This window comes from Achromobacter sp. GW823-FHT04E03 (assembly GCF_058796095.1).
This window is the reverse complement of the sequence record NZ_JBXAIJ010000003.1, coordinates 506,334-620,172: the sequence shown is the minus strand read 5'-3', so window position 1 is coordinate 620,172 and position 113,839 is coordinate 506,334. Positions and strand designations below refer to the sequence as shown.

Sequence of the window (113,839 nt, the reverse complement as noted above, 5' to 3'; positions counted from 1 at the left end):
TTCCCGCTGTCCGGCACCGTCGAAATGCGCTACGACCCGGAACAGCGGCGCGTCATTTACCAGCCGGTCACGATCGATCCGCGCGAGGTCACTCCGCGCGTGGTCCGCGAAGACTCTTACGGCTTGGGGCGTTAAATCATGGCAGAAATCAAGAACTACACGCTCAACTTCGGTCCCCAGCACCCGGCTGCGCACGGTGTGCTGCGCCTGGTGCTCGAGCTCGACGGCGAAGTGATCCAGCGCGCCGACCCGCACATCGGCCTGCTGCACCGCGCCACCGAAAAATTGGCCGAACACAAGACCTACATCCAGGCGCTGCCCTACATGGACCGCCTGGACTACGTGTCCATGATGTGCAACGAGCACGCCTACGTCATGGCCATCGAGAAGCTGCTGGGCGTCGAAGCGCCGCTGCGCGCGCAGTACATCCGCGTGATGTTCGACGAGATCACCCGTCTGCTGAACCACCTGATGTCGCTGGGTTCGCACGCGCTGGACGTGGGCGCCATGGCGGTGTTCCTGTACGCCTTCCGTGAACGCGAAGACCTGATGGACTGCTACGAAGCGGTTTCGGGCGCGCGCATGCACGCGGCCTACTACCGTCCGGGCGGCGTCTACCGCGACCTGCCGGACTCGATGCCGCAATACGGCGACACCAGCAAGTACCGCGGCGACAAGGAAGTGCGCGCCATGAACGACGCGCGTTCGGGTTCACTGCTGGATTTCATCGAAGACTTCACCAACCGCTTCCCGGCTTGCGTCGACGAGTACGAAACTCTGCTGACCGACAACCGCATCTGGAAGCAGCGTCTGGTGGGCATCGGCGTGGTCGACCCCGACCGCGCCAAGGCGCTGGGTTTCACCGGCCCGATGCTGCGCGGTTCCGGCGTGGCCTGGGACCTGCGCAAGATGCAGCCCTACGAAGTCTACGACCTGCTCGATTTCGACATCCCCGTGGGTGTCAATGGCGACTGCTATGACCGCTATCTGGTCCGTATCGCCGAAATGCGTGAGAGCAACCGCATCATCCGCCAGTGCGTGGAATGGCTGCGCAACAACCCGGGCCCGGTCATGATCGAGAACCACAAGATCGCCCCGCCCAAGCGCACCGCCATGAAGACCAACATGGAAGAGCTGATCCATCACTTCAAGCTCTTCACTGAAGGTTTCCACGTGCCTCCCGGTGAAGCGTACGCCTCGGTGGAACACCCCAAGGGCGAATTCGGCATCTATATGGTGTCCGACGGCGCCAACAAGCCTTACCGCCTGAAGATTCGGGCCCCCGGCTTCGTCCACCTGCAATCGCTGGATGAAATGTCGCGCGGTCACATGATTGCCGACGCCGTCACCATCATTGGCACGCAGGACATCGTTTTCGGCGAGATCGATCGCTGATCCGCCCAGACAGTCACGAGCACGCCCGCATAACCCGGATTCAAACTATGCTGCTTTCCGAACAGGCCTACCAGAAAATCGACCGAGAACTCGCGAAGTTCCCGGGCGACCAGCGGCAGTCCGCCATCATGGCCTCGCTTGCCATCGCGCAAGAAGAGAAGGGCTGGTTGGCTACCGAAATCATTGAAGATGTGGCCAACTACATTGGCGTTCCGCCCATCGCGGTCCAGGAAGTCGCCACCTTCTACAACATGTTCGACGTCAAGCCCGTCGGCAAGAACAAGATCGCCGTCTGCACGAACCTGCCCTGTGCCTTGCGCGACGGCGAACGCGCCGGCGACTACCTCAAGCGCAAGCTGGGCGTCGATTACCGCGGCACCACTCCCGACGGCCAGTTCACGCTGGTGGAGGGCGAGTGCATGGGCGCTTGCGGTGACTCGCCCGTGCTGATCGTGAACAACAAGCATATGTGCGTGCGCATGACCGAAGAGAAGCTGGACGCGCTGGTCGCGGCCCTCAAGGTGCAAGGAGAGTCGGCATGAACGCGCCCGACCTGTACAAACAGTTCGCGCAGGGGCTGGACCCCAACCCGCTGAACGATGTTTCCAATTCGATGTGCCTGCATGGCCGGCACATCCAGCCGCAGATCCTGGCTGACGTCGACGGCGCCAACTGGCGCCTGGCCGACTACGTCAAGCGCGGCGGCTACGAAGCCCTGAAGAAGATCCTGACCACCGGCATGAAGCCGGAAGACGTGATCGCCGAGGTCAAGGCCTCCGGCCTGCGCGGCCGCGGCGGCGCGGGCTTCCCGACTGGCCTGAAGTGGAGCTTCATGCCGCGCGCCTTCCCGGGCCAGAAGTACCTGGTCTGCAACTCCGACGAAGGCGAGCCTGGCACGTTCAAGGACCGCGATATCCTGCGCTTCAATCCGCACATCGTGATTGAAGGCATGGCGATCGCGGCCTACGCCATGGGCATCAGCGTCGGCTACAACTACATCCACGGCGAAATCTTCGAAGTCTACGAGCGCTTCGAAGAAGCGCTGGAAGAGGCGCGCGCCGCCGGCTTCCTGGGCGACAAGCTGCTGGGTTCGGATTTCAGCTTCCAGCTGCACGCGTTCCATGGCTACGGCGCCTACATCTGTGGCGAAGAAACCGCGCTGCTGGAATCGCTGGAAGGCAAGAAGGGCCAGCCGCGCTTCAAGCCGCCGTTCCCGGCCAGCTTCGGCCTGTACGGCAAGCCCACCACCATCAACAACACCGAGACGTTCGCGGCGGTGCCCTGGATCATCCGCAACGGCGGCCAGGCCTACCTCGAAGTCGGCAAGCCGAACAACGGCGGCACCAAGCTGTTCTCGATCACCGGCGACGTCGAGCGTCCCGGCAACTACGAGATCCCGCTGGGCACTCCGTTCTCGAAGCTCCTGGAGCTGGCGGGCGGCATGCGCGGCGGCAAGAAGCTGAAGGCCGTGATTCCCGGCGGTTCGAGCGCGCCGGTGCTGCCGGCCGACATCATCATGGAATGCACGATGGACTATGACTCCATCGCCAAGGCCGGCTCGATGCTGGGCTCGGGCGCCGTGATCGTCATGGATGAAACGCGCTGCATGGTGAAGTCGCTCCTGCGCCTGTCGTACTTCTATTTCGAAGAAAGCTGCGGCCAGTGCACGCCGTGCCGCGAAGGCACCGGCTGGCTCTACCGCATGGTGCATCGCATCGAAAACGGTCACGGCCGTCCGGAAGATCTGGACTTGCTGGACAACGTGGCGGGCAACATCATGGGCCGCACCATCTGCGCCCTGGGTGACGCCGCCGCCATGCCCGTCCGTGGCTTTCTCAAGCATTTTCGCGACGAATTCGCGCACCACATCGAGCACAAGTCTTGTGTGGTCCCGCAATATCTGTAGGTCTCAGGAACAGCAATGGTTGAACTAACCGTCGACGGCAACAAGGTCGAAGTGCCCGAAGGCAGCATGGTCATGCATGCCGCCCAGAAAGTCGGGCTTTACGTGCCGCATTTCTGCTACCACAAGAAACTGTCCATCGCGGCCAACTGCCGCATGTGCCTGGTTGAAGTGGAAAAGGCGCCCAAGGCGCTGCCCGCCTGCGCCACGCCCGTGACCAACGGCATGGTCGTCCACACCTGCTCTGAGAAGGCTCGCGCCGCTCAGAAGTCGGTGATGGAATTCTTGCTCATCAATCACCCGCTCGACTGCCCGATCTGCGATCAGGGCGGCGAATGCCAGCTGCAGGACCTGGCCGTGGGCTACGGCGGTTCTTCCTCGCGTTACCAGGAAGAAAAGCGCGTGGTCTTCCACAAGGACCTGGGCCCGCTGGTTTCCGCCGAGGAAATGAGCCGCTGCATCCACTGCACCCGCTGTGTGCGCTTCGGCCAGGAAATCGCCGGCGTCATGGAACTGGGCATGCTGGGCCGTGGCGAACACTCCGAGATCACGACCTTCGTCGGCCGCTCGATCGAGTCCGAACTGTCGGGCAACATGATCGACATCTGTCCGGTGGGCGCGCTGACCTCCAAGCCCTTCCGCTACAGCGCGCGCACCTGGGAACTGGCTCGCCGCCGTTCGGTCAGCCCGCACGACAGCCTGGGCGCCAACCTGGTGGTCCAGGTCAAGGGCGACCGCGTCATGCGCGTGGTTCCGTTCGAAGACGAAGCCGTCAACGAGTGCTGGATCAGCGACCGCGACCGCTTCTCGTATGAAGGCCTGAACAGCGAAGACCGCCTGTCGGCCCCGATGATCAAGGGCACCGACGGCAAGTGGCAGGAAGCCTCCTGGAGCGACGCGCTTGCCGCCGTGGCCCAGGGCCTGTCCCGCGTGCGCGACAGCTTCGGCGCCGGCCAGATCGGCGCCCTGGCGTCCGAATACGCCACCACCGAGGAATACGCGCTGCTGGGCCGCCTGGTCCGCGCGCTGGGTTCCGAAAACATCGACTTCCGCCTGCGCCAGACCGATGCCGCCTTCGACGCCGCCCTGACCGGCGCGCCGTGGCTGGGCATGCCCATCGCCGAACTCGACAACCTGGATCGCGTCCTGGTGGTCGGTTCCTTCCTGCGCAAGGATCATCCGCTGATGGCGCAGCGTCTGCGCCAAGCTGCCAAGCGCGGCACGCAGATCCTGATGGTCGACAGCGCTGCCGACGATCCCCTGATGCCCGTGGCTGCCCGTATCACCGTGGCTCCGTCCGAGCTGGCGCGCGCGCTGGCCGAAGTGGCAGTCGCCTTGGCCCAGGCCAAGGAACAGGCCGTGCCGGCCGAGTTCGCCTCGGTCACGCCCGGCGAAAACGCCAAGCTCATCGCTGCCAGCCTGGCTTCCGGCGCCAACACCGCCGTGCTGATGGGCAACCTGGCAGTGGCCAGCGCCCAGGCCTCGACCCTGGCCGCCAACGGCCGCGCCGTGGCTGAGTTGGCCGGCGGCAAGTTCGGTTTCCTGACCTCCGGCGGCAACACCGTCGGCGGTTACCTGGCCGGCGCCATTCCGGGCAAGGGCGGCAAGAACGCAGCCGCCATGCTGGCCGAGCCGCTGAAGGCCTACGTGGTCCTGCACGCCGAGCCGCTGCTGGATGCCGACAACGGCCAGCAAGCCATCGCCGCGCTGCGCGGCGCGCAGTTCGCCGTGGCCCTGACGCCTTACCGTTCGGCCGCCGCCGAATGGGCCGACGTCATGCTGCCGGTGTCGCCGTTCACCGAAACCTCGGGCACCTACGTCAACGCGCAAGGCCTGGCCCAGAGCTTCAAGGGCACGGTCACGCCGTTCGGCCAGACCCGTCCGGGCTGGAAGGTCCTGCGTGTGCTGGGCAACGTCCTGCATCTGGCTGGCTTTGACGACGAGACTTCCGAGTCCGTGCGCGACGCCGTGCTGGCTGGCGGCATCGAAGGCCGCCTGTCCAACGAGATCAAGGCCCCGCTGGGCCTGGGCCAGGCCGCCAGCGGCCTGGAGCGCGTCGCCGACGTGCCGATCTACCGCACCGACGCGATGGTTCGCCGCTCGGAGCCGCTGCAAGCGGCCCCGGCCTCGAAGAAGCCGGCTGCCGCCATGAACGGCCGCACGCTCACCAGCCTGGGCCTGACGGCCGGCGTCAAGGTGCGCGTGTCGAGCGGGCAGGGCGCTGTCGAACTCGAAACCGTGCAGGACGATGCCGTGGCCGACCGCGCCGTGCGCATCTCCGCAGCCTTTGAAAACACCGCAGCCCTGGGTGGCGCATTCGGTCAAATCAGCGTGGAGCGTGCCTGATGGAATGGCTTAATGTTCTTGAGAGCCAGGGTACGGCATTGCTGGGCCCGACGGTCTGGATGGTCCTCTGGACCCTCGTCAAGATTGTGGTCATCGCCGTGCCCATCATTCTGTGCGTGGCGTACCTGACCTACTGGGAACGCAAGATGATCGGCGCCATGCACGTGCGCATGGGTCCGAACCGCGTCGGCTTCAAGGGGCTGCTGCAGCCGTTCGCCGACGTGTTCAAGCTGCTGACCAAGGAAGTGGTGGTTCCGTCGCAGGCCAACAAGGTGCTGTTCATCGTGGCCCCGGTGGTCACGTTGATGCCGGCCCTGGCCGCCTGGGCGGTGGTGCCGTTCGGTCCCGACGTGGTCCTGGCCAACGTCAACGCCGGCCTGCTGTACATCATGGCCATCACGTCCGTGGGCGTGTATGGCGTGATCGTCGCGGGTTGGGCGTCGAACTCCAAATACGCCTTCCTGGGCGCGCTGCGCGCTTCCGCGCAGATGCTGTCCTACGAACTGGCCATCGGCTTCGTGCTGGTGACGGTGCTGCTGGTGTCCGGCAGCCTGAACATGTCCGAGATCGTGCACGTGCAGAACCGCGGCTGGTTTGCCGACAAGGGCCTGACGTTCCTGTCCTGGAACTGGCTGCCGCTCTTGCCGTTGTTCGTGATCTACGTGATTTCGGCCGTGGCCGAAACCAACCGCCACCCGTTCGACGTGGTCGAAGGCGAATCGGAAATCGTGGCCGGCCACATGGTCGAATACTCGGGCATGGCGTTCGCGCTGTTCTTCCTGGGCGAATACGCCAACATGATCCTGCTGTCCTGCATGGCCTCGATCATGTTCCTGGGCGGCTGGGCTTCCCCGATCGACATCGCGCCGCTGACCTGGATTCCGGGTTGGATCTGGCTGGGTCTCAAGACGTTCGTCGTGGTCTCGTTGTTCGTGTGGTTCCGCGCGTCGTTCCCGCGTTACCGCTATGACCAGATCATGCGCTTGGGTTGGAAAATCTTCATCCCGCTGACCGGCGTTTGGCTGGTCGTGGTGGCGATCTGGATGCAGACGCCCTGGAACATTTGGCGCTAAGCCGCCAGGCAGAGGCAGGATATGGAAGCGATCAAGGATTTCTTCGGCAGTCTGATGCTGACCGAATTGCTCAAGGGCATGCGCCTGACGGGCAAGTATTTCTTCAAGCGCAAGGTCACCTTGCGCTACCCCCAGGAAAAGACGCCTGCGTCGCCGCGTTTCCGCGGCCTGCATGCGCTGCGCCGCTACCCCAACGGGGAAGAGCGCTGCATCGCGTGCAAGCTGTGCGAAGCCGTGTGCCCCGCGCTGGCGATCACCATCGAGTCGGACCAGCGCGATGACGGCACCCGCCGCACCACGCGTTACGACATCGACCTGACCAAGTGCATTTTCTGCGGCTTCTGTGAGGAAAGCTGCCCCGTGGACTCCATCGTGGAAACGCACATCCACGAATACCACGGTGAAAAGCGCGGCGACCTGTATTTCACCAAAGACATGCTGCTCGCCGTGGGCGACCGCTACGAAGCCGACATCGCCCGCCGCCGGGCCGAAGACGCTCCCTATCGTTGAAGCCCAGGACCTGATCCATGACTTTTACCACTGTCCTGTTTTACATACTGGCCGCCGTGCTGGTGATCGCGGCGTTCCGCGTGATCACCGCGCGCAGCCCGGTCACCGCCGTCCTGCACCTGATCCTGGCCTTCGTCAACGCGGCCATGCTGTGGATGCTGCTTGGCGCCGAGTTCCTGGCGCTGCTGCTGGTGCTGGTGTACGTGGGCGCCGTGATGGTGCTTTTCCTCTTCGTCGTGATGATGCTGGACATCCGCATGGATGCCCTGCGCCAGGGCATGAAGACCTACCTGCCGCTGGGCCTGGTCATCGGCCTGGTGATGGTGGTCGAAATGGCCTTCGTGCTGGGTTCGACCTGGTACGGCGCGGGCCCGCAAGCCCCGGTTGCCGGCGACTACAACAACGCCCGCGCGCTGGGCGAGGCCATGTACACCCAGTACATCTACGCCATTGAAGTGGGCGCCGCGCTGCTGCTGGTCGGCATGGTCGCCGCCATCGCGCTGACCCTGCGCCGCCGCCGCGACGTGAAGTACAACGACCCGGTGGCCGCCGTCCGCGTGCGCTCGAAGGACCGTTACCGCATGGTGAGCATGCCCGCCCAGAGCGAGCGTGCCCAGGCGCAGAACGGCACCCCGACCGCCGCCGCGCCCCAAGGAGAACAAAAATGACGCTGACGCTGGCCCACTACCTGATCCTCGGGGCGATCCTGTTCGCCATCGGGATCTTCGGCATCTTCCTGAACCGCCGCAACCTGATCATTCTCCTGATGTCCATCGAGCTCGTGCTCCTGGCCGTCAACATGAACTTCGTGGCGTTCTCCAGCTGGTTCGGCGATACCGCCGGCCAGGTGTTCGTGTTCTTCATCCTGACCGTGGCCGCCGCCGAAGCGGCGATCGGCCTGGCCATCCTGGTGCTGCTGTTCCGCAACCTGAACACGATCAACGTTGACGAACTCGATCGCCTGAAGGGCTGACGGGGTATTGGAAGAAAATGTCTAGCTCACCCAATCTCTACTTGCTCATCGCGCTGGCTCCGCTGGCCGGGGCGATTCTCGCGGGCCTCTTCGGCACCGGGTTCCTGGGCCGTCCCATCGGCCGCCGTGCTTCGCACATGATCACCATCCTGGGCGTGCTCATCTCCACCATCGGTTCGGTGGTGGTGCTGAACGACGTGCTCAACGGCCTGCGCTTCGACGGCGCGGTCTACACCTGGAGCCTGATCGGCCAGACCAAGCTGGAAATCGGCTTCCTGATCGATCCCCTGTCGGCCATGATGATGGTCGTGGTGACTTCCGTGTCGCTGATGGTGCACATCTACACCATCGGCTACATGGCGGATGATCCCGGCTACCAGCGCTTCTTCTCGTACATCTCGCTGTTCACGTTCTCCATGCTCATGCTGGTGATGTCGAACAACATGGTGCAGCTGTTCTTCGGCTGGGAAGCGGTGGGCCTGGTGTCGTACCTGCTGATCGGCTTCTGGTACACCCGTCCCACGGCGATCTTCGCCAACATGAAGGCGTTCCTGATCAACCGCGTCGGCGACTTCGGCTTTGTGCTGGGCATCGGCCTGCTGTTCGCTTACGCCGGCACCATGCATTACGGCGAAGTCTTCGCCCAGGCCGACAAGCTGGCCACGCTGACGCTGCCCGGTTCCGACTGGATGCTGCTGACGGTCGCCTGCATCTGCCTGTTCATCGGCGCCATGGGCAAATCGGCCCAGGTTCCGCTGCACGCCTGGCTGCCTGACTCGATGGAAGGCCCGACCCCGATTTCCGCGCTGATCCACGCCGCCACCATGGTGACGGCCGGCATCTTCATGGTCGCGCGTTTCTCGCCGCTGTTCGAACTGTCCGACGTGGCGCTGTCCTTCATCATCGTGATCGGCGCCATCGGCGCGCTGTTCCTGGGCATCCTGGGCATCATCCAGAACGACATCAAGCGCGTGGTCGCGTATTCCACGCTGTCGCAGCTGGGCTACATGACGGTCGCGCTGGGCGCTTCGGCCTACTCGGTCGCGATCTTCCACCTGATGACGCACGCGTTCTTCAAGGCGCTGCTGTTCCTGGGCGCGGGCTCCGTCATCATCGGCATGCACCATGACCAGGATATCCGCAACATGGGCGGCCTGCGCAAGTACATGCCCATCACCTGGATCACCTTCCTGCTGGGCACGCTGGCCCTGGTCGGCACGCCGTTCTTCTCGGGCTTCTACTCGAAGGAACACATCATCGAGGCCGCCGGCGCCGCAAACGTCTGGGGCGCGAACTTCGCGTACTACTCGACCCTGATCGGCGTGTTCGTGACCTCGCTGTACTCGTTCCGCGTGTACTTCCTGGTCTTCCACGGCAAGGAACGTTTCGACACCAGCGACCACGGCCATGGTCATGGCCACGACGATCACGGCCACGACGACCACGGCCATCATGGCGGCAAGCCGCATGAGTCGCCCTGGGTGGTCACGCTGCCGCTGGTGCTGCTGGCGATCCCGTCGGTCATCATCGGCGCCCTGGTGGTCGATCCGATGCTGTTCGGCAAGTTCTTCGACGGCGTCATCAAGGTCCTGCCGCAGCATCCCGCCATGCACGAGCTGCATGAAGAGTGGCACGGCTGGGTGGCCTTCGGCCTGCACGCCTTCCAGACGGTTCCGTTCTGGCTGGTCGTGGCTGGCGCGGTCATCGCCTGGTACTGCTACCTGATCAATCCCAAGGTTCCGGCCAAGATCCAGTCCAGCCTGTCCGGCATCAACAAGGTGCTCGAGAACAAGTACTACGTGGATTGGGTCAACGAGCAGATCATCGCCCGTGGCTTGCGCTGCCTGGGCCGTGGCCTGTGGCAGACCGGTGACCGCGGCATCATCGACGGCCTGCTGATCAACGGCAGCGCCCGTGTGGTGGGCTGGGTGGCAGCGGTCAGCCGTCACCTGCAGTCCGGCTTCATCTATCACTACGCGTTCGCGATGATCATCGGCATCATGGCGCTGGTGACTTTCTTTGTGCTGATTCCCCAATGATGGCAAGCGAGATGGCATCCAACACTTTCCCCTGGCTCACGCTTGCGATCTTTGTCCCGATCGTATTCGGCCTGCTGGTGCTGGCGGTGGGCCGTGACGACCGTCCCGGCCTGACGCGCGGCCTGTCGCTCGTCGGCTCAATCGCCGGTTTCCTCGTCACGATCCCGCTGTACACCGGTTTCGACTCCACCACGGCCAAGATGCAGTTCGTGGAGAAGACCTCCTGGATCGAGGCCTTCAACGTCAATTACCACCTGGGCATCGACGGCATCTCGATGTGGTTCGTGCTCCTGACCGCCTTCATCACCATCATCGTGGTGCTGGCCGGCTGGGAAGTCATCACCAGCCGCGTGTCCCAGTACATGGCCGCCTTCCTGATCCTGTCGGGTCTGATGGTGGGCGTGTTCTGCGCGCTGGACGGCATGCTGTTCTACGTGTTCTTCGAAGCCACGCTGATCCCGATGTACATCATCATCGGCGTCTGGGGCGGCCCGAACCGCGTGTACGCGGCGTTCAAGTTCTTCCTGTACACGCTGATGGGCTCGCTGCTGACGCTGGTCGCCTTCGTGTACCTGTGGAACGTGTCGGGCGGCTCGTTCGACATCCTGACCTGGCAGCAGACCAAGCTGGGCTACACCCCGCAGATCCTGATCTTCGTGGCCCTGTTGGCGGCCTTTGCCGTCAAGGTGCCGATGTGGCCGGTCCACACGTGGTTGCCCGACGCTCACGTCGAAGCTCCCACCGGCGGCTCCATCGTGCTGGCCGCGATCATGCTGAAGTTGGGCGCCTACGGTTTCCTGCGCTTCTCGCTGCCGATCGCTCCCGACGCCTCGCACAGCCTGGCCGGCCTGATGATCACGCTGTCGCTGGTCGCCGTGATCTACATCGGCCTGGTCGCGATCGTCCAGGATGACATGAAGAAGCTGGTGGCCTATTCGTCCGTCGCCCACATGGGTTTCGTGACGCTGGGTTTCTTTATCTTCAACACGGCCGGCGTCGAAGGCGCCATCGTGCAGATGATCTCGCACGGCTTCGTGTCGGGCGCCATGTTCATGTGTATCGGCGTGCTCTATGACCGCATGCACTCGCGCCGCATCGCCGACTACGGCGGCGTGGTCAACGTCATGCCGCGTTTCGCCACCTTCTTCATCCTGTTCTCGATGGCCAACAGCGGCCTGCCGGCCACCAGCGGTTTCGTTGGCGAGTTCATGGTGATCATGGGCGCGGTCGAGCACAACTTCTGGATCGGCCTGCTGGCGGCGACCGCCCTGATTCTGGGCGCTTCGTATTCGCTGTGGATGGTCAAGCGTGTGGTCCTGGGCGACGTCGCCAACGACCACGTGCGCGAGCTGACCGATATCAACCGCCGCGAGTTTGTGATTCTTGGCGTGATGGCGATCGCCGTGTTGTACATGGGGATCTATCCCAAGCCCTTCACCGACGTGATGCACGTTTCGGTGGAGGCCCTGCTGCAACACGTTGCCGTCTCGAAACTGTAAGACAAGACAATGATGCAATCCCAAATCGATTTCGCCCTGGCGACACCGGAAATCCTCCTGCTGGTTTTCGGCCTGGCTATCCTGCTCGTCGACGCGGTCAGCAATCACCCCGAGCGCAAGCCGACGTTTCTGCTGACCATGCTTGCATTGGGCGTGCTGACCGTCGTGTCGGCCCTGCAATGGAAGAACGGCGTTGTTGGTTCGACCTTCAACGGCCTGTACGTTACCGACGAACTGTCGCATCTGCTCAAGATCGCGTCCTACATCGCCGTGGCCGCGACCCTGGTCTATGGCCGCGTCTACGCGCAATTGCGCGACATGATGCGCGGCGGCGAACTCTACGTCCTGACGCTGTTCGCCCTGCTGGGCCAGATGGTCATGATCTCCTCCGGGAATCTGATCTCCATCTACCTGGGCCTGGAGCTGATGTCGCTGGCGCTGTACGCGCTGATCGCGCTGCGCCGCGACAACGTCGTCGCCACCGAAGCCGCCATGAAGTACTTCGTGCTGGGCGCGCTGGCCTCGGGCTTCCTGCTGTACGGCATGTCCATGATCTACGGCGCAACCGGCCACCTGGATCTGGCCGAAGTGTCCAAGGTCATCGCCGCGGGCAAGGCCGAGAAGCTGGCCCTGGTGTTCGGCATCGTGTTCCTGGTGTCGGGCCTGGCGTTCAAGCTCGGCGCCGTGCCGTTCCACATGTGGGTTCCGGACGTCTACCAAGGTTCGCCCACCGCCGTCACCCTGATCCTGGGCGGCGCGCCCAAGCTGGCTGCATTCGCCATCACGCTGCGCCTGCTGGTCGATGGCCTGCACGGCCTGGCCGCCGACTGGCAGCCGATGCTGATGATCCTGGCGGTGCTGTCGCTGGCCATCGGTAACCTGACGGCCATCGCGCAGACCAACTTCAAGCGCATGCTGGCCTACTCGACCATCTCGCACATGGGCTTCGTGCTGCTGGGCCTGATGTCCGGTTCGGTCGCGGGCAAGCCGGAACTGTCGTCGGCCGCCTACGGCGCCTCGCTGTTCTACATGCTGACCTACGTGCTGACCACGCTGGCGAGCTTCGGCATCGTGCTGCTGCTGTCGCGCCAAGGTTTCGAGTGCGAACACATCGACGACCTGAAGGGCCTGAACCGCCGCAGCCCCTGGCATGCCGCCATCGTGCTGCTGCTGATGTTCTCGCTGGCCGGCATTCCGCCGCTGGTGGGCTTCTACGCCAAGCTGGCCGTGCTGCAGGCGCTGGTCAGCGCCGGCCACGTGACGCTGGCCGTGATCGCGGTGCTGTTCTCGCTGATCGGCGCGTTCTACTACCTGCGCGTGGTCAAGGTCGTTTACTTCGACGAGCCGGCCGCCGATGCCGCGCCGATGGTCGCCACCTGCGGCCAGCGCGGCGTGCTGTCGGTCAACGGCGCACTGATCCTGATCCTGGGCATCCTGCCGGGCGGCCTGATGGCCCTGTGCGTGCAGGCCATCCGCAGCTCGCTCAGCCTGTAAGCGGAAAACGGGGCCATGAACCAGACTCTGGCGGTATGGCTGCTGATCGCGCTGGCCCTGGTCAGCGCGAATCTCCCGTTCCTGACGGAGCGGGTTTTCGCCGTCATGCCCTGGAAGCAGGGCGGAGTGGCGGCAGTCAAGCCGTTCTGGATGCGCCTGATCGAAGTGCTGGTGTTCTATGCCATCGTCGGCGCGCTCGGTTTCGCGTTCGAATCCACGCTGGGCAACCGGTTTTCCCAGACCTGGGAGTTCTACGCGATCACCCTGAGCCTGTATCTGGTGCTGGCTTATCCGGGGTTCGTGTACCGTTATCTGTTCAAACGGCACCCGCGCCTGCGCACCTGAAGGCAGCTTGGTTCGTGCATGAAAAACGCCCCGCGGGGCGTTTTTTTTTGCGCAATGAGGGAATGTCCTCTCTTATGCGCTTTGGCTTCCCAGAGGCCCTTCCGGGCGTCTCCATCGGCATTCCGTAGCGTGAGAGCCTGTGGGGGCGCGAGGCTGAACCCACTAGCCGCACCGCGCGAAAGTTCGGTATTGACCCTATAAGTATTTAGTGTTGTTTTTTTTCATTTTATGTGAGCGTAAAGCTATTTTTCAGGTTCCGTTCAGCCCTCGAGTTCACAATCGCAACCGGTAAAAAAACAAGAATCGTTGCTATTTACATTCGGAGAAGCTGGTTTGAAGCCCCAAGATACGTATTCGCTGAATACGCTCACTACCTCCCTGGCCGCCGCGATAGCGGCCCCCGCGTTGTTCATCAGCCCGTACGCCGCCGCCCAATCCGCGGATTCGGGCGTGACGCAACTTGCGCCCGTGCGCGTGGAGGGTGAGGGGTCGTCGTACCAGACCTCCACGGCGCAGTCGCCGAAGTTCACGGCGCCTCTGCTGGACACCCCGCGCACGGTGCAGGTCGTGCCGAAGCAGGTGATCCAGGACCAGGCCGCGTCCACGCTGCAGGACGTCCTGCGCAACTCGCCCGGCATCACGTTTGGCGCAGGCGAAGGCGGCCGCCCGGGCGGCGACCTGCCCATCATCCGTGGCCAGAACTCCGCCGGCAGCATCTTCCTGGACGGCATCCGCGATTCCAGCACGCAGGTGCGCGACACCTTCAACCTGGAACAGGTCGAAGTCATCAAGGGGCCGGACTCGGTCTACTCCGGCCGCGGCGGCGCGGGCGGCAGCATCAACATGGTCAGCAAGACGCCCAAGGCCACCGACTTCACGGAAGCCACGGCGCAGATCGGCACGGACAACAACTACCGCGCGACGATCGACAGCAACTGGCGCCTGGCCGACAAGGCCGCGTTCCGCTTGAACGTCATGGGCAACAAGGGCGATGCGCCGGGTCGCGACGACGCGGTGGACTTCGAGCGCTGGGGCGTGGCGCCCTCGCTGACCTTGGGCGTGGGCACGCCGACCCGCATCACGCTGAGCTACTACCACTACCAAGACGACAGCATGCCGGATTACTCCATCCCGTATGACCCGAAAACGGGTCAGCCGGTGACGGAGACCATGGGCGTGAGCCGCAAGAGCTTCTATGGCCTGAAGGGCCGCGATTTCATGAAGACCCGCGACGACGTTGCGACGGTGGACTTCCAGCACGACTTCTCCGACAAGCTGCAGCTGCGCAACGTGACACGCTACGGCCGCGGCACGACCGACTTTGCTGCGACCAACCCCGACGACAGCAAGGGCAACATTCCGAATGGCCTGGTGTACCGGGCGCTCAAGTCGGGCTATTACGTCACCAAGAGCTTCGCCAACCAGACCAACCTGACGGGCGAGTTCGATACCGGCAGCCTGAAGCACTCGTTCGACCTGGGCTTCGAGTACAGCAATATCAAGCAAGACAAGGACGGCTACACCGAGTCGGGCGTTCCCGCCGGCACCAGCGGTTGCGTGACTGGCACGGCCAATGGCAAGAACACCTACGCCAACCCGGCGCTGTGCGCTTCGCTGTGGGATCCGGACCCGGGTACTTACTACCCTGGCCATCTGCAGCGCAACAACAATCCCGCGCGCTACAACACGGATACGGTCGCGCTCTACGGCTTCGACACGATCAAGTTCAACGAACAATGGCAGGCCAGCCTGGGCTTGCGCTGGGACAACTACCGCACCAGCGGCAGCAACATCGCCAAGGGCCGGAACGACCCGGCAAGCACCCCGGCGTTCTACAGCACCAGCCGCGAGGACAATCTCTTCAACTACCAGGTTGGCTTGGCCTACAAGCCGGCGCCCAACGGCACCATCTACGCGACGTATGGCACTTCGTCCACGCCGTCGGCCATCGCCTCCAGCGCGATCAGCGACGCCGTGTCGGTCTCGAACCAGTCGCTCGAGCCTGAGAAGAGCCGTACGGTGGAACTCGGCACGAAGTGGCAGGTGTTCGATGACCGCCTGACGCTGTCGGCGGCGGCCTTCCAGGACATCCGCAAGAACACCAGCGTGGCCGTTTCGGCCACCGAGACCGCACAGGTCGGCGAAGCCAAGGTGCGCGGCATCGAACTGGGCTTCTCGGGCAGCATCACGCCCAAGTGGAACGTGTTCGGCGGCTACACCTTCATGGACAGCGAAATGACCAAGGGCGCCTACAACAGCGGCGCCGTGGGCCAGGACCTGCCCAATACCCCGCGCAATGCCTTCAGCCTGTGGACCACCTACAAGGTGTTGCCCAAGCTGACGGTCGGCGGCGGCGCCTACTACGTGGACAAGGTGTACGGCAATTCGGACGCGACCAAGAACGCCGACGGCTCGCCCAAGGCGCGCTGGGTGCCTTCCTACTGGCGCTTCGACGCCATGGCCGCGTATGAATTCAACGACCACATGTCGGCGCAGTTGAACGTGCTGAATATTTTCGACGAAACGTACTACACCAAGGCCTATGCGGCGCACTATGCGGCGCTGGGTACTGGCCGGGCTGCGCTGCTTTCGCTGCGCGTGCGGTACTGATACGCCGCTGCAATGAAAAAGCCACCGCGAGGTGGCTTTTTTCATGCTTGGCCGCCGGCTGCGAGCACAGGCGCCGGGCGTGGCGCGATCAGCTCTCGAACCAGTTCAGCACCCCGTCCAGCCCCGACACATTCAGCGCATAACGCGTCTGCTGACGCACCAGCGGCTTGGCGTGGTACGCGACGGGGAAGCCGGCGATGCCCAGCATCTTCAGATCATTGGCGCCGTCGCCCATGGCGATGATCTGCTCCTGGGAGGCGCCGTGCTGGCGGGCGAACTCGCGCAGGTGGGCTTCCTTGGCGTCGGCATCGAGGATGTCGCCCAAGACCTTGCCGGTCAGCACGCCATTGGCGATTTCCAGGGTGTTGGCGTGCGCGCTGTCGAGGTTCAGGCGCTGGCGCAGGCGTTCGGTGAAGAAAGTGAAACCGCCAGAGACCAGCAGCACCTTGATGCCGGCCGCCTGGGCCGTGGTGATCAGGCGTTCGGCGCCGGGGTTCAGACGCAGCTTGTCCGCATAGACCTGTTCCAGCGCATCGGCCGGCACGCCTTCGAGCAGGGCGACGCGGCGGCGCAGGCTTTCGGAAAAGTCCTTGATCTCGCCGCGCATCGCGGCCTCGGTGATTTCGGAGACCTTGTCCTTCAGGCCCGCCACGCCGGCGATCTCGTCGATGCACTCGATGTTGATCAGCGTGGAGTCCATGTCCATGGCCAGCACCTTGCACCCGGACAGCTTCAGGCCTGCGGGCAGGAAGGCGGTGTCGACGCCATGGCGTTCTGCCCAGCCCACGACGTCGGCGCGGGTCGAGTCGTCGTGCTGCACGTCGAGCAGGCGGGCGGCAGTGGCGCTGATGCGCGCGACGCCTTGCGCCTGGGCCAGGGCCGCCAACTGTTCAGCATGTTCCACGGTCAGGCCGGGGGATTGGACGACAAGGTGATGGGTGGTCATAGAAATCAGTGTGGTTTGACGGTTACTTCAAGGCGCGCAGCACGGCGCGCACGGCATCGGCGCGGGCAGGAATCTGCGCGGCCTTGATCTCAACCCGCAATTTATCCTGTCCCGCCAGTTTGATGTGGCGCTGGCGTTGCACCAGTTCGATGATCTTGCCGGGATCGACCGAGGTCTTGGGGCCGAACTGCAGCAGCGCCTGGGTTTCGCTGGCGTCGATCTTGACGATGCCCAGGGGCTGGGCCGCCAGGCGCAGGCGGTGCGTGGCGAGCAGCGTCTGCGCGGCCTCGGGCAGCTTGCCGAAACGGTCGATCAGTTCTTCCTGGATGTGGATCAGATCGTCTTCGTCCGCAGCGTGCGCCAGGCGCTTGTAGATGCCCAGGCGGGCATGGACGTCGGCGCAATAGTCGGACGGCAGCAGCGCCGGGGCGTGCAGATTGACTTCGCAGGCCAGGTTGAAGGGCGCGTCCAGGTCGGGCTCTTCACCGGCGCGCAGCGCGCGCACCGCTTCGTTGAGCATCTCGTTGTACATCGAGAAACCCACTTCCTGGATGTTGCCGGACTGCGAATCGCCCAGCACTTCGCCCGTGCCGCGGATCTCCAGATCGTGCATGGCCAGGTAGAAGCCCGAGCCCAGCTCTTCCATGGCCTGGATGGCTTCCAGGCGCTTCTTGGCGTTGTTGGTGATGGCGTCTTCGCCGGGCGTCAGCAGGTAGGCGTAGGCCTGGTGATGCGAGCGCCCGACGCGGCCGCGCAGCTGGTGCAACTGGGCCAGCCCGAAGCGGTCGGCCCGGTGGATCACGATGGTGTTGGCGCTGGGCACGTCGATGCCGGTTTCGATGATGGTGGTGCACAACAGCACGTTGTAACGCTGCTGGTAGAAGCCCTTCATCACCTGTTCCAGCTCGCGCTCGGGCATCTGGCCGTGGGCCACGGCGATGCGGGCTTCGGGCACCAGTTCTTCCAGGCGGGCGCGGCGGTTGTGGATGGTCTCGACTTCGTTGTGCAGGAAGTAGCACTGGCCGCCGCGCTTGAGTTCGCGCAAGAGCGCTTCGCGCAGGGTGCTGCCGTCCTCGCGCCGCACGAAGGTCTTGATGGCCAGGCGCTTTTGCGGCGCGGTGGCGATGACGGAGAAGTCGCGTATGCCTTCCAGCGACATGCCCAGCGTGCGCGGAATGGGCGTGGCGGTCAGCGTCAGCACGTCGACCTCGGCGCGCAGCGCCTTCAAAGCTTCCTTCTGGCGCACGCCGAAGCGGTGCTCTTCGTCGATGATGACCAGGCCAAGGCGCTTGAACTTCACGTCCTTGGACAGGATCTTGTGGGTGCCGATGACGATGTCCACGCGGCCGTCGTTGATGCCTTCGATGGCGGCGGAGACTTCCTTGGCCGAACGGAAGCGCGACAGCTCCACGACCTTCACAGGCCAGTCGGCGAAGCGGTCGGAGAAGGTCTGTGCATGCTGTTCGGCCAGCAGCGTGGTGGGGCAGAGCAGGGCGACCTGCTTGCCATTGGCCACGGCCAGGAAGGCGGCGCGCAGCGCGACCTCGGTCTTGCCGAAGCCCACGTCGCCGCAGACCAGGCGGTCCATGGGGCGGCCGGAGGTCATGTCAGCGATGACGGCTTCGATGGCGGCGGCCTGGTCGGCCGTTTCCTCGAAGCCGAAGCCCTCGGCGAACGCCTGGTAGTCGTTGAGCGGCAGGTTGAAGGCGTAGCCTTCGCGTGCGGCGCGCTGGGCGTACAGGGCCAGCAGTTCGGCGGCAGTGTCGCGGACCTGCCGGGCGGCCTTGCGGCGCGCCTTGTCCCATTGGCCGGAGCCCAATTGATGCAACGGCGCGGCCTCCGGATCGGCGCCGCTGTAGCGGGCGATCACGTGCAGCTGCGACACCGGCACGTAAAGCGTGCTGCCGTTGGCGTATTCCAGATGGAGGAACTCCATCCCGCCTTCGCCCATGTCCATGTTGACCAGGCCGTGGTAGCGGCCGATGCCATGCTGCGCATGGACCACTGGGTCGCCCGCGCGCAGCTCGGACAGGTCGCGCACCATGGCTTCGACGTTGCTGGCGCGTTCCTGGTCGCGCTTGCCGCGGCGGCCGGTGGTGGCAAGGCCCGGGTACAGGTCGTTTTCGGTGAGGAAGGCCAGATTGGCCTGGGGCAGCCCGAAGCCTGTGGACAGCGGTGCGGCGACGATGCCGAAATGGGCGTCCGAAGCGAGGAAGGCTTCGATGGTGTCGGGCTGCGCGTCAGGCGTGACGCCGAACTCGTTGAGCATCTGCACCAGGGTCTCGCGCCGGCCGGCGGAGTCGGCGCACAGCAGCACGCGCGTCTGGCCGGCCTGCACCAGCGCGCGCAGCTTGGCGATGGGATCTTCAGAACGCCGCGCCACGCTCACGTCGGGCGCCGCCCGGAAGTCCGGATGCGGCTGGCCGGCAGTCAGCGACAGCCGGCGGAAATCCTTCAGCCGTGCGTAGAGCGTCTCGTTGTCCAGGAACAGTTCGGAGGGCGGCAGCACCGGCCGTTCGCGGTCGCTCTTTAGGAAGCCGTAGCGGCTGGAGGTGTCCTGGTTGAAGCGCTGGATGGCGTCGTCGATGTCGCCCACGGTGACGGTGACCGTGCCTTCCGTCAGGTAGTCGAATAGCGTCGCCGTTTCCTCGAAGAAGAGCGGCAGGTAGTACTCGACGCCAGCGAACGGAATGCCGTTGCCGATGTCCTTGTAGGGCAGCGCGCGCGAGGGGTCGCCCTCGAAGACTTCACGGAAGCGCGCCCGGAAGCGGTTGCGCGCGTCTTCGTCCATAGGGAATTCGCGGCCGGGCAGCAGCTGCACTTCACGCACCGGGTACAGGCTGCGTTGCGTGTCCACGTCGAAGCTGCGGATGGTCTCGATCTCGTCGTCGAACAGGTCCAGGCGGTAGGGCACCACCGAGCCCATCGGGAACAGGTCGATCAGGCCGCCGCGCAGGCAGAATTCGCCGGGCGCCGTTACCTGGGTGACGTGGTTGTAGTTGGCCAGGGTCAGCTGGGCGCGCAGCGCGGCTTCGTTGAGCTTGTCCTTCTGCTTGAAGGAAAAGGTGTAGGCCGCCAGGAAAGAGGGCGGCGCCAGCCGGTACAACGCCGTGGTGACCGGCACCGTCAGCACGTCCACCGACTTGGTCATCAGCGAGTGCAGCGTGTGCAGGCGTTCCGAAATCAGGTCCTGGTGCGGCGAGAAGGCGTCGTAGGGCAGCGTTTCCCAGTCGGGCAGCTGGCGCACACGCAGGTCCGGAGCGAACAGCTGGATTTCCTCGGCCAGGCGCTGGGCCTCGACCGGCTCGGCGGTCAGGATGACCAGCGGCGCCGAGGCCTGCCGCGCCAGGTCCGCCAGCAGCCAGGCGTCGCCGGACCCTGGGGGGCGCGGCTGCGCATAGCGCGCGCCGGCCTTCAGCGCGGACAGGGTGGGGGCCGTAGCGGGGACGGGAGGCGCGAAGGTGGCGGGGGCAGAGGGGGCTGGCATCAGGCTGGGAGCAGGCATCAAGCGGAAGATTATAAAATCACCGCACCATGTCTGCCTCCCTCATTGCAATCGTGCCCGCTGCGGGCGTAGGGGCCCGCGCCAGCCGCCCCGGGCATGAAACCGTGCCCAAGCAATACCGTCCGCTGTCCGGACAGCCCATGCTGCGCCATGCGGTATGCGCGCTGCTGGCCGATGAACGCATCTCGCAGGTGCGGGTGGCCGTGACGCCCGGAGACGGCTGGGTCGATGCCGCGCTGGCCGGCCTGCCGCGCACGGTGTGGCGCGCCTGCGGCGGCGCGACCCGCGCGGATACCGTGGCGGGTGCGCTGGCCGACAGCGGCGTGGCCGACGATACCTGGGTGCTGGTGCATGACGCCGCGCGCCCCGGGCTGCCGGCAACGGCGCTGGGCCGCCTGATCGACGCCTGCCTGGCGGATCCCGTGGGCGGCCTGTTGGCGCTGCCCGTGGCCGACACCGTCAAGGCCGGTCACGAGCGTGTGGAGCGCACGCTGGACCGCAATGGCCTGTGGCTGGCGCAGACCCCGCAGATGTTCCGGGCCGGCGTGCTGCGCGATGCGCTGACGGCGGCCTCGGTGAGCGGCGCGGCCGTCACCGACGAGGCCTCGGCCATCGAGGCGGCGGGCTATGCGCCGCTGCTGGTGCCCGGCGCCATGCGCAATTTCAAGGTGACGTGGCCGGACGATTTTGAACTGATGGAAAAATGGCTATGAGTATTCCTTTTCGCGTCGGCCAGGGTTTCGACGTGCACGCGCTGGTCGAGGGCCGCCCGCTGATCATCGGCGGCGTCACGATTCCCCACACGCATGGCTTGCTGGGGCATTCGGACGCAGACGTGCTGCTGCACGCAATTACCGACGCGCTGCTGGGCGCCGCCGGCCTGGGCGACATCGGCCGCCACTTTCCGGATACCGACCCGGCCTTCAAGGGCGCCGACAGCCGCGTGCTGCTGCGCGAGGCCATGGCGCGCGTGCGCGCCGCGGGCTGGACGCCGGTGAACATCGATGCCACGCTGCACGCGCAGGCGCCCAAGATCGGTCCGCACGCGCCGGCCATGGTGAAGAACATCGCCGCGGATACCGGGCTGGCCGAGACCGAGGTCAACATCAAGGCCAAGACCAACGAAGGCCTGGGGTACCTGGGCCGCAAGGAAGGCATCGCGGCGACGGTGGTGGCGCTATTGGGGCGGATTTCCTAGCCCGCCGCGGGGCCCGCGGGCAAGGGGCTTTCGCATATCCTCCGCAATTCATTTGGTTTTGATACATCTTTAACAAATGAATAAGCGGGTCGGATTGATCTGGCATATTCTGCGCTACTTCATTTCGACTACTGAGACATTCGGATGCATTTACGTGGCATCGCCCTGGCTTCCATCTTCAGCGCGGTAAGCCTGCCCGCGCATGCGCAGTACGAGCAGCAGCTCGGCCCGCTGGCCGGCGCGGTCAAGCAGCAGATGCTTGAGGGCTGGACCGCCGGCGTGCAGGATGGATGGTTCACCCTGCACAACGCGAACAAGGCCGACAGCGAACAGACGCTGTACATGAATGTCGGGCCGGCGCCGGAATCGGGCCGGGTGACCGACGTCAATGTGGTCGTCAAGTCGCCGAATCCGAAAGCGTCCATCGGCGTGGCGCTGAGCAACCGCGCCAACAAGAGCCTGTGCCTGCTCGAACTCACGGCCGACAAGAATACGCTGCTGTTCTGTCTGCAGGGGAAGGATCGCCGCGACATCGCTGCGCTGCCCAACGTAGCGAAGCTGGACGGTACCGACCGCATCAGAGTGGTCGAGCTGCCCGGCGCGGCCCGTTTCATCGTCAACGGCCAGCAGATCGGCGATGTCAGCAATGAGCCCGCCACGGGCGCCGAGTTGGGAATCATGGCCTACGACGTAGGCACCTTCGGCGTTGCCGATTTCAAGATCACGATGACCGGCGGCCAATCCGCCGCGGCGCCGGCGGCCGGCACCTTGCCCGCGCGCGGCGGCAACGCAGGCGGGGGCACGGCGCAAAAGCCCCAGGCGCAGGCTCCGGCCGCTGGACAGGGTGGCGGTGACTACAACCCTGCCTTGCCGGGGGAAGGCCCCTATCCGCGCTTTGGCGGCGACACCATGCGCATTGTGTCGGTGTACATCGGCATCATGCGCAGCATCTTCATGCACGAGTTCGGGCACGCCCTGATCGGCGAGCTGGAGCTGCCCTCGACGGGGGCGGAAGAGGACGCGGTCGACATCTATTCGGCGCTGCAGATCGTCGAGCCGACCATGTATCCGTCGGACAACAAGGAAGTGAACACCATGGCGCAGGACGCGGCAAAGTACGCGGCCTTGCAGTGGTACTACAGCGGCAAGGTGGCCGAGCGCAGGGGGGCCGATGCCTCCTCGGCCTGGCAAGACGAGCACACTGGCGACCTGAAGCGTTTTCGCAACATGCTCTGCATCATGTACGGCGGCAACCCCGCCGTGTTCGAGTCCATTGCCAAACACGTCGGGCTGGAGGACCGGACCCGGGCGCGTTGCGCGGATGAATTCAACAAGCAGAACCGCGCCTGGAACAAGATCCTGGCGCCTCACACGCGCGTGGGCACCTGGACGCCCGAAGGCCAGCAGCCGGCGAATGCGCCCGGCGCGCCGGTGAAGGTGGTGTTCCAGCCGTCCAAGCGCAAGATCGGCAACTTGTTTGCGAACAATCTGTCCGAAGCGATCTCGAACAACATCAAGCTGCTGGGCGAACGCTACGTGCTGCCGCGCCCGGTCAACGTGGTGTTCAAGGACTGCGGCCAGCTCAATGCCTGGTACAGCCCGCGCGAAGGCTCGATCACCATGTGCTATGAGCTGATCGAAAACATCGCGGTGATGATTTCCGACATCGAGATGGGCACCGTGGGCGGCGAGGTCGCTCAGGCAGGGGCGGCTCCGGGCTCGGCTGCGCCGCGGCAGCAGCCGGCGCAGCCGGGGCAGGGCCTGCCCGCCAGCGCCATCGACGAGCTGAAGGACTTTGGCGTGCCGGCCACGACCATGCTGTTCACCGCGCCGTACAAGGGGCCGACGCCCAACAAGATCTACCGGGCCCAGGTGATCACGACCGCCGACCTGGTCGGGATGATCAAGAAAGACAAGAATCTCCTCATCGTCGATACCAGCGGGCTGCGCGACACGGTGCCTATCGGCTATCCGCTGACCGATGCGGGTTCGGACGGCAGCGTTACGGATCACCTGCAGCAAGGCTTCGACGCCTGGCTGTTGAAGAACAACGGTGGCGATCGCAAGGCGCCCGTCGTGGTCCTGGGCGCCGGCATGAACGATCGTTCCGCCTACAACGCGGCGCTGCGCGCCGGCACGCTGGGCTGGACCGTGTACTGGTACCGCGGCGGCGTCGAGGCGTGGGTCGCGAACGGCCTGCCCACCACGTCGAGCATGCCGAAGAAATAAACGGTCGGCGACGTAAATAAAAAGCCCGCCTGCGGTTACGCAGGCGGGCTTTTTTTTGCCGGACGGAGGCTTACTTGCCTTGGGCAGCCAGCGCCAGGGCGGCAGCGTTGACCACGGCGGCGATGCGGCCGGCATCGCGCAGCTGCTCGGTCGACAGGCCGTCATTCTTCAGGTTTTCGTAGTGCGAGGCCACGCAGAAGTGGCACTTGCCGATGATGGAGGCCACCAGGGCGAACAGCTCGAAGCGCTTCTTTTCCACGCCGCCGTGGGTGGCGTAGGCGTTCATGCGCAACTGGGCCGGCAGGCTCTTCAATTGGGCGTCGCCAGTCATTTCGACGTACGGATACCAGGTGTTGTTCATGCCCATGAGGGCCGAGGCCGTCAGCGCGGCGTTGGCGTCGCCTTCGGACAGGCCGCTCTTGAAGGCTTCGACCAGCACCGGGCTGCGCGCGGCGTAGGCGGCGGACAGCGCGGCGCCGACGGCATCTTCAGGAGCCAGCGTCGAGCGGGCGATCACGGCGTCCAGATTCAGGCGGATATCCTTGGCCCAATCCGGCAGTTGTTCCTTAATGGTCGTAAGAAATTCCATAGCTTTTACCTATAATCTAGAGCAGTTAAAGCCCAGCGCAGGACCCGCAATCGGGTCCCGGGCCGGGCTGGAAATTACAGCGTGGCGCCGCCAACCGTACGGTTGCACGGGCACAGCTCGTCGGTTTGCAGACCGTCGAGCAGACGCAGAACTTCTTCCGGGTTACGGCCGACGTTCAGGTTGTTCACCGAAACGTGCTGGATCGTGTTGTCCGGATCAACGATGAAGGTGGCGCGCAGGGCAACGCCAGCGCCCTTTTCACGCACGCCCAGCTGGTCGATCAGAGCGCCGGTGGTGTCGCCGAACTGGTAGTGACCCAGCTTGTTGAGGTCCGGGTGCTCACGGCGCCATGCCAGCTTGACGAATTCGTTGTCGCTCGAGCCGCCCAGCAGGACGGCGTCGCGGTCTTCGAAATCCTTGGCCAGCTTGTTGAAGCCGACGATTTCGGTCGGGCAAACAAACGTGAAGTCTTTCGGGTAGAAGTAGATGACCTTCCACTTGCCGGGGAACGAGCTTTCGGTGATGTCTTCAAACGCCGACACGCCGTTTTCTTCGTGCTGGTTGAAGCCGGGCTTGACGCCGGTGACCTTGAAGGGTTCGAGTTTGTCGCCAACAGTTTTCATGTTTACTCCCAGTTGTTGGTGGAATTAAGGCTGCGCCTCAAACCTTAATTCTACGCTATGGATTCTCGTTGTCTAATTGATAATTCCTAAATTTTGCTTTGGGCAACTCTATCCTTGCGGTCAGGCCGCCGCCCTCGCGCGGCAGCATGCGCAACGAGCCGCCGACATGCTTGAGCAGGCGTTCGACGATGGCCAGGCCCAGCCCCGCGCCGCTGACGCCAGTGCGCGCGGCTTCGCCGCGCGAGAACGGCCGCAACAGGCGGTCGACATCTTCCGGCGCGATGCCGGGACCGCGGTCGGACACCTCGATCACGATCATGGAGCCTTCAGCTTGCAGTGTCATGACGAGATGCGCCATGCCATCGGCCGAACGGCCGTAGCGGCGGGCGTTCTCGATCAGGTTGCTGACGATGCGCTTGAGGTCGAGCGCCGTGATGCGGGCGCGCAGGCCCGGCTCCAGCGTGGCGTCCAGCTCCCCGCCCAGGGATGCGGTATGGCTGCGTTCGCGTTCGTAGAGCTCGGCCAGCACCGCGGAGATGTCCGTGGCCAGCTGCGGCAACGTGCCGGCGGGACGCGCGTACTCCATCAACTGGCCGATACTGTGGTCGATCTGGCCCAGGTCTTCGTCGATGGCCTGGCGGGCGTCCTCGGATACGCCGCTCAACTCGATTTCCAGCCGCATGCGCGCAAGCGGCGTGCGCAGGTCGTGCGAGATACCCGCCAGCATCAGCTCGCGGTCGGCCTCCGCCTGTCTGAGGTCCTTGGCCATGCGGTTGAACGAGGCGTTCAGGTCGCGGATTTCCAGTGGTCCCTGCTCGGGCAGGGCGGCGGGGGTTTCGCCCCGCGACAGCACCTGGGCGGCCCGGGCCAGCCGCGACAGCGGCCGGTTGACGAAGCCCACGCTGACTGCGGCGCCCACCAGCGACAGCAATAGCGCCGTGGCGCCCCAGCCCAGCCATTCGATCCCGCCCGTCAGGCCGATCTGCTCGCGCTCGAACACCAGCCAATACAGGTCTTTTTCTATCTGGAAGCTGACCCAGAAGCCGGGCACCTGGTTGACGCCCCAGGCAATCTGCGTTTCCGGGCCGAAGCGCGTGCGGATGTGCTGGGCAACGCGTTGCCAGTAATCGTCGTCGGGGAGGGCTTCGGCGAAGTCGGTGACTTCGCGCGGATAGACCTGGATGCCTTCGTTGGTGGCCAGATCCAGCAGCAGCTTGCTGCGCTCGTCGTTATGCGAGTAGATCAGCGCGGTGCGCGTGATATTGACGGCCGTGATCACCCGCTGCGCCATTTGGTTGGCGCGCGGTCCCAGCTCCATGCTGAAGAATACTTGTAGCCACGCGCCCAGGCTGACGAGCATCAGCGCGGCGAGCAACAGGAACGTGCGGCCGAACAAGCCGAGCCGCAAACGTGATGTCAGGTTCCTGAAGGTTCTGCGCAAGCGGGGCACGAGGCTGCGCTCCTGCCCGGGGCGGGCGAGTCGGTCAGCTACCACCGTCCGGCACAAACACGTATCCGAGACCCCAGACGGTCTGGATGAATACGGGCTTGGACGGATTCGGTTCGATCAGCTTGCGCAGGCGCGAGATCTGCACGTCCAGGCTACGATCGAAGGCTTCGTATTCGCGGCCGCGCGCCAGTTCCATGAGCTTGTCGCGCGACAGCGGGATCTTGGGGTGGCGTGCGAACACCTTCAGCACCGAGAATTCGCCGGTGGTGATGGGCACCTGTTCGCCGTTGCGCGTGAGCGTGCGGGTGGACAGGTTCAGCGTGTAGGGGCCGAAGGCGATGGACTCGTTTTCCTGGCTGGGGGCGCCGGGATGTTCCTCGGTGCCGCGGCGGCGCAGGATCGCGTTGATACGCGCCAGCAGTTCCCGGGGGTTGAACGGCTTGGACAGGTAGTCGTCCGCGCCCATTTCCAGGCCGACGATGCGGTCGATTTCTTCCGCCTTGGCCGTCAGCATGATGATGGGGGTATTGTCGTGACCACCGCGCAGCCGGCGACAGATGGACAGGCCATCTTCTCCAGGCAGCATCAGATCCAGCACGAGCAGGTCGAAATGCTCGCGTTGCCAGAGTTTGCCCATCTCTTTGGCGTCTTCGGCAACGAAAACGTTGAATCCCTGCTCGGATAAGTACCGACGCAGCAAATCGCGCAAGCGCGGATCATCGTCGACGACGAGGATTTTTCGGGTGGGGGTGGTGTTTTGCGTATTCATGGCCGGAAATGTAACAGTGGCAAGAACCAGCGGCTAGTGGGCGTTCACAAGATATTACACATTGCGAACCATGGTTGAAATCCCCCTCGCATCCCCCTGATAACCGGGGGCGGAGTCGCGGTATTTCGTACAATCTGCATCTATGGAACTAAACCTGCTGGCTTTGGAAACTTCTTCGTCCCGTTGCGGCGTGGCCCTGTTGCGGGCGGCCGATGGCCGCCTGGAGGTCAGCGTCAGGGAACACGAGGGTTCCCAGGAGCACGCGGAACGGCTCTTGCCCATGGCCAACGAACTGCTGGCGGCGTCCGGACTGGCGCCAGCCGCCTTGCACGCCGTGGCTTTCGGCCAGGGGCCGGGCGGATTTACCGGCCTGCGGGTGGCCTGCGGAGTGGCGCAAGGCATGGGCCTCGGCCTGGGCATCCCCGTACTTCCCATTGTCTCTCATCAGGCGGTCGCCGCACAGGTGGAGGCCACGCCGGCGGACGCGATCGTGGTGGCGCTGGACGCCCGCATGAATGAGGTCTATCTGGCCGTCTACCGCCAGACGGACGTTTCAGATGGCGAAATCTCTTGGGAAGTCCTGCAGGCGCCGTTGCTGATCGCGGCGGCTGAAGTGGTGCCATGGACCGCCCATCACCTGCCGGCATGGTCGGCGCGCGCGGGCCGGCCGCTGGAACCGGTATTGGCCGGCGATGCCTGGGACGCCTACGCGTCCGAAATGGAATATCCCGGCGCCTGGCGCCGCGCCGACGCCAGGCGTCCGGAAGCGGCCAGCGTTGCCCGTTTGGGACGGCAGGGCTGGCTGCGGGGCGAAGCCGTGGCGCCCGAGTTGGCCGCGCCGCTGTACGTGCGCGACAAGGTGGCGTTCACCACTGCCGAGCGCATGCGGGGCGAGGGCGGCAATCCGAAAGCCCAGCCTTCGCTGGTTCCCGCGGTGCCTCAACCGATGACCGACGCCGACCTGGACGAGGTCGTGGCGTTGGAAGCGCACGTGCAGGCCTTTCCCTGGACCCGTGGCAATTTCGCGGACGCCCTGGCGGCAGGCTACGGCGCCTGGGCGCTGAGGCGCGAGGGCAAGCTGGCGGGGTTCTGCGTGCTCATGTTCGCGCCCGACGTGGCGCACCTGCTGGTGATCGCGGTAGCCAAGCCGCTGCACCGCCAGGGCCTGGGCGGCGTGCTGCTGGACTGGTGCGAGCAGCAGGCGCGTGAGCGCGGCATGGAGGGCGTGCTGCTGGAAGTGCGCCCGTCCAACGAGTCGGCCGTCAGCTTCTACAAACGGCACGGGTATCTGCAGATTGGCGTGCGCCGGGGCTATTACCCGGCCGAGAAAGGCGGCAGGGAAGATGCCCTGGTCATGCAGAAGCGCTTTGCGGCGGATGGAGCGGCGGCATGAGCCAGCCCAACATAGCGCCGCCGCCGGCCGCGCCCCGGGTCAATCCGCTGCAGCGCATCTGGCTGCGCGAGATCGGCATGGAGCGGCTGTGGCTGCGTCCAGCCCCTGCGCCCGGCAAACCGGCGGCCGAGGCGCAAGCCCTTGTTTCCAAGCCGGTTTTGCCGGCTGCGGCCCAGGATCCCGTCGCCGAGGCGCCGCTTGCGCCGCAGCCTGTCGCTCCGGTCGCGGCGGTCCCGGCGGTCCCGGCGCGCGAGGCATCACCCGCCGCCGCGGCGGCTCCTGCGGAACCCGCTCCCGGCCGCCCCGGCATACCGACGTCGATCCTGAACCGCAAAGGCCCGCCGCCGCCGCCGGCTCCCAAGGCCGAGGCCGAGGCGGCGCCTCCGCCGCCCGTGCCTGTGGCAGAAGCGATCCGGAATTCCACTCTGGAAGAAATGCACGACCAGGTCGTGGCCTGTTCCGCCTGCGGCCTGTGCAAGGGCCGCCGCAACGCGGTGTTCGGCCACGGCGGCCAACCTACGCGCTGGCTGGTGGTGGGCGAGGCGCCTGGCGAGCAAGAGGACCGGCAGGGGCAGCCCTTCGTGGGCCGCTCGGGCCAGTTGCTGGACGCCATGCTGTCGTCGGTGTCCATGAGCCGCGAGCGCGATGTGTTCATCACCAACGTCATCAAGTGCCGGCCGCCCGGCAATCGCAATCCCAAGCCTGAGGAAATCGCGGCCTGCAGTCCGTACCTGATGCGCCAGATTGCGCTGCTCAAGCCGGAGCGGATCCTGGTGCTGGGCCGTTTCGCGGCCCAGACGCTGCTGGGCACGGACGCCACGATCGGCAGCCTGCGCGGCCGCGTTCACCAGTTGAAGACGGATGAAGGGCGGGAGATTCCGGTAATCGTCAGCTACCACCCCGCCTATCTGTTGCGCAGTCCCAGCGAGAAGGCGCGCGCCTGGCAGGACCTGCGCCTGGCCGTGGCGCAATTGGCCTGAGCCTGGCTCCGCTATCTTTGGGCAAACAAAAACCGGGCGTCAGCCCGGTTTTTTCATTGCAGCGGAATCGCGCGCCTAGTGCGTGGAGTCCAGCGCGCGCCCATGGCCTTCCTGGCCGATCTGGTCGTGCAGTTCCGGGTTGGCCTGCAGGTTGCGCTTGCTCCAGCGCATGAAGACCACCATCAGCACGGCGACAACAGTGCCGAAGATCACGATGATGATGTTGATGGGCAGCTGCAGCCACAGCAGCAGCGTGTACATGGCGACCATCAGCAGGATGTTGAGCTGTTCGTTGAAGTTCTGCACGGCGATGGAGTGGCCGGCCGACAGCAGCACGTGGCCGCGGTGCTGCAGCAGCGCGTTCATCGGCACCACGAAGAAACCGGCCAGGCCGCCCGTGATCAGCAGCAGCAGGTAGACGCTCCAGGGCGAGTAGACCAGCGGCATCAGCAGCACGACCAGGCCCATGGCGGCGCCGACCGGCAACACGGCCAGCGCGCGGCGCAGCGGAATGCGGCCGGCCAGGATGGAGCCGACGACGGTGCCCAGCGCGGCCACGCCCATCAGCATCGAGGCCTTGTCCAGCTGGTATCCGAGATGGCTGCGGCCCCATTCGATGACGATCAACTGCAGCGTGGCGCCCGCGCCCCAGAACAGGGTGGTGACGGCCAGCGAGATCTGGCCCAGCTTGTCTTTCCAGAGCACACAGACATAGCCCCAGAAGGTGCGGATGAGCCGTACCGGGTTCTTTTGTTGCGGCGGGTAGCGCACGTGGGTGTGCGGAATCAGCAGGTTGCACAGCGCCGCCAGCAGGTACACGAAGGCGATGACCAGGATCGCGGCTTCGGCCGGGGTGTGGACCAGCTTGCCGATGAAGGAATGGCTGAGCAGGGCGGTGGAAACCGAGGACGAGATCAGCAGGCCGCCCAGCACCGTACCCAGGATGATGGAGAAGACCGTCAGGCCCTCGATCCAGCTGTTGCCCTTGACCAGCATGGCCGGGGGCAGCATTTCCGTGACGATGCCGTACTTGGCGGGAGAGTAGGCCGCGGCGCCGATGCCGACGATGCCGTAGGCCGCGCAGACCAGGTAGGTCTGGTATTCGGGGGCGACGCCGATGCTGGCATACGAGAACATCAGCATGCAGCCGGTCACTTTCAGGGCATTGGTGGAGAACATCACGCGGCCCTTGGGGAAGGAGTCCGCCAGTGCCCCGACAAAGGCGGCCAGCACGACATAAGCCAGCGCAAACGACCACTTCATCATGGGCGCCATCCAGTCCGGCCCATGCAGTTCCTGTATCAAGGCGATGGCTGCGATGAACAGCGCGTTGTCCGCCAATGACGAGAAGGCCTGCGCGGCCATGACCAGATAGAAACCACGTTTCAAGAATGTCCCCGTTCTCAGGCCTGGCCCCGGCCAGTCCGCGTGAAAATTTATGTGTCGTGCAAAAAAGTGTCAGGGAGTATAGCCGGACCCCAGACGGCGGCCATTGAGCGTTTGCCCGCGGATTGACCGCCGGCAAGCCTCAGGGACAACACGCCTTGACCCTTGCTGACGTTTGGGGACAGACTGCCTGCGGTATCATACGACCCATATGTGCGCCGGCCCTCCAGGGGCCGGTTTGCAATCTGTGCGGCAGGTCCGTTAACGCCTTTCGTTCAACCCACCCCGTCGTCATCGTACTGTGCGTCTTACTCAGCTAAAACTCGCCGGCTTCAAGTCCTTCGTCGATCCCACCGTGATTCCCGTGCCCAGCCAACTGGTGGGCGTGGTGGGTCCCAATGGCTGCGGAAAATCGAACATCATTGACGCCGTGCGCTGGGTGCTGGGCGAGGCCAAGGCCTCGGAACTGCGCGGCGAGTCCATGCAGGACGTCATTTTCAACGGCTCCGGCAACCGCAAGCCCGCGGCGCGGGCCTCGGTGGAAATGGTGTTCGACAACAGCGAGGGGCGCGCCGCCGGCCAGTGGAGCACCTACGCGGAAATCGCCGTGCGCCGGGTGCTGACCCGCGATGGCACCAGCAGCTACTTCGTCAACAACCAGCAGGTCCGCCGCCGCGACATCCACGACATCTTCCTGGGCACCGGCCTGGGTGCTCGCGGCTACGCCATCATTGGCCAGGGCATGATCAACCGCCTGATCGAGGCGCGCCCCGAAGAACTGCGGGTGTTCCTGGAAGAGGCGGCAGGGGTGTCGCGCTACAAGGAACGGCGTCGCGAGACCGAGAATCGCCTGTCCGACACGCGCGAAAACCTGACCCGCGTCGAAGACATCCTGCGCGAACTCAACAATCAGCTGGAAAAGCTGGAAGCGCAGGCCGAAGTGGCCACGCGCTACCGCGAACTCCAGGCCGACGGCGAAAAGAAGCAGCATGCGCTGTGGTTCCTGAAGGAAACCGGCGCGCGCGAAGAGCGCGCCAAGAAAGCCCAGGAGATGGCCCAGGCCCAGAATGAACTGGAAGCCGCCATCGCCGGCCTGCGGGCGGGCGAAGCTGCGCTGGAATCCCGCCGCCAGGCCCACTACGCCGCCAGCGACGCGGTGCACACCGCCCAGGGCGGGCTGTACGAAGCCAATGCGCAGGTCAGCCGCCTGGAAGCCGAAATCCGTCACGTGGTGGATTCCCGCAACCGCCTGCAGGCGCGTCGCGATCAGCTGCAGCAGCAGATCGGCGAGTGGACCGCCCAGCGCGAGCATTGCACCGAACAGATCGCCCAGGCCGAGGAAGACCTGGCCGCCGGCGCCGCCCGCACCGAAGAGGCGCGCGCCAAGGCCGAGGACGCCCAGGCCGCGCTGCCGGCCGTGGAGCAGCGCGTGCGCGAAGCCGCCTCGGGGCGCGACGAGATGCGCGCCGCGCTGGCCCGCGTCGAGCAGAATCTTGCCCTGGTGGCCCAGTCGCAGCGCGACGCGGACCGCCAGATGCAGGCCCTGGACCAGCGCCGCGAGCGCCTGCAACAGGAACTGCGCGAACTGCACAGTCCCGATCCGGTGCGCCTGGAGCAACTGGCTGGCGACCGAGCCGCCGGCGAAGACCAGCTCGAGGAAGCCCAGGAAGAGCTGGCCACCCTGGAAGGCCGCGTGCCCGAAGCGGACGCCGAGCGCAGCCGCGCCCAGGCCGCCGCCCAGACCGACGTGCAGAACCTGGCGCGCCTGGAAGCCCGCCTGTCGGCCCTCGTGAAGCTGCAGGAAGACGTGCAGAAGCAGGGGGCGCTGGAACCCTGGCTGGCCAAGCATGAACTGGCCGGGTTGTCGCGCCTGTGGCAGAAGCTGCACATCGAACCCGGCTGGGAAACCGCCCTGGAAGCCGCCCTGCGCGAGCGCATGGCTTCCATGGAAGTGCGCAACCTGGATTGGGCCCGCGCCTTCGCCGAAGATGCGCCGCCGGCCCGGCTGGCTTTCTACCAGTTGCCCGCCGCGGCGCCGACGCCTGCCGCGCCCGCCGGCCTGACGTCGCTCGCCAGCCTGCTGCGCATCACCGATCCCGACCTGCGCACGCTGCTGAATGAGTGGCTGGGCGGCATCTACACGGCTACCGACGTGACCCAGGCGCTGGCCATGCGCGCCAGCCTGCCCGCGGGCGGCGCCTGCGTGGTCAAGGCCGGCCATCTGGTCGACGCCCACAGCGTGCGTTTCTACGCGCCGGATTCCGAGCAGGCCGGCCTGTTGGCGCGCCAGCAGGAAATCGAGAACCTGCAACGCGAGATCAAGGCCCAGCAACTGATCGCCGACCAGGCGCGCGCCGCGGTCGCCCGCGCCGAAGCCGCCTGGCAGCAAGTGTCCCAGGCCATCGCCCCGGCGCGCCAGCGCGTGGCCGAGGTCACGCGCCGGGTGCACGACATCCAGCTGGAACACTCGCGCCTGCAGCAGCAGGCCGAACAGTCCGGCGAGCGCGCCTCGCGTCTGCGCCAGGACCTGGAAGAGATCAAGGTCCAGGAAGAAGACCTGCGCGCCACCCGCGAAGAGGCGGAAGCCCGCTTCGAGGCGCTGGACGAAGAGCTGGCCGAACACCAATCCCGTTTCGCCGACGCCGAGATCGACGGTGAAACCCTGGCGGCGCAGGCCGAAGCAGCCCGCGCCGGCCTGCGCGAACTGGAACGCGCCGCCCAGGAAGCCGAATTCGCCGAGCGCGGCATCCAGGTGCGTATCACCGATCTGCAGCGCAACCAGCAATTGGCGGCCGACCAAAGCCAGCGCGGCAGCGTCGAGCTGGAACAGCTGCTGGTGGACCTGGCCGAGCTGGACGCCTCGGCGTCCCAGGCTGGCTTGCAGGACGCCCTGGAAGCGCGCGCCGAGCGCGAGGAAGCGCTGTCGCGCGCCCGCCAGGAACTGGAAAATCTGGCGGCCCTGCTGCGCGGCGCGGACGAAGACCGCCTGCAGCAGGAACAGACGCTGGAGCCGCGGCGCGCCCGCATCATGGAACTGCAGCTGCAGGAACAGGCCGCGCGCCTGGCTGAAGAGCAGTTCACCGAACAGCTGAACGCGCGCGAGGTCGACCGCGAGGCGCTCGCCCAGGATCTGGCCAATCAGCCCGACGAATGGCGCCGCGCCAGCTGGCTGCAGTCCGAAGTCAGCCGCATTTCACGCCAGATCGAAGCCCTGGGCTCGGTCAACCTGGCGGCGCTGGACGAATTGAATACCTCGCGCGAGCGCAAGGGCTTCCTCGATTCGCAGCATCAGGACCTGATGACCGCCATCGAGACCCTCGAGGACGCCATCCGCAAGATCGACCGCGAAACCCGCGAGCTGCTGCAAGAGACCTTCAACGTCGTCAACGGCCACTTCGGCGAGCTGTTCCCCAAGTTGTTCGGCGGCGGCGAGGCCAAGCTGACCATGACGGGCGAGGAAATCCTCGATGCCGGGGTGCAGGTCATGGCTCAGCCTCCAGGCAAGCGCAACAGCACCATCCACCTGCTGTCCGGCGGCGAAAAGGCCCTGACCGCGACCGCCCTGGTGTTCGCGCTGTTCAAGCTCAACCCCGCGCCGTTCTGCCTGCTGGACGAGGTGGACGCGCCGCTGGACGACGCCAACACCGAACGCTATGCGAACCTGGTCGCCAACATGAGCGAGCAGACCCAGTTCCTGTTCATCTCGCACAACAAGATCGCGATGCAGATGGCCAAGCAACTGATCGGTGTAACCATGCAAGAGCAAGGGGTTTCGCGTATCGTTGCGGTAGACATAGACTCGGCCGTCCAGATGATGGCCTCCGAAGCGGCATAAACCCAATATTCAGAAGGGCGTCGGGGTTTCGGCGCGGGATTGATACATGAGTGATTTGCAGATCGGGCTGATAGCCCTGGGCGTATTGCTGATACTGCTGGTGCTGGGATTCAACTGGTGGCAGGACCGGCGCGTCCGGCGCAAGATGCAGACCCATTTCCCCTCCACCGAGCAGGATCCGCTGTTGGGGGCGGGCGCGGCAGCCGGCGCGTCTGCAACCGCGGGCGCAGCAGCGGCGCGCCGTGAGCCTGGCATGGGCGGCGAGAGCGCCCGTGCCCAGCCCGGTCAGCAGGCCCCGGTCGATGCCGGCAGCGATGCCGACGATACCGAAGAACCCGATCCCGCTTGCGAGGTGGTCATCGAGATCAACTTCGCCGACGCCGTGCGCGGCGCCGATTTGCTGCCCTACATGCAAAGCCTGCGCCACGTGGGCCGCAAGCCCATGCGCGTGTTCGCCGAAACCGATCAGCGCCGCCACCGCGCGCGCGTCCACGCCGGCGAATCCTACGCCTCCATGCAGCTGGCCGTGCTGCTGGCCAATCGCAGCGGCCCGCTGACCGCCATCGAATGGTCGCAGGCCTGGGCTCGCGCCCAGGACATGGCCGAGCGTTTCGACGCCACCATCGAAGGTCCGGACCAGCAGGCCGTACTGGAGCAGGGCGCCCGATTGGACGACACCTGCGCCGCCCTGGACACCCAGGTCGGCCTGACCCTGCTGCTGGGCGCCGCCCAGCCCGCCGCCGAGGTCCTGTCCGTGGCGCGCGACATGGGCTTCGTTGCCGACGGCAGCCGCCTGGCCTGGCTGGCGGAAAACGGCGTAGCCCGTTTCACGCTGGCGCGCGGCGACGGTGCGGCATTCGATGCCGGCATGGGCGGCATCGAACGTCTGTACCTGCTACTGGACGTGCCTTGCAGCCCGGCGGACGAGCGCGCTTTCGGCCGCATGGTCGACGTGGGCCGCGACCTGGCCGCTCGCCTGCGCGCGGACCTGGTGGACGACCAGGGCAAGCCGCTGGCCGATGGTTCGGAAACGGTCATCGACGAGCGTCTGCAGGTGCTGTTCGGCCAGCTCGAACAAGCGGGCCTGCCCGCTGGCAGCGAGCGCGCCCTAAGGGTGTTTGCATAAATGAGCGGCGCGACTGGCGGTGAAAACGCGGCGCAGGCCGCGGCGCGCTTGCGCGCCGAAATCGAACAGCACAACGTCCGCTACTACGTCTACGACGATCCGTCGATCTCGGACGCCGAGTACGACCGGCTGATGCGCGAACTGCAGGCGCTGGAGGCCGAGCATCCGGAGCTGGTGACGCCTGAGTCGCCGACGCAACGCGTGGGCGCGGCGCCTGTTTCGGCCTTTGGCAGCGTGCGCCATGTCGTGCCGATGCTGTCGCTGGGCAACGCCTTCGACGAAGAAGACGTGACCGCCTTCGACCGCCGCGTCACCGACACGCTGCGCGGCGCGGGTCTGCTGGGGCCGGCGCAGCAAGCCGATTACTTCTGCGAGCTCAAGCTGGACGGGCTGGCGATCAGCCTGCGCTACGAGGACGGCCGCCTGGTGCAGGCCGCGACCCGCGGCGACGGCCAGACGGGCGAAGACGTCACCTCCAACATCCGCACGATCAAGGCGATTCCGCTGCAGCTCAAAGGGGCATACCCCAAGGTGCTGGAAGTCCGCGGCGAAGTCCTGATGAACCGCGCCGACTTCGAAAAACTGAACCAGGCCCAGGCCAAGCGCGACGAAAAAGTCTTCGTCAATCCGCGCAACGCCGCCGCGGGCAGCCTGCGTCAGCTGGATCCGCGCATCACCGCCAAGCGGCCGCTGCGCTTCTTTGCCTATGGCTGGGGCGAGGTCCAGGGCTTGGCGGGCTCCCAGGGAGGGCTGTTCGCCGAAGCCTCGGCGGGGGCGGCCGAAGCCTCGCAATTGCCCGAGAAATCCCATGGCGCCATGCTGGACTGGCTGGCCTCGCTGGGCCTGCCGGTCAACGTCAAGCACAACCACCGCGCGCGCGGCGCCGAGGGCCTGATGGCCTTCTACGCCAAGGTCGGCGCGCTGCGGCCCGACTTGCCCTACGACATCGACGGCGTGGTCTACAAGGTGGACTCGCTGCCCGCGCAAAAGGTGCTGGGCTTCGTGGCGCGCGCGCCGCGCTTCGCGCTGGCGCACAAGTTCGCCGCCGAGGAAGCCACCACCACCTTGCTCGACATCGAGGTGCAGGTGGGCCGCACCGGCGCCATCACGCCGGTGGCGCGCCTGAAGCCGGTGTTCGTGGGCGGCGTCACCGTCACCAACGCCACGCTGCACAACGAAGACGAGATCCGGCGCAAGGACGTGCGCATCGGCGACACGGTCATCGTGCGTCGCGCGGGCGACGTGATCCCGGAAGTGTTGGGCCCGGTGCTGGAAAAACGGCCGGACGACGCCCGTGAATTCGTCATGCCCACGGCCTGTCCGGTCTGCGGCTCGGCCATCGAACGCCTGGAAGACGAGACCATCGCGCGCTGCACCGGCGGCCTGTTCTGCGGCGCGCAGCGCAAGCAGACGCTTTGGCACGCCGCCAGCCGCAAGGCGTTGGACATTGAAGGCCTGGGCGAAAAACTGGTGGATCAACTGGTCGACAGCGGCCGGGTCAAGACCCTGGCCGACCTGTACAGCCTGCGTCCGCTGGAATTGGTAGGCCTGGACCGCATGGGCCAGAAGTCCGCCGACAACCTGGTGGCCGCCATCGACAAGGCGCGCGCCCCCGGCTTGAACCGCCTGCTGTACGCGCTGGGCATCCGCCATGTGGGCGAGACCACGGCGCGCGACGTGGCGCGCCATTTCGGCAGCATCGACGCCATCATGGACGCCGATGAAGACGCCTTGTCCTCCGTGCCCGACGTGGGGCCGGTGGTGGCGGCATCGATCCGCCGTTTCTTCGCCGAGCAGCACAATCGCGACGTGATCGAGCAGTTGAAGTCGCAGGGCGTGAATCCCGTGGCCGAGGCTGCGCCGCAGGCTACGACGCTGGCCGGCAAGACCTTCGTGCTGACAGGCACGCTGCCCAATTGGACGCGCGAAGAAGCCTCGATGCGCATCCAGGCGGCGGGCGGCAAGGTCAGCGGTTCGGTGTCCAAGAAGACGGCCTATCTGGTGGCCGGCGAGGACTCCGGCAGCAAGCTCGCCAAGGCCCAGGAACTGGGCGTGGCGGTGCTGGACGAGGACGGCCTGAAAGCCTTGCTGGGCGAACAGGGCGGCTGAGGCCGCCCGCCCAGGCACAGAATCAGATGGTGCTGCGCGGCATCATGTCGCGGATGGCGGCGGCGGCGCGCTGCAAGGCCGGCAGATGCTGTTGCTTCAATTCGTCGGGCTGGCGGGAGCCCAGCACCATGCTGACGCTCAGGCCCGCCACCGCGCGGCCTTCGTGGTTGTACAGCGGCACGGCCACGCCCGCGAAACCATCCACCAATTCGCTGACCGAAATGCAGTAGCCGTCCTGGCGCACCTGCCGGATCAGCTTGCGCAGGGCGCTGCGCGACACGGTCGTGTAGGGCGTCAGGCGCTTCAGGTCCGCGCTTTCCAGATATGCGTCGAGCGCCTCGTCGTCCAGCGTCGATAGCAGCGTGCGGCCCAGGGAGTGGGCGTAGGCGGGCAGGCGGCTGCCCACCGACAGGTCCAGCTTGAGCAGCTTGGGGCCTTCTTCGCGCGCCAGGAACACGACATGTTGCCGGTCCAGCACGCCCAGCGAGCAGGTTTCCCCTACGGTCTGCGCGACTTCGCGCATGGTCGCGCGAGTCAGTTTGGGCAGGCTTAGCGAAGCGAAATACGCATAACCCAGGTCCATGACCTTGGGCGTGGGCGAGAAATTCCTGCCGTCCTGCCGCACATAGCCCAGTTTTTCCAGCGTCAGCAGAATGCGCCGCGACGCCGCGCGCGTCACGTCCAGTTGTTCCGCGGCCTCCTGCACGGTCACGCTGGCCACGCCCGTGGCGTAGATCTGCAGCAATTGCAGGCCGTTGGCCAGGCTGTCGAGAAACTCCTCTTTCCTTTCTTTCGGTTCCGGCAATGTCGTGTCCATGTATCGGCAGTCTTGTCGTTGGAGGCTCGATTGTAGTTTGACATCCGTGGCAATCTTCATAAAATGCCAATTAGCGAACAATTGTTCGTTAATTAGATGGGTCGGCCAGGGCACCCGCCCGGTACGTCCCGCAACAACGGAGACATGCCATGTGCAGGAGACTATTGCGCGCCTTGGGCGCATGCGCCCTGGCGGCGGGGGCGGCGGCCAGTTCCGCCGCCGGCGCGGCCGAGGCCTATCCCAGCAAACCCATCCGCTTCGTCGTGCCCGCCGCGGCCGGCGGACCTACTGAAATCGTCACCCGGTTGCTGGCCGAACGCATGACGCAGAGCATGGGCGTATCGGTCATCGTCGAGGCCAAGCCCGGGGCGGGCGGCAATATCGGGGCGGACGCCGTGGCCAAGGCGGCGCCGGACGGCTACACGATCCTGATGGGCACGATAGGCACCAACGCCATCAACCAGACCCTGTACAAGTCCATGCCGTTCCAGCCGTTGAAGGACTTCACGGCGGTGACGCAGGTCGTGTCGTATCCGCTGGTGGTGGTGGTCAACCCGAAGCTCCCGATCCACTCGGTGGCAGACCTCATCGCCTATGCCAAGGCCAACCCCGGCAAGCTCAACCGCGCCTCGGGCGGCAGCGGCACGTCCATGCACATGTCGGGCGAACTGTTCAACGAGATGGCCGGCGTGCAGATGCAGCACATCCCGTACAAGGGCAGCCTGCCCGCGCTCACGGACGTGATCGGCGGACAGGCCGACCTGGCCTTCGACAGCCTGGTCATCGCCCAGCCCCTGATCAAGTCCGGCAAGCTGCGCGCAATCGCCGTGACCGGGCCGGAACGTTCCCCAGCCGCACCCGACATCCCCACCGTGGCCGAAACCCTGCCGGGCTATGCCATGACGTCCTGGATCGGCGTATTCGCGCCCGCCGGCACGCCGCGTCCCATCGTCGAACGCCTGCAGCAGGAAATTGCCAAGGCGCTGGCCGATCCCCGCGTGCGCGAACAACTTGTTTCGCAGGCCGCGGATCCGGTGGCCAGCAAGCCCGACGACTTTGCGCGCTTCACAGCCGATGAAACCGAGAAATGGGCGCCTGTCGTCAAGGCTTCCGGCGCATCCGTTTCCTGAATCTCCAAGGAGGAGTGACACATGCAGTCCATCGATTTTCAGGCGCGCCGCAAGCGCGTCGCCCAACACGCGCGCGAACTCGGCTTCGATGCCTACCTGGGCACCCGCCAGGGCGCGCTGCACTACCTGAGCGGTGCATTCATGCCCTGGCGCGGCGCCGTGCTGGTCACGGCTGACGGCCACTGCGAGTTCATCTACTGGGCCATGGACGCCTCGCGAGTGCGGGTGGAAGGCCATGAGATGGAAATGTACGAGTTCGAGTTTTCCGACTTTCCGCAACTGATACGCCAGCGCCTGGAGCATCACGGACTGACGCGTGGCAAGGTGGCGCTGGACCTGTCGCACCCCGGGGCGGCGCAGGTGGCGCCGGGCATGCTGACTGCGGCCGAGTACTTCGACCTCACCAGCCATCTGCCCGACATCCGTTTCGCGAACGGCGTGGACGTGATCGACGACGTCATGCTGATCAAGGACGCTGCCGAGATCGAGCGCCTGCGCCATGCGGCGGAAGTCTCGGACTACGGTTTCGAGCAGGGCATGAATGCGGTGCGGGTCGGAGCGACCGAGAACGAGATCGCCGGCGAAATCGAGCGTGCGATCCGGCAACGGGGCAGCACCTGGTCCTGGGCGGTGACGGGCGGTACCGAAGTCGGGGCCGGCGAGCGCACGGGATTCCTGCGCGGCGTGACTCAGCAGGCGACCGACCGCGTCATCCAGCCGAACGAATTCGTGATCCTGGACCTGCATCCCTTGCTGGACCTCTACATGGCGGATACGGCATTGCCCGTGTTCCTGGGCAAGCCCGACCCGGTCCAGAGCAAGCTGATCGATTGCTGGGAAGAGACCGTGCAGACCATGCTGGCATCGTTGACGCCGGGCCGGCCGATAGCGGAGTGCGCCAGCCGCGGCATTGCCGTGTTCGAAAAGCACGGACTGAGCGAGTTCGGCCTGCCCCTGTTCGGCCACGGCCTGGGCACCTGCGCGCGTACCCGGCCCTTCATCAACCTGCGCAGCCGCGACGTCGTGACGCCTGGCATGGTGGTGGCGTTGGGCACGCACCTGTACCGCCCGGGCGTGGGCGGCATGCGGCTGGAGTATCCGGTGCTGATCGGAGAGCACGGCGCCGAGCCGCTGGTGCGCACCGAGGCCCGCGTGCACCGCCTTCCCTGAACCTCTGCCGGAGCCTGATGATGAAAGCGATACCCCTGAGCCCGCTGATCGGTGCGGCCGTCCATGGCGTGGATCTGGAAACCCTGGACGACGCTGCCTTCGCGGATGTGAATGCACTGTTCCTGCGCCACCAGTTGCTGGTCTTCAAGAACCAGCGCCTCTCGCCCGAGGGCCAGTTGCGCTTCAGCCGCCGCCTGGGCGAGCTGGATATCCACGTGCTGGCCCAGTACAACCATCCCGAGTATCCCGAGATATTCGTGCTTTCCAACGAGGTCAAGAACGGCGTGCCGGCGGGCATCGCCGACGGCGGTTCGTACTGGCATTCGGATTTCGCCTTCCGCGAATGCCCGGCCAAGGCCACCATTCTGAATGCGCAACAGATTCCACCGGAAGGCGGCAACACCCTGTTCGTCAACATGTACCAGGCCTACGAGGAACTGGACGGCGCCGTGCAAAGCCAATTGGCGGGCCTGCGGGCGGTGCACCGCTACCGGCGCAAGAACACCAGGGCCGACGAAGGCACCCAGGTGAAGATGGACGCCAGCCAACTGGCCGGCACGCCTGACGTCGAACATCCCATCGTGCGCACGCATCCCGAGACGGGCCGCAAGGCGCTCTACGTCCATCCCGGCATGACCGCCGAGGTGTCTGGCTGGGGCGAGGCGGACAGCCAGGAATTGCTGGACCGCCTGTTCGCGCATTGCACGCAGGAGCAGTACCAGTACGCGCTGCAATGGGAGCCGGGCGACGTGGTCATGTGGGACAACCGCTGCGTGATGCACAAGGCCACCACCCGTGAACTGCCGGCCAGCATGCGGCGCACGATCTACCGCACCACGGTCATGGGCGAACGTCCCGTTTAGGCGCTGCCGATGTCCACCCGTCAGCCCTCAGGTCGCGCCGGTGGCGTGACGCAGTTGGAAGCCTTGCCATTGGACGGCGGGGGAACGCTGGCGCCGGTCCGGCTGGCCTGGGCCCGCTACGGTCCGCCGCCGGAGCGCGCGCGCGCCGTGGTGTTGCTGCTGCATGGCATATCCGGCAGCCACCAGGCCTTGCTTGCGGCCGAGGGAGAGGTCCATCCCGATGCCGGCTGGGCCAGTCCCTGGCTGGGGTCGGGAGCGGCGCTGGACACGCGCGATACCTGCGTGCTGGCGCCGAACGCGTTGGGATCCTGTTTCGGCAGCAGCGCGCCGATCGGGGCGGCCGCCAGCGCATTTCCTGACATATCGATTGCCGATGGCGTGCGCCTGCAGGGGGAATGGCTGCGCGCGATCGGCGTCGAGCGCCTGGATGCGGTGGTGGGTTTTTCCTACGGCGGCTATCAGGCCTTCCAGTGGGCCGTGGCCGCGCCGCTGCCCGTCGGGCGGGTGGTGGCGCTGGCGTCGGCGCCGCGCGGCGGCGGCAGCATGGCGGACGCGCAGCGCCTGCGCCGCATCGCCGCCGCCCTCGACGCGGGCGATGCGCATGCCTGGAACGAATGGGTCGAATTGCGCTGCGCAACCCTGCGTCGCTATGGCTACGCGCAATGGCTGGCCGATGCGGGCGAACCCGCCGCAGAGCAGCGCTTGCGGGCCGAGGCGCAGGCCTGGGCGGCGCGTTTTTCACCGTGGTCCATGGCGGCGCTCAGGACGTCCGCCTGCCGCTACGACGTGCGCGACGCGCTGCTGGAAACCGCTACGCCCGTGCGTTGGCTGCGCTGCGTATCCGACGAGCTCTTTGCGCCCGACGATCCGGGCGCAAAGGCGCGGATCGCGTATCCCGCCCATATTGTCCAGACCAGCGTGGCTGGGCGCTACGGCCATCTGTCGCCGCTGCTGGAAGGCCGTCTGTGGGATGCCCAGCTGCGGCAGGCGCTGGCATAGCAGAGGCTGTGCCACCCCGGCGCAGGAAAATCCGGGCGAAAAAATGCCCGCTTGCGCGGGCATTTTTCATCTGTGCGGCAAGGCTTACTGGATCTTGGCCTTTTCGCGCAGTTCCTTCTGGTAGTCGGCCAGGGTTTGCTGGCGCAGCATTTCTTCCAGTTGCGGGCGCACCTGGTCGAGCGGCGGGAATTCCACCGGACGGGTGTCGTCGACCACGATGATGTGCCAGCCGTACTGGGTCTGGACCGGCTTGTCGACCATTTCGCCCTTCTTCAGCTGCGTCACGGCTTGCGCGAACGGCTGGACGTAGTTGGTCGGGGGAGCCCAACCCAGGTCGCCGCCCTTGTCGGCGCTGCCGGGGTCCTTGGAGTTCTTCTTGGCCAGATCGTTGAACTTGCTCTTGTTGCTCTTGATCTGGGCCAGCAGGTCATTCGCCGTCTTCTCGTCTTCGACGAGGATGTGGCGGACCTTGTATTCCATCTTGCCGGCCTGTTCCTTCTTGATCTTCTCGTATTCGGCCGTGACCTTGGCGTCCGACACGGGGTGCTTGGCCAGGTAGTCGGCCATCAGGGCGCGGACCAGGATGCCTTGGCGGGCCAGTTCGACTTCGGTCTGGACGTCGGCCTGCTTGGCGATACCGCTGGATTCGGCGGCTTGCACGAAGATCTGGCGGTTGATCATTTCCTGCTTGACCTGTTCGCGCAGTTGCGGCGAATCGGTGGCGCCCTGGCTGACCAGCAGCTTGACGAATTGATCCAGGCTCTTCTGCGAGATGGCCTTGCCGTTGACGGTAGCCACGTTCTGAGCGAAAGCCGGCACGGCGATGACGCAGGCCGCAGCCAGCATGACGATGCGTTTCATGAATATCCTTTTACTTTCTATTTGGGAGCCTGGGCATCTAGCGCAAGCGCATGAATCGGATAAGGGATCAAATCTTGCAAATGATGATACACCAGCCTATGCCGCGCAACGGGCGAAAGCCCCGCGAAGCAAGGCGCTACGATGATCACGCGATAGTGGCCGGCGCCGTTTTTACTGCCTTCGTGGCCGGCATGCAAATGCGAGTCGTCCAGAATGTCCAAACTGACAGGTTCCAGGGCGGCTAGCCGCTCCCGGATCAGGGAAATGCGGTCGGTGGTGTCTGACATGAGGAGTGAGGGTTGGTTCCGGCGCGGCGCGCTGGCCATGGATTTCGGAAGGGATCAGGGCTGGGGGGGCGGGGTGTCGGAGGAGGGGGCCTGTTCCTCCGTCTGGATATGCTTGCCCAGCCAGATCGACTGGCCGATCACGAAGACCACCATCAGGCCCATCAGGCCGAAGGCCTTGAAGCTGACCCACTGCGATTCGGTGAAGTGGCCGGAAAACGCCACATACAGGTTGAGCGCACCCGCGATCAGGAAGAAGCCGGCCCAGACCAGGTTCAGGCGTTCCCAGGCGGCGTCGGGCAGCTGGATCTGCTTTTCCATCAGGCGGCGGATCAGGTTGCGGCCGAACAGCAAGCGCGCAAAGACCAGCGCGCCGCCGAACAGCCAGTACAGCACCGTGGGCTTCCACTTGATGAAGACGTCGCTGTGCAGCCAGATCGTGGCCCCGCCGAACACCAGGATGACGGTCAGGTTGATCCAATGCATGGCCTCGGTGGCGCGGCCCGTCGCTTTCAGCCAGACGATCTGCAGCACGGCCGCCGCCATGGCGACGCCCGTGGCGATGAAAATGTCCGTGTACCGATACGCAATGAAGAAAAGGAACAGCGGAAACAGGTCGAACAGGAACTTCTTCATTCAGTCTTCTATGGGTTCAAACGTCATCGACAGGGAATTGATGCAGTAGCGCAGTCCGGTGGGTTCGGGGCCGTCGGGGAAGACGTGTCCCAGATGCGAGTCGCAGACGTTGCACAGCACTTCGGTGCGGACCATGCCGTGGGTGGTGTCGCGCTCTTCGCGCACCAGTTCAGGGTCCAGCGGCTGGAAGTAGCTGGGCCAGCCGCAGCCGGCGTCGAATTTGGTGTCGGAAGCGAACAGCGCCGTGCCACAGCCCACGCAGCGGTAGATGCCGTGAGAGAACGTATTCCAGTAACGCCCGGTGAATGCCCGTTCGGTACCCTTTTCACGGGCGACGACGTATTCTTCGGGGGAAAGCTGGGCCCGCCATTCGGCGTCGGATTTTCGTACTTTGTCCATATGAGCTCTTGGAGTCCCGATGCCCGAAATGGTTCGGGCATAATCCCGCCCCATGTTAATCGAGTTTGACCAGGCGGTTGTTTCCACGCCCCAGGCGCAAGTGCTGAATGGGGTGAGCCTGACGCTGGCCGAACGACGCATCGGCATCGTCGGCCCCAATGGCGCCGGCAAGAGCACGCTGGCGCGCCTGATCAATGGGCTGGTCCTGCCCTCGGCCGGCAATGTGCGGGTGGGCGGGCTGGACACCCGGCGCGACTTGAAGGCCGTGCGCCGCCAGGTCGGGTTCGTGTTCCAGAACCCTGAAAACCAGATTGTCTTCCCCATCGTCCGCGAGGACCTGGCGTTCGGCCTGAAGCATCTGTCCCCGGACCGCCAGCAGCGCGAAGCCCGTATCGATGCGCAGTTGGGCAGCCTGGGCGTCGGTCACCTGGCGGACCGGACCAGCCACACGCTGTCCGGCGGCGAACGCCAACTGGTGGCGCTGGCGGCAGTGCTGGTGATGGAACCGGCGCTGATCGTGTTCGATGAACCCACCACCCAGCTGGACCTGCGCAATCGCAATCGCGTGCGCGACGCCATTGCGGGCCTGCCCCATGATGCCATCGTCGTCAGCCACGACCTGGAGCTGCTGGAGGATTTCGACCGGGTGGTGGTGGTGCGCGACGGTAACGTCGCGGCCGATGACCAGCCGGCCGCCGCGCTGCGTTGGTACCGGGAGCACTGCGCATGATGGAGCCGCTTTACGTCGCGGGAGATACCTTTCTGCACCGCCTGCCCGCCTGGCTGAAGCTGCTGGCGCTGATGGCGGCGGGCGCGGGCCTGTTCCTGCTGCGCGACCCGCGCTGGCTGGCGCCTGCCTTCCTGGCCGCCGCCGCGCTGGTCTGGTCCACGGGCGTGGCCGCGGCTGCCGTCTGGCGGCAGGTCAAGGGCTTGGCCTGGGTGCTGCTGGCCGTCGGCGTGTTCACGGCCTGGTTCCAGGGCGGCCTGGAGGCGCTGGCCGTGCTGCTGCGCGTAGGCGCGATGGTGGGACTGGCCCTGGCCGTCACGCTGGCCACGCGCACCTCGGATCTGATTGCCGTCTGCGAAAAGGCGCTGATGCCACTGGAACGCCTGAGGCTTGTCGATGCCGGCAAGGTTGCGCTGGCCTTGGCGCTGGCCCTGCGTTTCGTGCCGGAGATCTGGCGCAACTTCCAGGAAATCCGCGAAGCCCAGGCCGCGCGCGGCCTGGGCGCCAATCCGGTCGCGCTGATCGTGCCCTTGATCGTGCTGACGCTGAAAAGAGCGCAGGAAGTATCCGAAGCGATAGACGCGCGCAGCCACTGAGGCCCGCGCGCCCAGTTCCATCTCCCAAAGGGGAAAACCGTGAAATCCAGTAATACCGTGCTGATTGCGCTGTTCGCGGCGCTGATCGTCGTCCTGAGCCTGATCCCGCCGATTCCACTGCCCGCCATACCGGTGCCGGTCACGCTGCAAACCTTGGGTGCCATGCTGGCGGGCGCAATGCTCGGACCCGTCCGTGGCGCGCTGGCCTGCCTGCTGTACCTGGCGCTGGCGGCGGTCGGGTTGCCCGTCCTGCCGGGAGGCCGGGGAGGGCTGGGCGCCTTTTTCGGGCCTACCGGCGGCTTTCTCGTCGGCCTGGTGGCGGGCGCCTTCGTGACGGGCTGGCTGGCGCGCAGCCTGGCCGGCCGCGCCGCGGGCGGCTGGGGGAAGTTCGCCGGCTATTTGGCGGCATGCGTGGTGGGCGGCATCGCGGTGGTCTACGCCTGCGGCGTGCCCTGGCTGGCCGCCGTGACGAAAATGGGTTTGGCCAAGGCTGCGATGGCGGTCGCGGTGTTCCTGCCCGGCGACCTGGCCAAGGCCGTGGTTGCCGCCTGGGTGGCGTCGCGGGTGGAGCGCGTGTGGCCGATGTTGGGGCGTTGAGAGGCGCGCCGCAGTCCAAGGGAATCCCCCAACTGACGGCCGCAAAGCTTTTCTAGTACAAGTTCGCCATTAACGAATGCGTTTGCTGAATTGCGTTTTTCGTAGCACATCAGGGAATTACCGGAGTTGCGCATCGTCATTTGATACTGTTTTAACCCTATAATATTTTTTTCTGTATAACTTTAACTAGGCTCGCCCTGCCTCGACCGAGGCGCCTCAGAGCCACCACAGGAGACAAAAACATGCGCAAGCACTTCGGCTTGTCCGCGGCGGCTGCCGCCATTGCCCTGGCCCTGCCGCTACTGGCGAACGCCCAGGTCAAGGTTGGCGTGACCGTGTCCAGCACCGGCCCGGCTGCCTCGCTGGGTATCCCCGAGCGCAACACCGTGGCGCTGCTGCCCAAGGAAGTGGCTGGCCAGAAGATCGAATGGATCGTCCTGGACGACGCCACCGACACCACGCAAGCCGTCAAGAACTCGCGCAAGCTGGCCTCCGACGACAAGGTCGACGTGCTGATCGGCACCTCGGTCACGCCGGGCTCGCTCGCCATGGTCGACGTGGCTGCCGAAGCCAAAGTGCCGATGATCAGCGTGGCCGCCAGCGCCAAGATCGTCGAACCCGTGGACGACAAGCGCCGCTGGGTCTTCAAGACCCCGCAGAACGACGCCCTGATGGCCGGTGCCCTGGCTGACGCAATGGCCAAGTCCAAGGTCAAGACCCTGGGCTTCATCGGCTTTGCCGACGCCTACGGCGACGGCTGGCTGGACGTGATGCAAAAGGCCGCCAAGGCCAAGGGCATCGAGATCGTCGCCATCGAGAAATACAGCCGCACCGACACCAGCGTGACGGGCCAGGTGCTCAAGCTGGTCGGCGCCAAGCCCGACGCCATCCTGATCGCCGGCGCCGGCACTCCGTCGGCCCTGCCGCAAAAGGAACTGAAGGCCCGCAACTACGGCGGCACCATCTACCAGACGCACGGCGCCGCCAACAACGACGTGCTGCGCGTTTGCGGCAAGGACTGCGACGGCATGCTGCTGCCGGCCGGCCCGCTGCTGGTCGCGGCCCAGCTGCCCGATAGCAACCAGGTCAAGAAGTCGGCCCTGGCCTACGTCGAAGCCTATGAAAAGGCCAATGGCGCCGGTTCCACCAACACGTTCGGCGGCCACATGTGGGACGCCGGCCAGCTGGTCGTGGCCGCGCTGCCCGTGGCGCTGAAGTCGGGCGCCAAGCCCGGCACGCCGGAATTCCGCGTCGCCATGCGCGATGCCCTGGAAGGCGTGAAGGACCTGGCCGCGTCGCAAGGCGTGTTCAACATGTCGCCCACGGACCACGCTGGCTTTGACGAGCGTTCGCGCGTCATGGTCAAGGTGGAAGGCGGCAAGTGGGTCTACCAGCCCGGCCTGTAATCCTCCAGGATCGCCCGATCCAAGGGTGTGCAAAGCGCGGCGGCGCCCGCCGCGCGGCACCCTAGCAATGCTTCGCACCGGCCTTTCCGGCCGGTGTGTCGTATCAGTGTCCCGGGTGCGGCCGGAACACCAGAATAAATAAGGTTGTTAGATGGATTCCTCAATTGCGCTGATCCTGCTGCAAGACGGTGTCGTCAACGGCGCCATCTATGCCCTCCTGGGCATGGCTCTGGTGCTGGTGTTCGCCGTTACGCGCGTCATTTTCATTCCCCAGGGCGAGTTCGTGGCGTTCGGCGCCCTGACCCTGGCCATGCTGGTGGACGGCAAAGTGCCGGGCACCGCCTATCTCCTGCCGCTGCTGGGCATCGTCTGCCTGGCGCTCGAGCTGCTGCGCGCGCTGCGCACCCGCAGCGCAGCCGCCTTGCCCAAGGCCATCGCCACCTGTGTGGTTCTGCCGCTGGCGTTGCTCTGGCTGACCGTGACCTACACCGCACCCGGAAATTCGCTGTGGCTGAACATGCTGCTGACGCTGCTGCTGGTGATCCCGATGGGTCCGATGGTCTACCGCATCGTCTACCAGCCGCTGGCCGAAGCCACCGTGCTGGTGCTGCTGATCGTTTCCGTGGCCGTGCACTTCGCGCTCACCGGCCTGGCGCTGGTCTTCTTCGGCGCCGAAGGCTGGCGCACTCCGGCCTTCGTCAGCGGCCAGGTCGACCTGGGCTTCATGACCTGGTCGGCGCAAAGCCTGTTCGTGGTGGCGACATGCGCCATCCTGATCATCGGCCTGTGGCTGTTCTTCGGCAAGACGCTGTATGGCCGGGCGCTGCGCGCCACGGCCGTCAACCGCCGCGGCGCCCGCCTGGTCGGCATCAGCACCACCATGTCCGGCAGCCTGACCTTCACGCTGGCCGTCGCCATCGGCGCCATGTCCGGCATGCTGATCGCGCCCATCACCACCGTGTACTACGACACCGGCTTCCTGATCGGCCTGAAGGGCTTTGTCGGCGCCATCATCGGCGGGCTGGCCAGCTACCCCGTGGCGGCCGCGGGCTCGCTGCTGGTGGGCGTGCTGGAGTCCTTCTCGTCCTTCTGGGCCAGCGCCTACAAGGAAGTGATTGTCTTCACCCTGATTATCCCGGTTCTGGTCTGGCGTTCGTTCAGCACCCATCACGTGGACGAAGAGGAATAAACGTCATGAACCGCATTCTGCTTGCCGTCTTCATCGTCGTCCTGGCTGGCCTGCCACTGCTGCCGGTCACGCCCGAATTCTGGGTGACGCAACTCAATTACATCGGGCTGGCCAGCCTGGTGGTGCTGGGCCTGGTGCTCTTGACCGGCGTGGGCGGCCTGACCTCGTTCGGCCAGGCGGCGTTCGTGGGCCTGGGCGCCTACACCACCGCCTACCTGACCACGCAATACGATGTCTCGCCCTGGCTGGCGTTGCCGGCCGGGCTGATCCTGACGGCCGTCGTGGCCTACCTGCTGGGCGCGATCACCCTGCGCCTGTCGGGCCACTACCTGCCGCTGGGCACCATCGCCTGGGGCCTGTCGCTGTACTTCCTGTTCGGCAATATCGACTGGCTGGGCAAGCATGACGGCATCGCCGGCATCGAGCCCATCAGCATCTTCGGCATGTCCCTGGCCAGCGGCCGCCACATCTATTACCTGATCTGGGTGTTCGTGCTGCTGGCGCTGTGGGCGACCCGCAACCTGCTGAACTCGCGTCCGGGCCGCGCCATCCGCGCGCTCAAGAGCGGCGCCGGCATGGCCGAGTCCATGGGCGTGAACACCGCCGCCTACAAGGTCGTGATCTTCGTCTGGGCGGCGCTGCTGGCCTGCGTCTCGGGTTGGCTCTACGCGCACATGCAGCGCGCCGTCAGCCCCAGCCCGTTCGGCATCAACTACGGCATCGAGTACCTGTTCATGGCGGTGGTCGGCGGCGCCGGCTACGTCTGGGGCGCCCTGCTGGGCTCCAGCGTCATCCTGGTGCTGAAGGACCAGTTGCAGAACCTGCTGCCCAAGCTGCTGGACACCAACGCCAACTTCGAGATGATCGTCTTCGGCGTGCTGCTGATCCTGATGCTGCAATACGCCCGCAACGGCCTGTGGCCGATCCTGGCGGGCTGGTGGGACAGCATTACCGGCGCCGATAGCTCGCGCCGCAATCTGGCGCCGCCCGCGTCCGCGCCGGCCCTGCCGACGCGCGTGCGCCCGCAAGCTGGCCAGGTGGTGCTCGAAGTCGACGCCATCCGCAAGGAATTCGGCGGGCTGGTCGCCGTCAACGATATTTCCTTCAAGGTCGCGTCCGGCGAGATCATGGGCCTGATCGGTCCGAACGGCGCCGGCAAGAGCACGACCTTCAACCTGATCAGCGGCGTGCTGCCGGTGACGCGCGGCAAGGTCACCTTCATGGGCCAGCGCATCGACAGCCGTTCGGCGCGCGACATCGCCAAGCTGGGCGTGGGTCGCACCTTCCAGCACGTGCAGCTGCTGCCCGGCATGACCGTGCTGGAAAACGTGGCGCTGGGCGCGCACCTGCGCTCCGACGTCGGCGTGCTGGCGGGCGCCCTGCATTCGGACCGCGCCCGCGAGGCGCAGCTGCTGCACGAGGCCGCCGAACAGATCAAGCGCGTCGGCCTGGGCGAGTACCTGTACGAGCAGGCCGGCAACCTGGCGCTGGGCCAGCAACGCATCCTGGAAATCGCGCGCGCCCTGGCCGCCGACCCCGTGCTGCTGCTGCTGGACGAACCCGCCGCAGGCCTGCGCTACAAGGAAAAGCAGGACCTGGCGCGCGTGCTGGAACAGTTGCGCGCCGAGGGCATGAGCATTCTGCTCGTCGAACACGATATGGATTTTGTGATGCGTCTGACCAACCACCTCGTGGTGATGGATTTCGGCACCAAGCTGGCGGAAGGCGTGCCGGCCGACGTGCAAAAGAACCCGGCGGTGCTGGAAGCCTACCTGGGCGGCATCGATGATGACCTGCCCGAAGCGGACCAGGCCAAGCCCGTGTCGGCAGGAGGCGTGTGATGAGCGCTCCCGTACTCGAAGTCAGCAACCTGTCCGCCCGCTACGGCAAGGTGGGCGCGCTGGTGGGCGCCTCGCTCACCGTGCCCGCCGGCAGCATCGTCACGGTGATCGGCGCCAACGGCGCCGGCAAGTCCACCATGCTGAACGCCATGATGGGCTCGCTGCCCCAGACCGGCCACGCGGCCGGCACCGTGCAATACGCCGGCACCGACGTATCGGGCTGGCAGGTCGAGCGCCGCGTCGCGGCTGGCATGTCGCTGGTGCCAGAGCGCCGCGAACTGTTCGGCACCATGTCGGTGGAAGACAACCTGCTGCTGGGCGGGTTCCGCCGCTACCGCGCCCGCGAAAGCGGCTGGCGCGACACGCTGAACGAAGTCTTCGACCTGTTCCCGCGGCTGCGCGAGCGCCGCGCCCAGCAGGCCGGCACGCTGTCGGGCGGCGAACGCCAGATGCTGGCCGTCGGCCGTGCATTGATGGCCAAGCCCAACCTGCTGATGCTCGATGAGCCCAGCCTGGGCCTGGCGCCGCGCATCGTGCGCGAGATCTTCCACATCATCGCGCGCCTGCGCGAGACCGGCGTGGCAATCCTGCTGGTGGAACAGAACGCGCGCGCCGCGTTGCAGGTGGCCGATTACGGCTACGTGCTGGAAACCGGCGAAGTCATCCTGCACGGCCCGGCGCGCGAGCTGGCCGGCGACCCGAAGGTCATCGAAAGCTATCTGGGCCTGGGCAAGGGCGGCGAGCAAAGCTGACCGACCCCGAGCACACGAAGAGCCGGACGCCGCAGGGTGTCCGGCTTTTTTTTATCGTTCGAAGACCTCGACCACCCGGAACCGTTCGCACACCAGCACCAGGTCCGGCGCATAGCCGCCGTTGCGGTCGAAATAAGCAATGTGCGCATCGCGCCATGCCTCGTACGGGCCTTCGCCTTCGGCCAGCGCGAACGCCTCGTCCACCTGATCGAAGCGCTGGATCAGCACGCTGAGCGTCTCGATCACGCAAGCCGGGCGGCCCGAGCCGTCCAGCACCACGTCACGCCGACCGGCCTCGGGCACAGGTTCTTGTTCGTTGAAGTCGCGCAACGCGCCGCAGGTGGCGGTCTTCGTGCCGGCCAGCACCAGCGCAAGCAATTCGTCGGCTAACTCGGACGAGTCGCCGAACTGGAAGGTCACGGCGTTTTCATAGGGGGCAGGTGGTTTCATGCCTGGGGTATCCATTGCAATATCAGCTCCTGTCCCATTGCGGGATCGGAAGTGGAGGGGGCGCCGGTTTCGATGCGGCCGGCCAGACGCCGCGTGTAGGTCGGATCGCCGCTTTCGCGCACGGTCAGGTCATACCATCCCGCGCTGCGGGTCATGTCCCAGGACAGGCTGACCGTCTCGCCGGGAGCGAGCGTGGCATCCTCTTCCTGGGGATAGCCGTAGGCGTTGGCTTTCACCCGGAATGAACGGGCCTGCGGGGCGGGGTTGTGCAGTGTCAGTTGCAGCGATGCGCCAGGCCCCTGGTAGGCGGCCAAGACCTCCAGCGCCGGCAGGCCGGCGCGGCCGGTGCAATGGCGATGGAAACCGTTGGGACCCAGCACCCACAGATCGTAGCGTCCATCGTCAGCGGCGGTCTGCCATGCGCCCTCCAGGTGCTTGCCGGCTTCCACGGTGTAGCGGCGCGGGCCGCGGTCCAGATGCAGCCGGTCATAGACGTGCAGCACCGCGCCCGCCGTGCCGCTGTTCTCGAAACGCAGCGTGACGCTTGCCGCGTCCGCGCGCGCGTGGACCTGCAACGCATAGGGCAGGGGGCGCGACGGGCGCGTGCCCGCCTGCTGCCGCGCCGGCCCCGGCTGCAGCGGCGCGGGCGGCGTGACGGTGCCCGGCAGCGCCGATGCGAGGCCGGCGCGTTCGGCGGTGGCTGGAAAGCCGCTGGGCAGGCCTGCGCCGTCCGGCGCGGCGAAATCGAAGATCGAGGTCAGGTCGCCACAGACCGCGCGCCGCCACGGCGAGATATTGGGCTCGGCCACGCCGAAGCGTTGCTCGATGAAGCGCAGCACGGAAGTGTGGTCGAACACTTGGGAGTTGACCCAGCCGCCCTTGGTCCAGGGCGACAGCACGTACATGGGCACGCGCGGACCCAGGCCGTAGACGCCGTGCAGATGCGCCAGCGTGTCGTCCTTCTCTGCGCCGGCGACGATCTCGTGATACTCGCCGCGCGTATTTACCGTGGACGCCCCGGCCAGCGCGCCCGATGCATCGCGCGCAGGCGGCGCGGGCGGCGGCATGTGGTCGAAGAAGCCGTCGTTTTCGTCGAACATCAGCAACAGGACGGTCTTGCTCCAGACCTCCGGGTTGGCCGTCAACGCATCCAGCACCCGGGCCGTGTAGTCAGCGCCTTGCGCCGGGCTGGACGGGCTGGGATGCTCGGAGCCGGCCTTGGTGGCGCAGATCCACGAGACCTGCGGCAGCGTGCCGTCCAGCACGTCCTGGCGTAGCAGGTCCAGGCCGCGGGTGGTGAGCGCCTTTTCCTTCAGCGCGGCCGCCGCGCCCGGCGCGCCATGATAGGCGTCGCGGTAGGCCTTGAAGCCGGCGGTCGGGTTCAGCGAATAATTGTCCGCCATGTTCTGGTAGATGCGCCAGCTGATGCCGGCGGCCTCCAGGCGTTCGGGATAGGTCGTCCAGGTGTAGGCGCGCGCCGGATCGCCGCCCGTGAGCTTGTTGTAGGTATTGCCCAAGGCCGGGCCGTTGCCGCGGCCCAGGCCGTCGTTGGTGCCGGTCCAGACGAACAGCCGGTTGGTGTTGGTGCCGCCGGTGAACGAGCAGTGATAGGCGTCGCAGACCGTGAAGGCGCGCGCCATGGCGTACTGGAAGGGCATGTCCTCGTCCGTGAAGTACGCCATCGAATGGTTCTTCTTGGCGGCCGGCCAGTTGCCCATGCGGCCCGCGTCCCAGGCGTCCTGCGCGTTGGACCAGGTGTGCGGCGTGCTGGCCACGCGCATGGTTTCGAAGGCCTCGCGCGTATCCAGATGGAAGGGCAGGACCGTGCGCGGCGCGCCTTCATCGGGTTTGTCGTTGTATTGCGCCCAGACGGTGCGATGGCGCGCGTCGGGGCTATCCGGCACGGGTATGGGAAAGCGGTCGCCAAACCCGCGTACGCCGGCCAGCGCGCCGAAGTAATGATCGAACGCGCGGTTCTCCTGCATGAAGATCACGATGTGTTCCACGTCGCGGATCGTGCCCGTGCGCCGCGCCGCGGGGATCGCGAGCGCGCGGCGGATGGAGGCGGGCAGCAGGGCCAGGGCGCTGCCGGCGCCGGCCAGCGTCGCGCCGCTGCGGAGAAAATCACGTCGGGTCTGCATGAGGCATTCCTGAGAACGACGCTGCCCGCACAGGGGCGGGCAGCAGGGAGGGGGCTGAAACGGCGGCGATCCTACTTCGCGCCGGTGCTTTCCGCGTAATCCATGTATAGCTTGTGCGCGCGGCGGGCCATGGGGCCGTATTCCAGCTGGCGGTCTTCCACGCGGTTCACGTGCACCACCTTGCCGTAGTTGCCGGACGAGAACACTTCATCGGCTTCCTCGATGTCGGCGCGGGTCAGGCTGCGTTCCTGCACGTCGACGCCGTCGGCCTTCAACAGCGCCAGCACGCGGCGGCGCGTGATGCCGTTCAGGAAGGTGCCGTTGTCGGCGGGCGTGGACACCACGCCGTTCTTGGCGATCCACAGGTTGCTGGTGGCGAATTCGGCGATGTTGCCCGCGCCGTCCAGCATGATGGCGTTGTCGAAGCCCTTTTCGGCGGCCTCGCGGATGGCGCGCTGGCCGTTGGGGTACAGGCAGGACGCCTTGGCGTCGGTGGGCGCCATGTTGGGCCAGGAACGCGCAAAGCTGGAGAAGCAGGCGGAAAAGCCCTGGTCGCCCGGCATCGGCACCTTGAACACGTGCAGCACGAACTGGGTCTTGTCAGCGTCCGGCAGCAGGAAGCCGTCGGCGCAATAGAACATGGGCTTGATGTAGAGTTCGCTGCCTTGCGGGAACTTGGCTACAGCCTGCAGGCACAGCTTTTGGATCTCTTCCCAGCCGATCTGGGGCTTCATCAGCATTTTTTCGGCCGAGCGCACCACGCGCTGGCAATGCAGATCCAGGTCGGGCGTCAGGCCGCGGAATGCGCGCGCGCCGTCGAACACCATGCTGGCCATCCAGAAGGCGTGGTCGGCCGGGCCGAGCAATTTGGGGTTTTCAGTGGTCCAGTGACCGTTGTGCCAGAACAAGGCATCCATGGTTGTCTTCCTTCACTTGAATTGGGGTGGCGCTATCGGCGCGCCGAAACGTCAGGATACATGAGGCAGCGGCCGGCTTCGCGCCGTCATTCGCGCGCCAGCGCCGCCTGCACGCGGTCGGCTGCCTGCGCCGGCATCCATTGCCGCCAGACCGGGCCGTACTGCTTGAGGAAATAGCGCGCGGCGTCCTCGGGTTCCTTGCCTTCGTTTTCCAGCCAGCCCAGGGTGGCGTCGATGGCGTCGCTGGGCACAGTCAGCTTGCCCAGGAATTCGGCGATCTGCGGCGCCTGTTTCGCGAACTCGGCGTTCACGCCGGTGACGACGGGGTTGGGCTTGAACTCGGTGGGCACGGGATTCGCGCACTTGGGATCGGTCATGCAGGTGTAGGCGGCCTGGTCGAACGCGGGCAGTTCCAGCTTCACCAGATCCAGCGCGCCGACCAACGAGGTGGGCGTCCAGTAGTAGAAGACGATGTCGCGTTTGCGCTTGTAGGCGGACACGATGGCGGCTTTCTGCGCGGCGCCGGAGCCGGGCGCGAACATCGCGTAGTCCTTATCGAGCTTCAAGGCGCGCAGCAGGTTCTCGTTCAGGGTGCCGCAGGCCCAGCCCGCCGGGCAGCCGTAGATCCGGCCGCGGCCGGGTTCTTCGGGATCGGCGAACACGTCCTTGAAGCGCGCCAGGTCGGCCGCGGACTTCAGCTCGGGATGGCGCTCGACGGTGTAGCGAGGCACGTACCAGCCTTCGCCGGCGTCGTAGACGTGGCCCACGCCCAGCACCTTGCCGCTGGCCAGGGCCTTCTTCCATGCACCCTCGATCTGGCCGGGCCACACTTCCGGCGTGACGTCGACGTCGCCGCGTTGCAGCGCCGCCAGCATGGGCAGGGTTTCGCCGATTTCGACCGTGGTCTTGCAGCCGTAGCCGTGTTCCAGCACATAGCGTTCGATGCCGGCCAGCACCAGGTTGGATTCCCAGTTCAGGCCGCTGAAGCGGACGGGCCGCTTGACTTCACATACCGGCGCGGCGGAATCCGCGGCTTGAGCAGCCGCGGGAAGGAGGGCTGCGGCCAGCGCCAGGGCGCCAAGGACGGGGGCGAGCGGATGCGGTTTGCGCATGGTCAGGCACCTGTTTGGTTGGGTGCCGTTCATTGTACGGGCGGCAGCCGCCGCGCCAAATGAAAACGGGGCCGCATAAAGCGGCCCCGTGCTTGCGCTGTCAGGATCAGGCGCGGGCGGCGCGGCGGCGATCGATGAAGGCGCCGACCTCGCCCACGATGCCGCGGCGGAAGGCCAGCACGCAGATCACGAAGATCAGGCCGATCACGATGGTGACCGATTCGCCCAGGCGCAGGAACCAGTCCACGCCGGTCAGGTTGGCCATCATCTGGCCGAAGTCGCCCACCTTGTTTTCCATCAGCACCACGATGAAGGCGCCGAGGATGGGACCGGTCAAGGTGCCCAGCCCGCCGATCAGCGTCATCAGGATGACCAGGCCGGACATCTGCCAGGTGGCATCGGACAAGGTGGCCGACACGAAGACCAGGGTCTTGGTGGCGCCCGCCAGGCCGGCCAGCGCGGCCGACAGCACGAAGGCCAGCAGCTTGAAGCGGTCGACGTCGTAGCCCAGCGAGATGGCCCGCGGTTCGTTTTCGCGCAGCGCCTGCAGCACCTGGCCGAAGGGCGAATTCACCGTGCGCCAGATAATGAAGTAGCCGATGACGAAGATGGCCATCACCACGTAGTACAGGTTCAGGTCCTTGGACAGGTCGATCAGCCCGAACAGGGTGCCGCGCGGCACGCTTTGCAGGCCGTCCTCGCCGCCGGTGAACTTCGCCTGGAGGAAGAAGAAGAACACCATCTGCGACAGCGCCAGGGTGATCATGGCGAAATAGATGCCGCTGCGGCGGATGGCGATGGCGCCCATCGCCAGGCCCAGCAGCCCCGCCACGGCCACGCCGAACAGCAGGCCGACCTCGGTGGGGAAGCCCCATACCTTGAGCGCGTGGCCGGTGGCGTAGGCCGCGCTGCCCAGGAAGGCGGCGTGGCCGAACGACAGCAGCCCGGTGAAACCCAGCAGCAGGTTGAATGCGCAGGCGAAGAGCGCGTAGCACATGATCTTCATGGCGAAGATCGGATAGACCCCGATAAAGGGAAGAATGGCCACCACGATGGCCAGTACCGCATAGCCCAGGAATTGACGATTCATTTTTCTTTTCCGAACAGCCCGGCCGGGCGGATCAACAGAACGATGGCCATGATGATGAACACGACCGTGCTGGAGGCCTCGGGCCAGAACACCTTGGTCAGTCCTTCGATCACGCCCAGGCCCAGACCGGTCACGATGGCGCCCATGATGGACCCCATGCCACCGATCACGACCACGGCGAACACGACGATGATGAGGTTGGAGCCCATCAGCGGGGAAATCTGCAGCACGGGCGCGGCCAGCACGCCGGCAAAGCCCGCCAGCGCCACGCCGAAGCCATAGGTCAGGGTGATCATGCGCGGCACGTTCACGCCGAAGGCCTCGACCAGGCGGGGGTTTTCGGTGCCGGCGCGCAACAGTGCGCCCAGGCGGGTGCGTTCGATGACGAACCAGGTTGCCAGACACACTACCAGGGAGGCTGCCACGACCCAGCCGCGGTAATTCGGCAGGATCATGAAGCCCAGGTTGGTGGCGCCGCGCAAGGCGTCAGGCGTGGGGTAGGGCTGACCCGAGACGCCGTAGAAGCTGCGGAACAGACCTTCGATGAGCAGCGTCAAGCCGAAGGTCAGCAGCAGCCCGTACAGGTGATCGAGCTTGTACAGGTGTCGCAGCAACAGCTTTTCTATGATGATGCCGAACAGCCCGACGACCAGCGGCGCCAGGATCAGCATGACCCAGTAGTTCAACCCCAGGTACGACAGCCCCATCCAGGCGATGAACGCGCCCAGCATGTAGAGCGCGCCGTGCGCGAAGTTGATGACGTTCAGCAGCCCGAAGATGACGGCCAGCCCGAGCGACAGCATGGCGTAGAAGGAGCCGTTGACCAGGCCTAGCAAAAGCTGGCCGAACAAGGCCTGTATGGGGATGCCGAAAATGTCAGTCATCTTATGAAAATCCTGCGCGTACGGAGGGAAGCGAGCTAATCAAAACGCGGCCCGACGGGTAGGATCGCCGGGTCGCGTCTGGGGCACATGGGCTGGATTACTTCTTGACCAGCTTGCAGGTGGACTCGGACAACTTGGTGTAGACCTCGTCGCCGGGCAGCGTCGCCACGACCTTGTAATAGTCCCACGGGGCCTTGGATTCGGCCGGCGTCTTGACCTGCATCAGGTACATGTCGTGGATCATGCGGCCGTCTTCGCGCACATAACCGCCTTGCGCGAAGAAGTCGTTGACCTTGTTCGACTTCATCCACTTCATGACGGCGTCGCCGTCGTCCGTGCCGGTGGCCTTGATGGCGTTCAGGTAGAAAGCCGTGGCCGAGTAGTCGCCCGCCTGCAGCATGGAGGGCTTGCGGCCGACCTTGGCTTCGAACTTCTTGGACCAGGCGCGCGAGGCGTCGGATTGATCCCAGTACCAGCCGTCGGTCAGGTACATGCCTTGCGTGGCTTGCAGGCCCAGCGCGTGCACGTCGTTGATGAAGACCAGCAGGCCGGCCATCTTCATGGTCTTGGTCACGCCGAATTCATTGGCGGCCTTGATCGAGTTGATGGTGTCGCCGCCCGCGTTGGCCAGGCCCAGGATCTGCGCCTTGGACGATTGCGCCTGCAGCAGGAAGGACGAGAAGTCCGACGCGCCCAGCGGCGCCCGCACCTGGCCCTTGACCTCGCCGCCCGCGGCCTTGACCACGGCCATGGTGTCGCGCTCCAGCGCGTGGCCGAAGGCATAGTCAGCGGTCAGGAAGAACCAGCTCTTGCCGCCGTCCTTCACCACGGCGGAACCCGTGCCGCGCGCCAGGGCCACGGTGTCGTAGGCGTAGTGCACGGTATAGGGCGAACATTGGGCGTTGGTCAGGTCCGACGCGCCCGCGCCGATCGCCATGAAGGGCTTCTTCTTCGCGGCGGCCACGCCGGCCATGGCCAGGCTGGTCGACGAGTTGGTGCCGGCGATGATGACGTCCACCTTCTGCTCGTCGAACCATTCGCGCACGCGCGCCGAAGCCACGTCGGCCTTGTTCTGGTGGTCTGCGGAGACGACTTCGATCTTCTTGCCATTGATCGAACCGCCGGCGTCCTCGATCGCCATGCGCACGGCTTCCAGACCGGCCTTGCCGTCGATGTCCGAATACACGCCGGACATGTCAGTGATGAAGCCGATGCGGATGACATCGTCGGAGATACCTTGCGCGTGGGCGGTTGCCCCAGCAAATCCCAGGCCCGCCATGGCCAGTGCAGCAGTGATGGTGTGCAGCTTCATGGGATGACTCCTCTCTTCCCTACGGTGTAGTGTTGCCGGATTTCCGGCGGATGACACAGGTTCTAGACGCCCAGCAGTTCGTTGAGCGTGTCCTGTTTTTCTGAAAGTTCTGCGGCTTCGAAGTGCTCGACGATCTGGCCGTGCTCCATGACGTAGAAGCGGTCGGCCAGGGGCGCTGCGAAGCGGAAGTTTTGCTCCACCATGACGATGGTGTAGCCGCGCTGCTTCAGCGCCGTGATCATGCGAGCCAGCGCCTGCACGATGACAGGGGCGAGGCCTTCGGAGATTTCGTCGAGCAGCAGCAGGTTGGCGCCGGTGCGCAGGATGCGCGCCACGGCCAGCATTTGCTGTTCGCCGCCAGACAGGCGCGTGCCGGGAGAATTCCGGCGCTCCTGCAGATTGGGGAACATGTCGTAGATTTCTGCCAGCGACATGCCGCCGCCCAGCGAACCGACGACCGGAGGCAGCAGCAGGTTTTCTTCGCAGGACAGGCTGGCGAAGATGCCGCGTTCCTCGGGGCAATAGCCCACGCCCAGATGGGCGATCTTGTAGGTGGGCAGGTCGATGGCTTCGGTGCCATGGATGCGCACCGAGCCCTTGCGCGATCCCGTCAGGCCCAGGATGGCCCGCAGGGTGGTGGTGCGCCCGGCGCCGTTGCGTCCGAGCAGCGTGACCACTTCGCCTTGTCCAACGCGCATATCCACGCCGTGCAGGATATGCGATTCCCCGTACCAGGCCTGCAGGCCCGAAATTTCCAGTGCCGGGGTGCTCATGCGTGCGCTCCTTGAAGTTCGCCGTCGGTGGTGCCCATGTAAGCCTGCATCACGGCCGGATGGCGGGAGACTTCGGCGTACGATCCTTCGGCCAGCACGCTGCCGCGCGCCAGCACAGTAATGGTGTTGGCGATGGAGGACACGACATTCATGTTGTGTTCCACCATCAGGATGGTGCGTCCGGCGCTGACGCGCTTGATCAGTTGCGTGACGCGGTCCACGTCCTCGTGGCCCATGCCTTGTGTGGGTTCGTCCAGCAGCATCAGCTCGGGTTCCATCGCCAGCGTGGTGGCGATTTCAAGCGCGCGCTTGCGGCCATAGGGCAGGTTTACGGTGGTTTCGTTGGCGAAGGCGCCCAGATCCACCTGCTCCAGCAGGTCGCGCGCCGGCTGATTCAGCACGGCGAGCTGCCTGTCGCTTTTCCAGAAGTGGAACGACAGGCCGGTCCTGCGCTGCAGCCCGATGCGCACGTTCTCCAGCACGGTCAGGTGCGGAAACACCGCCGAGATCTGGAATGAACGGATCACGCCGCGGCGCGCGATCTGCGCGGGCCGCTCGCCGGTAATGTCGATACCGTTGAACTTGATGCTTCCCGACGTGGGAGAAAGAAACTTGGTAAGCAGGTTGAAGCAAGTGGTCTTGCCCGCGCCGTTCGGCCCGATCAAGGCATGAATCTCGCCCCGCTTGATACGCAAATCGACCCCATTGACCGCGACGAATCCGCGGAATTCCTTGGTGAGGCCTTTTGTCTCCAGGATCGTGTCGTCCATGTTCGCTGCACCGGCGTTGTATTTATTTCGGTCTCCACCTGCCGTCGTTGCGCCAGGTCCCCGCAGGGTCCGGAAAACTGTTCAGGAAATCGCAGTTTTCTTATGAGTTGCCGGCGAGTATGCGCACCTATTTATCAAAATTCCATGAGGGTTTGTCATAGGTTTTGCAGTGCGGAATGGGCAATTGTCGGCAGGCCGACAATGCTTGCGCCACAAGGGAATAAAGGCTTTCCATAATGGAAATGCAATGCAGCAAATATGCGTTGATCGTCATCAACGCCTGATGGATTTGAGAGGGAGGGAAAACCCGATTTGCGTGCACCGAATGCCGTGTCGGCGCGTAAGCTAACGCGCCGTCAGGCGGGCGTCTTCTGCTTGAATTCGCAGAGGTCGGAAATGCCGCATTGAGGGCATTTGGGTTTGCGCGCCACGCAGACGTAGCGGCCCAGCAGGATCAGCCAGTGGTGAGCGTCCTGCATGTATTCGCGCGGCACGAACTTTTCGAGTTTCTGTTCGACTTCCAGCACATTCTTGCCGGGCGCGATGCCGGTGCGGTTCGACACGCGGAAGATGTGCGTGTCCACCGCCATCGTGGGTTGTCCGAACGCCGTGTTGAGCACCACGTTGGCGGTCTTGCGCCCAACGCCGGGCAGGGCTTCGAGCGCTTCGCGAGTCTGCGGTACTTCGCCGCCGTGCTGCTCGATCAGGATCTTGCAGGTGGCGATGGTGTTCTTCGCCTTGGTGCGGTACAGGCCGATGGTCTTGATGTAGTCGGCCAAGCCTTCTTCGCCGAGCGCCAGCAGGGCTTGCGGCGTGCCGTAAGCGGGGAAGAATTTGCGCGTGGCGATGTTGACCGATTTGTCGGTCGCCTGCGCCGACAGCAGCACGGCAATCAGCAACTGGAACGGCGTGTCGTATTCGAGCTCGGTGGTCGGATGCGGGTTGGCGGCCTGCAGGCGGGCGAAGATCTCTCGGCGTTTGGCTGCGTTCATGATTGAGTGGGGTTGCGGCGGGCCCGGGCGCGGGCCAGCGCGGATTCAATGGCGGAACGCTTGCGGTCCTCATTGCGCGCCTCGTCGGCGGCGGGAGCGGAAGCGCTGAGCGCGGCAGCCGCTTCGGGCGCCATCAGGCGTGCGTTGTCGGCAGCCAGGCGTTCGGTGCGTGCCAGATGGCTGCGGTGGCGCTGGCGGCTGATGGCGGCATCCTGCGAATTCCAGGCGCGACCTGCCGGCACCATCTGGATGCAATCGACCGGACAGGGCGCCACGCACAGGTCGCAGCCGGTGCACCAGTCGGCCAGCACGGTATGCATATGCTTGTTGGCGCCCACGATGGCGTCCACGGGACAGGCCTGGATGCACAGCGTACAGCCGATGCAGTGCGCTTCGTCGATGCGCGCGACCAGCAGCGGGCCGGGTTCGCCGCGGGTGGCGTCCAGCGGCAGGATGGGGGTATCGAGCAGGACCGCCAGCGCGGCGATACCGTCGTCGCCGCCGGGCGGGCAGCGGTTGATCGGGGCGGAGCCGTCCGCGATGGCGTCGGCATAGGGCCGGCAGCCGTCGTATCCGCACTTGGTGCATTGCGTCTGGGGTAGCAAGGCATCGATGCGGTCGGCCAATGAGCGACAGGACATGGATGTGAAGATGAAATCGTGGGACGGGGGCGCGAAAGGCAGGAATCAGGGACCCCAAACGCGAATCGCGCGCAACCCATCAAACAGCGCTGAGATTTCCAGCCACCGCTGTTTGATGGGTTGCGCGCGTCGGAGGTCCGGGTTCTAGTCCGGCCTGACTCGCGCTACACCCATCCTACGCAGATTGCCGGATGAATTCGGCAATTTTAGGACAGATCATTTCGCGCCAGCGGCGGCCCGAGAAAATGCCGTAGTGGCCGCAGTTGGGCGCCGTGTAGTGCGTCTTGCGCTCGGCCGGGATGTTCTTGCACAGCTTGATGGCGGCGCGCGTCTGGCCCTGGCCGGAGATGTCGTCCAGTTCGCCTTCGATGGTGAGCAGGGCGACCTTCTTGATGTCCGCCGGACGCACCAGCTTGCCGTCCACTTCCCAGGTGCCGTTGGGCAGCTGGAACTCCTGGAACACCATGCGGATCGTGTCCAGATAGAACTCGGCCGGCATGTCCAGCACGGCGTTGTATTCGTCATAGAAGCGGCGGTGCGCTTCGGCGTCGCTGTCGTCGCCGCGCAGCAGGTCCAGGTAGAAGTCGTAATGCGACTTCATGTGGCGGTCGGGGTTCATGGCCATGAACCCCGCGTGCTGCAGGAAACCCGGGTAGACCTTGCGGCCCGCGCCCGGATAGCGCGGCGGCACCGGATGGATGACCTGGTTCTCGAACCAGCTGTAGGGCTTGGTCGTGGCCAGGCGGTTGACCTGCGTGGGCGACTGGCGCGGGTCGATGGGACCACCCATCATCACCATGCTGCGCGGCTGACAGGGATCGTTGGCGGAGGCCATCAGCGAGACGGCGGCCAGCACCGGCACCGTCGGCTGGCACACGGAAATCACGTGCACGTCCGGACCCAGGTGGCGGATGAAATCCTGCACGTAGCGCACGTAGTCGTTCAGATGGAACGGACCGGCCGACAGCGGCACCATGCGGGCGTCGACCCAGTCGGTGACGTAGACGTCGTGGGCCGGCAGCAGGGCGCGCACGGTGTCGCGCAGCAGGGTGGCGTGGTGGCCGGACAGCGGCGCCACCAGCAGGACCTTGGGATCGTCGCGGCCCGTGTGGCGGACATCGCGCTGGAAGTGCAGCAGGCGGCAGAACGGCTTGTCGATGGCCACGCCTTCGATGACGCGGACGGACTTGCCGTTGATTTCGGTGGTGGGCAGGTTCCAGGCAGGCTTCTGGTATTCCTTGCCGATGCGGGTCATCAGCTCATACCCGGCTGCCATCTGGCGGGAGATCGGGGTATAGGCGAGAGGGCTGTAGGGACTGGAAAACAGCTGGGAACCGGCGTCCGTAAATGCAGCGAACGGAGTCAGGAAGGCGCGCTGCATTTCGTGCAATTGATACAGCATTTGAGAAAAGTCCTTCTGGGTCGTGCGTGTGTCCCGATTATTGCTCCGGGCACTAACGATATTTCTAAACAGCCTGAAGAAACGCCGACAAAAAAAGCAAATCTGTTGCTAAAAAGCGACCCAATACCCATTGAGCACCAGTTTAGGGCGCTTTTTACAACGTGCTGTCATACCAAAAGAAGGATTTATGCACTAAGTCGGACGGACCGAAGCTACCAGTAGTTTTCCACTGCCAGGTTGCCGGGGATGCCGCGGCGTCCAGGCTTGAAGCCGCGTTCGCCCAGCAGCTTGCGGGCGTCGGCCAGCATGTCGGGATTGCCGCAAAGCATGATCTTGGCCTGCTCGGGGTCCAGCGGCTGGCCTGCGAGCTGCTCCAGGCGGCCGTCGGCGATCAGCGTGGTCAGGCGTTCCTGCGGCATGCCGGGCAGGGCTTCGCGGGTGGCGATGGGCAGGTAGACGAGTTTCTGCGGATCCGCCGCGAAGAACTCGGCCAGCGCCGGCTGATTGCGCCAGGATTCGATTTCGGTGCGGTAGGCGAGCTCCGCGGCGGTGCGCACTCCGTGCACCAGGATGATGCGGCGGTAGGCCCGCCAGACTGCCGGGTCGCGCAGGATCGAAAGGTAGGCAGACAGGCCCGTGCCTGAGGCCAGCAGCCAAAGATCGCCGCCCGGCGCGAAGCGCTCCAGGGTCAGAAATCCGTAGGGCGTCTTTTCCACATATAGCGAGTCGCCAGGCTGCAGCCGCGCCATGCGCGGACTGAACAGGCCTTCGGGGACCACGATGGAATAGAACTCCAGCCAGGGTTCGTGCGGCGCCGACACCATGGAATAGGCGCGCCACAGCGTGGGTTCGCCTTCCGAGGCGCCGGCTTCCGGCAGACCGACCCGGGCGAACTGGCCCGGCTGGAACGTATACGCGTCGTCGCGCGTCACGCGCACGGAGAACAGCTTGTCAGGCACCCAGGTGTGGACGTGGGTAACGGTCTGGCGCGTGTATTTGGAGTCGTCGGTCATCGGTACATCGCGCGAGGCCGGCCGCCAGGGCGGGGCCGGCGTTCGCGGATTATTTTTCCAGGTATTGCAGCTTGTCCTGCTTGCCATTCCATTCGTCGGCGTCGGGCAGGGGCTTCTTGGCACGGCTGATGCTGGCGAACTCGGGCGAGAGTTCGGCATTCAGGGCGATGAAATTCAACTGGTCCTGCGGCACGTCTTCTTCGGCGTAGATGGCATTGGCCGGGCATTCCGGGATGCAGACGGCGCAGTCGATGCATTCGTCAGGGTCGATCACGAGGAAGTTCGGACCCTCACGAAAACAGTCCACCGGGCACACGTCTACGCAGTCGGTGTACTTGCACTTAATACAGTTTTCGGTGACAACGTGGGTCATTCAGGAACTCCGGGAGCGGCGGCTTTTGTGTCTTGTTGGGCGGATTTTACCCAATGCCGCGCCGATGTGCCGGCAATACCCGTATTGACATAGTGGCCCTTCGCCCTGAACAGCGGGAGCTCTATGCTATGGTGTCGCGAAACGAAACGCGCCATCATGATAATCACTTCGCTGCTCGACACCGATCTGTATAAATTCAGCATGATGCAGGTGGTTCTGCATCATTTTCCCGCTGCCCAGGTCGAGTACCGTTACAAATGCCGCACGCCCGGGGTCGACCTGCGTCCCTACCTGGACGAAATCCGCGAGGAAGTGCATCAGCTATGCCAGTTGCGCTTCACCGAGGACGAACTTAAATATCTGGGCGGCTTGCGCTTTATCAAAAGCGACTTCGTCGATTTCCTCGAACTGTTCCATCTGCCGGAGCGCTGCATTCACATCGGCGTGGGCGATGGGCCGGGCGAAATCAGCATCGAGGTCAAAGGCCCCTGGCTGCATACGATCCTGTTCGAGATCCCGGTGCTGGCCATCGTCAACGAGGTCTATTTCCGCAACACTCGCAAGAATCCCGACTGGGAAGAGGGCCGCAAGCGCCTGCAGTCCAAGATGCACCTGGTGCTGGACGATCCGGCGCTGGCCGATTTCCGCGTGGCTGAGTACGGCACGCGGCGCCGCTTTTCCAAGATCTGGCACGAAGAAATCGTGTCCACCATGAAGTCGCAGATGGGCGTGCATTTCGCCGGCACCAGCAACGTGCTGCTGGCCAAGCAACACGAAGTGCTGCCCCTGGGCACGATGGGCCACGAATACCTGCAAGCCTGCCAGGCGCTGGGTCCGCGGCTGCGCGATTCGCAGGTGTACGCGCTGGAGGTTTGGGCCAAGGAATACCGTGGCGACCTGGGCATTGCGCTGTCGGACGTCTACGGCATGGATGCCTTCCTGCGTGATTTCGACATGTATTTCTGCAAGCTGTTCGACGGCGCGCGGCATGATTCGGGCGATCCCTTCGTCTGGGGCGAGCGCCTGCTCGAGCACTACCGCAAGAACCGCGTGGATCCGCGCGCCAAGACGCTGGTGTTCTCGGATTCGCTGACTTTCCCGCGCGCCATCGAGCTGGCCCGCCAGTTTTCCGGTCGCTGCAAGGTGTCCTTCGGCATCGGCACCAACCTGACCAACGACCTGGGCCACGAGCCCCTGCAGATCGTCATGAAGATGGTCCGCTGCAATGGCCAGCCGGTGGCCAAGGTGTCCGACGCGCCGGAAAAGACCATGTGCGACGATCCGGCCTACCTGGCCTATCTGCGCCAGGTATTCCAGCTGCCCCCCGCCTGACGGCGGCTCGGGGTAAATTGCGGGTTCTTCAGTATCGTTCCACCCAACCCACTCGAATCTAGGGGACTATTCATGAGCAGCATCAAGCGCTTCCACGTGGCCAAGCGCCTGTCCGACATGGCCGTGTACAACGGCGTCGCGTACCTGGCCGGCCAGGTGCCGGACGATTCCACGCTGGACATCACCGGCCAGACCGAACAGGTGCTCGCCACGATCGACCGCCTGCTGGCCGAAGCCGGCACCGACAAGACCAAGATCCTGATGGCCCAGATCTACGTGGCCAACATGAAGGAATTCGATGGCATGAACAAGGCCTGGGACGCCTGGGTCGCCGACGGCAATTCGCCTCCGCGCGCCACCGTCGAAGCCCGCCTGGCCAATCCGGACTACAAGGTCGAAATCGTCGTGACGGCTGCCGTCTAAGACGCCTGCCGCGTCGGGCGCCCCGGGCGCCTGATGCGTGCACGGGGCGGGCTGGCGCGTGCGCCACCCGTCTCATCATCCCGCGTTGTGCCGGCTACTGCCCGAGCAACAGCGTCGCGGCCAGCAGGCCGCCCAATTCCTCGCATTTCGCAATATCCGCGCCGGCCACGATCTTGGGCGCCAGGATCTGCTGCGCCGTCTGCGCGCCCATGTTGACGATGAGCGCCGGCGCCAGCGCGTTGAGCCGCCAGCCCGTGCAGATGCGCTCGACCTGCCGCGCCGCACCCGCGCCGTCGCTGCCCGCGCTGATGGCGCAGGCGTAGGGCAAGCCTTGTATCCGGTCCAGCACCGCGTAATAGTTGCGGTCGAAGAATTCCTTCATCTCGCCGCTCAGCGAGGCCAGGTTCTCGGGGGCGCAGAACAGGTAGGCCTGGCTGGCGAGCATTTCTTCGGCCTGCGTGTCGGCGGCGCGCCGCAAGACCACGTCCAGGTCTGCCGTCTGTTCCAGTTGCGCGGCGGCCGCGCGCGCCCCGCGCGCAGCGGCTTCGGCCATCTGCCGCGCGGCGCCGGTGCGCGAATGCCACACGATCAGCAGCTGTTTCATGCGTAGCGTTCCAGCGGATCCTGCCGGTAGTAGGCCCGCAGCAGCCCATACCATTGCGGCAGCGCTTCGTGCATGGGGTAGGGATCCACGAAGAAGTGTTCCGAGCTGACCGCGAAGAACTCGGCTTCGTCGGTGGCGGCATACGGGTCCATCGGCAGTTGGCCGTACCAGGCGTCGGCGGCCTCGCTTTCCGGATCCACATCATGCGGGATGGCGGCCTCGACCGCGTCCACGGCAGCGATGAAGCGGTCCAGGCTGTCGTCCAGGATGCGGCGCCAGGCCTGTGGCTTGAGTTCGGGGTGCGCGGCCAGCGAGGGCATGCCGTCGGCATAGCCCGAACGCAGGTCCAGTTTGTGGGCGAACTCGTGGATGACCACGTTGAAGCCGCCGTCGGAGAACTGCGTGTCTTCCCAGGACAGCACCAGCGGCCCGCCTTCCCAGGCTTCGCCGGCGGCGTCCTCCAGGTATTCGTGCACCACGCCGTCATCGTCCTGGCGCGAGCGCGGGATGCGGAAGCTGGCGGGGTACACGATGATCTCGTCCCAGCCTTCATACAGTTCGGGCGCCAGGTTGAGGATGGGCAGGCTGGCCTGGGCCGCGATGCTCAGGCGCATGAAGTCCGAGACCTCCAGTCCTTGCGCGCCGTTGATGTGCTTGCTGGCCAGCAGCCAGGCCGAACGCGCCTGCAACTGGGCCGCTTCATCGGCTTTCAATGCCGCCAGGAACGGGTGGGCGTCCAGCACCTGTTGCCACAGTTCCGGGGAGATGCGGGCCTGCATTTCGGCCACCGCGGAGGGGCGGGCGCCCCGGCCCTTGAGCCAGCGCAACATAAGCTTCGGTTCCTTCCATATGCCGGGGCTAGCGGCTGCTTTTGGTGTCTACAAACCCTAGTGTAGAGTGTCGGGATATCAAACTACATCCGCCTGCCGTCCGTCATGTCCGCCCCGCCTGTTCCCGACGCGCCTACGCCTTTCGACGCTACCTGGCGCCAGGAGGTAGGCGCCGGCCTGGATGCCGAGGGCGTGGCGCTGATCGACCAGGCCGTGGCCTGGGCCGAACCGCGTTTCGAAGGGCAGCAGGCGCTGACCGGCGAACCCCTGGCCGGACACGGCGCGGGCGTGGTCCGCATCCTGGCGGCCTTGCATACCGATGCCGCCACCCGCGCCGCGGCGCTGCTGGCTGCCTTGCCGACCGACCTGATGGCGCCCGCGCCGTCCCTGCGCAGCGATCCGGTCGCGGCCGCCTTCGGTCCCGAGATCGCGCGGCTGGTGCAGGGCACGCGCGCGCTGCTGCGCCTGGGCGTGGTGGCGCGGCAGGCGAGCGACGCCGCCGCCGAAAGCGGCTCGCAAAAGGAAATGCAGCGCAAGATGCTGCTGGCCATGGCGGCCGACCTGCGCATCGTGCTGATGCGGCTGGCCTCGCGCCTGCGCACCTTGCGCTGGCACGCGGAAAGCAAGGCGCCGTGCTCCACCGATTTCGCCCGCGAAACCCTGGACCTGTATGCGCCGCTGGCGAACCGCCTGGGGATCTGGCAGATCAAGTGGGAAATGGAAGATCTGGCGTTCCGCTTCCTGGAGCCCGACAAGTACAAACAGATCGCCCGCCTGCTGGAAGAAAAGCGGGTGGAGCGCGAAGCCTTCATCGCCGGCGCCATCGAACGCCTGCAGACGGGGTTGGCCAAGGCGGGCGTCGAGGCCGAGGTCAGCGGCCGACCCAAGCACATCTACAGCATCTGGAACAAGATGCGCGTGAAGCGGCTGGATTTCTCGCAGATGTACGACCTGCGCGCGCTGCGCATCATCGTTGACGACGTGCGCGCCTGCTATACGGCGCTGGGCATGGTGCACGAAATGTGGACACCGATCTCGGAAGAATTCGACGACTATATTTCGCGGCCCAAGCCCAACGGCTACCGCTCGCTGCACACGGTGGTGTCCGACGACGACGGCCGTCCCTTCGAAGTGCAGATCCGCACGCGCGAGATGCATCAGTTCGCCGAATACGGCATGGCCGCGCATTGGCGCTACAAGGAAGCGGGCGCCAAGGGCGGCCAGGTGGCGGCCTCCAGCGAATACGACCGGCAACTGGCGTGGATGCGGCAACTACTGGCCTGGAACAGCGATGTCGAGGGCGGCGGCGAACCCGCCCAGCCCGCGCCCGCCAAGCCGGCATCGGGCAGGCAGCGCGGCCCGGCGGCGGCGCCGGCCCATACCGATGAGCGCATCTACGTGCTGACGCCGCAGGCGCGCGTGATCGAACTGCCCGCCGGCGCCACGCCGGTCGATTTCGCCTATCACCTGCACACCGACCTTGGCCACCGTTGCCGCGGCGCCCGCGTCGACGGGCAGATGGTGCCGCTGCAGACCCATCTGTCCACCGGCCAGACCGTGGAGATCATCTCCGCCAAGTCCGGCGGGCCGTCGCGCGACTGGCTCAACCCGCAGTTGGGCTTTCTGGCCAGTCCGCGGGCCCGCGCCAAGGTGCGCATGTGGTTCAACGCGATCGAATTGCAGCAGCGCATCACGCAGGGCCAGGCGCTGGTCGAAAAGGAATTGCAGCGGCTGGGCAAGACTGCCGTCAATCTGGAACAGCTGGCGCAGAACCTGGGATTCGCCCGCGCCGACGACCTGTACGTGGCGGCGGCCAAGGAAGAGTTCAGCCTCCGGCAGATCGACACCCTGTTCCAGCAGCCCGGGCCGGTCGTCGAGCCGCAGCCGGCCGCCTTGCGCCATGCCAGCGCCGGCAGCGCCGAGAAAAGCGGCAAGAGCGGCGTGCTGGTGGTGGGGGTGGGGTCGCTCTTGACGCAGCTGGCGCGCTGCTGCCGTCCGGCGCCGCCCGATCCGATCGCCGGCTTTGTCACGCGCGGACGCGGGGTGTCGATCCACCGCAGCGATTGCCACAGCTATCTGGCGCTGGCCGCGCGAGAGCCGGAGCGCGTCATCGAGGTGGCCTGGGGCGAAACCGCCGACACGTTCTACCCGGTGGACATCAGTGTGCGCGCGCACGACCGTTCCGGCCTGTTGCGGGACCTGTCCGAAGTCTTTGCGCGGCTGCGCCTGAACGTGGTGGGCGTGAACACACAGAGCAAGCAGTCGCTGGCCCATATGGTGTTCACGGTGGAAGTGCGCGGCGGGGAATCGCTGTCGCGCGCGCTGGACGCCCTGGCCGAAGTGCCGGGCGTGTCGTCGGCGACACGCCGCTAGGCGGGAAACCCGGGCCGGGCGGCCCGGGCGGGAGCAGGACTCAGTTGTCCAGCTCTTCGTGCGCGCGGTCGCGCATGTAGAACGCGGCGATCAGCCCCAGCGCCACGCCGAACATCACGTAATAGGCGGGCGCCATCGGCGAGCCGGTGGTCTTGATCAGCCAGGTCACGATGAACTGCGCGAAACCGCCGAAGATCATCACGGCCACGTTGTAGGCCAGGGACAGGCCCACCGAGCGCACGCGCGCGGGGAACAGTTCCGCCATCACCGTGCTGAACACGCCGAAGAATGCCGACACGAACAGGCAGACCACGACCTGCACGGCCAGCAGGCGGCCGATGGACGGCGCGTCCGACAGCCAGTAGTACAGCGGATACAGCACGATCAGGTAGCCGATGAGCGAGCCGATCACCAGGGGGCGTCGGCCGATGCGGTCGGACCAGGCGCCCATGAAGGGCGTCAGCAGCACCATCAGCGCCGCGCCCGCCATCTGCACCAGGAAGGTCTGGTTCAGCGGCAGCTTCAGGATCTGCGTGGAGTAGGTCACCAGATACGTGAAGGTGATGTAGATGGACACGGTCGCGGTGACGACCAGGCCCACGCCGATCAGCGCTTCGCGGGTATGCGTCTTCAGCATCTGGCCCAGGCTCAGGCGCTGCACGTCGCCGCGGGCGGCGGCTTGGCGCTCTTCTTCCTTGATCTGCTTGAACGCGTCGGTTTCATCGACGTTACGGCGGATATAGATGGCGATGGGGACAATGACCAGGCCGAACGCGAACGGCAGGCGCCATGCCCAGTCGGCGATCTGTTGCGGGGTGAAGAACTCGGTGATGAGCGTGCCGCAGGCCGCGCCGATCAGCAGCGCCAGCATCTGGCCGGCCATCTGCCAGGAACCGTAGAAGCCGCGCTTGCCGTTGGGCGCCATCTCGATCAGCAGCGCCGTCGAGGTGCCGAATTCGCCGCCGGCGGAGAAGCCTTGCAAGAGGCGAGCGATCAGGATGAAGATCGGGGCCAGGATGCCGGCCGCGTGGTAGGTGGGGGCCACGGTGATCAGCGCGATCGACACGGCCATCAGCGAGGTCACCATGACCATGGCAGCCTTGCGGCCTTTCTTGTCGCCGTACAGGCCAAGGATGATGCCGCCCACGGGGCGCATGAAGAAGCCGACGCCGAAAATGGCGGTGGTCATCAGGATGGCGTTCAGCTCGCTGCCGGGAACGCTGGGGTCGGTGGGGAAGAACAGCTTCGAGATGATCGGCGTCATGAACGCGAACACCAGGAAGTCATACCATTCGAGGGCATTGCCTATTACTGCCGCCACGATGTTGCGTGTGGGAACTGCTTTGTGCTGCACGGTTTCTCCTTGGGGTTTGCCTAACCGGGCGACATTCTAGGCGCTTCGCGCGCCGGACCACGCCGAGACGCGGAGGCGCGCTGGCCTTACACTCCTGTTTTTCCCCAAGAGAGTAGTGACATGAACGCGCGCACCTGGCTGGAAACGCTGGTTGGCTTTGACACCACCAGCCGCAATTCCAATCTTGCCCTGATCGAAACCGTCCGGGATTGGCTCAAGGGCCAGGGCGTCGACGCATGGCTGGCGCACAATCCGGAGCGCACCAAGGCCAACCTGTTCGCGACCTTGCCCGCCCAGGACGGCGGCATGCAGGGCGGCATCGTGCTGTCCGGCCACACCGACGTGGTGCCGGTCGACGGCCAGGAATGGAGCACGGATCCGTTCAAGCTCGTCGAAAAGGACGGCCTGCTCTATGGCCGCGGCAGCTGCGACATGAAGGGTTTCATCGCCAGCTCGCTGGCAATGGTGCCGGAATTCCTGGCCATGCCGCGCAAGAAGCCGATGCACCTGGCGTTCTCGTATGACGAGGAAGTCGGCTGCGCCGGCGCGCCCTACATGCTGGCCGACCTGCACGAACGCGGCATCCGCCCCGAAGGCTGCGTGGTGGGCGAGCCCACCGGCATGCAGGTGGTGGTGGCGCACAAGGGCATCAACCTGTTCCGCTGCAAGGTGCACGGCAAGGCGGCGCACTCGTCGCTGACCCCGCGCGGCTGCAACGCCATCGAATATGCCGCCCGCCTGATCTGCCGCATCCGCGACCTGGCCGACAGCTTCAAGGCCAACGGCCCCTACGACCAGTTCTACGACGTGCCGTTCTCCACGATGACCACCAACCAGATCCGGGGCGGCATCGCGGTCAATACCATCCCCGAACTGTGTGAATTCACCTACGAATTCCGTAACCTGCCCGGCATGCAGCCCGACGAGATCCAGGCAGAAGTTGAAAAATACGTGCGCGAAGAGCTCCTGCCGCGCATGAAGGCCGAATTCAACGGCGCCAGCATCGAAATCGAGACGGGCGCGGCCGCGCCCGCCCTGGAAGCGTCCGAGGAAGCCGCCATCACCCAGCTGGTGCGCGCCCTGACCGAAGACCGCGCCACCCGCAAGGTTGCCTACGGCACCGAGGCTGGCCTGTTCCAGGGCATCGGCATCCCCACCGTGGTCTGCGGCCCCGGCCATATCGAACAGGCCCACAAGCCCAACGAGTACGTCGCGCTGGACCAGTTGGCCGCCTGCGACACCTTCCTGCGCCGCCTGGGGCAGTCGCTCTGAGGGCAGGCTGACGGTTCCCGGGGCGGCTGGGGCGTTGCCCCCGGCCGCTGCCGGCGTCAGGTAAAATGACGGGTTGCAAACCGGATTTGCGGCCGGCAGTGGCCTGCCGCGATACCCGGGGGAGATGCTTGGTGAAACCTTACGACTTTCCGGATGCCCAGGGCCATTTCGGCCCTTATGGCGGTGTTTTCGTGGCGGAAACGCTGATGCACGCGCTCGACGAGCTGCGCGCGGCCTATGACCATTACCGTGTCGACCCCGCCTTCCAGGAAGAGTTCAACTACGAACTCAAGCATTTCGTCGGCCGGCCCAGCCCGGTCTACCACGCACGCCGCTGGTCGGAAATGGTGGGCGGCGCCCAGATCTGGTTCAAGCGCGAAGACCTGAACCACACTGGCGCCCACAAGGTCAACAACTGCATCGGCCAGGCCTTGCTGGCCAAGCGCATGGGCAAGCCGCGCGTCATCGCCGAAACCGGCGCCGGCCAGCACGGCGTGGCCACCGCCACGGTGGCGGCCCGCTACGGCATGGAATGCGTGGTCTACATGGGCAGCGAAGACGTCCGCCGCCAGGCCTCGAACGTCTACCGCATGAAGCTGCTGGGCGCGACGGTGGTGCCGGTCACGTCCGGTTCGCGCACCCTGAAGGACGCGCTGAACGAAGCCATGCGCGACTGGGTCACCAACATCGAAAACACCTTCTACATCATCGGCACGGTGGCGGGTCCCGACCCCTATCCCCGCATGGTGCGCGATTTCCAGACCGTCATCGGCAACGAATGCCTGACGCAGATGCCCGAGGCCACCGGCCGCCAGCCCGACTACGTCGTGGCGGCGGTGGGCGGCGGCTCCAACGCCATGGGCATCTTCCATCCCTACATTCCGTACGAAAACGTGCGCCTGATCGGCGTCGAGGCGGCGGGCGAGGGCATGGACAGCGGCCGCCACGCCGCTTCCCTGGCCGCGGGCCAGGTGGGCGTGCTGCACGGCAACCGCACCTACGTCATGCAGGACGCCGACGGCCAGGTTCAGGAAACGCATTCGGTCTCCGCCGGCCTGGACTATCCCGGCGTGGGCCCGGAACATGCCTGGCTGAAGGACTCCGGCCGTGCCGAGTACGTCGGCATCACCGACGCGGAAGCCCTCAAGGCCTTCCACGATTGCTGCCGCATCGAAGGCATCATGCCCGCGCTGGAGTCCTCGCACGCCATTGCGCAAGCCGTGAAGATGGCCGCCACGCTGCCGCGCGACGCCGTCATCCTGGTCAACTTGTCGGGCCGTGGCGACAAGGACATGCATACCGTGGCCGAACAGGCCGGCATCGAGCTCTGAGGCCCTGTCCATGACCACTCGCATCGACCGCATTGCCGCCGCTTTTGCGCGCACCGCCGAATCCGGCCGCGCCGCGGCGCTGATTCCCTACATTGCCGCCGGCGATCCTTCGCCCGCCGCGACCGTTCCCCTGATGCATGCGCTGGTCGAGGCCGGCGCCGACGTCATCGAACTGGGCGTGCCGTTCTCCGATCCCATGGCCGACGGCCCGGTGATCCAGCGCGCCGCCGACCGCGCCATCGCGCAAGGCGTGGGCCTGGCCCGCGTGCTGGAGCTGGTGGCTGAATTCCGCCAGCGCGACGCATCCACGCCGGTGGTGTTGATGGGTTATGCCAACCCGATCGAACGCATGGGCCAGGCCGAGTTCGCGCGTCGCGCCGAGCAGGCGGGCGTGGACGGTGTGCTGGTGGTGGACTATCCGCCCGAAGAAGTCGTCGAGTTCGCCGCCACGCTGGGCGGGCACGGCATTGCGCCCATCTTCCTGCTGGCGCCCACGTCCACGGAAGCGCGCATCAAGGCCGTCGCCGAAGTGGCGCGGGGTTACGTGTACTACGTGTCGCTCAAGGGCGTCACGGGTTCGGGCTCGCTCAACACTGACGACGTTGCCGAGCGCCTGGCCGTGATCCGCCGCCACGTGCGCGACATTCCGGTGGGCGTGGGCTTCGGCATCCGCGACGCCGAAAGCGCCCAACGCGTGGCGCGCGCGGCGGATGCCGTCGTGATCGGCAGCAAACTGATTGAAACCATGGAGCAGGCGGCGGCGAATGCCCCCGCGGCCCAGAAAACCGACGCCGCAGTCACCGCCGCCAGCGGCTGGCTGCGCACCATCCGGCAAGCGCTGGATCAAGTAAAACGAGCAAGCGCGTCGGCCTGAGCGGCGGGCGTGACCTCATACGGGATGAATAATCAATGAGCTGGATCGAAAAACTCCTGCCTCCTCGCATCAATAAAACCAGCGAAAGCGGCCCCCGCCGCGTTCCCGAAGGCCTATGGGTGAAATGCCCGTCGTGCGAATCGGTGCTGTACAGCGAAGACCTCGCGGCCAACCTGCACGTCTGCCCCAAGTGCGACCACCACATGCGCATCGGGGCCCGTGCCCGCATCGACTCGCTGCTGGATGTCGAGGGCCGCGTCGAGATCGGCCAGACCACGCGTTCGGTCGACACGCTGAAGTTCAAGGACACCCGCAAGTACCCCGAGCGTCTGCAGGAAGCGGTCAAGCAGACCGGCGAAACCGACGCGCTGGTGGTCATGAGCGGTTCGATCCGCGGCGTATCCGCAACGCTGGCCTGCTTTGAATTCGAATTCATGGGCGGCTCCATGGGCTCGGTGGTGGGCGAGCGCTTCGCGCGCGGCGCCCAGGCCGCGCTGGACAACAAGACGCCCTTCATCTGCGTGGCTGCCTCGGGCGGCGCGCGCATGCAGGAAAGCCTGCTGTCGCTGATGCAGATGGCCAAGACCAATGCCATGCTGACCCGCCTGTCGGCGGCCGGCCTGCCGTTCATCAGCGTGTTGACCGACCCCACCATGGGCGGCGTGTCAGCCAGCTTCGCCTTCATGGGCGACGTGGTCATCGCAGAACCCAAGGCGCTGATCGGCTTTGCCGGCCCGCGCGTGATTGAACAGACCGTGCGCGAAAAACTGCCGGAAGGCTTCCAGCGCGCCGAGTTCCTGCTGCAGAAGGGCGCCATCGACATGGTCGTGGACCGCCGCCAGCTGCGCGAGGAAATCGCCCGCCTGCTGGCCTTGCTGACCAATCAACCGGCGGACGTGGTTACGGCCTGAGTTTGCCCCGGCCTGCGCCTGAGGGGACGGGCCAGACGAACAGCGCCAAGATGCCGCCGGCAGCCCAGGGCTTCCGGCGGCATTGTCATATGCGGCCCCGGGGCCGCATATGACGAACAATTTGCGGAACAGTGTTTTCCATCCGCGATGTTGCCTGCGTGCGACAAAGCTTGAGCCTTCCGGCCCGGATTTTGCTATGTTGCGTACTAGGTTTGAAATCTACGGAGTTTTCCAATGCAGTTGACCAAGAAGAAGATGCTTACCGGCCTTGTGGGACTTGCCCTGGCTGCAACCGCGTCGCTGGCAAGCGCCCAATCGTCCGAGGGTACTCAGGGCGGCGTCAGCGTGCATTACGGCATTGGAGACCACTATCAGCGCCTGACGATCAACTACGAAACGGCTTCGGTCTGGACCTACCAGTTCGGTGGCAACTGGGGCCGGCTGGACCTGACGCCCGAACTCGGCGCGTCGTACTGGAAGGCGAGCGGCTCGCGCTCCCCGGGCCATGTCTGGCAGCTCAATGCCATCCCGATGTTCCGCTGGTGGACCGGCGAACGCTTCTACATTGAAGCGGGTATTGGCGCCACGCTCTTCTCCAGCACGCGTTTCGCCGACGAGAACATCAGCACCGCTTTCCAGTTTGGCGACCACATCGGCATGGGCTTTCTCGTGACGCCGAACAATCGCATCGGCCTGCGCTATTCGCACTTCTCGAACGCCAGCATCAAGCGCCCGAACCCGGGCCTGGACGTGGTGCAGCTGACGTACACCTACCAGTTCTGATCACGCCATATATGTGGGCGTGGCGCGGCCCCAAGGGCCCGCTGCACAGACAGATCCACCCTCAGGGGTGGATTTTTTTTGGGCTGCTGTGCTGCGTTGCGGCAAGTCTAATTTGATACCTCAAAAATATTATGTTCTGACGCTGCGTATACATACTTGTTGGTAGGGAGTGCAATCGCCAGAATGCTCTGGCACTGCACAGCACACAACGAGCCGCCGCGCGGCTCCGCTTCCCGGCACGCTTGGCTGCGGCCGGGGAGGGGCGCGACGATGGCACACGGAGACCAACGCATGAACACCCCCTGTACGCCCGCGCGTCCCCTGACGCGCATGACGGTAGCCCTAGGCCTGGGCCTCGCGCTTTTCTGCGGCTCATCCGCCACCATGGCCGAGGAGTTTCCTAACAAGCCGCTGCGCATGGTCGTAGGCTTTGCCCCGGGAGGCGGCGCGGACATCGTGGCGCGCCTGGTCGGCGCCAAGATGGCAGAAAGCCTGGGGCAGCAGGTGGTGGTCGAAAACCGGGCCGGCGCCACCGGCACCATCGCCGCCGACAACGTCGCCCGTTCGCCTGCCGATGGCTACTCGCTGTTCCTGGGTTCGCAGTCCACCATGGTGGTGGCGCCTTCGCTGTTCCCGTCCTTGCCCTTCAAGCCCGAGAAGGACTTTGCGCCGGTATCGCAGATCGTGACCATGCCGCTGATCCTGGTGGTCAATCCAGCCTTGGTGGATGCCAAGACCGTACAGGAGCTGACGGAACAGATCCGCAAGGCCGGCGATGGCGCAATGAGCTATGCCTCGTCCGGCCAGGGCGGCCCGCAGCACATAGCCGGCGAGCTGTATGCGCACATGGTGGGCACCAAGGTGACGCATGTGCCGTACAAGGGCGAATCGGCCGCCATGGCCGACGTGCTGGGCGGGCACGTGCCGTACATGTTCGCCAATCTGCCTGTGGCCTTGCCTCACATCGCATCGGGCAAGGTCCGGCCGTTGGCCATTACCAGCCTGAAGCGCGACCCCAAGGCGCCGCAAATCCCGACCCTGGCCGAGTCCGGGTTCAAGGACTTCGAAGTGTCGACCTGGTATGGCGTGTTCGCGCCGGCCAATACGCCCAAGCCCGTGGTGGCCAAGCTTTCCGATTCCATCCGCGCCGCCGTGCAGCAGAACGATATGCAGGCCAAGCTCAGCGAGCAGGGTTTCACGGTGGTGGGCAGCGATTCCGATACCTTCACGCGTTTCGTGGGTACGGAGCTGCCGCGCTGGTCGGTGCTGATCCGCGACATAGGCATCAAACCCGAATAGGAGTCCAGCCCGCGCGGGCGAGCCTTTATCCCTACGAGATCCAGACATGATCGATTTCACTGAAAAACGTGCAGCCGGCCCCGTCATCCGGCTGCATTCCGCGGACAACGTCGTGGTGGCGCGCGTGCCCATCGGCATAGGCATGGCCGTACCCTCCGAAGGCATCGTCAGCCGCAGCCAGATCCCGGCCGGGCATAAGATCGCGGCGCGCGACCTGCGCGCCGGCGAGCCCATCCTCAAGTACAACGTCTGCATCGGCTTTGCAGCGGGCGACATTCCGGCCGGCACCTACGTCCATTCGCACAACATGGACTTCCAGGAGTTCGACCGGGACTACGCGCACGCCCGCGATTACGTGGCGACGCCGGTCCTGCCCGAGTCCGAGCAGGCGCGCTTTCTCGGCATCGTGCGCGCCAACGGACAGGTCGCCACGCGCAACTACATCGGGGTCATGGCGACGGTCAACTGTTCGGCGACGGTGGTGCATCGCATTGCCGAAGCTTTCACGCCGCAGCTGATGGCCGCCTATCCCAATGTGGACGGCGTGGTGGCGTTGAGCCATGGCATGGGCTGCGGCATGGAAATGTCCGGCGAACCCATGGATTTGTTGCGCCGGACGATGGGCGGTTACGCCTGTCACGCCAACTTCGCCGCCGTGCTGATCGTCGGGCTGGGCTGCGAGCGCAATCAGCTGGATGCCTTGCTCAAGGACCAGGGCCTGGAGGCGGGCGCGCGGCTGAAGACTTTCATCATGCAGGAGACCGGCGGCACGCGCAAAACCATCGAGGCGGGCGTCGCCGCGGTGCAGGCGCTGTTGCCCGAGGCCAATCGGGTCGAGCGCGTGCCGGTGCCGGCGCGGCATCTGACGGTGGGCCTGCAATGCGGCGGTTCGGACGGCTTTTCGTCCATCACCGCCAATCCCGCATTGGGGGCGGCCATGGACATCCTGGTGCGCCACGGCGGCACCGCCATCCTGTCCGAAACGCCTGAGATCTATGGCGTGGAGCACACCTTGACCTCGCGCGCCCGCAACCGCGAGGTCGGCGAAAAGCTGGTGCAGCGCATCCGCTGGTGGAAGGAAGAGTACTCGCCGGGGCGCGACGTGCAGATCAACGGCAAGGTCAGTCCGGGCAACCAAATGGGCGGATTGGCCAATATCTTCGAGAAGTCGCTGGGCTCTTCGATGAAGGGCGGCACCACGGCGTTGATGGAGGTCTACCGCTACGCGGAGCCGGTGCGCCAGCCCGGCATGGTGTTCATGGACACGCCGGGCTTCGACCCCGTGTCCGCGACCGGACAGATCGCCGGCGGGGCCAACATGATCTGTTTCACCACCGGGCGCGGTTCGATGTTCGGCGCCAAGCCCGTGCCCTCGATCAAGCTGGCGACCAATACGCCGATGTATGAAAGGCTGACGGAGGACATGGACGTCAATTGCGGCGACATCCTGGACGGCACCGCGACGCTACAGGAAGTGGCGCAGCGCATCTTCGAGGAAATCCTGCTGGTGGCCTCCGGCACGCGCAGCAAGAGCGAGCTGCTGGGACTGGGCGATCACGAGTTCGTGCCCTGGAACATCGGCGTGGTGAGCTGAGCGGCACCGCCAAAAGAAGCGCCCCGGCGCACGGCTTCAGGTCGCCGTGCGCCGGGGCGCTTCGTGCTGCGGATATTGCGCTGTTCAATCCCGCGGACAACTAGCGCCCGCGGGATTGGGCGCTAGTTGTCCGCCAGGGTCTGCGCGCCGGGCATGTCGAAGCCGTTCTCATCCAGGGCGGCCTGCAAGGCGGTGCGCTGTTCAGCGTTCAGTTCCACCAGGGGCGGGCGTACCGTCGCCCAGGCCGGATCGCCGGATTTCCAGGCAATCGCGGCCTTCATCGCGGGGATCATGGGGAATTTGCCGAACACGTTGCGGGTCGCGTTCAGACCGGCCTGGCGAGCGTCGGCGTCGGCTTCCTGCCAGCGCTGCTGCAGGGCGACGATGGGGCCCGGATTGACGTTGCCGGTGGCGGTGATGCAGCCCACGCCGCCCGCGCGCAGGGTCTGCAGCAGGAAGGCTTCGCTGCCCGCGTAGACCTTGAAGCCGCGCGGCGCGAAGCGTTCGATCATGGCCGCCGTGTTGTTCCAGTCCCCACCACTGTCCTTTACCCCGGCGACCTGGCCGGGATAGCGGTCGAGCAGGCGGTCGATCAGGTCCAGGCTCAGCGGCACCTGGCTCACGGGAGGGATGTGATACAGGTACATGCGCAGCCGGTCGTCGCCCACGCCTTCGATCAGTTCGGCGTAGTAGCGGAACAGGCCTTCGTCGCTCACGCCCTTGTAATAGAAGGGGGGCAGGACCAGCACGCCCATGCTGCCGCTGCGCACGGCGTGGCGTGTCAACTCGATCGCGTCGGGCAGCGCGCAGGCGCCCGTGCCGGGCATCAGCGCCGACGGTTCCACGCCCGCTTCCAGCAGCGCGTCCAGCAGGCTGCGCTTTTCCGACAGGGCGAGCGAGTTGGCTTCCGAGTTGGTGCCGAATATGGCCAGCCCGACGGATTGTTCGCGCAGCCAGCGGCAGTGCTTCACATAGCGTCCCAGCGCCGGGCGATAGGCTGCGTCGAATGGCGTCAGGACCGGAGAAAAAACGCCGGGAATGCTGGCTTGGGTGCTCATTGTCTCTACTCGTTTTCTGATGAATGAAAAGGACGCGCCACGGGGCGCAGCGGCAACGTCTGATTCTGGCACCGAAGCGGCCAGTGAACATCTGCTGTTTAATTGCTTCAATCCATAAAATTGTTGTGGTTTGCCCTGGCGCAAACCATGCCTGCAGAAAAAGAGGGGGGACGCTTTGGATACGCGATATGTGCAGAGCTTTGTGTCGGTGGTCGAATGCGGATCGCTGGCGGAGGCCGCGCGCCGGCTGGACCTGACCCCCGCTGCCATTGCGGCGCGGGTGCGCACCCTGGAGGAAGAGCTGGGCGCCACGCTCATCAAGCGCGTGGGCCGCAGCGTCAAGGCGACCGAAGCGGGCCTGAAAGTGCTGGAACGAGCCCGCAGCGTGCTGCGCGAAGTGCGCGACCTGCGGGCCAGCGCCAGCGACGACGCGCCCTTGGGCGAGTTGAGGCTGGGCGTGTCGGTGTCGGCGCTGACGGGCATCATGCCCACCGTGCTGGCGCGCCTGTACCGGCGCCTGCCCAAGCTGGCCGTTTTCGTGGAGCCAGGCACCTCCAATCACCTGTACCACCGGGTGATCAACGGCGACCTGGACGCGGCCTTCATCGTCAAGCCGCAATTCAACCTGTCCAAGGGCTACGCCTGGAAATTGGTCGCGGAAGAGCCGCTGGTGGTGCTGGCGCCGCCCGATACCGTGAGCAATGACGCCCACGAACTGATGAGCACGCAGCCTTTTATACGCTATGACCGCAACGTCTGGGGCGGCCGGCTGGCGGACCAGTATCTGCGCCAGCACGGCATCGTGCCGCGCGAGCGCCTGGAGGTCGACGGCCTGATGGGCATCGCCTGCATGGTGTCGGAAGGGCTGGGCGTGTCGCTGGTACCCGATTGGGCGCCGGATTGGGTGGACAGCCGGCGCGTCAAGCGAGTGCCGCTGCCGGGGCGCGCGCCTCTGCGCTGCATGGGGATCATCTGGGCCCGGCATATGCCGCATTCGGCGTTGGCGGAAGCGTTCGTCGAAGAGGCCGGCCTGGCTTTGAACCTGCCCGCGGAGCCGATAGAGGACGAGTGAGCGGCCGAGGGGGCGCGCTGCGAATCGCGCGGGGCGTCGCTGCCCTGCGGACCCACCATGAAAAACACCCCGTACGCTGGATCGGTATCCAGCGTACGGGGTGCGATGTGCTGCCAGTCGCAAGCCCTTGCGGGCCTGCGGTTTAGTGGCGCGTTTCGACCTGAACCAGCGGCTCGTTGGAAACGGGCGCGACCGGCTTGCGCTCGCGGCCCAGGCGGACCGGCGTGTGCGCAGCGGCGATACGCAGCTGGGTCTGGGCGTGGCGGTCCGGATCGGTCTCCACCCACTGCAGGCCGGCGGCATTGACCACGTCGTGCAGGGCCTGGGCCTTGGCCGACGGGGCGACAGCCGGCACCACGATGGGCTGGCTGGCTGCGGGCGTCGCGGCAGCCGCTTCCTGTGCGACAGGCGCGGCCGGAGCAACCGGGGCGACCGGTGCCGGGGCGGGAGCAACCACGGGCTCGACGGCGGCGGCTTCCACCGGCGCCGGCTCGGTCGCTGCGGGGGCGGAAACCTCGCTCGCGGCCTGCACGGACACCGGCTGGGTCACTTCGGCGGCAGCCGTCTGCACGGGCTGGGCCACGGGTTCGACGGCTTGCTCGGCTTGGGCCTGCACGGGCGCTGCCGGCTGGGTTTCAACCGGAGCAGCGGCAACCTGGACGGGCTCGGCTGTCGTGGTTTCGGGCTGCTGGGCTTGCGCCGGAGCGGCCTGGACATGTGCGGCAGGTTCCTCGGTTTGCGCAGCGGTCACGGCGGGCTGGGCAGTGGCTTCTTCCGACTGTTCGATGCTGTCGTCGTCGGCGCCATCTTCCTGCTGGTCGTCGCTGCCGGCCAAGCCAGCTTCTTCCTGGCTGCGGCGGCCACGGCGGCTGCGGCGGCGGCGGCGCTTGCGCTCGGGATCGGCGGCGCCTTCGGCGCCTTCCACGGCGGGTACGCCATCGGCGGTCTGTTCGAGCACGGCTTCGGCTTCGCCGGCCTCGGCGGTCACCGCGGCGGCTTCAGGAGCCGGTTTGGTTTCGGGCAGGGCGGTGGCGACCGTCTGCGCCAGGGCGGCGACCATGCTTTCCTGTTCGCTCATCGGGGCGTCGGACTGGCCTTCCTCGCGGCGATTGCGGCCACGGCCGCGGCGGCGGTTGCGGCCGGCGCCGCTGTCCTCGCCGCCAGCTTCCACGGCTTGCTCGGGGCGGTTGGACGCCAGGGCAGCTTGCGCAGCCTGGGTGTCGCGTTCGCCACGGGCGTCGTTGCGGTTGTTGCGGTCGCCGCGTTCCTGGCGCTCGCCCTCGGCGCGGCGGTTGCCGCGGACGTGGTGGCGGCCGCCTTCGCTGCCCTCGGCGCCTTCGCCGCGGGATTCGCCGCGGCGGTTGCGGTTGCGGTCCGAACCATGGCGTTCGCCACGGCGTTCCTGGCCGTCATGGCTGCTGCGGCCCTTGCCGCGGCCGGAGCTGGCGCGCTTGGCGCTGTCTTCCTGGGCAGCGGGAGCGGGCTTGGCCGCTTCGGAGCTGCCGCCCAGCCACCCGAACAGGCGCTTGAACAGGCCGCCCAGGCCGCCGGTTGCTGCCGGCGCGGGAGCCGGCGCAGCGGGAGCCGGGGTCGAAACAGGAGCGGGCTGCGAGGGCGTGATGCCCTTGACCAGCGCTTCCGGACGCGACTTGATTTCGTGCTCGCGCGGCTGCCAGGGGGCGTCCGTGGCCGGGGCTTCAACCAGTTCGAAGCTGGTCTTCAGTTCTTCCAGGCGCGGATCGTCGTGGCGCAGGCGCTCGATGTGGTGGTGCGGCGTTTCCAGATGCTTGTTGGGGATCAGCATCAGGTTGACCTTGAGGCGGGCTTCCATCTTGGTGATGTCGGCGCGCTTTTCGTTCAGCAGGTAGGTTGCAACGTCGACCGGCACTTGGGCGTGCACGGCGGCGGTGTTTTCCTTCATGGCCTCTTCCTGCAGCAGGCGCAGCACATGCAGGGCGCTGGACTCGGCGTCGCGGATCACGCCGGTGCCGTTGCAGCGCGGGCAGGTGATGTGCGAGCCTTCGTTCAGGGCGGGACGCAGGCGCTGGCGCGACAGTTCCATCAGGCCGAAGCGCGAAATCTTGCCCATCTGGACGCGGGCGCGGTCGAAGTGGAGGGCGTCACGCAGGCGCTGTTCGACGGCGCGCTGGTTCTTGCTGTCCTCCATGTCGATGAAGTCGATGACGATCAGGCCGCCCAGGTCGCGCAGGCGCAACTGGCGGGCCACTTCATCGGCTGCTTCCGAGTTGGTGCGCAGCGCGGTTTCCTCGATGTCGGCGCCGCGCGTGGAGCGGGCCGAGTTGACGTCCACGGAAACCAGGGCTTCGGTGTGGTCGATGACGATGGCGCCGCCCGAGGGCAGCGTGACCGTGCGCGAGTACGCCGTTTCGATCTGGTGTTCGATCTGGAAACGGGAGAAGAGGGGGATATCGTCGCGGTAGCGTTTGACGCGTTGGACGTTGTCCGGCATCACCACGCTCATGAAGGCCGTGGCCTGGTCGGCGATCTCGTCGGTATCGATGAGGATCTCGCCGATTTCCGGGGAGAAGTAGTCGCGGATGGCCCGGATGACCAGGCTGGATTCCAGGTAGATCAGGATCGGCGCGGAGTTGTCGCGCGCGGCGCCGTCGATCGCGGTCCAGAGCTGCAACAGGTAGGACAGGTCCCACTGGAGCTCTTCGACGTTGCGGCCGATGCCGGCGGTGCGGGCGATGATGCTCATGCCCTGGGGCAGATCGAGCTGCTCCATCGTGTCGCGCAGTTCCTGGCGGTCCTCGCCCTCGACGCGGCGCGAAACGCCACCGCCACGGGGATTGTTGGGCATCAGGACCAGGTAGCGGCCTGCCAGCGAGATGAACGTGGTCAGGGCGGCGCCCTTGTTGCCGCGCTCTTCCTTTTCAACCTGGACGATCAGTTCCTGGCCTTCGCGCAGGGCGTCCTGGATGCGGGCGCTGCGGACGTCCACGCCTTCCTTGAAGTAGCTGCGGGCCACTTCCTTGAAAGGCAGGAAACCGTGACGGTCTTCACCGTAGTTGACGAAGCAAGCTTCGAGGCCGGGTTCGATCCGGGTGATGACACCTTTGTAGATATTGCCTTTGCGTTGTTCGCGGCCGGCAGTCTCGATGTCGAGGTCGATGAGTTTTTGCCCATCGACGATAGCGACGCGTAATTCTTCCTGATGCGTCGCATTGAACAGCATGCGCTTCATGAGAGGGGTTCTCCGTTGTCATGACGCGCCGATATCGGCGCGTGACCTCGGGTCACTCGGGCTGCGGGCTGAAGCGGGCAAGAGTTGCGGACCGTACCTGGGCGGCGCCCAGGCGTATCCGCCGCGGGTCAGGCGGGCACGTCGAGCCGTGGGGCTCGGGGTTCTGTCAGCAGGAGGGTCAGCTTCACTGAATGTGGTTTGACGGAAAAGTGCTGTGAACGGCAGTTGCGGTCGGATTGGTTGCCCACGCGCAGCTGGTGCTTTAAATATGCGACGATTCTTGCGGTGCTTCAGAGCCGCTTGCGGCATGCAACGGACCTGCTGGGACAGCGGGCAAAATGAATGCCACACCACTATCCGGCAGGGCGCGGTTGCGCCGGCGACCAAATGACCCCGGGGGTTGAATGAGCAGGCAGTACAATGGCGGCCCGCGCGCTCGACGGAGTTGCGTAACGTTGCATCTCTACGTCAGGCGGCTAGTTCAGCCCCTTTAGGCTGTCCCGATTATATGTCGCTTTTCGCAATGCGCAAAGAAACTTCCCCCTCGCTTTCCCTCTCTAAAGCTCCCCCTGCCGTCCGGATGGTGGAAGTCGATGCCGAGCATGCCGGCCAGCGTCTGGACAACTACCTTGCGCGGCTGTGCAAGGGCGTCCCCAAAACCCATATCTACAAGGCCATACGCGGCGGCGAAGTGCGGGTAAACAAGGGACGCACTTCGGCCGACTACCGCGTCGCCGAGGGCGACGTGGTCCGCGTTCCGCCGCTGCGGCTGCCCGACCCGGGCAAGCCCCGGCCGGTGCCTGGCGCCGAATTCCCCGTGGTGTTCGAGGACGAGGCGTTGCTTGTCGTGGACAAGCCCGCCGGCGTGGCGGTCCATGGCGGCAGCGGCGTGTCCTTCGGCGTGATCGAACAGCTGCGGGCGGCCCGGCCCGGCGCCAAGTTCCTGGAACTGGTCCATCGCCTGGACCGGGAGACCTCGGGTCTCTTGATGGTGGCCAAGAAGCGCAGCGCCCTGCTGGCGTTGCACGCCATGCTGCGCGAAGGAAAAGGGGACAAACATTACCTGGCCCTGGTCGAGGGCGATTGGGTCAATGACCGCCAGCACATCAAGTTGGGGCTGTCCAAGTGGACCACCCAGTCCGGCGAGCGCCGGGTCAAGGTCGATCCGGACGGTCAGTCGGCGCACACCATCGTCACGCTCAAGCAGCGTTTTGGTGGCTATAGTCTGGTCGACGCCGAATTGCGTACCGGTCGCACCCATCAGATCCGGGTGCACCTGGCCGCCAGCGGCTTCCCCATCGTGGGCGACGACAAGTACGGCCACGACGAAGTACGGGCGCAGTTCGCGCGCATGGGTTTTGGCAGGATGTTCCTGCACGCCCACCAATTGACCTTGGCCCACCCGGTGACGGGCGAGTCCCTGACGCTTACCGCCGAGCTGCCCCCAGCTTGCCGGAAAATACTGAAACAACTGGAGTCGGTCTGATTATGTCGTATTCGCTGGTCGTTTTTGACTGGGATGGCACCCTGATGGATTCCACGCACAGCATCGTGGCCGCCATCCAGGGCGCCTGCCGCGACCTGGAACTGGCGGTGCCTTCGGCATCCGATGCCAGCTGGGTGATAGGCCTGTCCCTGGAAAGCGCCCTGCGCCGCGCGGTGCCGGAACTGACGCAGGCGATGCTGCCGCGCTTCCTGGAGCGCTACCGCACGCACTATCTGCTGCGTGATCCGGAATTGCGCCTGTTCGAGGGCGTGCAGGAACTCTTGGCCGAACTGGCCGGGCAGAACGTGCGCCTGGCGGTGGCTACCGGCAAGAGCCGCGTGGGCCTGACCCGCGCGCTGGCCGCGACCGGCCTGGGGCCGCTGTTCGATGCCACGCGCACCGCCGACGAAACTTTCAGCAAGCCGCATCCGGCGATGCTGCACGAGCTGATGCAGGAGCTGGACGTGGATCCGGACCACGTCGTGATGGTGGGTGACACCTCGCACGACCTGCAGATGGCGATCAATGCCGGCGTGCATGGCCTGGGGGTGACCTATGGCGCACATACCCTGAAGGAGCTTGAGGGTTGTTCGCCCCAGGCGGTGCTCGACAGCGTGCCGAAGGTGCGCGAATGGCTGCTGCCGCGTATCTAGCGACCTGGCGCCCGGGATTCTCCGGGCGTGCGCAGTCCGGGCGCGGAACGCCCGCCGTACGCGCGGGTCTATAGGAAATACCCGCAAGCGCCGGCTGCCGCGGAATATCATGGGGCGGCGCGGCGTCCATGGCTTGCGCAGGGCGCGTCCATGATCCTGCGGGCGCTACACCGGAGATCATGATGTTGATACGCAAGCCCGACGATATTCTTCCGTCCGAGATCACCTCCGAGGGCGTCTGGCGTTCGCGCCGCGAACTGATGCTGCGCGCGGGGCTGGTCGCGGCCGCCGCAGGCCTGCCGGGGTGGGCCATGCGCAGCGCGCACGCCCAGGAGGCCGGCGTTCTGCCGGGCAAGCTCAACCCCGCCTTGAGCGTCATGGACAAGCAGACGACGCTGGCCGACGTCACCTCCTACAACAACTACTACGAGTTCGGCGTGGATAAGGGCGATCCGGCCGCCAATGCCGGCAAATTGCAGACACGCCCCTGGAGCGTGAGCGTCGAGGGCGAAGCCGGCAAGCCGCGCACCTTTTCCATCGAAGAGCTGCTCAAGCTGGCGCCGATGGAAGAACGCGTCTACCGGCTGCGCTGCGTCGAGGGCTGGTCCATGGTGATTCCGTGGATGGGCTATTCGCTGTCGGCGCTGCTCAAGCAGGTCGAACCCACGGGCAACGCCAAGTACGTGGAATTTGTCACCGCCGTGCAGCGCGAGAACATGCCGGGCGTGCGCGCCGCGATCCTGGAATGGCCTTATGTGGAGGGCCTGCGCATCGACGAAGCCATGAATCCCCTGGCTATGCTGGTGTTCGGCGTCTACGGAAAGGTGCTGCCGAACCAGAACGGCGCGCCGCTCAGGTTGGCGGTACCCTGGAAGTATGGTTTCAAGTCGGCCAAGTCCCTGGTCAAGATCCGTCTGGTCGAAAAGCCGCCCGTGTCGTCGTGGATCAAGGCCGCGCCCCAGGAGTACGGCTTTTACGCCAATGTGAATCCCGAGGTGCCTCATCCGCGCTGGAGCCAGGCCACGGAACGCCGCATTGGCGAGGACGGGCTGTTCTCCCCCAAGCGCAAGACCTTGATGTTCAACGGTTATGCCGAACAGGTGGCGTCGCTCTACCAGGGGATGGACCTGAAGGCGAACTACTGAGGCGATTCCATGCCTGACGGCACTCCGCAGGTGGCTCCGGCCACGCCGCCGCGCAAGACCCAGCTTTCCGCCAAGACTGTGGGGCGCTTCAAGCCGTTCCTGTTCCTGCTGGGGCTGGCGCCGTTCGCGCGTTGGATCTGGCTGGGCGTGAATAACGGGCTGACGGCGAACCCGGTCGAGTTCCTGACCCGTTCATCGGGCACCTGGACCCTGGTCTGCCTGCTCGTGACCCTGGCCATCACGCCGCTGCGCCGGCTGACTGGCCAGCCGGCATTGGTGCGTCTGCGGCGCATGTGCGGTTTGTTCGCGTTTTTCTATGGATCCATGCACTTCATGGCCTGGGTCTGGTGGGATCGCGGCTTCGATCCGGCGGGCATGCTGCGCGATATCGGCGAACGCCCCTTCATCATGGTGGGATTTGCGGCGTTCGTGCTGATGGCCGCTCTGGCGGCTACCTCCACGCAGTGGGCCATGCGCAAGCTGGGCAAGCGCTGGCAAAGCCTGCACCGCGCCATCTATGCCATCGGCCTGCTGGCGGTGCTGCATTATTGGTGGCACAAGGCCGGCAAGAACGACCTGGCGCAGCCCGCCTTGTACGCCGCCGTGCTGGCCTTGTTGCTGGGCTGGCGGCTGGTCGCCTGGTTGCGCGGCAGGCGGTAGCGCTGCGCGTCCCTACAGCATCGCCAGCATGATGGCGGCAGTCTCCGCGTCCGGCTGGCCGTCGTACAGTGTCGGCCGGTAGTGCATCTGAAAGGCTGCCAGCGCGCCGATGGTGGCCGGGCTCAGTGTGCCGTCCTGTGGACACGCATAGCCCAACCGTGCCAGCTGTTTCTGGAACCATGCGACATCCGGGATGCCCTGGACCTGAAGGCGCGCGAGGTGTTCGGCGGCTCCAGTCTCGTCGTACCAGCGCCCGATTCCCGCCTCGGCCAACGTCTTCCACGGGAAAAGAGGGCCGGGATCCACCTTGCGCTGGGGCGCGATGTCGCTGTGGCCCACGATGTTCTCGGGCGTGACGCCATGCCGTTGCGCAATATCGCGCAGCAATATGGTCAGTGCGCGCAATTGCTGGTCGTTGTACGGATGCCAGACAGGCTTGCCGTCAGAGCCCTCCGTCCAGCCTGGGTTGACGATTTCTATGCCGATGGACGTGCTGTTCATGGCGATGTTGCCATACCAGGAGCTGGCGCCGGCATGCCAGGCGGCGCGGTTCTCGTCGACCAGCCGGTAGACGCGGCCGGCGTCGTTAACCAGATAGTGCGAACTGACCTTGCCCTTGGAGAGCAATTCCATGGAACGGGCGTCGTCCACGCTGGTGTAGTGCAGCACGATGCTGCGTACCCGGCTGGCCTGGCTGACCGCAGTGATCGAGGTGTCCAGGTCCAGGCCGGCGGGGCCGCGCGCGGCGCATCCCGCCAGGATGGCCGCGGCAAGCGGCACAAGGAATAGGCGGCGCATGGATCAGCGCGCCAGGAAGAGGAATAGCGTGGGCAGCTTGTCGAGCTGGGGCGCCGGCTGCTTTTTCCAGTCGGCCACGCTGCGGGTGACGATCCATTCGTCGGCGGTCGTGACCGAGCGCGCCACGCACAGCTTGGTGTCGCCCTTCAGGCTGGCCAGCAGCGTGGCGAACATGGCGGCGTTGCGATAGGGGGTCTCGATCAGCAACTGGGTCTGGTTGTGCTTGGCCGAGTGCTGCTCCCAGGCGCGCAGCTGCTTGGCGCGTTCCGCGGGGTCCACCGGCGCGTAGCCATGGAAGGCAAAGCGCTGGCCGTCCAGTCCGCTGGCCATCAGGCCCAGCAGGATGGAAGAGGGGCCGACCCATGGTTTTACCGTGATGCCCAGGCGGTGTGCGGCGTCCGCGACCTTGGCGCCCGGGTCCGCGACCGCGGGGCAGCCCGCCTCGGAGACCAGGCCGATTTCCGCGCCCTTGAGCGCCGGTTCCAGCCAGGCCTTGATCTGGACGGCGTCTACCTTGTCGTTCAGGGTGTGGATGGTGATTTCCTGCAGCGGCCGGGTTGTGCCGATCAGCTTGAGGAAGGCGCGCGCGGTCTTGGCGTTTTCGGCGATGTAGGTGTCCAGCTGGCCTGCCAGGGTGCGGACCTCGGCGGGGAGCCAGCGCTCGGGCGGGGCTTCACCCAGGCCGACCGGGATCAGGTGCAGCGCGCCGCTCATGCGGATGCTCCGGGGGCGTCCAGCGGATCCAGGCCGAACTGCGCCAGCATGCCGGTCAGTGCGATCAGCGGCAGCCCGATGATGGCGGTGGGGTCGTCGCTCTGGATGCTTTCCATCAGGGCGATGCCCAGGCTTTCCGCCTTGGCGCTGCCTGCGGTATCGTAGGGTTCTTCGGCGCGCAGATAGGCTTCGATCGCGCGGTCCGACAGCTGGCGGAAACGGCAGCGCGTGACGATGTCGGCTTTTTCCACCCGCTGGCCGTCCGTGACCGCCAAGGCGCTGTGAAATTCCACGATTTGACCCGACAGGGCCCGCAATTGCGCCAATGCGCGCGGGAAATTCCCCGGTTTGCCGATGGGCTGTCCGTCAATGGTGGCCACCTGGTCCGAGCCGATCACGATGCTGCCGGGGTAATTGGCCGCGACCGCCATGGCCTTGGCCACGGACAGGCGCAGCGCCAGGGCTTCGGGCGTTTCGCCGGAGTGTGGCGTTTCGTCTACATCGGGGGAAATCGCCGTGAAAGGCAGGCGCAGGCGGGACAGCAGTTCTTTGCGGTAACGCGAGCTGGACGCGAGGATCAGGCTGGGCTTGGAAGGCATGCGATATTTGACGTTAAGGCGTAAGTCACAGTATTATCTAACGTTTTGCGGGATTTTTGCATGAATGGGCGCGCGAGCAAGCCGGTGGCGAAGCTTGGCGGCCTCGGCAAAATCATGGGTTCTGGGTTTTCCGGGGTTTAAACCCCCGGGGTTTTAAACCCGCGAGTTCGGGCTCTGTGAACAGCCCCGCGAATGCAAAGGACTGAACATCAAGCGCATCGATGCATACGCATTTGCCCAGATGGGCAAGGAAGCGCAAGGAACCATACCTCTTGTGCGGCTTACGCGCGTGGTTGACGGGCTGCCCGAACAACCGCAGGGCGATGCCGGACTCGTGACGTGGTCCGTGCGCGGCGAAATGGGTAGAACCGGCCTGCTGATGGGCCGGCCGCTACTGCATATCCATGTGCAGGCGAATCCGGTGCTGGTGTGCCAACGGTGCAACGAGCCGTTCGTGTATCCGATCGACAGCGAAGTCCTTTTGCAGCTGGTCAAGTCCGAAGCCGATCTCGACGACGATGCTTCCTACGGGGATCCATCCGGCGAGGACGACGAGGACGAAGAAGGAAATGGTTTTGTGTCCAACCTGCCTGAAAAGGTGGTGGGTTCGCATCATTTTGATCTGCTGGCCCAGATCGAAGATGAGCTCATTCTGAGCGTTCCGTATGTGCCCAAGCATGATGTATGCCCGGGCGCGCTGGCCAAGGTCAGCGAAGCTTCTCCCGAGGAGCCCGCTGTCAAGCGTCCGTCGCCGTTTGCGGTGCTGGAACAACTGAAGCACAAAGATTGAGATCAACATCGGGCCGCATCGCGTACAATGCGCCCCGTTTCTAGGAGTCATCATGGCCGTTCAACAAAACAAGAAGTCCCCGTCCAAGCGCGGTATGCACCGCTCGCACGATTTTCTGGTGAACCCGCCGACCGCGATCGAACCCAACACGGGCGAAGCGCATCTGCGTCACCACATCAGCCCCAACGGCTTCTACCGCGGCCGCAAGGTCCTGAAGACCAAGGCCGACGAATAAGGCCCCCGGGCCGAACTCGTACTCGGACCATTTCGGCTGAGCGCTGATACCTGGCACCCGTGATACGCATCGCCATAGACTGTATGGGCGGAGACTTCGGTCTGCCCGTCACGATTCCGGCTGCGATCGAGTTCGCCCGGCAATTTCCGGATACCCGGCTATTGCTGGTCGGGCTTCCCGACGCCATCGAAGCGGCGCTCTCCGAGCACCGCGGCGTGGCGCGTGATCGCATTGAGATCGTGGCGGCTTCCGAAGTCGTCACCATGGACGACCCGGTCGAGGTCGCCCTGCGCCGCAAAAAAGACTCCTCCATGCGCCTGGCCGCCCAGTCCGTCAAGGACGGGCGCGCCGACGCCTGCGTTTCCGCGGGCAATACCGGCGCGTGGATGGCCATTTCACGCTATGTGCTCAAGACGCTGGACGGCATAGACCGCCCCGCGATCGCCACGTCCATTCCGAACCAGACGGGCCGCGCCACCACGGTGCTGGACCTGGGCGCGAATGTGGACTGCACGGCCGAGCATCTACTCCAATTCGCCATCATGGGCGCCGCGCTGTCGCAGGCGGTGGACCATCGCGAGCGCCCCTCGGTGGGCCTGCTCAACATCGGCGAAGAAGTCATCAAGGGCAACGAAGTCGTCAAGGAAGCCGCCGAGCTCCTGCGCAGCAGCCCGCTCAACTTCTACGGCAACGTGGAAGGCAATGACATATTCAAAGGCACGGTCGACGTCGTCGTCTGCGACGGTTTCGTCGGCAACGTCGTGCTCAAGTCCGTCGAAGGGCTGGCGAAGATGTTGTCCAGCGTCATTCGCGAAGAGTTCAAACGCAATCTGATCACGCTGCTGGCTGGCGCGGTGGCCAAGCCGGTGCTCAACCGCCTGCGCACCCGCGTCGACAACCGGCGCTATAACGGCGCCGCGCTGCTGGGCTTGCGCGGCGTGGTCATCAAGAGCCATGGTTCCGCGGACGTCTACGCCTATGGATTTGCGTTGCAGCGCGCCCGTGAAGCCGTAGTGAGTAAACTGCTGGAGCGCACCGCTGAGACGGTCGCTCAGATTACCAAGCGCGTTCAATCTGGCGAAGGCCCCTCGGTGTCGTCGCCAAACGTGGCTGGGGACACCGCTTGATGGATACCGCAATGAAATATTCCGTGATCGCGGGCACCGGCAGCTTCCTGCCGGAACGCGTGGTTTCGAATGACGAACTGGCGGCGGAGCTGGCGACGCGCGACATCGCCACCTCCGACGAATGGATCGTCGAGCGCACCGGCATCCGCCAGCGCCATCTGGCCGAGCGCGGCGTGACCACCAGCGTGCTGGCGACCGAGGCCTCGCGCCGCGCGCTCGCCGATGCCGGCGTGGACGCCTCCGAGGTCGACCTGATCGTCCTGGCCACGTCGACGCCGGACTTCGTGTTTCCGAGCACCGCCTGCATCGTGCAGTCCAATATCGGCGCCAAGGGTTCGGCGGCATTCGACGTGCAGGCCGTGTGCAGCGGTTTCGTCTATGCGATGACCACCGCCGACAGCTTCATCCGTGCCGGCCGTGCGCGTTGCGCGCTGGTCATCGGCGCTGAAGTCTTCTCGCGCATCCTGGACTGGAACGACCGCTCCACCTGCGTGCTGTTCGGCGACGGCGCCGGCGCCGTGGTGCTCAAGGCTTCCGACAAGCCTGGCATCCTGGCCGCGCAACTGCACGCCGACGGCAGCCAGGCCAAGATCCTGAACGCTGCGGGCAACGTAGCCTATGGCGACGTGACCGGCGATCCGTTCCTGCGCATGGACGGGCAGGCCGTGTTCAAGCAGGCTGTTACCGTGCTGGACCGTTCCGCGCGCGACACCTGCGCCGAAGCGGGCGTCGAGATCGCCGACGTCGATTGGCTGATCCCGCACCAGGCCAACGTGCGCATCCTGAATTTCCTGGCGCGCAAGCTTGCCGTGCCGGTCGAGAAGGTCGTCGTCACCGTCGACAGCCACGCCAACACCTCTGCAGCCAGCGTGCCGCTGGCCCTGGACGCCGCGCGCCGCGACGGCCGCGTCAAGCCGGGCCAGTTGATCCTGATGCAAGGCGTGGGCGGCGGATTCACCTGGGGCTCGGTACTGGCCCGCATGTAAGGGCGCGCTCCGGCGCGGCGTGGCGCTCGGCGCCGCGGCCGCCGGAACGATGTGCCTGGCATTCCACACAGACACTGAATCAATCCAAACGGTCAAACATGAAAATCGCTTTTGTCTTTCCTGGCCAAGGTTCCCAAGCTGTCGGCATGCTGGACGCCTGGTCCGGCGTCGCGGCCGTCACGGACACCGTGGCGCGCGCCTCGCAGGCGCTGGGTCAGGACCTGGGCGCGCTGATCGCGCAAGGCCCTGCGGAACAGCTCAACCTGACCACCAACACCCAGCCCGCCATGCTGACCGCTGGCGCTGCGTTCTACGCGGCCTGGTGCGCTGCTGGCGGCCGCAAGCCTGACGTCGTGGCCGGCCACAGCCTGGGCGAATACGCCGCGCTGACGGCCGCGGGCTCGCTCGCGCTTGAAGATGCCGTGCGCCTGGTGCGCGTGCGCGCCGACGCCATGCAGGCCGCCGTGCCGGTAGGCACCGGCGCCATGGCCGCCATCCTGGGTCTGGACGACGACGCCGTGCGCGCGGCCTGCGAAGCCGCCGCCCAGGGCGAGGTTGTCGAGGCCGTGAACTTCAACGCGCCCGCGCAGGTCGTGATCGCAGGCCACAAGGCCGCGGTCGAACGCGCTTGCGAACTGGCCAAGGCCGCAGGCGCCAAGCGCGCGCTGCTGCTGCCGGTGTCCGCGCCGTTCCACTCCAGCCTGCTCAAGCCCGCCGCAGACGTGCTGGCCGGCGCGCTGGCCGGCGTGACCGTGTCCGCGCCGCAGGTGCAAGTGATCAACAACGTCGACGTGGCTTCGCCTGTCGAACCCGATGCAATCCGGGATGCGCTGGTGCGCCAGGCATGGCATCCTGTGCGCTGGGTCGAAACCCTGCGCGCGATGAAGGCGCAAGGCGTCACGCACGTCATCGAATGCGGTCCCGGCAAGGTGCTGGCCGGCCTGACCAAGCGCATCGATCCCGAACTCACGGGCATGGCCATTACCGATCCTGCTTCGCTTGAAGCAGCGTTGGCCGCCGTCAACGGAAATTAAGAACATGGACAACACCTCGATCGAACTGCAGGGCAAGATCGCGCTGGTGACCGGCGCCACGCGTGGCATTGGCCGCGCCATCGCCCAGGAACTGGCTGCGCGCGGCGCCACCGTCGTCGGCACCGCCACGTCCGAATCGGGCGCTGCCGCCATCACCGAAGCGCTGGCGCCCCTGGGCGGCCGCGGCGTGGTGCTGGACGTGACCGACGCCGCTGCCTGCGATGCGCTGATCGACGCGCTGGGCAAGGAGGGTGGCGGTCCCCACATCCTCGTCAATAACGCAGGCATCACCCGTGATACGCTGGCGATGCGCATGAAGGATGAGGACTGGTCGGCTGTCATCGATACCAACCTGGCTTCGGTTTTCCGCCTGTCGCGCGCCGTGCTGCGCAGCATGATGAAGGCCCGCTGGGGACGCATCATCAACGTCACATCCGTGGTGGGTTCCAGCGGCAACCCGGGCCAGGCCAACTACGCCGCGGCCAAGGCCGGCGTGGCAGGCATGTCGCGCGCCCTGGCGCGTGAACTGGGCAGCCGCAACATCACCGTGAACTGCGTCGCGCCCGGTTTCATCGATACCGACATGACGCGCGCGCTGGGCGAAAATCAGACTGCGGCCTTGCTGCAGCAGATTCCGCTGGGCCGCCTGGGTTCGCCTGCCGACATCGCCCACGCCGTGGCGTTTTTGTCCGGGCCGCAGGCGGGTTACATTACCGGCACCACCCTGCACGTCAACGGCGGGATGTACATGCAATAAGTCACGAATCGCGCGTAGGCGGCCAGTTCCGCCATGCCGCCGCCGGACACAAACGGCGAGGCAACGCGAGGTTCAACCGGAAACGCCGCACACCGGTTTCCTGCGCCATTCCCGGCGACAGATCAAGTGCGCGGTGTTATTTTTGTCACGGCCAGGCGTCGCAAAACTCCGCGCTTGGCTATAATTCGCGGGATTTTTCCCAATTGGAGATCTGCATGGAAAGCATCGAACAGCGCGTCAAGAAGATCGTCGCTGAACAACTTGGCGTCAACGAAGCCGAGATCAAGAACGAATCCTCCTTCCTTGACGACCTCGGTGCCGATTCGCTCGACATGGTCGAACTGGTCATGGCGCTCGAAGACGAATTCGAGACCGAGATCCCCGACGAAGAGGCCGAAAAGATCACGACCGTGCAACAAGCGATTGACTACATCAATTCGCACGGCAAGCAGTAAGCTGGGCTTTTACCCTTCTGGTTGCCTCGCGACGTCCGTCGCAGCCAGCCGGAAAATCGGGGCGGTTTCAGGAATTTGCCGTGCGGTCCGCATGCGGGAAGGGCGTAGTAATGCCCGACCCGCTTTCGCGTGGGCCGCACGTGCAGCGCATCCCGAAAACCGCCTTTCTTTTGTCTGTTTGAGGAGTCATCCGTGAAGCGACGTGTCGTCATCACTGGCCTGGGTATCGTTTCTCCCGTCGGGAACGACTTGACCACCGCTTGGGACAATATCGTCAACGGACGTTCTGGCATCAGCCGCATCACCCGTTTCGATCCCTCGGCCATCACCACGCATATTGCCGGCGAAGTCAAAGACTTCGACATCAGCACCTATATCTCGGCCAAGGAAGCCCGCCAGATGGATACCTTCATCCATTACGGCCTGGCCGCCGGGATGCAGGCATGGCGCGACAGCGGCCTGGAAGTCACCGAAGCCAACGCGGAACGCATCGGCGTGATCGTGGGCTCGGGCATCGGCGGTCTGCCGCGCATCGAGGAAACGCAGGTTGAATACCTGGCCAAGGGTCCGCGCCGCATTTCGCCGTTCTTCGTGCCGGGTTCGCTGATCAACCTGATCTCCGGTCATTTGTCCATCGCATATGGCATGAAGGGCCCGAGCTACGCGGTCGTGTCGGCCTGCACCACCGGCCTGCATTGCATCGGCGACGCTGCGCGTCTGATCGAGTACGGCGATGCCGACGTCATGGTTGCCGGCGGCGCCGAGTCCACCGTGTCGCCGCTGGGCATCGGCGGTTTTGCCGCGATGCGCGCCTTGTCGACCCGCAATGACGATCCTCAGACGGCTTCGCGTCCCTGGGACCGCGATCGCGACGGCTTCGTGCTGGGCGAGGGTGCGGGCGTACTGGTGCTGGAAGAGTACGAACACGCCAAGAAGCGCGGCGCGCGCATCTACGGCGAGTTCGTGGGCTACGGCATGAGTTCCGATGCGCACCACATCACGGCTCCAGACAAGGACGGTCCGCGTCGCGGCATCGTGAATGCGCTGCGCAACGGCGGCCTGAACCTCGAAGACGTGCAGTACGTCAACGCGCATGGCACCTCGACGCCCCTGGGCGACAAGAACGAAACCGACGCCTTGAAGCTGGCTTTCGGCGATCACGCCAAGAAGCTGGTGGTCAATTCGACCAAGTCCATGACCGGGCACCTGCTTGGCGCGGCCGGTGGTATCGAGGCGGTGTTCACCACCCTGGCGGTCTACAACCAGGTGTCGCCGCCCACGATCAACATCTTCAATCAAGATCCGGAATGCGATCTGGATTACTGCGCCAATGAAGCGCGGCAGATGAAGATCGATGTCGGCCTGTCCAACTCGTTCGGCTTCGGCGGCACCAACGGCTCGATGGCCGTTCGCCGGGTCTGATTTGGAAGAGGCGCTCGGGGAACGCTGGGCGTTTCGCGTGCCCGTCAGGCGGCCAGGAAGCGCCACGGCGCTTTTTGGCCTGGCGCTGGCCGCGGCTGGCGCCAGCGTGCTGACGGCGGCGTCCTGGCACGGCATGGCATGGGCAGCGGGCGCGGCGATTGCGCTCCTGCTTGTGCTGGCCGGGCTGTTACACTCGGCACGGAGCAGCCTGTCCCCCGTATCCGCGTTGCGCGCGGCAGCCGGGGCAGGGAGCTGGCAGGTACGCCTGCCGCAAGGCTGGCAGGACGCAAGGCTGTTGCGAGAACAGCGTGGTCCCCGCTGGCTGACGCTCACTTTGCAGCCCTTGTCCACCGGGAGTACGGCCTTTACCAACAGCACAATCACCCTCACCGTCTGGCAGCGGACGTTGCGCCCCGAGTCCTGGCGGCGCCTGTGCCTGCTGGCCGGCGCGGCGCGGCCTGCCCGTCCGGCGCCCAGCCTGCGGGAGGCGTCATGAGCGAGCGCGAAGTCGACGCCGAGCTTGTCGCGCGCGTCCAGCGGGGCGACAAGAAGGCTTTCGACCTGCTGGTGCTCAAGTACCAGCGCAAGATTCTCCGTCTGCTGGCCCGCATGATCCGCGACCCCGCGGAAATCGAGGACGTGGCCCAGGAGGCTTTCATCAAGGCCTACCGCGCCTTGCCCCAATTCCGTGGGGAGAGCGCCTTTTACACCTGGTTGTACCGGATCGCCATCAACACGGCGCGCAACTGGCTGGCCTCGCAGGGCCGGCGTCCCAGCGCGCCCAATGCGATAGAAACGGAAGACGGTGAAACTTTTAACGAAACCGACAACCTAACCGATATAAGCACGCCGGAATCCATGGTCGCCAGCCGCGAAATCGCCGAGACGGTGAACGCGGCTATTGAGGAATTGCCGGAAGAATTGCGTACCGCAATTGTCCTGCGTGAAATCGAAGGTATGAGTTACGAAGACATCGCCCAGAGCATGGATTGCCCGATAGGTACGGTGCGTTCCCGCATTTTTCGTGCGCGTGAAGCCATCGCCACCAAGTTGCGTCCGTTGCTAGGCACCGATGCCGAGCGTCGCTGGTAAGGAGTGGCAGTCATGCAAACAGCAGCCAAATCCGTTGTGATCGCCGAGTCCTCCTGGGAGGAGTCGGTTTCCGCCTGGATGGACGGAGAGGAATCCGACGACATCTTTCCCGGCTTGTTGTCCCGCGAGGGGCGCGAGACCTGGGACACCTATCATCTGATCGGTGATTCCCTGCGCAACGCCGATCTGGCGCTGACCCCCAGCGCGGCCTTCCAGGCCCGCCTGGCACGGGCGCTGGACGCGGAATTGCCCATTGTTGCGGCGCCTCGGCGCCGCTCGCCATTGCGGGTCGGCCTGTCCGGCCTGGCGGTGGCCGCTGCCGTGGCGACCGTCGCCTGGGTGGCGCAGCCTTACCTGACCGGCGAACCGGCGACCGAAGTCCGGGTACTGGCCGATGCCAGCTCGCCCGCCGCGGCTGCCGACGATTCGGGCTTGCGCGACTACCTGGAAGCGCATCGCCAGATGGCTGGCCCGAGCGCCGTGCGCCAGGTGTCCTTTGACACCGGGGTGGGGCGCTGATGGCGTTGGTGCTTCCATCGCGCTGGCCGGTGCTGGGCCGGGCCGCCACGCTGCAGGCCCACCGCGCCGGCTGGTTTGCCGCCACGCTTTTGACCGCTTTCCTGGCTGCGCACGAACCCGCGCGCGCGGCCGATGCCGCGCCTGCCGTCACCGATGACGTGGTCCAGCTGCTGACCCGCATCCAACAAGCCGCCCGCAAGCAGGACTACGCGGGCGTCTTCATGTACCAGCAGGGCGAAACGATCCAGTCCTCGCGCCTGGTGCACGTGGTGGACGGCACCGGTGAACGCGAACGCCTGGAAATCCTCGACGGCCAGCCCCGCGAGTACCTGCGTCACAACGAAGACGTGCAGTGTCTGCTGCCCGAGCGCAAGACCGTGTTGCTGGAGCGCCGCCGAGGCGACCGCTTCCCCGGTCTGCTGCTGGGCGACGCGGCCAACCTGTCCGAGCACTACAAGATCCACGCCGAGTCCGCGCTGCACCGCGTGGCCGGGCGCGAATGCCGCCTGATCACGATCGAGCCGCTGGACAAGCTGCGCTACGGCTACCGGCTGTGCGCGGACGTCGAAACCAATCTGCTGCTCAAGGCCCAGACGCTGAACGCCGCCCGCGGCGTGGTCGAGCAGGTGTCCTTCACCTCGCTGCGGCTGGGCTCGGAAGTCGATCCCCAGTTGCTGAGCTCGCGCTGGAGCACGCGCGACTGGAAGGTGCTGGAACCCTCGATGAAACCGGTGGATCTGGCTGCCCAGGGGTGGCGCATCCCGGCGCCCAAGGGCTTCAAGGCCGTCATGCAGGTGGCCCGTTCGATGGGGAAGGGCATTACGGTCAACCAGATGGTATTGTCCGACGGACTGGCGGCCATTTCCGTGTTCATCGAACCCTACGACAGCCAGCGCGGCCACCGTCCTCCCCACGGCGCCGCGCAGCGCGGGGCGATCACGGTCTATGGCACGCGCATCGCTGATTTCTGGCTGACCGCCGTGGGCGAAGTGCCCATCGCGACGCTGGAGCAGCTGGCGCAAGCCACTGAATATGTGCCCGCCGCGCCTGCGGCAGCAGCCCCCGGGGCCGAGTCCAAGTGATCGGCCGGGTGTGGCAAGCAGCAATTTCGGAGTAACACTTATGAAAGCAATGACAGTGTCGAATGCTTTTTTCCGGCGCTTTCTGGTGGCGGCCGCGGCCAGCGTCATGTTGGCCGGCGCCTATGTGCCTGCCGCCGTCGCCCAGGCGCCGACGGTGACGCTGCCTGATTTCACTAGCATTGTCGAAAAGGCCGACCCCGCGGTCGTCAACATCCGCACCACGGCCACGGTGCCGGTGCGCGGCATGGGCCCCGGCGGCGGCAATGATCCCTATGAACTGTTCCGCTGGTTCTTCGGCCCCGAATTCCAGCCGCCCGGCGGCGGCGCTCAGCCCGGCCCCTCGCCGCGTCAGCGTCCGCAGCCATCCCAGCCCGAAGAGCGCACCGTGCCGCGCGGCGTGGGTTCCGGCTTCTTCATTTCCGATGACGGCTACATCCTGACCAACAACCACGTGGTGGTGGACGCGACGGACATCTACGTCACGCTGACCGACGGCCGCGAGTTCAAGGCCAAGGTCATCGGCACGGACGAGCGCACCGACGTGGCGCTGATCAAGATCGAAGCCAAGGACATGACCCCGCTGGTGATCGGCGATCCCAAGAAGCTGAAGAAGGGGCAGTGGGTGCTGGCCATCGGTTCGCCGTTCGGCCTGGATTCCACCGTGACCTCCGGCATCGTCAGCGCCATCGGCCGCGATACCGGCGAATACCTGCCGTTCATCCAGACCGACGTGGCGGTCAACCCGGGCAACTCGGGCGGTCCGCTGATCAACCTGCAAGGCGAGGTGGTGGGCATCAATTCCCAGATCATTTCGCGCAGCGGCGGCTTCATGGGCATTTCGCTGGCCATTCCGATCGACGAAGCCATGCGCGTGGTGGACCAGTTGCGCGCTACCGGCAAGGTCACGCGCGGCCGCGTCGGCGTGCAGATCGGCGAAGTGGGCAAGGACGTGGCCGAAGCCATCGGCTTGCCCAAGGCCGAAGGCGCGTTGGTCAGCAGCGTGGAAGCCGATGGTCCTGCCGAGCAGGCAGGCGTGCAGCCGGGCGACGTGATCCTCAAGTTCAACGGCGAACCCATCAAGCGTTGGTCCGACCTGCCCCGCATCGTGGGCGAAACCAAGCCGGGCACGCGCGCCGACATGGAAGTGTGGCGCAAGGGCAAGAACCTGACGCTGACGGTCAAGGTGGGCGAGATCCCGACCGAGAAGGCCGCGGGCGCCAGCAAGAAGGGCGCGCCGCCAGTCCCGGAAGTCACCAATGCGCTGGGTCTGGGCGTGGTCGACGTGCCGGCCGACGTGCAGAAGAAGCTGCGCATCAAGGGCGGCGTCCAGGTCAAGGTGGCCGAAGGCGCTGCGGCCAAGGCCGGCCTGCAGGAAGGCGACATCGTGTTGGCCCTGAACGACACCGACGTCACGGGCGCCAAGCAGTTCGGCGAACTCGTGGCCAAGCTGGACAAGGGCCGCGCCGCAGGGTTGCTGGTGCGCCGCGGCGACCAGACGCAGTGGGTGGCGGTGCCGGCATCGAAGTAATGCCGGGCCCGTCTTCCGAGTCCGCAGAAAAAAGGCGCAAGACCGGCTAAAATGCCTGGTTGCCGCAAGAGGGGGCGCATGGCGCCCCCTTGTTTTGCCCGGGCCAGGCCCGTTGGCACCCTCCTCGTCAGCCGTGCGTATTCCGGCGGCGGTGTCTTCCGGCCCAGTGCCGAGTGTTCCGTCCCTTATAACTTCAAGCATGCAGCATATTCGCAACTTCTCCATCATTGCCCACATCGATCACGGCAAATCGACCCTGGCCGATCGCCTGATCCAGCGCTGCGGCGGATTGGCGGATCGCGAGATGTCGGCGCAGGTCCTCGATTCCATGGAAATCGAACGCGAGCGCGGCATCACCATCAAGGCCCAGACCGCGGCCCTGCACTACAAGGCGCAGGACGGCAAGGTCTACAACCTGAACCTGATCGACACCCCGGGGCACGTGGACTTCTCGTATGAAGTCAGCCGCTCCTTGTCGGCCTGCGAAGGCGCGCTGCTGGTGGTGGACGCTTCGCAGGGCGTGGAAGCGCAGACCGTGGCCAACTGCTACACCGCCATCGAGCTGGGCGTGGAAGTGCTGCCCGTGCTGAACAAGATGGACCTGCCGCAGGCTGATCCCGACAGCGCCCGCCAGGAAGTCGAGGATGTGATCGGCATCGACGCCTCGCAGGCGGTGCTGGCCAGCGCCAAGACCGGCATGGGCATCGACGAGATCCTGGAAATGGTCGTGGCCCGCGTGCCGCCGCCCAAGGGCGATCCCGACGCGCCGCTGCAGGCCCTCATCATCGATTCGTGGTTCGACAACTACGTGGGCGTGGTGATGCTGGTGCGCATCATCAACGGCGTGCTCAAGCCCAAGGACAAGATCCTGCTGATGGCGTCCGGCGCCACCCACCTTTGCGAGCAGACCGGCGTGTTCACGCCGAAGTCGCAACAGCGTCCGCATCTGTCGGCGGGCGAAGTGGGCTTCATCATCGCCGGCATCAAGCAGCTGGAAGACGCCAAGGTGGGCGATACCGTCACGTTGGCCAACAAGCCTGCAGCCGAACCGCTGCCCGGCTTCAAGGAAGTGAAGCCGCAGGTGTTCGCGGGCCTGTACCCCGTGGAAAGCTCCGAATACGACCAGCTGCGCGATTCGCTTGAAAAGCTCAAGCTGAACGACGCCGCGCTGATGTTCGAGCCGGAAGTGTCGCAGGCGCTGGGCTTCGGCTTCCGTTGCGGCTTCCTGGGTCTTTTGCACATGGAAATCGTGCAGGAGCGCCTGGAGCGCGAATTCGACATGGACATCATCACCACCGCGCCGTCGGTGGTGTACGAAGTCGAACAGCGCGACGGTTCCGTGATCACCGTGGAAAGCCCGTCGCGCATGCCGGAAATCGGCAAGATCGCCGACATCCGCGAACCCATCGTGAAGGTCACGCTGTTCATGCCGCAGGACTACGTGGGTCCTGTCATGACGCTGTGCAATAACAAGCGCGGCGTGCAGGTCAACATGAGCTACCACGGCCGCCAAGTGCACCTGGTGTACGAGATCCCGCTGGCCGAGATCGTGCTGGACTTCTTCGACAAGCTGAAGTCGGTGTCGCGCGGCTACGCTTCGATGGACTACGAGTTCCTGGAGTACCGCTCGGCCGACGTGGTGCGCGTGGACCTGCTGATCAACAACGACCGCGTCGACGCGCTGGCCGTGATCGTCCACCGCAGCAACGCGCGCCATCGCGCCCGCGACGTGGTCACGCGCATGCGCGGCCTGATTCCGCGCCAGATGTTCGACGTGGTGATCCAGGCCGCCATCGGCGCCGAAATCATCGCGCGTGAAAACGTCAAGGCGTTGCGCAAGAACGTGCTGGCCAAGTGCTACGGCGGCGACATCTCGCGCAAGAAGAAGCTGCTGGAAAAGCAGAAGGCCGGCAAGAAGCGCATGAAGCAGGTGGGTAGCGTGGAAATTCCGCAGGAGGCGTTCCTGGCCATCCTGCAAGTGGAAGACAAATAGAACCCGAAAAGGCGGTTAGCTGATGAGTTGGAACTTTGCCCTGATTCTTTTTGTTTTGCTGGTGTTGACCGGCATTATCTGGGTGCTTGATCTGGCAGTGCTGCGCAAGGGCCGCGAACGCCGGGCCCAGGCGGCAATGGCGCAATACGATACGGCCCTGGTCGGCGACGCCCAGGAAGCCGAGCGCCTGCGCCGCGAAGCCGGCGACGCCGCGCGCCGCATGCCGTGGTGGATCGAATACGCCGTCAGCTTCTTCCCCGTCATCCTGTTCGTGTTCATGCTGCGCTCATTCGTGGTCGAGCCGTTCCGCATTCCGTCGGGCTCGATGCTGCCGACCCTGCAATCGGGCGATCTGATCCTGGTGAACAAGTTCAGCTACGGCCTGCGCCTGCCGGTCATCGACAAGAAGATCATCGAGGTGGGCAAGCCCCAGCGCGGCGACGTGTTCGTGTTCCGCTACCCCGTGGATCCGGACGTCGACTACATCAAGCGCGTGGTCGGCCTGCCGGGCGACGAGGTCGCCTACCTGGACAAAAAGCTCTACATCAACGGCGAATTGGTGCCGCATGAGCGCGACGGCGACTACTTCGAGCCGGATCGTGTGTCATATATTGCGCAATATAAAGAGAAGTTGGGCGACGTTGAGCACAAAATCCTGCTGGATGAGGGCAAGCCGCAGGAGTATGGCCCGATGTGGCAATTTCCCAACCGCCAGAACTGCCAATACAGCCGTAATGGGGTACGCTGCAAAGTACCCGAGGGGCAGTTTTTCGCCATGGGCGATAATCGGGATAACAGCGCCGACAGCCGATACTGGGGCTTCGTACCGGAAGCCAATATCGTCGGCCGCGCGTTCTTCATCTGGATGAATTTCAGCGATCTCAGCCGCATCGGCCGGTTCAACTGATTATGTCGCTAGCCACGCTAGAAAACCGCCTGGATCACCACTTCAGTGATTCGGCATTGCTCGAACAGGCGCTGACGCACCGCAGCCACGGTGCGCGCCACAACGAGCGCCTGGAATTCCTTGGGGATTCCGTGCTGAACTTTGTCGTTGCGGCGATGCTGTTCGAGCGTTATTCCAAAATCGACGAAGGCGATCTGTCGCGCCTGCGCGCCAATCTGGTCAAGCAGGCCTCGCTGGCGGATATCGCCCAGCGGCTGGAACTGTCGCAATACCTGCGTCTGGGCGAAGGCGAATTGAAGAGCGGCGGTTTCCGCCGGCCTTCCATCCTGGCGGACACGGTCGAAGCCCTGTTCGGCGCCGTGTTCCTGGACGCGGGTTTCGACGCCGCCCGTCGCGTGATCGTGCGCCAGTACCAGCCGGTGCTGGCTTCGGTCGATCCCAAGACCCTGGGCAAGGACGCCAAGACCTTGCTGCAGGAATTCCTGCAGGGCCGCAAGCTGGCGCTGCCGGTGTACACGGTGGTGGCCACGCATGGCGCGGCCCATAGCCAGCAGTTCGAAGTCGAGTGCGCCATTCCGGCGCTCGAGATCAAGGTGATGGCGCCCGGCGCCAGCCGCCGTGCCGCCGAGCAATCGGCGGCCAAGCTGGCGCTGGAGGCCGCGTTGGCCGTCAGCCCGGCGACCAAGGCTGCCCGCAAGTCGGGCAAGGCGCGCAAAACCGCGCAATTGTCGCTGCCGGTGGCAGTGGCTCAAGAGACTAAATGAGCGATACCCCTTTTCGTACCGGCTTCGTCGCCATCGTGGGCCGCCCCAACGTGGGCAAGTCCACCCTGACGAACGCCCTGATCGGTTCCAAGATTTCCATCGTGTCGCGCAAGGCGCAGACCACGCGCCACCGCATCCACGGTGTGTTGACGCGCGAGCACGAGCAGTTCGTATTCGTCGATACGCCGGGTTTCCAGACCCGCCATGGCGGCGCCATGAACCGCATGATGAACCGCGTGGTCACGCAGGCCCTGGCCGACGTGGACGTGGTGGTGCATGTGGTGGAAGCCGGCAAATGGTCCGAGGGCGACGCCAAGCTGCTGCCGCTTTTGCCCGCGCCGGAACGCACCATCCTGGTCGTCTCCAAGATCGACGCACTGAAGAACCGCGACGACCTGTTCGCCTTCGTGTCCAAGATCATGGCGCTGCATCCGTTCGGCGCCGTGGTGCCCGTCAGCGCCACCAAGAACCAGCAGCTGGATCAGCTGTTGCAAGAAATCGCGTCGCGCCTGCCGGAAGGCGAGCCGATGTTCGAGGAAGACACGCTGACCGACCGCCCCATGCGCTTCATCGCCGCCGAACTGGTGCGCGAGAAGATCTTCCGCCTGGTTGGCGACGAACTGCCTTACGGCTGTACCGTCGTCATCGAGCAATGGGAAGAGACCAGCAAGGGCGCCAGCATCAATGCCTGCGTGGTGGTCGAGCGCGACAGCCACAAGCCCATCCTGTTGGGCGCGGGCGGCATGCACATGAAGCGCATCGCCACGGAGGCGCGGCAGGACATCGCCAAGCTGCTGGACAAGCCGGTGCACCTGGAGGTCTACATCAAGGTGCGCAAGGGCTGGTCCGACCGCGAGGGTGCGCTCCGCGATCTGGGCTATGAGTAGACGGGCGCCTCGCGTCCAGGATCGCCCCGGATACATGTTGCACGCCACCGCGTGGCGTGAAACCTCCCTCATCGTTCAGACTTTCTCACGTGATCACGGCTGTGTGGCCATGGTCGCCAAGGGCGCGAAGCGCCCGTATTCCGTCCTGCGTCCCGTGTTGTCCGCGTTCCAGCCGCTGCTGCTGTCGTGGACCGGCAATGGCGAGGTCAAGACGCTGACGCGCGCCGAGATCGCGGGCATCCGGCCGCTGACCCGCACCGCGCTGATGTCGGCCTGGTATATGAACGAACTGCTGCTGCGGCTGCTGCCGCGCGAAGACGCCCATCCGCTGTTGTTCGACGCCTACGACTTCGCCTTGCAGCAGTTGTCCGGCGGCACCCGCGCCGCGGGCGCGCTGCGCCGCTTCGAATGGACGCTGCTGCGCGAAACCGGTTATGGCGTGGACGAGGATCCTCCCGATTTCGACGACCCGGCGATCGAGCCGGCCCTGCGCCGCGACCTGCGCGAACGGCTGGCCGAAATCCTGGCGGGCCGTCCCTTGTCGACCCGCCGCGTGTTGCTGGACCTGCAACGCATCTGAGCGGAGCGCGATCCGGCCATGACCTTCACGCTCAAGCAGGTCGAGACCTTCCGCACCGTCTATGAAACGGAAAGCGTCACCGCCGCTGCCAGACGGCTGGACGTGTCGCCCGCCACCGTCAGCGCGACCCTGGCCGCGCTCGAAGCCAGCATCGAGCTGCGTCTGTTCGAGCGCGTACGCCAGCGCATGCAGCGCACGCCCGAGGCGACCCTGCTGTATGAAGAAATCCGCCGCCTGAACGTCGGGCTGGAAAGCCTGGGCCGCAAGATCCGCGCCATCCGCGGCGCGGCGCAGCCACGGCTGCGCATCGGCTGCATCCATGCCTATAGCGGCGCCATCATCAGCGACACTATTGCTCGCTTTCGCGAGCGCTATCCTGATACCGGCCTGTATCTGCAGATCCGGGATTCCAATACCTTGCGCGACATGGTGGTGTCGGGCGAGCTGGACCTGGCAGCTGTGGCCGACGAATCCGAACTCGAAGGCTTGCGCGGCCACCGGCTGGCCAGTTTGCGCGCCGTGGCGGTTTTTCCCAAGGGGCATCCGCTGGCGCGGCTGGAGCAAGTGGATTTTTCGCACCTGGCCGACGCCGACGTGATCGCGCTGAACGCCGAGGACGGCTCGCGCAAGCGCCTGGACGCGCTGTTGGCGCAAGCGGGGCAGAGCCTGAAGGTGGCCATCGAGACGCCTTATTCCAGCACCGTGTGCCAACTGGCGCTGGCGGGGCATGGCGTGGGCATCGCCAACCCGGCCACGGCAGTCGGCATGGCGGCGGCGGGCCTGTGCTATCGCCCGCTGGCCGCGCCGGTGCATTTCGAATGCCACATGATCCTGCATGGCAGCCGCCCCTTGTCCGAGGCGGGCAAGTTCTGGGCGACCTGCCTGCGCGGCGCGTTGGCGCCGCTGGTGGAAAGCTTTGGCGTCTAGCGCGCCGAAGCCGGCCCCGGGGCGCTAGCCGCGGCGCCCGTCCGAGGTCACGATCAACACCACGGACGACTCCGCATCCAACAAGCCCGAGCGCCGCAGCCGCGACACGGCAGCCAGCGCCGCGGCCGATGACAGCTCGGTCGCCAGGCCAATGCGTTCCAGCCGCTGCTGCGCTTGCGCGGCCGCGGCGTCCGAGATCTCCACCGGCGTGCCGCCGGAACGCGTCAAGGCTTCCAGCGATTGCAGCGTGCTGGTGCTGCCCGCGATCGAATACTGGTCCGTCACGCCGTCCCATTGCTTGCGCGCGTCGCCCGTGGCGCGCGCGCGCGACAGGCGGGCGTACGGCTCCACCGCATGCAGGCGCGGCAAACGCGCGATGCGGCCGGTTTGCAGCAGATGCTGCCAACCCAGGAAGATGCCCCACAGCAGATCGCCGCGCGCGGTGGGCACCACGATGTCGCTGGGCACGCCGCAGCTTTCCAGGATCTCCTGCGCGATGGGCTTGTAGCCTTCCACGCCGTAGGGGTGGGTGCCCACGGGCGGATTCAGATAGTTCGTGCCGGCGAAGGCGCCGTGGTTGCGACACAGGTCCTCGACATGGGGCCAGCGGCTCAGGCTGTCCTCGAAGGCGGTCAGCCGGGCGCCGAAGCGCTGCATGGCCTCGCGCTGCAAGGGCGGGCAGTTGGTGGTGATGGCGATGTCGGCTTCCAGCCGCGCGGCGGCGCAATAGGCGGCCAGCGAGACGCCGGCATTGCCGCTGGAGGCGGCCGCCACGCGGGTGGCGCCGGCCAGGCGCGCGCGCGACACCAGTTGGGCCGCCATGCGGTCCTTGTGGCTGCCGGTGGGGTTGGCGCTTTCGCATTTCAACCAGAGTTGGCCCACGCCTTCGGTCTGCGCCAGCGCGGGCGCGGCGAGGCAGGGAGTGGCGCCTTCGCCCAGCGTGACGGCGTCCAGCACCGGCAGGGGCATGGCGCCGTCGGCCGAGGGTTCGTACAGGCATTCCAGGCTGGCGGGGTGGCCGGCTTCCAGGCAGCTGGGGCAGCCTTCGGGGTAATCGGCCGGCGGCCACAGGCTGGCGCAACGGATGCAGCGCAGGCCGGACAAGCTAGGGTTCATCTGCATGGGTCAATACTTCGAGGCAAGGGAATCGAGGGGAAGGGCGGGCGCGACTTGCAGCAGGCAATCGCCGTCGTCGCTGCGGGCGATGGCGCGCAGGCACACGACAGTGCCGGCCTGCGGACTGGTCAGCGCGCGCGGCGCCATGTCGGGTCGGGCGGGTTCCAGCAGTTGGCCGATGCGCTGGCGCGCATTGACCAGTTGTCCCAGTTCGACAGCGGGCACGAACACGCCAGCCTCGCTGGCGCGCAGGGTGGCGGCGGGAGCGTCCAGGTCATAGAGGCGGACCTCGGGGTGGCGCGCGGGCAGGCGGTCGGGCAGGAGGCCGAGCTCGCCCAGGCAGCCCAGCAGGCCGTCGCGGCAGCGGTCGACCAGCGCCTGGCTGGTTTCGCGGCCGCCCCCGATCTCGGCGCTCAGGCGCAGCACCCCATGGCGGCTGGCGGCGGCCGGCATGGAGCCGGACTCCGTGCCGCGGAAGTACATGCAATCGGGCAGCCCGAAGGCTCGCGCCAGGGCGGGCAGGCGTTCGTCGTAGGCGCCGTCGCCGTAGCGCGTGATGACCGACGAGGGCAGGTAGCGCAGCGACGCGCCGCCGCTGTGCACGTCCACCAGCGCCTGTATGCGCGGCAGCAGCCGGGCTTCCAGCGCGGCGGCCACGCTTTCCGTGTAGCCGCGCGCGGGGGCGCCCAGGAAAGCGCGGTTGAGGTTGCCGCCGTCGGACGGCGACAGGCGCGTGCCCGCCAGCGAGGCCTCGGCGTTGGCCGCGGGCAGCAGGTAGACCGTGCCGCGTTGCAGGATGCCGGGCAGCAGGCGCCACAGCTCCAGGATGGCGGCCTGGCCTTCCCATTCGTCGCCATGCACGCCCGCCATCAAGGCAACGGCGGGGCCAGGCCCCGCCTCGATCCGCAGCATCGGTATGGTGACGCGCCGGTAGGCCGACGCGTTGGTCGCCGCGGCGCAGGAAAAGTCCTCGCGGCTTACCGTGGCCATGCGGCGGCTCCTGCTGATGTGACGATCCGGTTCAATCCAGCGTCGTGCCGGCGGCCTTGATGATGCCTTCCCATTTGGGCAGCTCCTTGCGTATCTGGTTCTGTACGTCCTGCGGCGTGCCACCCAGCGGTTCCTGGGAGCGGCTGCGCAGTTCCTTGCTGACGCCGTCCGAGCGCAGCGCAGCGTTCATTGCCGCGTTCAGCCGCGCGATGACCTCGGGCGGGGTGCCGGCGGGCGCGACCAGCGCGCTCCAGGCCGATTGCTCGTAGTCGGGATACCCTTGCTCCGCCACCGTCGGCACGTCCGGATTGGAGGCGGCGCGGGTCTTGGTCGTGACCGCCAGCGCGCGCAAGCGGCCATCCTTCAGGTTGCCGATCAGTGGCGGCAGGTTTTCCATCATGGAATCGACATGGCCGCCCAGCAGGTCGGACAACTGCGCGGCCGTGGCCTTGTACGGGATCTGGCGCACGGCGGCGCCGGTCTGGGCGATGAAGAGCTTGACCCCGACCTCGCTGGTGGTGCCCGGGTCGGCGGAGGTCATCGTCAGGCGCTCCGGCTGGGCGCGGCTGGCCTCGATGAACCCCTTCAGGTCGCGATAGGGCGAGGACGCGTTCACCACGATGACGTTGGGCGTTTCGGCCACCAGCCCGATGGCGGCGATGTCGCGGTCCAGGTCGTAGAGCTGCTGCTTGAACAGGAACCGGTGCAGCACCAGCGTGCCGACGTGGGCATAGCCGATGGTGTAGCCGTCGGCCGGCGCGCGCGCCACGGCCTGGGTGCCGATACGGCCGCCCGCGCCGACGCGGTTCTCCACGACCACGGGCTGGCCCAGCTGGCGGCTCATTTCCTGGCCCACCAGGCGCGCGGTGATGTCGGCGTTGCCGCCCGCTGCGGCCGGCACGATCAGGGTGATGGCGCGTTCCGGATAGGCGGCCAGCGCGGCGGGCGCGGCCAGGCTTAGCAACACGGCGGCAAGACAGGCGGTGCGTTTCATGACGTTTCCCCAGGCATTGAGAGCTGCGCCATTGTGCGGTCGCGGCCTGGGGAATACGTTTGGTTCAATGAGATGGATGTTCAATAAAACCTAAGGCCTGTCCGCATTGCGCCGGTCGGCGGTCCGTCCCAGCCCGTGGCCCACGGCGGCGGCCGCCAGCGCGCACAGGGCGCCCAGCGCGGCGATCAGCGCCGGGCCGTAGCCCAGCATGTCCACGCCCGCCTTGACCCAGCCGCTGGCCGCATCGCCCGCGCGGTAGACCACGGTGTCGATGACGTTCTTGGTCTTGTACTTGTCTTCGGGCGAGACTGCGGTGAACAGCATTTCGCGCCCCGGCCGGATCAGCGCGTACTCGCCGACCCGGCGCACGATCATGGCCGCGGCCAGCACGCCGAAGACGGGAAAGGCCGCCAGCGCCAGGAAAGCGGCCGTCATCGTCAGCGGCACGGCGGTCAGCAGGAAGCGCAGCCCCAGACGCGTGGCCACGCGTCCGGTGATGAAGAGCTGCGACAGCAGCGACAGCGCCTGCACCGTGAAGTCCAGCGCGCTGAAGACCCGGATGCGCTGGGCCGTGTCGGTAAAGGCATGCGCCACCAGCCGCGCCTGCTCCATGTAGAGAAACGTGTTGAGCGTGGCCAGCAGGATCACAAGCAGCGAAATCCCCAGCAGGTAAGGTGACTGGAAGATGCGCGAGAGGCCGGCCAGGATCGAACCTTCCAGCGGTCGGCGCATGTCGTCCGACGCCGCGTCCTCGCGGTGGGCCGCGCGCCAGCGCAGCAGCCAGCGCTTGAGGGGCAGGGTGGCGGTCAACAGTAGCGC

Annotated in this window: 104 protein-coding genes (2 of these 104 only partly in view); 66 read left to right on the top strand and 38 right to left on the bottom strand. The window is 65.7% G+C overall.

Annotation, left to right across the window (positions count from 1 at the left end; translation table 11 throughout):
* From AC1RHV_RS22440 to AC1RHV_RS22375, 14 genes are all read left to right on the top strand, one after another.
* Positions 1-135: the 3' portion of an NADH-quinone oxidoreductase subunit C gene (locus AC1RHV_RS22440; protein WP_054450481.1), read on the top strand. The gene continues 492 nt to the left of window position 1, outside the view; 135 of the gene's 627 nt are visible here — the last part of the coding sequence; its start codon lies off the left edge, out of view; it ends in the stop codon at positions 133-135.
* A 3-nt stretch (positions 136-138) separates the two neighbouring features.
* Positions 139-1,395, top strand: coding sequence for an NADH-quinone oxidoreductase subunit D (locus AC1RHV_RS22435; protein WP_054450482.1), 1,257 nt, complete (start codon positions 139-141; stop codon positions 1,393-1,395).
* Positions 1,396-1,442: 47 nt separating this feature from the next.
* Positions 1,443-1,937: an NADH-quinone oxidoreductase subunit NuoE gene (gene nuoE, locus AC1RHV_RS22430; protein WP_054450483.1), complete on the top strand. Its 495-nt coding sequence runs from the start codon at positions 1,443-1,445 to the stop codon at positions 1,935-1,937.
* On the top strand, positions 1,934-3,301 hold the full coding sequence (gene nuoF, locus AC1RHV_RS22425; protein ID WP_054450485.1) for an NADH-quinone oxidoreductase subunit NuoF: 1,368 nt from the start codon (positions 1,934-1,936) through the stop codon (positions 3,299-3,301). The genes nuoE and nuoF overlap by 4 nt, the downstream gene beginning before the upstream one ends.
* A 15-nt stretch (positions 3,302-3,316) precedes the next feature.
* Positions 3,317-5,644, top strand: a complete 2,328-nt coding sequence (gene nuoG / locus AC1RHV_RS22420) for an NADH-quinone oxidoreductase subunit NuoG (protein ID WP_054450489.1) — start codon at positions 3,317-3,319, stop codon at positions 5,642-5,644.
* Positions 5,644-6,717, top strand: coding sequence for an NADH-quinone oxidoreductase subunit NuoH (gene nuoH, locus AC1RHV_RS22415; protein ID WP_054450490.1), 1,074 nt, complete (start codon positions 5,644-5,646; stop codon positions 6,715-6,717). The genes nuoG and nuoH overlap by 1 nt, the downstream gene beginning before the upstream one ends.
* Positions 6,718-6,738: 21 nt before the next feature.
* A complete protein-coding gene (gene nuoI / locus AC1RHV_RS22410; protein WP_008161196.1) occupies positions 6,739-7,227 on the top strand; it encodes an NADH-quinone oxidoreductase subunit NuoI in 489 nt (162 codons plus the stop codon).
* Between the two features lie 17 nt (positions 7,228-7,244).
* Positions 7,245-7,895 (top strand): NADH-quinone oxidoreductase subunit J, encoded by a 651-nt coding sequence (locus AC1RHV_RS22405; protein ID WP_054450491.1) that lies wholly within the window; start codon positions 7,245-7,247, stop codon positions 7,893-7,895.
* Positions 7,892-8,200 carry an NADH-quinone oxidoreductase subunit NuoK gene (gene nuoK / locus AC1RHV_RS22400; protein WP_006217969.1) on the top strand — a complete coding sequence of 103 codons (309 nt, stop codon included), beginning with the start codon at positions 7,892-7,894 and terminating at the stop codon, positions 8,198-8,200. The genes AC1RHV_RS22405 and nuoK overlap by 4 nt, the downstream gene beginning before the upstream one ends.
* A gap of 17 nt (positions 8,201-8,217) precedes the next feature.
* Complete coding sequence (gene nuoL / locus AC1RHV_RS22395) at positions 8,218-10,239, top strand: NADH-quinone oxidoreductase subunit L (RefSeq protein WP_054450492.1); 2,022 nt, start codon at positions 8,218-8,220, stop codon at positions 10,237-10,239.
* Entirely contained in the window at positions 10,236-11,738 is a 1,503-nt protein-coding gene (locus AC1RHV_RS22390; RefSeq protein ID WP_054450494.1) for an NADH-quinone oxidoreductase subunit M, read from the top strand. Before nuoL ends, AC1RHV_RS22390 begins: the two co-directional genes overlap by 4 nt.
* Before the next feature lie 9 nt (positions 11,739-11,747).
* The gene (gene nuoN / locus AC1RHV_RS22385) at positions 11,748-13,232 is read left to right on the top strand and encodes an NADH-quinone oxidoreductase subunit NuoN (RefSeq protein ID WP_119449060.1); all 1,485 of its coding nucleotides are present in this window, start codon (positions 11,748-11,750) and stop codon (positions 13,230-13,232) included.
* Between the two features lie 15 nt (positions 13,233-13,247).
* Positions 13,248-13,577 carry a DUF2818 family protein gene (locus tag AC1RHV_RS22380; RefSeq protein ID WP_054450498.1) on the top strand — a complete coding sequence of 110 codons (330 nt, stop codon included), beginning with the start codon at positions 13,248-13,250 and terminating at the stop codon, positions 13,575-13,577.
* A gap of 333 nt (positions 13,578-13,910) precedes the next feature.
* The gene (locus AC1RHV_RS22375; RefSeq protein ID WP_119449061.1) at positions 13,911-16,187 is read left to right on the top strand and encodes a TonB-dependent receptor; all 2,277 of its coding nucleotides are present in this window, start codon (positions 13,911-13,913) and stop codon (positions 16,185-16,187) included.
* An 88-nt stretch (positions 16,188-16,275) separates the two neighbouring features.
* Here AC1RHV_RS22375 and serB read toward each other — a convergent pair whose 3' ends face one another.
* Both serB and mfd read right to left on the bottom strand, forming a co-directional pair.
* Positions 16,276-17,133 carry a phosphoserine phosphatase SerB gene (gene serB, locus AC1RHV_RS22370; protein ID WP_175213932.1) on the bottom strand — a complete coding sequence of 286 codons (858 nt, stop codon included), beginning with the start codon at positions 17,131-17,133 and terminating at the stop codon, positions 16,276-16,278.
* Positions 17,134-17,155: 22 nt separating this feature from the next.
* The gene (gene mfd, locus AC1RHV_RS22365; RefSeq protein WP_175159647.1) at positions 17,156-20,638 is read right to left on the bottom strand and encodes a transcription-repair coupling factor; all 3,483 of its coding nucleotides are present in this window, start codon (positions 20,636-20,638) and stop codon (positions 17,156-17,158) included.
* Positions 20,639-20,667: 29 nt separating this feature from the next.
* Here mfd and ispD point away from each other — a divergent pair, with 29 nt between their 5' ends.
* The 3 genes from ispD (at position 20,668) to AC1RHV_RS22350 (ending at position 24,065) form a co-directional block, all read left to right on the top strand.
* On the top strand, positions 20,668-21,351 hold the full coding sequence (gene ispD, locus AC1RHV_RS22360; RefSeq protein WP_054450509.1) for a 2-C-methyl-D-erythritol 4-phosphate cytidylyltransferase: 684 nt from the start codon (positions 20,668-20,670) through the stop codon (positions 21,349-21,351).
* A complete protein-coding gene (ispF, locus tag AC1RHV_RS22355) occupies positions 21,348-21,836 on the top strand; it encodes a 2-C-methyl-D-erythritol 2,4-cyclodiphosphate synthase (RefSeq protein ID WP_054450511.1) in 489 nt (162 codons plus the stop codon). The genes ispD and ispF overlap by 4 nt, the downstream gene beginning before the upstream one ends.
* Positions 21,837-21,980: 144 nt before the next feature.
* Positions 21,981-24,065 (top strand): DUF4344 domain-containing metallopeptidase, encoded by a 2,085-nt coding sequence (locus tag AC1RHV_RS22350; protein ID WP_192329912.1) that lies wholly within the window; start codon positions 21,981-21,983, stop codon positions 24,063-24,065.
* 70 nt (positions 24,066-24,135) lie between these two features.
* Here the strand turns inward: AC1RHV_RS22350 and AC1RHV_RS22345 are convergent, their stop codons facing one another.
* The 4 genes from AC1RHV_RS22345 to risA all read right to left on the bottom strand — a co-directional run bounded on the left by AC1RHV_RS22345 (position 24,136) and on the right by risA (position 27,496).
* Positions 24,136-24,654, bottom strand: a complete 519-nt coding sequence (locus AC1RHV_RS22345; protein WP_042796792.1) for a carboxymuconolactone decarboxylase family protein — start codon at positions 24,652-24,654, stop codon at positions 24,136-24,138.
* A 74-nt stretch (positions 24,655-24,728) separates the two neighbouring features.
* Positions 24,729-25,277 (bottom strand): peroxiredoxin, encoded by a 549-nt coding sequence (locus AC1RHV_RS22340; RefSeq protein ID WP_006389231.1) that lies wholly within the window; start codon positions 25,275-25,277, stop codon positions 24,729-24,731.
* A 55-nt stretch (positions 25,278-25,332) separates the two neighbouring features.
* Positions 25,333-26,727: a sensor histidine kinase RisS gene (gene risS / locus AC1RHV_RS22335; RefSeq protein ID WP_059374934.1), complete on the bottom strand. Its 1,395-nt coding sequence runs from the start codon at positions 26,725-26,727 to the stop codon at positions 25,333-25,335.
* A 34-nt stretch (positions 26,728-26,761) separates the two neighbouring features.
* Positions 26,762-27,496: a response regulator transcription factor RisA gene (risA, locus tag AC1RHV_RS22330; RefSeq protein WP_013392162.1), complete on the bottom strand. Its 735-nt coding sequence runs from the start codon at positions 27,494-27,496 to the stop codon at positions 26,762-26,764.
* 142 nt (positions 27,497-27,638) lie between these two features.
* Between risA and tsaB the strand changes: the two genes are divergently transcribed.
* Both tsaB and AC1RHV_RS22320 read left to right on the top strand, forming a co-directional pair.
* Positions 27,639-28,889, top strand: coding sequence for a tRNA (adenosine(37)-N6)-threonylcarbamoyltransferase complex dimerization subunit type 1 TsaB (tsaB, locus tag AC1RHV_RS22325; protein ID WP_054450515.1), 1,251 nt, complete (start codon positions 27,639-27,641; stop codon positions 28,887-28,889).
* Positions 28,886-29,869 carry a uracil-DNA glycosylase gene (locus AC1RHV_RS22320; RefSeq protein ID WP_175164314.1) on the top strand — a complete coding sequence of 328 codons (984 nt, stop codon included), beginning with the start codon at positions 28,886-28,888 and terminating at the stop codon, positions 29,867-29,869. Before tsaB ends, AC1RHV_RS22320 begins: the two co-directional genes overlap by 4 nt.
* A 75-nt stretch (positions 29,870-29,944) precedes the next feature.
* Here the strand turns inward: AC1RHV_RS22320 and lplT are convergent, their stop codons facing one another.
* A complete protein-coding gene (gene lplT, locus AC1RHV_RS22315; protein WP_054450519.1) occupies positions 29,945-31,258 on the bottom strand; it encodes a lysophospholipid transporter LplT in 1,314 nt (437 codons plus the stop codon).
* Between the two features lie 298 nt (positions 31,259-31,556).
* On the opposite strand from lplT, the gene smc reads away from it, so the two are divergent.
* Genes smc through ligA form a run of 3 tightly spaced genes read left to right on the top strand, consistent with a single transcriptional unit; the run spans position 31,557 to position 38,325 of the window.
* On the top strand, positions 31,557-35,090 hold the full coding sequence (gene smc, locus AC1RHV_RS22310; protein ID WP_054450521.1) for a chromosome segregation protein SMC: 3,534 nt from the start codon (positions 31,557-31,559) through the stop codon (positions 35,088-35,090).
* Between the two features lie 46 nt (positions 35,091-35,136).
* Entirely contained in the window at positions 35,137-36,216 is a 1,080-nt protein-coding gene (locus tag AC1RHV_RS22305) for a cell division protein ZipA C-terminal FtsZ-binding domain-containing protein (RefSeq protein WP_492302000.1), read from the top strand.
* On the top strand, positions 36,217-38,325 hold the full coding sequence (ligA, locus tag AC1RHV_RS22300) for an NAD-dependent DNA ligase LigA (protein WP_492301998.1): 2,109 nt from the start codon (positions 36,217-36,219) through the stop codon (positions 38,323-38,325).
* Between the two features lie 22 nt (positions 38,326-38,347).
* On the opposite strand, the gene AC1RHV_RS22295 is transcribed toward ligA, so the two are convergent.
* Positions 38,348-39,142, bottom strand: coding sequence for an IclR family transcriptional regulator domain-containing protein (locus AC1RHV_RS22295; protein ID WP_082400663.1), 795 nt, complete (start codon positions 39,140-39,142; stop codon positions 38,348-38,350).
* 149 nt (positions 39,143-39,291) lie between these two features.
* On the opposite strand from AC1RHV_RS22295, the gene AC1RHV_RS22290 reads away from it, so the two are divergent.
* The 4 genes from AC1RHV_RS22290 to AC1RHV_RS22275 are packed head-to-tail and all read left to right on the top strand — an operon-like array spanning position 39,292 to position 43,304.
* Complete coding sequence (locus tag AC1RHV_RS22290; protein WP_054450527.1) at positions 39,292-40,272, top strand: Bug family tripartite tricarboxylate transporter substrate binding protein; 981 nt, start codon at positions 39,292-39,294, stop codon at positions 40,270-40,272.
* A gap of 21 nt (positions 40,273-40,293) precedes the next feature.
* Positions 40,294-41,442: a M24 family metallopeptidase gene (locus AC1RHV_RS22285; protein WP_054450530.1), complete on the top strand. Its 1,149-nt coding sequence runs from the start codon at positions 40,294-40,296 to the stop codon at positions 41,440-41,442.
* Between the two features lie 20 nt (positions 41,443-41,462).
* Positions 41,463-42,305, top strand: coding sequence for a TauD/TfdA dioxygenase family protein (locus AC1RHV_RS22280; protein WP_225588992.1), 843 nt, complete (start codon positions 41,463-41,465; stop codon positions 42,303-42,305).
* Between the two features lie 9 nt (positions 42,306-42,314).
* Positions 42,315-43,304 carry an alpha/beta fold hydrolase gene (locus tag AC1RHV_RS22275; RefSeq protein ID WP_492301995.1) on the top strand — a complete coding sequence of 330 codons (990 nt, stop codon included), beginning with the start codon at positions 42,315-42,317 and terminating at the stop codon, positions 43,302-43,304.
* An 84-nt stretch (positions 43,305-43,388) separates the two neighbouring features.
* Here the strand turns inward: AC1RHV_RS22275 and AC1RHV_RS22270 are convergent, their stop codons facing one another.
* Genes AC1RHV_RS22270 through msrB form a run of 4 tightly spaced genes read right to left on the bottom strand, consistent with a single transcriptional unit; the run spans position 43,389 to position 45,484 of the window.
* Positions 43,389-44,165: a peptidylprolyl isomerase gene (locus AC1RHV_RS22270; protein ID WP_054450534.1), complete on the bottom strand. Its 777-nt coding sequence runs from the start codon at positions 44,163-44,165 to the stop codon at positions 43,389-43,391.
* 17 nt (positions 44,166-44,182) lie between these two features.
* Positions 44,183-44,452: a BolA family protein gene (locus AC1RHV_RS22265; protein ID WP_082400667.1), complete on the bottom strand. Its 270-nt coding sequence runs from the start codon at positions 44,450-44,452 to the stop codon at positions 44,183-44,185.
* Between the two features lie 54 nt (positions 44,453-44,506).
* A complete protein-coding gene (locus AC1RHV_RS22260) occupies positions 44,507-45,085 on the bottom strand; it encodes a septation protein A (protein ID WP_119450986.1) in 579 nt (192 codons plus the stop codon).
* The gene (msrB, locus tag AC1RHV_RS22255; RefSeq protein ID WP_054450538.1) at positions 45,086-45,484 is read right to left on the bottom strand and encodes a peptide-methionine (R)-S-oxide reductase MsrB; all 399 of its coding nucleotides are present in this window, start codon (positions 45,482-45,484) and stop codon (positions 45,086-45,088) included.
* A gap of 52 nt (positions 45,485-45,536) precedes the next feature.
* On the opposite strand from msrB, the gene AC1RHV_RS22250 reads away from it, so the two are divergent.
* The 7 genes from AC1RHV_RS22250 (at position 45,537) to AC1RHV_RS22220 (ending at position 52,592) form a co-directional block, all read left to right on the top strand.
* Positions 45,537-46,214, top strand: a complete 678-nt coding sequence (locus tag AC1RHV_RS22250; protein WP_054450540.1) for an energy-coupling factor ABC transporter ATP-binding protein — start codon at positions 45,537-45,539, stop codon at positions 46,212-46,214.
* Positions 46,211-46,807: an energy-coupling factor transporter transmembrane component T family protein gene (locus AC1RHV_RS22245; protein WP_054450543.1), complete on the top strand. Its 597-nt coding sequence runs from the start codon at positions 46,211-46,213 to the stop codon at positions 46,805-46,807. The genes AC1RHV_RS22250 and AC1RHV_RS22245 overlap by 4 nt, the downstream gene beginning before the upstream one ends.
* Before the next feature lie 39 nt (positions 46,808-46,846).
* Complete coding sequence (locus tag AC1RHV_RS22240) at positions 46,847-47,404, top strand: biotin transporter BioY (protein ID WP_054450544.1); 558 nt, start codon at positions 46,847-46,849, stop codon at positions 47,402-47,404.
* A 242-nt stretch (positions 47,405-47,646) separates the two neighbouring features.
* The gene (locus AC1RHV_RS22235) at positions 47,647-48,810 is read left to right on the top strand and encodes an ABC transporter substrate-binding protein (protein WP_054450546.1); all 1,164 of its coding nucleotides are present in this window, start codon (positions 47,647-47,649) and stop codon (positions 48,808-48,810) included.
* 151 nt (positions 48,811-48,961) lie between these two features.
* A complete protein-coding gene (locus AC1RHV_RS22230) occupies positions 48,962-49,999 on the top strand; it encodes a branched-chain amino acid ABC transporter permease (RefSeq protein ID WP_054450548.1) in 1,038 nt (345 codons plus the stop codon).
* A gap of 5 nt (positions 50,000-50,004) precedes the next feature.
* Positions 50,005-51,840 (top strand): branched-chain amino acid ABC transporter ATP-binding protein/permease, encoded by a 1,836-nt coding sequence (locus AC1RHV_RS22225; RefSeq protein WP_054450549.1) that lies wholly within the window; start codon positions 50,005-50,007, stop codon positions 51,838-51,840.
* The gene (locus tag AC1RHV_RS22220; protein WP_054450551.1) at positions 51,840-52,592 is read left to right on the top strand and encodes an ABC transporter ATP-binding protein; all 753 of its coding nucleotides are present in this window, start codon (positions 51,840-51,842) and stop codon (positions 52,590-52,592) included. Before AC1RHV_RS22225 ends, AC1RHV_RS22220 begins: the two co-directional genes overlap by 1 nt.
* 51 nt (positions 52,593-52,643) lie before the next feature.
* Here AC1RHV_RS22220 and AC1RHV_RS22215 read toward each other — a convergent pair whose 3' ends face one another.
* From AC1RHV_RS22215 to fdxA, 14 genes are all read right to left on the bottom strand, one after another.
* Positions 52,644-53,042 (bottom strand): ASCH domain-containing protein, encoded by a 399-nt coding sequence (locus AC1RHV_RS22215; RefSeq protein WP_254596625.1) that lies wholly within the window; start codon positions 53,040-53,042, stop codon positions 52,644-52,646.
* Positions 53,039-55,183 carry a phosphocholine-specific phospholipase C gene (locus AC1RHV_RS22210; RefSeq protein WP_492301990.1) on the bottom strand — a complete coding sequence of 715 codons (2,145 nt, stop codon included), beginning with the start codon at positions 55,181-55,183 and terminating at the stop codon, positions 53,039-53,041. Before AC1RHV_RS22210 ends, AC1RHV_RS22215 begins: the two co-directional genes overlap by 4 nt.
* Positions 55,184-55,254: 71 nt before the next feature.
* Complete coding sequence (locus AC1RHV_RS22205) at positions 55,255-56,100, bottom strand: branched-chain amino acid aminotransferase (protein WP_054450557.1); 846 nt, start codon at positions 56,098-56,100, stop codon at positions 55,255-55,257.
* An 86-nt stretch (positions 56,101-56,186) separates the two neighbouring features.
* The gene (locus AC1RHV_RS22200; protein WP_054450558.1) at positions 56,187-57,212 is read right to left on the bottom strand and encodes an ABC transporter substrate-binding protein; all 1,026 of its coding nucleotides are present in this window, start codon (positions 57,210-57,212) and stop codon (positions 56,187-56,189) included.
* Between the two features lie 106 nt (positions 57,213-57,318).
* Entirely contained in the window at positions 57,319-58,302 is a 984-nt protein-coding gene (locus AC1RHV_RS22195; protein WP_054450559.1) for a branched-chain amino acid ABC transporter permease, read from the bottom strand.
* Entirely contained in the window at positions 58,299-59,186 is an 888-nt protein-coding gene (locus AC1RHV_RS22190; protein WP_054450560.1) for a branched-chain amino acid ABC transporter permease, read from the bottom strand. The genes AC1RHV_RS22195 and AC1RHV_RS22190 overlap by 4 nt, the downstream gene beginning before the upstream one ends.
* A gap of 97 nt (positions 59,187-59,283) precedes the next feature.
* Complete coding sequence (locus AC1RHV_RS22185; protein ID WP_054450561.1) at positions 59,284-60,498, bottom strand: ABC transporter substrate-binding protein; 1,215 nt, start codon at positions 60,496-60,498, stop codon at positions 59,284-59,286.
* Between the two features lie 62 nt (positions 60,499-60,560).
* Positions 60,561-61,271: an ABC transporter ATP-binding protein gene (locus AC1RHV_RS22180; RefSeq protein ID WP_013392192.1), complete on the bottom strand. Its 711-nt coding sequence runs from the start codon at positions 61,269-61,271 to the stop codon at positions 60,561-60,563.
* Positions 61,268-62,041: an ABC transporter ATP-binding protein gene (locus AC1RHV_RS22175; RefSeq protein ID WP_054450562.1), complete on the bottom strand. Its 774-nt coding sequence runs from the start codon at positions 62,039-62,041 to the stop codon at positions 61,268-61,270. Before AC1RHV_RS22175 ends, AC1RHV_RS22180 begins: the two co-directional genes overlap by 4 nt.
* Before the next feature lie 356 nt (positions 62,042-62,397).
* The gene (nth, locus tag AC1RHV_RS22170; protein WP_054450563.1) at positions 62,398-63,033 is read right to left on the bottom strand and encodes an endonuclease III; all 636 of its coding nucleotides are present in this window, start codon (positions 63,031-63,033) and stop codon (positions 62,398-62,400) included.
* Positions 63,030-63,674 (bottom strand): electron transport complex subunit RsxB, encoded by a 645-nt coding sequence (rsxB, locus tag AC1RHV_RS22165; protein ID WP_492301988.1) that lies wholly within the window; start codon positions 63,672-63,674, stop codon positions 63,030-63,032. The genes nth and rsxB overlap by 4 nt, the downstream gene beginning before the upstream one ends.
* 175 nt (positions 63,675-63,849) lie before the next feature.
* Positions 63,850-65,076 (bottom strand): polyhydroxyalkanoate depolymerase, encoded by a 1,227-nt coding sequence (locus tag AC1RHV_RS22160; RefSeq protein WP_119450983.1) that lies wholly within the window; start codon positions 65,074-65,076, stop codon positions 63,850-63,852.
* A 212-nt stretch (positions 65,077-65,288) separates the two neighbouring features.
* Entirely contained in the window at positions 65,289-66,089 is an 801-nt protein-coding gene (locus AC1RHV_RS22155; protein WP_054450568.1) for a ferredoxin--NADP reductase, read from the bottom strand.
* Between the two features lie 49 nt (positions 66,090-66,138).
* Complete coding sequence (fdxA, locus tag AC1RHV_RS22150) at positions 66,139-66,462, bottom strand: ferredoxin FdxA (RefSeq protein WP_006389264.1); 324 nt, start codon at positions 66,460-66,462, stop codon at positions 66,139-66,141.
* Between the two features lie 156 nt (positions 66,463-66,618).
* On the opposite strand from fdxA, the gene pncB reads away from it, so the two are divergent.
* Entirely contained in the window at positions 66,619-67,794 is a 1,176-nt protein-coding gene (pncB, locus tag AC1RHV_RS22145; protein ID WP_054450570.1) for a nicotinate phosphoribosyltransferase, read from the top strand.
* Positions 67,795-67,866: 72 nt separating this feature from the next.
* On the top strand, positions 67,867-68,217 hold the full coding sequence (locus AC1RHV_RS22140) for a RidA family protein (protein ID WP_042796825.1): 351 nt from the start codon (positions 67,867-67,869) through the stop codon (positions 68,215-68,217).
* Between the two features lie 94 nt (positions 68,218-68,311).
* On the opposite strand, the gene AC1RHV_RS22135 is transcribed toward AC1RHV_RS22140, so the two are convergent.
* Entirely contained in the window at positions 68,312-68,821 is a 510-nt protein-coding gene (locus AC1RHV_RS22135) for an NAD(P)H-dependent oxidoreductase (protein WP_119450981.1), read from the bottom strand.
* A complete protein-coding gene (locus AC1RHV_RS22130) occupies positions 68,818-69,651 on the bottom strand; it encodes a M90 family metallopeptidase (protein WP_119450980.1) in 834 nt (277 codons plus the stop codon). The genes AC1RHV_RS22135 and AC1RHV_RS22130 overlap by 4 nt, the downstream gene beginning before the upstream one ends.
* A 105-nt stretch (positions 69,652-69,756) precedes the next feature.
* On the opposite strand from AC1RHV_RS22130, the gene AC1RHV_RS22125 reads away from it, so the two are divergent.
* The gene (locus AC1RHV_RS22125; protein ID WP_492301986.1) at positions 69,757-72,024 is read left to right on the top strand and encodes a RelA/SpoT family protein; all 2,268 of its coding nucleotides are present in this window, start codon (positions 69,757-69,759) and stop codon (positions 72,022-72,024) included.
* Between the two features lie 40 nt (positions 72,025-72,064).
* On the opposite strand, the gene AC1RHV_RS22120 is transcribed toward AC1RHV_RS22125, so the two are convergent.
* Positions 72,065-73,378 carry an MFS transporter gene (locus AC1RHV_RS22120; RefSeq protein WP_059374811.1) on the bottom strand — a complete coding sequence of 438 codons (1,314 nt, stop codon included), beginning with the start codon at positions 73,376-73,378 and terminating at the stop codon, positions 72,065-72,067.
* Positions 73,379-73,498: 120 nt separating this feature from the next.
* Here AC1RHV_RS22120 and argE point away from each other — a divergent pair, with 120 nt between their 5' ends.
* The 7 genes from argE (at position 73,499) to AC1RHV_RS22085 (ending at position 81,442) form a co-directional block, all read left to right on the top strand.
* Entirely contained in the window at positions 73,499-74,650 is a 1,152-nt protein-coding gene (gene argE, locus AC1RHV_RS22115) for an acetylornithine deacetylase (protein ID WP_492301985.1), read from the top strand.
* Between the two features lie 131 nt (positions 74,651-74,781).
* Positions 74,782-75,981 carry a tryptophan synthase subunit beta gene (gene trpB / locus AC1RHV_RS22110; RefSeq protein ID WP_054451311.1) on the top strand — a complete coding sequence of 400 codons (1,200 nt, stop codon included), beginning with the start codon at positions 74,782-74,784 and terminating at the stop codon, positions 75,979-75,981.
* 10 nt (positions 75,982-75,991) lie between these two features.
* Positions 75,992-76,855 carry a tryptophan synthase subunit alpha gene (gene trpA / locus AC1RHV_RS22105; protein ID WP_054450579.1) on the top strand — a complete coding sequence of 288 codons (864 nt, stop codon included), beginning with the start codon at positions 75,992-75,994 and terminating at the stop codon, positions 76,853-76,855.
* A gap of 35 nt (positions 76,856-76,890) precedes the next feature.
* Positions 76,891-77,766 carry an acetyl-CoA carboxylase, carboxyltransferase subunit beta gene (accD, locus tag AC1RHV_RS22100; RefSeq protein WP_054450581.1) on the top strand — a complete coding sequence of 292 codons (876 nt, stop codon included), beginning with the start codon at positions 76,891-76,893 and terminating at the stop codon, positions 77,764-77,766.
* A gap of 234 nt (positions 77,767-78,000) precedes the next feature.
* Positions 78,001-78,549 carry an acyloxyacyl hydrolase gene (locus AC1RHV_RS22095; protein WP_054450583.1) on the top strand — a complete coding sequence of 183 codons (549 nt, stop codon included), beginning with the start codon at positions 78,001-78,003 and terminating at the stop codon, positions 78,547-78,549.
* 291 nt (positions 78,550-78,840) lie between these two features.
* The gene (locus AC1RHV_RS22090) at positions 78,841-79,848 is read left to right on the top strand and encodes a Bug family tripartite tricarboxylate transporter substrate binding protein (RefSeq protein ID WP_175161912.1); all 1,008 of its coding nucleotides are present in this window, start codon (positions 78,841-78,843) and stop codon (positions 79,846-79,848) included.
* Between the two features lie 46 nt (positions 79,849-79,894).
* Positions 79,895-81,442, top strand: a complete 1,548-nt coding sequence (locus tag AC1RHV_RS22085) for a UxaA family hydrolase (protein WP_054450586.1) — start codon at positions 79,895-79,897, stop codon at positions 81,440-81,442.
* Positions 81,443-81,564: 122 nt separating this feature from the next.
* Here AC1RHV_RS22085 and AC1RHV_RS22080 read toward each other — a convergent pair whose 3' ends face one another.
* Complete coding sequence (locus AC1RHV_RS22080; protein ID WP_054450588.1) at positions 81,565-82,500, bottom strand: dihydrodipicolinate synthase family protein; 936 nt, start codon at positions 82,498-82,500, stop codon at positions 81,565-81,567.
* 175 nt (positions 82,501-82,675) lie between these two features.
* Between AC1RHV_RS22080 and AC1RHV_RS22075 the strand changes: the two genes are divergently transcribed.
* Positions 82,676-83,572: a LysR family transcriptional regulator gene (locus AC1RHV_RS22075; RefSeq protein WP_054450590.1), complete on the top strand. Its 897-nt coding sequence runs from the start codon at positions 82,676-82,678 to the stop codon at positions 83,570-83,572.
* Positions 83,573-83,714: 142 nt separating this feature from the next.
* Here AC1RHV_RS22075 and AC1RHV_RS22070 read toward each other — a convergent pair whose 3' ends face one another.
* The gene (locus tag AC1RHV_RS22070; protein ID WP_492301981.1) at positions 83,715-86,780 is read right to left on the bottom strand and encodes an Rne/Rng family ribonuclease; all 3,066 of its coding nucleotides are present in this window, start codon (positions 86,778-86,780) and stop codon (positions 83,715-83,717) included.
* A 523-nt stretch (positions 86,781-87,303) separates the two neighbouring features.
* Between AC1RHV_RS22070 and AC1RHV_RS22065 the strand changes: the two genes are divergently transcribed.
* The 4 genes from AC1RHV_RS22065 (at position 87,304) to msrQ (ending at position 90,724) form a co-directional block, all read left to right on the top strand.
* Positions 87,304-88,266: an RluA family pseudouridine synthase gene (locus tag AC1RHV_RS22065; protein ID WP_175181235.1), complete on the top strand. Its 963-nt coding sequence runs from the start codon at positions 87,304-87,306 to the stop codon at positions 88,264-88,266.
* 2 nt (positions 88,267-88,268) lie between these two features.
* Positions 88,269-88,919: an HAD family hydrolase gene (locus AC1RHV_RS22060; RefSeq protein ID WP_492301980.1), complete on the top strand. Its 651-nt coding sequence runs from the start codon at positions 88,269-88,271 to the stop codon at positions 88,917-88,919.
* A gap of 182 nt (positions 88,920-89,101) precedes the next feature.
* The gene (msrP, locus tag AC1RHV_RS22055; RefSeq protein ID WP_306650462.1) at positions 89,102-90,064 is read left to right on the top strand and encodes a protein-methionine-sulfoxide reductase catalytic subunit MsrP; all 963 of its coding nucleotides are present in this window, start codon (positions 89,102-89,104) and stop codon (positions 90,062-90,064) included.
* Positions 90,065-90,073: 9 nt separating this feature from the next.
* Entirely contained in the window at positions 90,074-90,724 is a 651-nt protein-coding gene (gene msrQ, locus AC1RHV_RS22050; RefSeq protein ID WP_054450599.1) for a protein-methionine-sulfoxide reductase heme-binding subunit MsrQ, read from the top strand.
* A gap of 12 nt (positions 90,725-90,736) precedes the next feature.
* On the opposite strand, the gene AC1RHV_RS22045 is transcribed toward msrQ, so the two are convergent.
* The 3 genes from AC1RHV_RS22045 to AC1RHV_RS22035 are packed head-to-tail and all read right to left on the bottom strand — an operon-like array spanning position 90,737 to position 92,835.
* On the bottom strand, positions 90,737-91,522 hold the full coding sequence (locus tag AC1RHV_RS22045; protein WP_054450601.1) for an N-acetylmuramoyl-L-alanine amidase: 786 nt from the start codon (positions 91,520-91,522) through the stop codon (positions 90,737-90,739).
* Positions 91,523-91,525: 3 nt separating this feature from the next.
* Positions 91,526-92,236: an SAM-dependent methyltransferase gene (locus AC1RHV_RS22040; RefSeq protein WP_054450604.1), complete on the bottom strand. Its 711-nt coding sequence runs from the start codon at positions 92,234-92,236 to the stop codon at positions 91,526-91,528.
* Positions 92,233-92,835 carry a Maf-like protein gene (locus AC1RHV_RS22035; protein ID WP_492301978.1) on the bottom strand — a complete coding sequence of 201 codons (603 nt, stop codon included), beginning with the start codon at positions 92,833-92,835 and terminating at the stop codon, positions 92,233-92,235. Before AC1RHV_RS22035 ends, AC1RHV_RS22040 begins: the two co-directional genes overlap by 4 nt.
* A gap of 241 nt (positions 92,836-93,076) precedes the next feature.
* On the opposite strand from AC1RHV_RS22035, the gene AC1RHV_RS22030 reads away from it, so the two are divergent.
* The 18 genes from AC1RHV_RS22030 (at position 93,077) to AC1RHV_RS21945 (ending at position 109,920) form a co-directional block, all read left to right on the top strand.
* Positions 93,077-93,625, top strand: a complete 549-nt coding sequence (locus AC1RHV_RS22030) for a YceD family protein (protein ID WP_199728318.1) — start codon at positions 93,077-93,079, stop codon at positions 93,623-93,625.
* A 52-nt stretch (positions 93,626-93,677) separates the two neighbouring features.
* Complete coding sequence (rpmF, locus tag AC1RHV_RS22025; protein ID WP_013392223.1) at positions 93,678-93,860, top strand: 50S ribosomal protein L32; 183 nt, start codon at positions 93,678-93,680, stop codon at positions 93,858-93,860.
* A gap of 59 nt (positions 93,861-93,919) precedes the next feature.
* Positions 93,920-94,987 carry a phosphate acyltransferase PlsX gene (gene plsX / locus AC1RHV_RS22020; RefSeq protein WP_054450609.1) on the top strand — a complete coding sequence of 356 codons (1,068 nt, stop codon included), beginning with the start codon at positions 93,920-93,922 and terminating at the stop codon, positions 94,985-94,987.
* A complete protein-coding gene (locus tag AC1RHV_RS22015) occupies positions 94,987-95,973 on the top strand; it encodes a beta-ketoacyl-ACP synthase III (protein WP_054450612.1) in 987 nt (328 codons plus the stop codon). The genes plsX and AC1RHV_RS22015 overlap by 1 nt, the downstream gene beginning before the upstream one ends.
* Positions 95,974-96,071: 98 nt before the next feature.
* A complete protein-coding gene (gene fabD / locus AC1RHV_RS22010) occupies positions 96,072-97,007 on the top strand; it encodes an ACP S-malonyltransferase (protein WP_054450614.1) in 936 nt (311 codons plus the stop codon).
* A gap of 4 nt (positions 97,008-97,011) precedes the next feature.
* Positions 97,012-97,764 (top strand): 3-oxoacyl-ACP reductase FabG, encoded by a 753-nt coding sequence (gene fabG / locus AC1RHV_RS22005; RefSeq protein WP_059374778.1) that lies wholly within the window; start codon positions 97,012-97,014, stop codon positions 97,762-97,764.
* Between the two features lie 215 nt (positions 97,765-97,979).
* Entirely contained in the window at positions 97,980-98,219 is a 240-nt protein-coding gene (acpP, locus tag AC1RHV_RS22000) for an acyl carrier protein (RefSeq protein ID WP_003813816.1), read from the top strand.
* Between the two features lie 192 nt (positions 98,220-98,411).
* Positions 98,412-99,641 (top strand): beta-ketoacyl-ACP synthase II, encoded by a 1,230-nt coding sequence (gene fabF / locus AC1RHV_RS21995; protein ID WP_054450616.1) that lies wholly within the window; start codon positions 98,412-98,414, stop codon positions 99,639-99,641.
* Positions 99,642-100,133: 492 nt separating this feature from the next.
* A complete protein-coding gene (rpoE, locus tag AC1RHV_RS21990) occupies positions 100,134-100,733 on the top strand; it encodes an RNA polymerase sigma factor RpoE (protein ID WP_006389292.1) in 600 nt (199 codons plus the stop codon).
* Positions 100,734-100,745: 12 nt separating this feature from the next.
* Positions 100,746-101,252, top strand: coding sequence for a sigma-E factor negative regulatory protein (locus AC1RHV_RS21985; protein ID WP_054450617.1), 507 nt, complete (start codon positions 100,746-100,748; stop codon positions 101,250-101,252).
* Positions 101,252-102,334, top strand: coding sequence for a MucB/RseB C-terminal domain-containing protein (locus AC1RHV_RS21980; RefSeq protein WP_054450619.1), 1,083 nt, complete (start codon positions 101,252-101,254; stop codon positions 102,332-102,334). Before AC1RHV_RS21985 ends, AC1RHV_RS21980 begins: the two co-directional genes overlap by 1 nt.
* Before the next feature lie 40 nt (positions 102,335-102,374).
* Positions 102,375-103,862 carry a DegQ family serine endoprotease gene (locus tag AC1RHV_RS21975; RefSeq protein WP_054450621.1) on the top strand — a complete coding sequence of 496 codons (1,488 nt, stop codon included), beginning with the start codon at positions 102,375-102,377 and terminating at the stop codon, positions 103,860-103,862.
* A gap of 199 nt (positions 103,863-104,061) precedes the next feature.
* Entirely contained in the window at positions 104,062-105,855 is a 1,794-nt protein-coding gene (lepA, locus tag AC1RHV_RS21970; protein WP_054450623.1) for a translation elongation factor 4, read from the top strand.
* A 22-nt stretch (positions 105,856-105,877) separates the two neighbouring features.
* The gene (lepB, locus tag AC1RHV_RS21965; RefSeq protein ID WP_054450625.1) at positions 105,878-106,762 is read left to right on the top strand and encodes a signal peptidase I; all 885 of its coding nucleotides are present in this window, start codon (positions 105,878-105,880) and stop codon (positions 106,760-106,762) included.
* A gap of 2 nt (positions 106,763-106,764) precedes the next feature.
* Positions 106,765-107,526: a ribonuclease III gene (gene rnc, locus AC1RHV_RS21960; protein ID WP_054450627.1), complete on the top strand. Its 762-nt coding sequence runs from the start codon at positions 106,765-106,767 to the stop codon at positions 107,524-107,526.
* Positions 107,523-108,413 (top strand): GTPase Era, encoded by an 891-nt coding sequence (gene era / locus AC1RHV_RS21955; protein WP_054450629.1) that lies wholly within the window; start codon positions 107,523-107,525, stop codon positions 108,411-108,413. Before rnc ends, era begins: the two co-directional genes overlap by 4 nt.
* Positions 108,406-108,993: a DNA repair protein RecO gene (gene recO / locus AC1RHV_RS21950; protein ID WP_492301975.1), complete on the top strand. Its 588-nt coding sequence runs from the start codon at positions 108,406-108,408 to the stop codon at positions 108,991-108,993. The genes era and recO overlap by 8 nt, the downstream gene beginning before the upstream one ends.
* A gap of 18 nt (positions 108,994-109,011) precedes the next feature.
* Positions 109,012-109,920, top strand: coding sequence for a LysR family transcriptional regulator (locus AC1RHV_RS21945; RefSeq protein ID WP_054450632.1), 909 nt, complete (start codon positions 109,012-109,014; stop codon positions 109,918-109,920).
* A gap of 24 nt (positions 109,921-109,944) precedes the next feature.
* On the opposite strand, the gene AC1RHV_RS21940 is transcribed toward AC1RHV_RS21945, so the two are convergent.
* From AC1RHV_RS21940 to AC1RHV_RS21925, 4 genes are all read right to left on the bottom strand, one after another.
* Positions 109,945-111,042, bottom strand: coding sequence for a pyridoxal-phosphate dependent enzyme (locus AC1RHV_RS21940; RefSeq protein ID WP_054450634.1), 1,098 nt, complete (start codon positions 111,040-111,042; stop codon positions 109,945-109,947).
* Positions 111,043-111,045: 3 nt separating this feature from the next.
* Positions 111,046-112,026, bottom strand: coding sequence for a M14 family metallopeptidase (locus AC1RHV_RS21935; RefSeq protein ID WP_492301973.1), 981 nt, complete (start codon positions 112,024-112,026; stop codon positions 111,046-111,048).
* A gap of 31 nt (positions 112,027-112,057) precedes the next feature.
* Complete coding sequence (locus AC1RHV_RS21930; protein ID WP_054450638.1) at positions 112,058-113,020, bottom strand: Bug family tripartite tricarboxylate transporter substrate binding protein; 963 nt, start codon at positions 113,018-113,020, stop codon at positions 112,058-112,060.
* Positions 113,021-113,110: 90 nt separating this feature from the next.
* Positions 113,111-113,839 carry the 3' portion of an NTP/NDP exchange transporter gene (locus AC1RHV_RS21925; RefSeq protein ID WP_492301971.1) on the bottom strand. Its footprint extends 561 nt past the window's final position, so the window shows 729 of its 1,290 coding nt (coding positions 562-1,290); its start codon lies beyond the right edge, outside the window; its stop codon occupies positions 113,111-113,113.

Coding starts and splice junctions, on each gene's coding strand:
- lepA (WP_054450623.1), top strand. CDS start 104,062: ATGCAGCATATTCGCAACTTCTCCATCATTGCCCACATCGATCACGGC.
- AC1RHV_RS22130 (WP_119450980.1), bottom strand. CDS start 69,651: ATGTTGCGCTGGCTCAAGGGCCGGGGCGCCCGCCCCTCCGCGGTGGCC.
- AC1RHV_RS21975 (WP_054450621.1), top strand. CDS start 102,375: ATGAAAGCAATGACAGTGTCGAATGCTTTTTTCCGGCGCTTTCTGGTG.
- AC1RHV_RS21945 (WP_054450632.1), top strand. CDS start 109,012: ATGACCTTCACGCTCAAGCAGGTCGAGACCTTCCGCACCGTCTATGAA.
- mfd (WP_175159647.1), bottom strand. CDS start 20,638: ATGCCTGCTCCCAGCCTGATGCCAGCCCCCTCTGCCCCCGCCACCTTC.
- nuoF (WP_054450485.1), top strand. CDS start 1,934: ATGAACGCGCCCGACCTGTACAAACAGTTCGCGCAGGGGCTGGACCCC.
- AC1RHV_RS22155 (WP_054450568.1), bottom strand. CDS start 66,089: ATGACCGACGACTCCAAATACACGCGCCAGACCGTTACCCACGTCCAC.
- msrB (WP_054450538.1), bottom strand. CDS start 45,484: ATGGACAAAGTACGAAAATCCGACGCCGAATGGCGGGCCCAGCTTTCC.
- AC1RHV_RS22290 (WP_054450527.1), top strand. CDS start 39,292: ATGTGCAGGAGACTATTGCGCGCCTTGGGCGCATGCGCCCTGGCGGCG.
- AC1RHV_RS22140 (WP_042796825.1), top strand. CDS start 67,867: ATGAGCAGCATCAAGCGCTTCCACGTGGCCAAGCGCCTGTCCGACATG.
- AC1RHV_RS22265 (WP_082400667.1), bottom strand. CDS start 44,452: ATGTCAGACACCACCGACCGCATTTCCCTGATCCGGGAGCGGCTAGCC.
- AC1RHV_RS22270 (WP_054450534.1), bottom strand. CDS start 44,165: ATGAAACGCATCGTCATGCTGGCTGCGGCCTGCGTCATCGCCGTGCCG.
- rsxB (WP_492301988.1), bottom strand. CDS start 63,674: ATGTCCTGTCGCTCATTGGCCGACCGCATCGATGCCTTGCTACCCCAG.
- serB (WP_175213932.1), bottom strand. CDS start 17,133: ATGACCACCCATCACCTTGTCGTCCAATCCCCCGGCCTGACCGTGGAA.
- fabD (WP_054450614.1), top strand. CDS start 96,072: ATGAAAATCGCTTTTGTCTTTCCTGGCCAAGGTTCCCAAGCTGTCGGC.
- nuoK (WP_006217969.1), top strand. CDS start 7,892: ATGACGCTGACGCTGGCCCACTACCTGATCCTCGGGGCGATCCTGTTC.
- nuoL (WP_054450492.1), top strand. CDS start 8,218: ATGTCTAGCTCACCCAATCTCTACTTGCTCATCGCGCTGGCTCCGCTG.
- AC1RHV_RS22295 (WP_082400663.1), bottom strand. CDS start 39,142: ATGGACACGACATTGCCGGAACCGAAAGAAAGGAAAGAGGAGTTTCTC.
- AC1RHV_RS22070 (WP_492301981.1), bottom strand. CDS start 86,780: ATGAAGCGCATGCTGTTCAATGCGACGCATCAGGAAGAATTACGCGTC.
- AC1RHV_RS22065 (WP_175181235.1), top strand. CDS start 87,304: ATGCGCAAAGAAACTTCCCCCTCGCTTTCCCTCTCTAAAGCTCCCCCT.
- era (WP_054450629.1), top strand. CDS start 107,523: ATGAGCGATACCCCTTTTCGTACCGGCTTCGTCGCCATCGTGGGCCGC.
- AC1RHV_RS22200 (WP_054450558.1), bottom strand. CDS start 57,212: ATGCGCAAACCGCATCCGCTCGCCCCCGTCCTTGGCGCCCTGGCGCTG.
- AC1RHV_RS22185 (WP_054450561.1), bottom strand. CDS start 60,498: ATGAAGCTGCACACCATCACTGCTGCACTGGCCATGGCGGGCCTGGGA.
- AC1RHV_RS22225 (WP_054450549.1), top strand. CDS start 50,005: ATGAACCGCATTCTGCTTGCCGTCTTCATCGTCGTCCTGGCTGGCCTG.
- fdxA (WP_006389264.1), bottom strand. CDS start 66,462: ATGACCCACGTTGTCACCGAAAACTGTATTAAGTGCAAGTACACCGAC.
- AC1RHV_RS22285 (WP_054450530.1), top strand. CDS start 40,294: ATGCAGTCCATCGATTTTCAGGCGCGCCGCAAGCGCGTCGCCCAACAC.
- AC1RHV_RS22090 (WP_175161912.1), top strand. CDS start 78,841: ATGAACACCCCCTGTACGCCCGCGCGTCCCCTGACGCGCATGACGGTA.
- AC1RHV_RS22340 (WP_006389231.1), bottom strand. CDS start 25,277: ATGAAAACTGTTGGCGACAAACTCGAACCCTTCAAGGTCACCGGCGTC.
- AC1RHV_RS22260 (WP_119450986.1), bottom strand. CDS start 45,085: ATGAAGAAGTTCCTGTTCGACCTGTTTCCGCTGTTCCTTTTCTTCATT.
- nth (WP_054450563.1), bottom strand. CDS start 63,033: ATGAACGCAGCCAAACGCCGAGAGATCTTCGCCCGCCTGCAGGCCGCC.
- AC1RHV_RS22095 (WP_054450583.1), top strand. CDS start 78,001: ATGCAGTTGACCAAGAAGAAGATGCTTACCGGCCTTGTGGGACTTGCC.
- AC1RHV_RS21930 (WP_054450638.1), bottom strand. CDS start 113,020: ATGAAACGCACCGCCTGTCTTGCCGCCGTGTTGCTAAGCCTGGCCGCG.
- AC1RHV_RS22245 (WP_054450543.1), top strand. CDS start 46,211: ATGATGGAGCCGCTTTACGTCGCGGGAGATACCTTTCTGCACCGCCTG.
- AC1RHV_RS22380 (WP_054450498.1), top strand. CDS start 13,248: ATGAACCAGACTCTGGCGGTATGGCTGCTGATCGCGCTGGCCCTGGTC.
- AC1RHV_RS21935 (WP_492301973.1), bottom strand. CDS start 112,026: ATGGCCACGGTAAGCCGCGAGGACTTTTCCTGCGCCGCGGCGACCAAC.
- accD (WP_054450581.1), top strand. CDS start 76,891: ATGAGCTGGATCGAAAAACTCCTGCCTCCTCGCATCAATAAAACCAGC.
- AC1RHV_RS22190 (WP_054450560.1), bottom strand. CDS start 59,186: ATGACTGACATTTTCGGCATCCCCATACAGGCCTTGTTCGGCCAGCTT.
- pncB (WP_054450570.1), top strand. CDS start 66,619: ATGATAATCACTTCGCTGCTCGACACCGATCTGTATAAATTCAGCATG.
- argE (WP_492301985.1), top strand. CDS start 73,499: ATGAACGCGCGCACCTGGCTGGAAACGCTGGTTGGCTTTGACACCACC.
- AC1RHV_RS22205 (WP_054450557.1), bottom strand. CDS start 56,100: ATGGATGCCTTGTTCTGGCACAACGGTCACTGGACCACTGAAAACCCC.
- rpoE (WP_006389292.1), top strand. CDS start 100,134: ATGAGCGAGCGCGAAGTCGACGCCGAGCTTGTCGCGCGCGTCCAGCGG.
- AC1RHV_RS22040 (WP_054450604.1), bottom strand. CDS start 92,236: ATGAGCGGCGCGCTGCACCTGATCCCGGTCGGCCTGGGTGAAGCCCCG.
- AC1RHV_RS22175 (WP_054450562.1), bottom strand. CDS start 62,041: ATGGACGACACGATCCTGGAGACAAAAGGCCTCACCAAGGAATTCCGC.
- nuoH (WP_054450490.1), top strand. CDS start 5,644: ATGGAATGGCTTAATGTTCTTGAGAGCCAGGGTACGGCATTGCTGGGC.
- AC1RHV_RS22250 (WP_054450540.1), top strand. CDS start 45,537: ATGTTAATCGAGTTTGACCAGGCGGTTGTTTCCACGCCCCAGGCGCAA.
- nuoI (WP_008161196.1), top strand. CDS start 6,739: ATGGAAGCGATCAAGGATTTCTTCGGCAGTCTGATGCTGACCGAATTG.
- AC1RHV_RS22195 (WP_054450559.1), bottom strand. CDS start 58,302: ATGAATCGTCAATTCCTGGGCTATGCGGTACTGGCCATCGTGGTGGCC.
- AC1RHV_RS21980 (WP_054450619.1), top strand. CDS start 101,252: ATGGCGTTGGTGCTTCCATCGCGCTGGCCGGTGCTGGGCCGGGCCGCC.
- nuoN (WP_119449060.1), top strand. CDS start 11,748: ATGATGCAATCCCAAATCGATTTCGCCCTGGCGACACCGGAAATCCTC.
- AC1RHV_RS22080 (WP_054450588.1), bottom strand. CDS start 82,500: ATGAGCACCCAAGCCAGCATTCCCGGCGTTTTTTCTCCGGTCCTGACG.
- AC1RHV_RS22030 (WP_199728318.1), top strand. CDS start 93,077: ATGGGCAAGGAAGCGCAAGGAACCATACCTCTTGTGCGGCTTACGCGC.
- AC1RHV_RS22350 (WP_192329912.1), top strand. CDS start 21,981: ATGCATTTACGTGGCATCGCCCTGGCTTCCATCTTCAGCGCGGTAAGC.
- AC1RHV_RS22060 (WP_492301980.1), top strand. CDS start 88,269: ATGTCGTATTCGCTGGTCGTTTTTGACTGGGATGGCACCCTGATGGAT.
- nuoE (WP_054450483.1), top strand. CDS start 1,443: ATGCTGCTTTCCGAACAGGCCTACCAGAAAATCGACCGAGAACTCGCG.
- AC1RHV_RS22035 (WP_492301978.1), bottom strand. CDS start 92,835: ATGCCTTCCAAGCCCAGCCTGATCCTCGCGTCCAGCTCGCGTTACCGC.
- AC1RHV_RS22015 (WP_054450612.1), top strand. CDS start 94,987: ATGGATACCGCAATGAAATATTCCGTGATCGCGGGCACCGGCAGCTTC.
- AC1RHV_RS22320 (WP_175164314.1), top strand. CDS start 28,886: ATGAGCCAGCCCAACATAGCGCCGCCGCCGGCCGCGCCCCGGGTCAAT.
- ligA (WP_492301998.1), top strand. CDS start 36,217: ATGAGCGGCGCGACTGGCGGTGAAAACGCGGCGCAGGCCGCGGCGCGC.
- AC1RHV_RS22125 (WP_492301986.1), top strand. CDS start 69,757: ATGTCCGCCCCGCCTGTTCCCGACGCGCCTACGCCTTTCGACGCTACC.
- risA (WP_013392162.1), bottom strand. CDS start 27,496: ATGAATACGCAAAACACCACCCCCACCCGAAAAATCCTCGTCGTCGAC.
- AC1RHV_RS22160 (WP_119450983.1), bottom strand. CDS start 65,076: ATGCTGTATCAATTGCACGAAATGCAGCGCGCCTTCCTGACTCCGTTC.
- msrP (WP_306650462.1), top strand. CDS start 89,102: ATGTTGATACGCAAGCCCGACGATATTCTTCCGTCCGAGATCACCTCC.
- fabG (WP_059374778.1), top strand. CDS start 97,012: ATGGACAACACCTCGATCGAACTGCAGGGCAAGATCGCGCTGGTGACC.
- nuoG (WP_054450489.1), top strand. CDS start 3,317: ATGGTTGAACTAACCGTCGACGGCAACAAGGTCGAAGTGCCCGAAGGC.
- AC1RHV_RS22280 (WP_225588992.1), top strand. CDS start 41,463: ATGAAAGCGATACCCCTGAGCCCGCTGATCGGTGCGGCCGTCCATGGC.
- acpP (WP_003813816.1), top strand. CDS start 97,980: ATGGAAAGCATCGAACAGCGCGTCAAGAAGATCGTCGCTGAACAACTT.
- AC1RHV_RS22305 (WP_492302000.1), top strand. CDS start 35,137: ATGAGTGATTTGCAGATCGGGCTGATAGCCCTGGGCGTATTGCTGATA.
- AC1RHV_RS22045 (WP_054450601.1), bottom strand. CDS start 91,522: ATGCGCCGCCTATTCCTTGTGCCGCTTGCCGCGGCCATCCTGGCGGGA.
- AC1RHV_RS21985 (WP_054450617.1), top strand. CDS start 100,746: ATGCAAACAGCAGCCAAATCCGTTGTGATCGCCGAGTCCTCCTGGGAG.
- tsaB (WP_054450515.1), top strand. CDS start 27,639: ATGGAACTAAACCTGCTGGCTTTGGAAACTTCTTCGTCCCGTTGCGGC.
- AC1RHV_RS22235 (WP_054450546.1), top strand. CDS start 47,647: ATGCGCAAGCACTTCGGCTTGTCCGCGGCGGCTGCCGCCATTGCCCTG.
- ispD (WP_054450509.1), top strand. CDS start 20,668: ATGTCTGCCTCCCTCATTGCAATCGTGCCCGCTGCGGGCGTAGGGGCC.
- rnc (WP_054450627.1), top strand. CDS start 106,765: ATGTCGCTAGCCACGCTAGAAAACCGCCTGGATCACCACTTCAGTGAT.
- AC1RHV_RS22275 (WP_492301995.1), top strand. CDS start 42,315: ATGTCCACCCGTCAGCCCTCAGGTCGCGCCGGTGGCGTGACGCAGTTG.
- rpmF (WP_013392223.1), top strand. CDS start 93,678: ATGGCCGTTCAACAAAACAAGAAGTCCCCGTCCAAGCGCGGTATGCAC.
- AC1RHV_RS22215 (WP_254596625.1), bottom strand. CDS start 53,042: ATGAAACCACCTGCCCCCTATGAAAACGCCGTGACCTTCCAGTTCGGC.
- AC1RHV_RS22230 (WP_054450548.1), top strand. CDS start 48,962: ATGGATTCCTCAATTGCGCTGATCCTGCTGCAAGACGGTGTCGTCAAC.
- AC1RHV_RS22180 (WP_013392192.1), bottom strand. CDS start 61,271: ATGAGCACCCCGGCACTGGAAATTTCGGGCCTGCAGGCCTGGTACGGG.
- lepB (WP_054450625.1), top strand. CDS start 105,878: ATGAGTTGGAACTTTGCCCTGATTCTTTTTGTTTTGCTGGTGTTGACC.
- ispF (WP_054450511.1), top strand. CDS start 21,348: ATGAGTATTCCTTTTCGCGTCGGCCAGGGTTTCGACGTGCACGCGCTG.
- AC1RHV_RS22435 (WP_054450482.1), top strand. CDS start 139: ATGGCAGAAATCAAGAACTACACGCTCAACTTCGGTCCCCAGCACCCG.
- AC1RHV_RS22405 (WP_054450491.1), top strand. CDS start 7,245: ATGACTTTTACCACTGTCCTGTTTTACATACTGGCCGCCGTGCTGGTG.
- AC1RHV_RS22210 (WP_492301990.1), bottom strand. CDS start 55,183: ATGCAGACCCGACGTGATTTTCTCCGCAGCGGCGCGACGCTGGCCGGC.
- AC1RHV_RS22085 (WP_054450586.1), top strand. CDS start 79,895: ATGATCGATTTCACTGAAAAACGTGCAGCCGGCCCCGTCATCCGGCTG.
- trpA (WP_054450579.1), top strand. CDS start 75,992: ATGACCACTCGCATCGACCGCATTGCCGCCGCTTTTGCGCGCACCGCC.
- AC1RHV_RS22390 (WP_054450494.1), top strand. CDS start 10,236: ATGATGGCAAGCGAGATGGCATCCAACACTTTCCCCTGGCTCACGCTT.
- AC1RHV_RS22345 (WP_042796792.1), bottom strand. CDS start 24,654: ATGGAATTTCTTACGACCATTAAGGAACAACTGCCGGATTGGGCCAAG.
- AC1RHV_RS21940 (WP_054450634.1), bottom strand. CDS start 111,042: ATGCAGATGAACCCTAGCTTGTCCGGCCTGCGCTGCATCCGTTGCGCC.
- msrQ (WP_054450599.1), top strand. CDS start 90,074: ATGCCTGACGGCACTCCGCAGGTGGCTCCGGCCACGCCGCCGCGCAAG.
- AC1RHV_RS22135 (WP_119450981.1), bottom strand. CDS start 68,821: ATGAAACAGCTGCTGATCGTGTGGCATTCGCGCACCGGCGCCGCGCGG.
- recO (WP_492301975.1), top strand. CDS start 108,406: ATGAGTAGACGGGCGCCTCGCGTCCAGGATCGCCCCGGATACATGTTG.
- AC1RHV_RS22220 (WP_054450551.1), top strand. CDS start 51,840: ATGAGCGCTCCCGTACTCGAAGTCAGCAACCTGTCCGCCCGCTACGGC.